The 111,578-nt window shown below is 69.6% G+C and carries 111 protein-coding genes and 3 tRNA genes (2 of these 114 only partly in view); 76 read left to right on the top strand and 38 right to left on the bottom strand.

Features of this window, described 5'->3' with window-relative positions:
- The 5 genes in view from ACIGJI_RS16315 to ACIGJI_RS16295 are tightly spaced (at most 2 nt apart) and all read left to right on the top strand, a layout consistent with a single transcriptional unit that may run on beyond the window.
- Window positions 1-867: the 3' portion of an aliphatic sulfonate ABC transporter substrate-binding protein gene (locus tag ACIGJI_RS16315; protein WP_268777366.1), read on the top strand. It extends 174 nt beyond the left edge of the window; only the last 867 of its 1,041 coding nucleotides appear in the window; its start codon lies beyond the left edge, outside the window; the stop codon is at window positions 865-867.
- Window positions 864-1,721, top strand: a complete 858-nt coding sequence (locus ACIGJI_RS16310) for an ABC transporter permease (RefSeq protein WP_363447323.1) — start codon at window positions 864-866, stop codon at window positions 1,719-1,721. Before ACIGJI_RS16315 ends, ACIGJI_RS16310 begins: the two co-directional genes overlap by 4 nt.
- A 2-nt stretch (window positions 1,722-1,723) precedes the next feature.
- Window positions 1,724-3,718 (top strand): acetate--CoA ligase, encoded by a 1,995-nt coding sequence (acs, locus tag ACIGJI_RS16305; protein WP_366244582.1) that lies wholly within the window; start codon window positions 1,724-1,726, stop codon window positions 3,716-3,718.
- Window positions 3,715-5,019 carry an O-acetylhomoserine aminocarboxypropyltransferase/cysteine synthase family protein gene (locus ACIGJI_RS16300; RefSeq protein ID WP_187661761.1) on the top strand — a complete coding sequence of 435 codons (1,305 nt, stop codon included), beginning with the start codon at window positions 3,715-3,717 and terminating at the stop codon, window positions 5,017-5,019. Before acs ends, ACIGJI_RS16300 begins: the two co-directional genes overlap by 4 nt.
- The gene (locus ACIGJI_RS16295; RefSeq protein ID WP_187661760.1) at window positions 5,016-5,588 is read left to right on the top strand and encodes a CoA-binding protein; all 573 of its coding nucleotides are present in this window, start codon (window positions 5,016-5,018) and stop codon (window positions 5,586-5,588) included. The genes ACIGJI_RS16300 and ACIGJI_RS16295 overlap by 4 nt, the downstream gene beginning before the upstream one ends.
- 25 nt (window positions 5,589-5,613) lie before the next feature.
- On the opposite strand, the gene ACIGJI_RS16290 is transcribed toward ACIGJI_RS16295, so the two are convergent.
- The 3 genes from ACIGJI_RS16290 to ACIGJI_RS16280 are packed head-to-tail and all read right to left on the bottom strand — an operon-like array spanning window position 5,614 to window position 7,252.
- Window positions 5,614-6,147 (bottom strand): hypothetical protein, encoded by a 534-nt coding sequence (locus tag ACIGJI_RS16290; protein WP_187661759.1) that lies wholly within the window; start codon window positions 6,145-6,147, stop codon window positions 5,614-5,616.
- Window positions 6,144-6,659 carry a signal peptidase I gene (locus tag ACIGJI_RS16285; RefSeq protein ID WP_187661758.1) on the bottom strand — a complete coding sequence of 172 codons (516 nt, stop codon included), beginning with the start codon at window positions 6,657-6,659 and terminating at the stop codon, window positions 6,144-6,146. The genes ACIGJI_RS16290 and ACIGJI_RS16285 overlap by 4 nt, the downstream gene beginning before the upstream one ends.
- A gap of 35 nt (window positions 6,660-6,694) precedes the next feature.
- Window positions 6,695-7,252 carry a hypothetical protein gene (locus ACIGJI_RS16280; RefSeq protein WP_315637578.1) on the bottom strand — a complete coding sequence of 186 codons (558 nt, stop codon included), beginning with the start codon at window positions 7,250-7,252 and terminating at the stop codon, window positions 6,695-6,697.
- Between the two features lie 126 nt (window positions 7,253-7,378).
- On the opposite strand from ACIGJI_RS16280, the gene coaE reads away from it, so the two are divergent.
- From coaE to ACIGJI_RS16265, 3 genes are all read left to right on the top strand, one after another.
- Window positions 7,379-7,978 carry a dephospho-CoA kinase gene (gene coaE, locus ACIGJI_RS16275; RefSeq protein WP_187661756.1) on the top strand — a complete coding sequence of 200 codons (600 nt, stop codon included), beginning with the start codon at window positions 7,379-7,381 and terminating at the stop codon, window positions 7,976-7,978.
- A gap of 71 nt (window positions 7,979-8,049) precedes the next feature.
- Window positions 8,050-10,122 carry an excinuclease ABC subunit UvrB gene (gene uvrB / locus ACIGJI_RS16270; RefSeq protein ID WP_336502216.1) on the top strand — a complete coding sequence of 691 codons (2,073 nt, stop codon included), beginning with the start codon at window positions 8,050-8,052 and terminating at the stop codon, window positions 10,120-10,122.
- Between the two features lie 11 nt (window positions 10,123-10,133).
- On the top strand, window positions 10,134-10,478 hold the full coding sequence (locus ACIGJI_RS16265) for a TfoX/Sxy family protein (RefSeq protein ID WP_187661754.1): 345 nt from the start codon (window positions 10,134-10,136) through the stop codon (window positions 10,476-10,478).
- 10 nt (window positions 10,479-10,488) lie between these two features.
- Here the strand turns inward: ACIGJI_RS16265 and ACIGJI_RS16260 are convergent, their stop codons facing one another.
- Window positions 10,489-10,731, bottom strand: a complete 243-nt coding sequence (locus tag ACIGJI_RS16260; RefSeq protein ID WP_187661753.1) for a hypothetical protein — start codon at window positions 10,729-10,731, stop codon at window positions 10,489-10,491.
- A 45-nt stretch (window positions 10,732-10,776) separates the two neighbouring features.
- On the opposite strand from ACIGJI_RS16260, the gene ACIGJI_RS16255 reads away from it, so the two are divergent.
- From ACIGJI_RS16255 to ACIGJI_RS16180, 16 genes are all read left to right on the top strand, one after another.
- Window positions 10,777-11,220, top strand: a complete 444-nt coding sequence (locus ACIGJI_RS16255) for a MarR family winged helix-turn-helix transcriptional regulator (protein WP_187661752.1) — start codon at window positions 10,777-10,779, stop codon at window positions 11,218-11,220.
- A 63-nt stretch (window positions 11,221-11,283) separates the two neighbouring features.
- Window positions 11,284-12,036 (top strand): DUF4129 domain-containing protein, encoded by a 753-nt coding sequence (locus ACIGJI_RS16250; RefSeq protein WP_363447316.1) that lies wholly within the window; start codon window positions 11,284-11,286, stop codon window positions 12,034-12,036.
- A complete protein-coding gene (locus tag ACIGJI_RS16245; RefSeq protein ID WP_363447314.1) occupies window positions 12,033-12,506 on the top strand; it encodes a hypothetical protein in 474 nt (157 codons plus the stop codon). Before ACIGJI_RS16250 ends, ACIGJI_RS16245 begins: the two co-directional genes overlap by 4 nt.
- A complete protein-coding gene (locus tag ACIGJI_RS16240; protein WP_363447312.1) occupies window positions 12,503-13,474 on the top strand; it encodes a MoxR family ATPase in 972 nt (323 codons plus the stop codon). Before ACIGJI_RS16245 ends, ACIGJI_RS16240 begins: the two co-directional genes overlap by 4 nt.
- Window positions 13,471-14,778 carry a DUF58 domain-containing protein gene (locus tag ACIGJI_RS16235; RefSeq protein WP_363447310.1) on the top strand — a complete coding sequence of 436 codons (1,308 nt, stop codon included), beginning with the start codon at window positions 13,471-13,473 and terminating at the stop codon, window positions 14,776-14,778. Before ACIGJI_RS16240 ends, ACIGJI_RS16235 begins: the two co-directional genes overlap by 4 nt.
- On the top strand, window positions 14,775-15,350 hold the full coding sequence (locus ACIGJI_RS16230; RefSeq protein WP_187661748.1) for a hypothetical protein: 576 nt from the start codon (window positions 14,775-14,777) through the stop codon (window positions 15,348-15,350). Before ACIGJI_RS16235 ends, ACIGJI_RS16230 begins: the two co-directional genes overlap by 4 nt.
- A 9-nt stretch (window positions 15,351-15,359) precedes the next feature.
- Window positions 15,360-18,248, top strand: a complete 2,889-nt coding sequence (gene uvrA / locus ACIGJI_RS16225) for an excinuclease ABC subunit UvrA (protein WP_187661747.1) — start codon at window positions 15,360-15,362, stop codon at window positions 18,246-18,248.
- On the top strand, window positions 18,248-20,152 hold the full coding sequence (uvrC, locus tag ACIGJI_RS16220) for an excinuclease ABC subunit UvrC (RefSeq protein WP_363447308.1): 1,905 nt from the start codon (window positions 18,248-18,250) through the stop codon (window positions 20,150-20,152). The genes uvrA and uvrC overlap by 1 nt, the downstream gene beginning before the upstream one ends.
- 35 nt (window positions 20,153-20,187) lie before the next feature.
- Complete coding sequence (gene rapZ / locus ACIGJI_RS16215) at window positions 20,188-21,060, top strand: RNase adapter RapZ (RefSeq protein WP_187661745.1); 873 nt, start codon at window positions 20,188-20,190, stop codon at window positions 21,058-21,060.
- Window positions 21,061-21,123: 63 nt separating this feature from the next.
- On the top strand, window positions 21,124-22,101 hold the full coding sequence (gene whiA, locus ACIGJI_RS16210) for a DNA-binding protein WhiA (RefSeq protein WP_187661744.1): 978 nt from the start codon (window positions 21,124-21,126) through the stop codon (window positions 22,099-22,101).
- Between the two features lie 155 nt (window positions 22,102-22,256).
- Window positions 22,257-22,883, top strand: a complete 627-nt coding sequence (locus ACIGJI_RS16205; RefSeq protein WP_025105027.1) for a superoxide dismutase — start codon at window positions 22,257-22,259, stop codon at window positions 22,881-22,883.
- 115 nt (window positions 22,884-22,998) lie between these two features.
- Window positions 22,999-24,009, top strand: coding sequence for a type I glyceraldehyde-3-phosphate dehydrogenase (gene gap, locus ACIGJI_RS16200; protein WP_025105026.1), 1,011 nt, complete (start codon window positions 22,999-23,001; stop codon window positions 24,007-24,009).
- A 10-nt stretch (window positions 24,010-24,019) separates the two neighbouring features.
- Window positions 24,020-25,234: a phosphoglycerate kinase gene (locus tag ACIGJI_RS16195; protein WP_292796407.1), complete on the top strand. Its 1,215-nt coding sequence runs from the start codon at window positions 24,020-24,022 to the stop codon at window positions 25,232-25,234.
- A complete protein-coding gene (tpiA, locus tag ACIGJI_RS16190; RefSeq protein ID WP_025105024.1) occupies window positions 25,225-26,016 on the top strand; it encodes a triose-phosphate isomerase in 792 nt (263 codons plus the stop codon). Before ACIGJI_RS16195 ends, tpiA begins: the two co-directional genes overlap by 10 nt.
- 80 nt (window positions 26,017-26,096) lie before the next feature.
- On the top strand, window positions 26,097-26,345 hold the full coding sequence (secG, locus tag ACIGJI_RS16185; RefSeq protein WP_025105023.1) for a preprotein translocase subunit SecG: 249 nt from the start codon (window positions 26,097-26,099) through the stop codon (window positions 26,343-26,345).
- A complete protein-coding gene (locus ACIGJI_RS16180) occupies window positions 26,345-26,698 on the top strand; it encodes an RNA polymerase-binding protein RbpA (protein WP_025105022.1) in 354 nt (117 codons plus the stop codon). The genes secG and ACIGJI_RS16180 overlap by 1 nt, the downstream gene beginning before the upstream one ends.
- Window positions 26,699-26,754: 56 nt before the next feature.
- Here ACIGJI_RS16180 and ACIGJI_RS16175 read toward each other — a convergent pair whose 3' ends face one another.
- The gene (locus tag ACIGJI_RS16175; RefSeq protein WP_363447307.1) at window positions 26,755-27,984 is read right to left on the bottom strand and encodes a hypothetical protein; all 1,230 of its coding nucleotides are present in this window, start codon (window positions 27,982-27,984) and stop codon (window positions 26,755-26,757) included.
- A gap of 71 nt (window positions 27,985-28,055) precedes the next feature.
- Window positions 28,056-28,129, bottom strand: a tRNA-Gly gene (locus ACIGJI_RS16170).
- Between the two features lie 94 nt (window positions 28,130-28,223).
- On the opposite strand from ACIGJI_RS16170, the gene ACIGJI_RS16165 reads away from it, so the two are divergent.
- The 11 genes from ACIGJI_RS16165 (at window position 28,224) to clpX (ending at window position 38,133) form a co-directional block, all read left to right on the top strand.
- A tRNA-Pro gene (locus tag ACIGJI_RS16165) sits at window positions 28,224-28,297 on the top strand.
- Window positions 28,298-28,357: 60 nt separating this feature from the next.
- Window positions 28,358-29,836, top strand: coding sequence for a trigger factor (gene tig / locus ACIGJI_RS16160; RefSeq protein ID WP_363447306.1), 1,479 nt, complete (start codon window positions 28,358-28,360; stop codon window positions 29,834-29,836).
- A 72-nt stretch (window positions 29,837-29,908) separates the two neighbouring features.
- Window positions 29,909-30,403: a tetratricopeptide repeat protein gene (locus tag ACIGJI_RS16155; RefSeq protein WP_187661739.1), complete on the top strand. Its 495-nt coding sequence runs from the start codon at window positions 29,909-29,911 to the stop codon at window positions 30,401-30,403.
- An 81-nt stretch (window positions 30,404-30,484) separates the two neighbouring features.
- Window positions 30,485-31,072 (top strand): ATP-dependent Clp protease proteolytic subunit, encoded by a 588-nt coding sequence (locus ACIGJI_RS16150; protein WP_025105018.1) that lies wholly within the window; start codon window positions 30,485-30,487, stop codon window positions 31,070-31,072.
- Window positions 31,073-31,089: 17 nt separating this feature from the next.
- Complete coding sequence (locus ACIGJI_RS16145; protein ID WP_025105017.1) at window positions 31,090-31,731, top strand: ATP-dependent Clp protease proteolytic subunit; 642 nt, start codon at window positions 31,090-31,092, stop codon at window positions 31,729-31,731.
- 153 nt (window positions 31,732-31,884) lie between these two features.
- Entirely contained in the window at window positions 31,885-32,820 is a 936-nt protein-coding gene (locus ACIGJI_RS16140; RefSeq protein WP_363447303.1) for a sugar-binding transcriptional regulator, read from the top strand.
- Window positions 32,817-33,818 carry a deoxyribose-phosphate aldolase gene (deoC, locus tag ACIGJI_RS16135; protein ID WP_025105015.1) on the top strand — a complete coding sequence of 334 codons (1,002 nt, stop codon included), beginning with the start codon at window positions 32,817-32,819 and terminating at the stop codon, window positions 33,816-33,818. Before ACIGJI_RS16140 ends, deoC begins: the two co-directional genes overlap by 4 nt.
- Before the next feature lie 10 nt (window positions 33,819-33,828).
- The gene (locus ACIGJI_RS16130; protein ID WP_363447301.1) at window positions 33,829-35,271 is read left to right on the top strand and encodes an aldehyde dehydrogenase family protein; all 1,443 of its coding nucleotides are present in this window, start codon (window positions 33,829-33,831) and stop codon (window positions 35,269-35,271) included.
- On the top strand, window positions 35,268-36,119 hold the full coding sequence (locus ACIGJI_RS16125) for an aldehyde dehydrogenase family protein (RefSeq protein ID WP_259954546.1): 852 nt from the start codon (window positions 35,268-35,270) through the stop codon (window positions 36,117-36,119). The genes ACIGJI_RS16130 and ACIGJI_RS16125 overlap by 4 nt, the downstream gene beginning before the upstream one ends.
- 103 nt (window positions 36,120-36,222) lie before the next feature.
- Window positions 36,223-36,747, top strand: a complete 525-nt coding sequence (locus ACIGJI_RS16120; protein ID WP_363447299.1) for a hypothetical protein — start codon at window positions 36,223-36,225, stop codon at window positions 36,745-36,747.
- A 117-nt stretch (window positions 36,748-36,864) separates the two neighbouring features.
- Window positions 36,865-38,133, top strand: coding sequence for an ATP-dependent Clp protease ATP-binding subunit ClpX (gene clpX, locus ACIGJI_RS16115; RefSeq protein ID WP_187661733.1), 1,269 nt, complete (start codon window positions 36,865-36,867; stop codon window positions 38,131-38,133).
- Between the two features lie 65 nt (window positions 38,134-38,198).
- On the opposite strand, the gene ACIGJI_RS16110 is transcribed toward clpX, so the two are convergent.
- From ACIGJI_RS16110 to ACIGJI_RS16100, 3 genes are read right to left on the bottom strand one after another with little or no spacing between them, the layout of a single operon-like run.
- Window positions 38,199-38,696, bottom strand: coding sequence for a GyrI-like domain-containing protein (locus tag ACIGJI_RS16110; protein ID WP_363447296.1), 498 nt, complete (start codon window positions 38,694-38,696; stop codon window positions 38,199-38,201).
- 19 nt (window positions 38,697-38,715) lie between these two features.
- The gene (locus ACIGJI_RS16105) at window positions 38,716-40,767 is read right to left on the bottom strand and encodes a M3 family metallopeptidase (protein ID WP_363447294.1); all 2,052 of its coding nucleotides are present in this window, start codon (window positions 40,765-40,767) and stop codon (window positions 38,716-38,718) included.
- Window positions 40,768-40,776: 9 nt separating this feature from the next.
- Window positions 40,777-41,709, bottom strand: coding sequence for a LysR family transcriptional regulator (locus tag ACIGJI_RS16100; RefSeq protein ID WP_363447292.1), 933 nt, complete (start codon window positions 41,707-41,709; stop codon window positions 40,777-40,779).
- An 81-nt stretch (window positions 41,710-41,790) separates the two neighbouring features.
- On the opposite strand from ACIGJI_RS16100, the gene tdh reads away from it, so the two are divergent.
- The 4 genes from tdh to ACIGJI_RS16080 are packed head-to-tail and all read left to right on the top strand — an operon-like array spanning window position 41,791 to window position 44,897.
- Entirely contained in the window at window positions 41,791-42,834 is a 1,044-nt protein-coding gene (gene tdh, locus ACIGJI_RS16095) for an L-threonine 3-dehydrogenase (protein WP_363447290.1), read from the top strand.
- Window positions 42,834-44,012, top strand: a complete 1,179-nt coding sequence (locus tag ACIGJI_RS16090) for a glycine C-acetyltransferase (protein ID WP_363447288.1) — start codon at window positions 42,834-42,836, stop codon at window positions 44,010-44,012. The genes tdh and ACIGJI_RS16090 overlap by 1 nt, the downstream gene beginning before the upstream one ends.
- A gap of 55 nt (window positions 44,013-44,067) precedes the next feature.
- Window positions 44,068-44,682 (top strand): transcriptional regulator, encoded by a 615-nt coding sequence (locus ACIGJI_RS16085; protein WP_187661728.1) that lies wholly within the window; start codon window positions 44,068-44,070, stop codon window positions 44,680-44,682.
- Window positions 44,679-44,897, top strand: coding sequence for a hypothetical protein (locus tag ACIGJI_RS16080; protein ID WP_363447286.1), 219 nt, complete (start codon window positions 44,679-44,681; stop codon window positions 44,895-44,897). Before ACIGJI_RS16085 ends, ACIGJI_RS16080 begins: the two co-directional genes overlap by 4 nt.
- An 85-nt stretch (window positions 44,898-44,982) precedes the next feature.
- Here the strand turns inward: ACIGJI_RS16080 and ACIGJI_RS16075 are convergent, their stop codons facing one another.
- Both ACIGJI_RS16075 and valS read right to left on the bottom strand, forming a co-directional pair.
- Entirely contained in the window at window positions 44,983-45,192 is a 210-nt protein-coding gene (locus ACIGJI_RS16075; protein WP_025105004.1) for a hypothetical protein, read from the bottom strand.
- Window positions 45,192-47,786: a valine--tRNA ligase gene (gene valS / locus ACIGJI_RS16070; protein WP_363447284.1), complete on the bottom strand. Its 2,595-nt coding sequence runs from the start codon at window positions 47,784-47,786 to the stop codon at window positions 45,192-45,194. Before valS ends, ACIGJI_RS16075 begins: the two co-directional genes overlap by 1 nt.
- A 157-nt stretch (window positions 47,787-47,943) precedes the next feature.
- On the opposite strand from valS, the gene ACIGJI_RS16065 reads away from it, so the two are divergent.
- Window positions 47,944-48,993, top strand: a complete 1,050-nt coding sequence (locus ACIGJI_RS16065) for a P1 family peptidase (RefSeq protein ID WP_366244592.1) — start codon at window positions 47,944-47,946, stop codon at window positions 48,991-48,993.
- Between the two features lie 96 nt (window positions 48,994-49,089).
- Here ACIGJI_RS16065 and ACIGJI_RS16060 read toward each other — a convergent pair whose 3' ends face one another.
- From ACIGJI_RS16060 to ACIGJI_RS16025, 8 genes are all read right to left on the bottom strand, one after another.
- Window positions 49,090-49,902 carry a serine hydrolase gene (locus tag ACIGJI_RS16060; RefSeq protein ID WP_363447280.1) on the bottom strand — a complete coding sequence of 271 codons (813 nt, stop codon included), beginning with the start codon at window positions 49,900-49,902 and terminating at the stop codon, window positions 49,090-49,092.
- Complete coding sequence (locus ACIGJI_RS16055; protein ID WP_363447278.1) at window positions 49,899-50,732, bottom strand: serine hydrolase; 834 nt, start codon at window positions 50,730-50,732, stop codon at window positions 49,899-49,901. The genes ACIGJI_RS16060 and ACIGJI_RS16055 overlap by 4 nt, the downstream gene beginning before the upstream one ends.
- Complete coding sequence (locus ACIGJI_RS16050; protein WP_363447276.1) at window positions 50,729-51,691, bottom strand: LD-carboxypeptidase; 963 nt, start codon at window positions 51,689-51,691, stop codon at window positions 50,729-50,731. The genes ACIGJI_RS16055 and ACIGJI_RS16050 overlap by 4 nt, the downstream gene beginning before the upstream one ends.
- Window positions 51,688-53,337 carry an ABC transporter ATP-binding protein gene (locus ACIGJI_RS16045; RefSeq protein WP_363447273.1) on the bottom strand — a complete coding sequence of 550 codons (1,650 nt, stop codon included), beginning with the start codon at window positions 53,335-53,337 and terminating at the stop codon, window positions 51,688-51,690. The genes ACIGJI_RS16050 and ACIGJI_RS16045 overlap by 4 nt, the downstream gene beginning before the upstream one ends.
- Before the next feature lies 1 nt (window position 53,338).
- The gene (locus ACIGJI_RS16040; RefSeq protein ID WP_082758500.1) at window positions 53,339-54,253 is read right to left on the bottom strand and encodes an ABC transporter permease; all 915 of its coding nucleotides are present in this window, start codon (window positions 54,251-54,253) and stop codon (window positions 53,339-53,341) included.
- Window positions 54,250-55,293: an ABC transporter permease gene (locus ACIGJI_RS16035; protein ID WP_363447270.1), complete on the bottom strand. Its 1,044-nt coding sequence runs from the start codon at window positions 55,291-55,293 to the stop codon at window positions 54,250-54,252. Before ACIGJI_RS16035 ends, ACIGJI_RS16040 begins: the two co-directional genes overlap by 4 nt.
- Window positions 55,294-55,365: 72 nt before the next feature.
- Window positions 55,366-57,171 carry an ABC transporter substrate-binding protein gene (locus tag ACIGJI_RS16030; protein WP_280564029.1) on the bottom strand — a complete coding sequence of 602 codons (1,806 nt, stop codon included), beginning with the start codon at window positions 57,169-57,171 and terminating at the stop codon, window positions 55,366-55,368.
- A 314-nt stretch (window positions 57,172-57,485) separates the two neighbouring features.
- A complete protein-coding gene (locus tag ACIGJI_RS16025; RefSeq protein WP_187661719.1) occupies window positions 57,486-58,634 on the bottom strand; it encodes a M20 family metallopeptidase in 1,149 nt (382 codons plus the stop codon).
- A gap of 93 nt (window positions 58,635-58,727) precedes the next feature.
- Between ACIGJI_RS16025 and ACIGJI_RS16020 the strand changes: the two genes are divergently transcribed.
- From ACIGJI_RS16020 to ACIGJI_RS15970, 11 genes are all read left to right on the top strand, one after another.
- Window positions 58,728-59,504 (top strand): hypothetical protein, encoded by a 777-nt coding sequence (locus ACIGJI_RS16020; protein WP_363447267.1) that lies wholly within the window; start codon window positions 58,728-58,730, stop codon window positions 59,502-59,504.
- A complete protein-coding gene (locus ACIGJI_RS16015; RefSeq protein ID WP_259954571.1) occupies window positions 59,501-60,190 on the top strand; it encodes a MurR/RpiR family transcriptional regulator in 690 nt (229 codons plus the stop codon). Before ACIGJI_RS16020 ends, ACIGJI_RS16015 begins: the two co-directional genes overlap by 4 nt.
- Window positions 60,187-61,335, top strand: a complete 1,149-nt coding sequence (gene menC, locus ACIGJI_RS16010; protein WP_363447265.1) for an o-succinylbenzoate synthase — start codon at window positions 60,187-60,189, stop codon at window positions 61,333-61,335. The genes ACIGJI_RS16015 and menC overlap by 4 nt, the downstream gene beginning before the upstream one ends.
- Window positions 61,336-61,366: 31 nt before the next feature.
- The gene (locus tag ACIGJI_RS16005) at window positions 61,367-62,254 is read left to right on the top strand and encodes an aminotransferase class IV (RefSeq protein WP_363447263.1); all 888 of its coding nucleotides are present in this window, start codon (window positions 61,367-61,369) and stop codon (window positions 62,252-62,254) included.
- Window positions 62,238-63,368 (top strand): dipeptidase, encoded by a 1,131-nt coding sequence (locus tag ACIGJI_RS16000; protein WP_363447260.1) that lies wholly within the window; start codon window positions 62,238-62,240, stop codon window positions 63,366-63,368. Before ACIGJI_RS16005 ends, ACIGJI_RS16000 begins: the two co-directional genes overlap by 17 nt.
- Complete coding sequence (locus ACIGJI_RS15995; RefSeq protein WP_366244597.1) at window positions 63,365-64,078, top strand: type 1 glutamine amidotransferase; 714 nt, start codon at window positions 63,365-63,367, stop codon at window positions 64,076-64,078. Before ACIGJI_RS16000 ends, ACIGJI_RS15995 begins: the two co-directional genes overlap by 4 nt.
- The gene (locus ACIGJI_RS15990; protein ID WP_363447256.1) at window positions 64,075-65,601 is read left to right on the top strand and encodes a serine hydrolase domain-containing protein; all 1,527 of its coding nucleotides are present in this window, start codon (window positions 64,075-64,077) and stop codon (window positions 65,599-65,601) included. The genes ACIGJI_RS15995 and ACIGJI_RS15990 overlap by 4 nt, the downstream gene beginning before the upstream one ends.
- Window positions 65,602-65,685: 84 nt before the next feature.
- Window positions 65,686-67,299: an ABC transporter substrate-binding protein gene (locus ACIGJI_RS15985; RefSeq protein ID WP_187661712.1), complete on the top strand. Its 1,614-nt coding sequence runs from the start codon at window positions 65,686-65,688 to the stop codon at window positions 67,297-67,299.
- Window positions 67,300-67,345: 46 nt separating this feature from the next.
- The gene (locus tag ACIGJI_RS15980; RefSeq protein WP_363447253.1) at window positions 67,346-68,290 is read left to right on the top strand and encodes an ABC transporter permease; all 945 of its coding nucleotides are present in this window, start codon (window positions 67,346-67,348) and stop codon (window positions 68,288-68,290) included.
- Window positions 68,287-69,099, top strand: a complete 813-nt coding sequence (locus tag ACIGJI_RS15975; protein ID WP_187661710.1) for an ABC transporter permease — start codon at window positions 68,287-68,289, stop codon at window positions 69,097-69,099. The genes ACIGJI_RS15980 and ACIGJI_RS15975 overlap by 4 nt, the downstream gene beginning before the upstream one ends.
- Window positions 69,096-70,604 carry an ABC transporter ATP-binding protein gene (locus tag ACIGJI_RS15970; RefSeq protein ID WP_259954583.1) on the top strand — a complete coding sequence of 503 codons (1,509 nt, stop codon included), beginning with the start codon at window positions 69,096-69,098 and terminating at the stop codon, window positions 70,602-70,604. The genes ACIGJI_RS15975 and ACIGJI_RS15970 overlap by 4 nt, the downstream gene beginning before the upstream one ends.
- On the opposite strand, the gene ACIGJI_RS15965 is transcribed toward ACIGJI_RS15970, so the two are convergent.
- Entirely contained in the window at window positions 70,594-71,169 is a 576-nt protein-coding gene (locus ACIGJI_RS15965) for a pentapeptide repeat-containing protein (RefSeq protein WP_363447249.1), read from the bottom strand. The genes ACIGJI_RS15970 and ACIGJI_RS15965 overlap by 11 nt on opposite strands.
- Before the next feature lie 465 nt (window positions 71,170-71,634).
- Here ACIGJI_RS15965 and ACIGJI_RS15960 point away from each other — a divergent pair, with 465 nt between their 5' ends.
- The 5 genes from ACIGJI_RS15960 (at window position 71,635) to ndk (ending at window position 78,440) form a co-directional block, all read left to right on the top strand.
- Entirely contained in the window at window positions 71,635-72,477 is an 843-nt protein-coding gene (locus tag ACIGJI_RS15960) for a DUF559 domain-containing protein (protein WP_363447246.1), read from the top strand.
- 312 nt (window positions 72,478-72,789) lie between these two features.
- Window positions 72,790-76,260: an isoleucine--tRNA ligase gene (ileS, locus tag ACIGJI_RS15955; protein ID WP_363447244.1), complete on the top strand. Its 3,471-nt coding sequence runs from the start codon at window positions 72,790-72,792 to the stop codon at window positions 76,258-76,260.
- Complete coding sequence (locus tag ACIGJI_RS15950; RefSeq protein ID WP_363447242.1) at window positions 76,257-77,609, top strand: folylpolyglutamate synthase/dihydrofolate synthase family protein; 1,353 nt, start codon at window positions 76,257-76,259, stop codon at window positions 77,607-77,609. Before ileS ends, ACIGJI_RS15950 begins: the two co-directional genes overlap by 4 nt.
- Entirely contained in the window at window positions 77,606-78,022 is a 417-nt protein-coding gene (locus ACIGJI_RS15945; RefSeq protein ID WP_232089036.1) for a DUF4233 domain-containing protein, read from the top strand. Before ACIGJI_RS15950 ends, ACIGJI_RS15945 begins: the two co-directional genes overlap by 4 nt.
- A gap of 1 nt (window position 78,023) precedes the next feature.
- Entirely contained in the window at window positions 78,024-78,440 is a 417-nt protein-coding gene (gene ndk / locus ACIGJI_RS15940; RefSeq protein ID WP_071329548.1) for a nucleoside-diphosphate kinase, read from the top strand.
- 67 nt (window positions 78,441-78,507) lie between these two features.
- On the opposite strand, the gene ACIGJI_RS15935 is transcribed toward ndk, so the two are convergent.
- A complete protein-coding gene (locus ACIGJI_RS15935) occupies window positions 78,508-79,119 on the bottom strand; it encodes a vitamin K epoxide reductase family protein (protein ID WP_363447239.1) in 612 nt (203 codons plus the stop codon).
- Window positions 79,120-79,400: 281 nt separating this feature from the next.
- On the opposite strand from ACIGJI_RS15935, the gene ACIGJI_RS15930 reads away from it, so the two are divergent.
- Window positions 79,401-81,968 carry an Rne/Rng family ribonuclease gene (locus ACIGJI_RS15930; protein ID WP_363447236.1) on the top strand — a complete coding sequence of 856 codons (2,568 nt, stop codon included), beginning with the start codon at window positions 79,401-79,403 and terminating at the stop codon, window positions 81,966-81,968.
- Here ACIGJI_RS15930 and ACIGJI_RS15925 read toward each other — a convergent pair.
- Window positions 81,930-82,199, bottom strand: coding sequence for a DUF4031 domain-containing protein (locus ACIGJI_RS15925; RefSeq protein WP_363447234.1), 270 nt, complete (start codon window positions 82,197-82,199; stop codon window positions 81,930-81,932). The genes ACIGJI_RS15930 and ACIGJI_RS15925 overlap by 39 nt on opposite strands.
- 213 nt (window positions 82,200-82,412) lie before the next feature.
- Between ACIGJI_RS15925 and rplU the strand changes: the two genes are divergently transcribed.
- The 11 genes from rplU (at window position 82,413) to ACIGJI_RS15870 (ending at window position 90,074) form a co-directional block, all read left to right on the top strand.
- On the top strand, window positions 82,413-82,721 hold the full coding sequence (gene rplU / locus ACIGJI_RS15920) for a 50S ribosomal protein L21 (RefSeq protein WP_187661701.1): 309 nt from the start codon (window positions 82,413-82,415) through the stop codon (window positions 82,719-82,721).
- 18 nt (window positions 82,722-82,739) lie between these two features.
- Window positions 82,740-82,997 carry a 50S ribosomal protein L27 gene (gene rpmA, locus ACIGJI_RS15915; RefSeq protein WP_025104972.1) on the top strand — a complete coding sequence of 86 codons (258 nt, stop codon included), beginning with the start codon at window positions 82,740-82,742 and terminating at the stop codon, window positions 82,995-82,997.
- A 99-nt stretch (window positions 82,998-83,096) separates the two neighbouring features.
- A complete protein-coding gene (obgE, locus tag ACIGJI_RS15910) occupies window positions 83,097-84,596 on the top strand; it encodes a GTPase ObgE (RefSeq protein WP_280565574.1) in 1,500 nt (499 codons plus the stop codon).
- On the top strand, window positions 84,593-85,378 hold the full coding sequence (gene proB / locus ACIGJI_RS15905; RefSeq protein ID WP_187661699.1) for a glutamate 5-kinase: 786 nt from the start codon (window positions 84,593-84,595) through the stop codon (window positions 85,376-85,378). The genes obgE and proB overlap by 4 nt, the downstream gene beginning before the upstream one ends.
- 9 nt (window positions 85,379-85,387) lie before the next feature.
- The gene (locus ACIGJI_RS15900) at window positions 85,388-86,641 is read left to right on the top strand and encodes a glutamate-5-semialdehyde dehydrogenase (RefSeq protein ID WP_363447231.1); all 1,254 of its coding nucleotides are present in this window, start codon (window positions 85,388-85,390) and stop codon (window positions 86,639-86,641) included.
- 67 nt (window positions 86,642-86,708) lie between these two features.
- Window positions 86,709-86,930, top strand: a complete 222-nt coding sequence (locus ACIGJI_RS15895; RefSeq protein ID WP_187661697.1) for a hypothetical protein — start codon at window positions 86,709-86,711, stop codon at window positions 86,928-86,930.
- 6 nt (window positions 86,931-86,936) lie between these two features.
- Window positions 86,937-87,539 (top strand): nicotinate-nucleotide adenylyltransferase, encoded by a 603-nt coding sequence (gene nadD / locus ACIGJI_RS15890; protein WP_082749995.1) that lies wholly within the window; start codon window positions 86,937-86,939, stop codon window positions 87,537-87,539.
- Complete coding sequence (locus ACIGJI_RS15885; protein WP_363447229.1) at window positions 87,536-88,609, top strand: hypothetical protein; 1,074 nt, start codon at window positions 87,536-87,538, stop codon at window positions 88,607-88,609. Before nadD ends, ACIGJI_RS15885 begins: the two co-directional genes overlap by 4 nt.
- Entirely contained in the window at window positions 88,609-88,989 is a 381-nt protein-coding gene (rsfS, locus tag ACIGJI_RS15880) for a ribosome silencing factor (RefSeq protein WP_187661695.1), read from the top strand. Before ACIGJI_RS15885 ends, rsfS begins: the two co-directional genes overlap by 1 nt.
- Window position 88,990: 1 nt before the next feature.
- Window positions 88,991-89,680 (top strand): SDR family oxidoreductase, encoded by a 690-nt coding sequence (locus tag ACIGJI_RS15875; RefSeq protein ID WP_280565565.1) that lies wholly within the window; start codon window positions 88,991-88,993, stop codon window positions 89,678-89,680.
- 136 nt (window positions 89,681-89,816) lie between these two features.
- Entirely contained in the window at window positions 89,817-90,074 is a 258-nt protein-coding gene (locus ACIGJI_RS15870; RefSeq protein ID WP_231919629.1) for a hypothetical protein, read from the top strand.
- A gap of 57 nt (window positions 90,075-90,131) precedes the next feature.
- Here ACIGJI_RS15870 and ACIGJI_RS15865 read toward each other — a convergent pair whose 3' ends face one another.
- Window positions 90,132-90,311: a hypothetical protein gene (locus tag ACIGJI_RS15865; RefSeq protein WP_187661693.1), complete on the bottom strand. Its 180-nt coding sequence runs from the start codon at window positions 90,309-90,311 to the stop codon at window positions 90,132-90,134.
- A gap of 99 nt (window positions 90,312-90,410) precedes the next feature.
- On the bottom strand, window positions 90,411-91,616 hold the full coding sequence (locus ACIGJI_RS15860) for a DUF3500 domain-containing protein (protein WP_363447225.1): 1,206 nt from the start codon (window positions 91,614-91,616) through the stop codon (window positions 90,411-90,413).
- A gap of 172 nt (window positions 91,617-91,788) precedes the next feature.
- Between ACIGJI_RS15860 and ACIGJI_RS15855 the strand changes: the two genes are divergently transcribed.
- The gene (locus tag ACIGJI_RS15855) at window positions 91,789-92,211 is read left to right on the top strand and encodes a hypothetical protein (RefSeq protein WP_315637628.1); all 423 of its coding nucleotides are present in this window, start codon (window positions 91,789-91,791) and stop codon (window positions 92,209-92,211) included.
- 85 nt (window positions 92,212-92,296) lie between these two features.
- Here the strand turns inward: ACIGJI_RS15855 and ACIGJI_RS15850 are convergent, their stop codons facing one another.
- Both ACIGJI_RS15850 and ACIGJI_RS15845 read right to left on the bottom strand, forming a co-directional pair.
- A complete protein-coding gene (locus ACIGJI_RS15850; RefSeq protein ID WP_363447223.1) occupies window positions 92,297-93,433 on the bottom strand; it encodes a hypothetical protein in 1,137 nt (378 codons plus the stop codon).
- Window positions 93,434-93,557: 124 nt separating this feature from the next.
- Window positions 93,558-95,612 (bottom strand): acyltransferase family protein, encoded by a 2,055-nt coding sequence (locus ACIGJI_RS15845; protein ID WP_363447221.1) that lies wholly within the window; start codon window positions 95,610-95,612, stop codon window positions 93,558-93,560.
- A gap of 454 nt (window positions 95,613-96,066) precedes the next feature.
- Between ACIGJI_RS15845 and ACIGJI_RS15840 the strand changes: the two genes are divergently transcribed.
- Window positions 96,067-97,314, top strand: coding sequence for a hypothetical protein (locus ACIGJI_RS15840; RefSeq protein WP_363447219.1), 1,248 nt, complete (start codon window positions 96,067-96,069; stop codon window positions 97,312-97,314).
- Window positions 97,315-97,384: 70 nt separating this feature from the next.
- On the opposite strand, the gene ACIGJI_RS15835 is transcribed toward ACIGJI_RS15840, so the two are convergent.
- From ACIGJI_RS15835 to ACIGJI_RS15815, 5 genes are all read right to left on the bottom strand, one after another.
- On the bottom strand, window positions 97,385-98,518 hold the full coding sequence (locus ACIGJI_RS15835) for a DUF262 domain-containing protein (protein ID WP_363447217.1): 1,134 nt from the start codon (window positions 98,516-98,518) through the stop codon (window positions 97,385-97,387).
- Window positions 98,515-99,231 carry a hypothetical protein gene (locus ACIGJI_RS15830; protein ID WP_366244604.1) on the bottom strand — a complete coding sequence of 239 codons (717 nt, stop codon included), beginning with the start codon at window positions 99,229-99,231 and terminating at the stop codon, window positions 98,515-98,517. Before ACIGJI_RS15830 ends, ACIGJI_RS15835 begins: the two co-directional genes overlap by 4 nt.
- A 451-nt stretch (window positions 99,232-99,682) precedes the next feature.
- Window positions 99,683-100,867 (bottom strand): hypothetical protein, encoded by a 1,185-nt coding sequence (locus tag ACIGJI_RS15825; RefSeq protein WP_363447654.1) that lies wholly within the window; start codon window positions 100,865-100,867, stop codon window positions 99,683-99,685.
- Window positions 100,864-101,643: a bifunctional DNA primase/polymerase gene (locus ACIGJI_RS15820; RefSeq protein WP_363447652.1), complete on the bottom strand. Its 780-nt coding sequence runs from the start codon at window positions 101,641-101,643 to the stop codon at window positions 100,864-100,866. The genes ACIGJI_RS15825 and ACIGJI_RS15820 overlap by 4 nt, the downstream gene beginning before the upstream one ends.
- Complete coding sequence (locus tag ACIGJI_RS15815; protein ID WP_363447649.1) at window positions 101,640-101,972, bottom strand: hypothetical protein; 333 nt, start codon at window positions 101,970-101,972, stop codon at window positions 101,640-101,642. Before ACIGJI_RS15815 ends, ACIGJI_RS15820 begins: the two co-directional genes overlap by 4 nt.
- Before the next feature lie 444 nt (window positions 101,973-102,416).
- Between ACIGJI_RS15815 and ACIGJI_RS15810 the strand changes: the two genes are divergently transcribed.
- On the top strand, window positions 102,417-102,680 hold the full coding sequence (locus tag ACIGJI_RS15810; protein ID WP_363447647.1) for a hypothetical protein: 264 nt from the start codon (window positions 102,417-102,419) through the stop codon (window positions 102,678-102,680).
- Between the two features lie 68 nt (window positions 102,681-102,748).
- On the opposite strand, the gene ACIGJI_RS15805 is transcribed toward ACIGJI_RS15810, so the two are convergent.
- From ACIGJI_RS15805 to ACIGJI_RS15785, 5 genes are all read right to left on the bottom strand, one after another.
- Window positions 102,749-103,321: a hypothetical protein gene (locus ACIGJI_RS15805; protein WP_363447645.1), complete on the bottom strand. Its 573-nt coding sequence runs from the start codon at window positions 103,319-103,321 to the stop codon at window positions 102,749-102,751.
- A gap of 54 nt (window positions 103,322-103,375) precedes the next feature.
- Window positions 103,376-103,618, bottom strand: a complete 243-nt coding sequence (locus ACIGJI_RS15800; RefSeq protein WP_363447643.1) for an excisionase family DNA-binding protein — start codon at window positions 103,616-103,618, stop codon at window positions 103,376-103,378.
- 577 nt (window positions 103,619-104,195) lie between these two features.
- Window positions 104,196-104,498, bottom strand: coding sequence for a hypothetical protein (locus tag ACIGJI_RS15795; protein WP_363447641.1), 303 nt, complete (start codon window positions 104,496-104,498; stop codon window positions 104,196-104,198).
- The gene (locus ACIGJI_RS15790; RefSeq protein WP_366244607.1) at window positions 104,495-105,724 is read right to left on the bottom strand and encodes a tyrosine-type recombinase/integrase; all 1,230 of its coding nucleotides are present in this window, start codon (window positions 105,722-105,724) and stop codon (window positions 104,495-104,497) included. Before ACIGJI_RS15790 ends, ACIGJI_RS15795 begins: the two co-directional genes overlap by 4 nt.
- A 114-nt stretch (window positions 105,725-105,838) precedes the next feature.
- Window positions 105,839-105,914: transfer RNA gene (locus ACIGJI_RS15785), tRNA-Ala, on the bottom strand.
- A gap of 135 nt (window positions 105,915-106,049) precedes the next feature.
- On the opposite strand from ACIGJI_RS15785, the gene ACIGJI_RS15780 reads away from it, so the two are divergent.
- From ACIGJI_RS15780 to ACIGJI_RS15760, 5 genes are read left to right on the top strand one after another with little or no spacing between them, the layout of a single operon-like run.
- On the top strand, window positions 106,050-107,117 hold the full coding sequence (locus ACIGJI_RS15780) for an NAD(P)/FAD-dependent oxidoreductase (RefSeq protein ID WP_363447637.1): 1,068 nt from the start codon (window positions 106,050-106,052) through the stop codon (window positions 107,115-107,117).
- A 42-nt stretch (window positions 107,118-107,159) separates the two neighbouring features.
- Window positions 107,160-107,951, top strand: coding sequence for a hypothetical protein (locus ACIGJI_RS15775; protein WP_259955062.1), 792 nt, complete (start codon window positions 107,160-107,162; stop codon window positions 107,949-107,951).
- Complete coding sequence (locus tag ACIGJI_RS15770; RefSeq protein WP_363447635.1) at window positions 107,948-108,475, top strand: DUF3592 domain-containing protein; 528 nt, start codon at window positions 107,948-107,950, stop codon at window positions 108,473-108,475. Before ACIGJI_RS15775 ends, ACIGJI_RS15770 begins: the two co-directional genes overlap by 4 nt.
- Before the next feature lie 28 nt (window positions 108,476-108,503).
- The gene (locus ACIGJI_RS15765) at window positions 108,504-109,160 is read left to right on the top strand and encodes an SDR family oxidoreductase (RefSeq protein WP_187661685.1); all 657 of its coding nucleotides are present in this window, start codon (window positions 108,504-108,506) and stop codon (window positions 109,158-109,160) included.
- Window positions 109,161-109,165: 5 nt separating this feature from the next.
- Window positions 109,166-110,389: a glycoside hydrolase family 3 N-terminal domain-containing protein gene (locus ACIGJI_RS15760; protein WP_363447633.1), complete on the top strand. Its 1,224-nt coding sequence runs from the start codon at window positions 109,166-109,168 to the stop codon at window positions 110,387-110,389.
- Between the two features lie 3 nt (window positions 110,390-110,392).
- On the opposite strand, the gene ACIGJI_RS15755 is transcribed toward ACIGJI_RS15760, so the two are convergent.
- Window positions 110,393-111,256, bottom strand: coding sequence for a 3-methyladenine DNA glycosylase (locus ACIGJI_RS15755; RefSeq protein ID WP_259955058.1), 864 nt, complete (start codon window positions 111,254-111,256; stop codon window positions 110,393-110,395).
- 1 nt (window position 111,257) lies between these two features.
- Window positions 111,258-111,578, bottom strand: the final stretch of a protein-coding gene (locus tag ACIGJI_RS15750; RefSeq protein ID WP_187661683.1) for an App1 family protein. It continues 705 nt past the right edge of the window; only the last 321 of its 1,026 coding nucleotides appear in the window; its start codon lies beyond the right edge, outside the window; the stop codon is at window positions 111,258-111,260.

The raw sequence follows: 111,578 nt of genomic DNA, 5'->3' as shown, positions 1-111,578 counted from the left end.
CCGCTCAGCCTCGTGATCCGCGACCAGGGCATCCTCGAGGACATCCTCGGCGACGACGTGACCGTCGAATGGGTGCAGTCCGCCGGGTCCAACAAGGCCAACGAGCTGCTGCGTTCCGGCTCGGTCGACGTGGGTTCGACGGCGGGCTCGGCCGCGCTGCTCGCTCGCGCCAACGGTTCCCCCATCCAGGTCATCGACATCTACTCCCAGCCCGAGTGGTCGGCCATCGTCGTCGGTCCCGACAGCGACATCACGTCGGTGGAGGACCTCAAGGGCGCGTCCGTCGCGGCCACCAAGGGCACCGACCCGTACTTCTTCCTCCTGCAGGCGCTGGAGGAGGGCGGGCTGTCGCTCGCGGACGTCGAGGTGCAGAACCTCCAGCACGCGGACGGGCGGGCCGCGCTCGACGGCGGGTCCGTCGACGCGTGGGCGGGTCTCGACCCCATCATGGCCGCTGCGGAGCAGGAGTCGGGCGACAAGCTCATCTACCGCAACGTCGACTTCAACACCTACGGTTTCCTCAACGCGACCGAGGACTTCATCGACAACCACCCGGATCTCGCACAGGCCGTCGTCGACGCCTACGAGGAGGCGCGCGTCTGGGCGCTCGAGCACCCGGAGGAGACGGCCGCCCTGCTCGCCGACGTCGCGGGCATCGACCTCGAGGTCGCGACAACGGTGATCCAGGAGCGGTCGAACCTCGACGTGAGCGGCGTCCCCGGTGACGACCAGCTCGCCGTTCTCGAGAAGATCGCGCCGGTGCTCGTCGAGTCCGGCGATGTGCAGGGCGGTCAGGCATCGGTCGACAAGGCGCTCTCCAGCATCATCAACGACACCTTCGCGACGAAGGCGGGCGCAAGCGAGTGACCGGTTTCGAGGAGCGGGTGGTCGTCCCGGCGGAATCGCGGGACGCGCTCGAGTTCGCGAAGGGTGCTCCCCGCGGGAGGCCCGGGGGAGCACGGCGTGGCCTGCCGCCTGTCGTGCGGATCCTCGGGGGCTTCCTGCTCCCCGCCGTGATCCTCATCGCCTGGCAGGTGGTCACGACGGCCGGGCTCATCGAGCCGTACCGACTCCCGACGCCCGGATCGGTCTTCCAGGCCGGAGTGGAACTCGCCGAGACCGGACAGCTCTGGACCCACATCGCCATCTCCGTCCAGCGGGTGCTGCTCGGATTCGCGATCGGCTCGGTCATCGGGCTCGCCGCGGCCGGCATCGTCGGACTCTCGCGGTGGGGTGACGTTCTGCTCAGTCCCACCCTCGCCGCCGTTCGCGCCGTCCCGTCGCTCGCCTGGGTGCCGCTGCTGATCCTGTGGATGCAGATCGGCGAGGAGTCCAAGGTGACCCTCATCGCGATCGGCGCGTTCTTCCCGGTCTACACGACGGTCGCCTCGGCACTGCGTCACGTGGACCCGCAGCTCGTCGAGGCGGGACGCTCGTTCAGCCTGCACGGCTGGTCGCTGTTCCGCACGGTCCAGCTCCCGGCCGTCGTGCCCTCCGTCGTCGCGGGGCTGCGTCTCGCGCTCGCGCAGGCATGGCTGTTCCTCGTGGCCGCCGAGCTCATCGCTTCGTCCATGGGGCTCGGGTTCCTGTTGACGGACTCGCAGAGCACCGGGCGTGTCGACCGTATCCTGCTCTCCATCGTGCTGCTGGCGCTGCTCGGCACGATCACCAACGGCGTGCTCGCACTGCTGGAGAAGTACCTGTTGCGGCGATGGACGTGACGATGACCGAGGCTCGGCTGCTGGAGGAACGGGTCTATCCTCCGTCGCCCGCGTTCCCCGATGCCAACGTGACCGCAGAAGCCTATGCTCGCGCGGCCGCTGATCCTGTGGCCTTCTGGGAAGATGCGGCCCGCCGGCTGGACTGGGTCGAGCCGTGGGGCCGCGTGCACGAGTGGGAACCGCCGGTCGACGGTGCGGTCCCCGCGGCGCGATGGTTCCTCGGCGGGCAGCTGAACGTCGCGGTGAACTGCGTCGACCGGCACGTGGACGCCGGACGCGGAGACAAGGTCGCCCTCCACTTCGAGGGGGAGCCGGGCGACCGGATCTCGGTGACCTACGCCGACCTGCAGCGTCGTGTGGCCCAGGCGGCGCACGCGCTCGAAGACCTCGGCATCCGACCGGGCGATCGCGTCGTGATCTACCTCCCCGTGCTCGTGGAGACCGTCGTCATCACGCTCGCGTGCGCGCGGATCGGAGCCGTCCACTCGCTCGTCTTCGGAGGGTTCTCCGCGGAGGCCGTGCGGTTCCGGCTCGAGGACACCGGGGCGAAGCTGCTCGTGACCAGCGACGGCCAGTTCCGGCGGGGGACGGCGACCGAGGTCAAGTCCGCCGCCGATGCCGCCGCTGCGGGACTGCCGGACCTCGAACACGTCCTCGTGCTCCGTCGTACCGGACAGGCCGTCCCGTGGACCGACGGTCGGGACGTGTGGTGGCACGACGTCGTCGACACAGCACCCACCGCGCATCAGGCTGAGGCTTTCGACGCCGAGCACCCGCTGTTCATCATCTACACCTCCGGCACGACAGGGAAGCCGAAGGGGCTTGTGCACACCTCCGGCGGCTACCTGACGCACGCGAGTTGGGCGCACTGGGCGCACTTCGACGCCAAACCGGATGACGTTCACTGGTGCACGGCCGACCTCGCCTGGGTCACCGCGCACACGTACGAGATCTACGGACCGCTGTCGAACGGGCTCACCCAGGTCATCTACGAGGGCACGCCGGACACTCCGCGTCGCGAGCGGCACCTGGAGATCATCGAGCGCTACGGCGTGACGGTCTACTACACGGCGCCGACGCTCATCCGGACGTTCATGACCTGGTTCGGCGACGAACTGCCGGGCGGACACGACCTGTCGAGCTTGCGGCTGCTCGGCACAGTGGGCGAGGCGATCAACCCGGAGGCCTGGGTGTGGTTCCGCCGGAACTTCGGGCGGAATGAGCTCCCCGTCATCGACACATGGTGGCAGTCGGAGACCGGTGCCGCGATGATCGCCCCCTTGCCCGGCATCACGCCCCTGAAGCCCGGCTCCGCGTCGGTCCCGCTTCCGGGCATCGACGTCGCCGTGGTCGACGAGAACGGTGACGAGGTGGCGCCGGGCCGATCCGGGACCCTGGTCGTCCGGCGCCCGTGGCCGGGGATGGCGCGGACCGTCTGGGGAAACCCGGAGCGCTACCGCGACGCGTACTGGTCCGCGTACGCCGGAGTAGGGGCGCACGGCGGCTACTACGTTGCGGGAGACGGAGCGACCCGCGACGCCGATGGCTTCATCTGGATCCTGGGGCGGCTCGACGACGTCGTGAACGTCTCCGGTCATCGCCTCTCGACGATCGAGATCGAGTCGGCGCTCGTGGCGCACGAGACGGTCGGCGAAGCCGGGTCCGCCGGTGTGGCGGACCCGGTCACCGGGCAGGCGGTCGTGGCGTTCGTCACCCCGTCCGGCCGGGCGGAGATCGACGCGCACGCGCTGCGCGCTGAGGTCGCCCGCTCGATCGGTCCGGTCGCGAAGCCGAAGCACGTCGTCGTCGTGCCCGATCTGCCCAAGACGCGCTCGGGGAAGATCATGCGCCGCCTCCTCGCGCAGCTCTGGGACGCGGAACAGGATCGGCGGGCGGGACGGACCCCGCAGGCGCTCGGCGACACGACGTCACTGCAGAACCCCTGGGCCGTCGACGACATCGCCGGCGCTCTCGCCGCAGAATCGAGGACATCATGACCGACGACCATCGCTTCGGGTTCCGCACCCGCGCCCTTCACGCCGGGGGCACCCCGGACGCCGCCACCGGGGCGAGGGCGGTGCCGATCTATCAGACGACGTCGTTCGTCTTCGACGATGCGGCCGACGCCGGAAACCTCTTCGCGCTGCAGAAGTACGGCAACATCTACTCGCGTATCGGCAACCCCACGGTCGCCGCCCTGGAGGAGCGCCTGGCTTCGCTGGAGGGCGGAATCGGTGCGGTCGCGACCGCCTCCGGCATGAGCGCGGAGTTCATCACGTTCGCCGCCCTCGTGGGCGCGGGCGATCACGTCGTCGCCGCCGCGCAGCTTTACGGGGGCACGGTCACGCAGCTCGACGTGACACTGCGTCGCTTCGGCGTGGAGACGACCTTCGTCCGCTCCTCCGACCCGGCGGACTTCGCCGCGGCCGTCCGTCCCGAGACCAAGGTCGTCTACGTCGAGATGATCGGAAACCCCTCGGGCGAGATCGCCGACATCGAGGGTCTCGCCGCTGTCGCCCACGAGGCAGGCGTGCCGCTCGTCGTGGACGCCACCCTGGCCACCCCGTACCTCGCGCGTCCGCTGGAGCACGGGGCGGACATCGTCATCCACTCGGTCACGAAGTTCCTCGGCGGTCACGGGACGACCCTCGGCGGAGTGGTCATCGAGAAGGGCACCTTCGACTGGGGCAACGGCAAGTTCCCCCAGATGACCGAACCGGTGGCCTCCTACGGCGGCATCTCCTGGTGGGGCAACTTCGGGGAGTACGGGTTCCTCACCAAGCTGCGCTCCGAGCAGCTGCGCGACATCGGCCCGGCGCTGAGCCCGCAGTCGGCGTTCACGCTCCTGCAGGGCGTGGAGACGCTGCCCCAGCGCATCGACGCTCACCTCGCCAACGCCCGGGTCGTCGCCGAGTGGCTGGCGGCAGACCCCCGCGTGTCCTACGTCACCTGGGCAGGGCTCGAAGGCCATCCGCATCATGAGCGTGCCGCCCGGTACCTGCCGCTGGGACCGGGATCCGTGTTCGCGTTCGGGGTCGCTGCCGAGGACGGCCGCGCTGCGGGGGAGGCGTTCATCGAGAACCTGCAGCTCGCGTCCCATCTCGCCAACATCGGCGATGCCCGCACCCTGGTCATCCACCCGGCCTCCACGACGCATCGCCAGCTCACCGAGGAACAGCTCGTCGCCGCCGGCGTGCGCCCCGACCTGATCCGCATCTCCGTCGGCCTGGAGGACGCGGAGGACATCATCTGGGACCTCGATCAGGCCCTCACCCTCGCGACGGGAGCCCACCGATGAGCACGACCTCCGCCGGCGACGCCTGCACCCTTCCTGCGACCACGGACGCGGCCAGCTGCGCGCTTCCCGTCACCGTCGAACCGGGCCGCACGTGGACCGGACCCTCGCAGCCGCAGCGGTTCGGGCTGCTGCGCCGGGCACGATCCATCGCGATCGTCGGTGCCTCCGGGAATCCGTCACGGGCCTCGTACTTCGTGGCGACCTACCTGCTGTCCAGCACGGACTACGACGTCTATCTCGTGAACCCGAGGGAGACCGAGATCCTCGGCCAGCCGGTCTACCCGTCGTTGAGCGCCCTGCCCGTGCGGCCTGACATCGTGGACGTGTTCCGTCGTCACGACGACCTCCCGGGGGTCGCGCAGGAGGCCATCGACAGCGGGGCGAAGACCCTGTGGCTCCAGCTCGGCTCCTGGAACGAGGAGGCCGCTGCGCTCGCCGAGGCGGCCGGCCTCTCGGTCGTCATGGACCGCTGCATCAAGATCGAGCACGCCCGCTTCCACGGCGGACTGCACCTCGCCGGCTTCGACACCGGCGTGATCAGCTCCCGACGGCAGCTGCTCGCGCGCTGAGGGAGCTGCGCCCCGCCCAGGAGGCTCAGGTGCAGATCGTGTCCGCCGTGGTGCGGTGCAGCGTCACGGGAACCTGAAGGTCGGTGAGGTGCCAGTCGAGGCTGCGTCCGGTGAGCCGGGGCAACGAGGAGCACGTCCACGCGGGGTCCGGCGTGACGTGACTGCCCGGGAGCACCCCCGCAGCGTTCCACGAGGTCCACGTCCGGGGAAGGCCCGTCGCCTTCTTCAGATCCACGTCGACGTCGACGTGGTGCGACCCGCCCGGGGCGTTCGTGCTGATGTAGAAGTGGCCGGAGGTGTCGCTGATCTCCTCGTAGCGGATCGCCGTGATCGCGCAGGTGGTGGGGGCGGCCGTGGGGCTGCTGTACGCCTTGCACGTGTTCCCCGTGAACGGGGACAACCAGGCGGATGCCGCCGTCACCGTTCCCTTGACGACCGCGCGGTCCGTCCACGCCGCGCTGGTGGTGGGAACGCTCGCCTGTGCGAGCGACACGAAGACGACCACCACCGCGAAGGCGAAGCCGGCCAGCGGGACCACCAGTCGTCGCGCCGGGGTCACGTCGTCAGGGGCTTCCGCGCCGGGTGCTCCACGGGGCTCATCATGCTGAGACCGAGCAGCCCCAGGAGCCCGAGGAGCAACGGGAGGGCGACAGCGGGCGTCGTCATCCGCATGATCGCGGTTCCCCACCCGGGAAGCTGCACCGCCGGCTTCCACACGTCGCCGCTCACCGGATAGTCGAGAGCGTCGGAGAACTCGTTGGCGTCGCCCTTCATGGTGATGGTGCGCGCGCCATCGGCGGCTTCGATGGCGGTGATGCGATGGGTGACCAGGGAGTCGGTCAGCGCGCTCGGCAGGCTGACGACGTCACCCACCTCCAGAGAGTCGGCGGGGACCTTCGTGGCGATGAGGAGATCGCCCGTCATGATCTCGGGCTCCATCGAGCCCGAGATCACGACGAGCGGCTGGAGGACTCCGATGGCCGTGGCGCCCCAGACGACGCCGCAGCCCACCCCCATGACGGCCAGCGTCCAGAGAACGGGCAGGGCGAGCCGGCGGAGGAGCTGCACCACGATTCGTCCTTCGTCTCGGCTGCGGCGGTGGGTGGTCAGTTGGTCGCGGTCGCGGAGACCGTGACGAGGATCGTGCCGGTCTTGCCCTGGTTGCTGGTCGCCCAGTCCGCCGGAGTGGTGACGACGAGCTCGAACTCATCGGCGGCGGTGGACCCCGAGGAGGTCAGCGACGCCGCGAGTCCGGTGATCGTGGCGGTCGGCTTGACCGTGAAGTCGGTCGCCGTGGTGCCGGGGGCGTACTCGACGGTGGAGGTGAGCGCGGCGTTGACGGAACTGACGTTCTTCACCCAGAGCTTGATGGTGCGGGTCTCGCCGGGAAGCAGGTTCGCCAGCTTCTCGGCGGGGACGACGAGCTCGATGCTGTTCTTGGCCGCCGACTCCTTCCAGGTGGTTCCGTCGACGGAACCCTGGAGGTTGAAGGTGGCTCCCGCGGCGGGGGCGCTGAAGAAGGTGTTGTCCGTCCACGCGGCGCTGGTGAGCGCCGCGCCGATGCCGCCGGTCGCGAGCACGGCCAGCGCGAACGCCATGATCGGGCGTCGCCGGGAGCGTCGCTCGGTGCGGTCAGGGCGTGTGGAGGCATCCGTGTTCGTCATGGTTTCGACGTTACGCAGCACACCTCAGGGGACTGTCAAGTCTTCCTCAAGAGGGGCCGAAGCTTTCCCGATTGTTCCGTTTCCGCGTCGTGCGGCCCCGGGCCCGGAGCGTGGCAGGATGGTCGGATGCCGCTCATCGCTCTCACCGGAGGCATCGCGTCGGGGAAGTCCACCATCGCGAACCGGCTCACCGAGCTCGGCGCGGTCGTCGTCGACGCGGATCAGATCGTGCGCGAGGTCCAAGCTCCGGGATCCGAGGTGCTCCGCACGATCGCGCGGACGTTCGGAGACACCGTCATCGCCGAGGACGGATCCCTCGACCGGGCTGCCCTCGGGTCGACCGTGTTCGCCGACCCGGACCGGCTCGCTCAGTTGAACGCCATCGTGCACCCTGCGGTGCGGGCAGAGTCCCAGCGCCGTTTCGACGCGGCGTTCGCCGCCGACCCGGAGGCTGTCGTCGTGTACGACGTTCCGCTCCTGGTGGAGGCTCGTGTCGATGACCCCTGGGATGAGATCGTCGTCGCGCATGCGCCGGAGGACGTCCGTCTCGAGAGGCTCGTCGGCCTGCGCGGAATGACTCCCGAGGCCGCGCGCGACCGGATCGCCGCCCAGGTCTCCGACGAACGGCGGCTCGCGATCGCCGACGTCGTGATCGACACCTCGGGGTCGATCGAGCACACCCTGGTTCAGACGGACGCGCTCTGGGACCGGCTCCGCGCGCGCTGAAGGACAGCCGCCCACCGGAGGCTTCCGACCCCGCCGGCCCCGATGTCGGAGGGGCGGCATACGCTTGATGTATGCAGCCCACCCGCAGTGTCCGCCCTTTCGAGGTCATCAGCGAGTACACCCCTGCCGGTGACCAGCCGCAGGCGATCGCCGATCTGGCTTCCCGCATCAACGCGGGCGAGACCGACATCGTGCTGCTCGGCGCCACCGGAACAGGCAAGTCCGCGACCACGGCCTGGCTCGTCGAGCAGGTGCAGCGCCCCACTCTCGTGCTGGCGCACAACAAGACCCTCGCCGCTCAGCTCGCCAACGAGTTCCGTGAGCTCATGCCGAACAACGCCGTCGAGTACTTCGTCTCGTACTACGACTACTACCAGCCCGAGGCCTATGTCCCGCAGACGGACACCTTCATCGAGAAGGACTCCTCGATCAACGCGGAGGTCGAGCGCCTTCGCCACTCGACGACGAACTCCCTGCTGAGCCGCCGCGATGTGGTCGTGGTGTCGACCGTGTCCTGCATCTACGGCCTGGGCGCGCCGGAGGAGTATCTGCGCGCCATGGTCGCGCTCCAGGTGGGGGAGCGGTACGACCGCGACGCCCTGATCCGTCAGTTCATCGCGATGCAGTACAACCGCAACGACGTCGACTTCTCGCGCGGCAACTTCCGGGTCCGCGGCGACACCATCGAGATCATCCCGGTGTACGAGGAGCACGCCATCCGCATCGAGCTCTTCGGCGACGAGATCGAGGCGCTGTACTCGTTGCATCCGCTGACGGGCGAGGTCATCGAGAAGCTCGACGCCGTGCCGATCTTCCCCGCCTCGCACTATGTCGCGGGCACCGACGTCATCCAGCGCTCGATCGGCACGATCGAGCACGAGCTGGAGGAGCGGCTCAAGGAGTTCGAGCGGCAGGGCAAGCTCCTCGAGGCGCAGCGCCTCCGGATGCGGACGACGTTCGACCTCGAGATGCTGCAGCAGCTCGGCTTCTGCTCCGGTATCGAGAACTACTCGCGCCACATGGACGGGCGCATGCCGGGGGAGCCGCCGCACACGCTCCTGGACTTCTTCCCCGACGACTTCCTGCTCGTCATCGACGAGTCGCACGTGACGGTGCCGCAGATCGGTGCCATGTACGAGGGTGACGCCTCCCGCAAGCGCACGCTCGTCGACCACGGCTTCCGCCTGCCGAGCGCGATGGACAACCGCCCGCTGCGCTGGGACGAGTTCAAGAACCGCGTGGGGCAGACCGTCTACCTGTCGGCGACCCCGGGCAAGTACGAGATGGGCATCGCCGACGGTGTGGTGGAGCAGATCATCCGCCCGACGGGACTGGTCGACCCGGAGATCATCGTCAAGCCGTCGAAGGGACAGATCGACGATCTGCTCGAGGAGATCAGGCTTCGCGTGGAGCGGGACGAGCGCGTCCTCGTCACGACCCTCACGAAGAAGATGGCCGAGGAGTTGACCGACTTCCTCGGGGAACACGGCGTGCGGGTGCGCTACCTGCATTCCGACGTCGACACCCTGCGCCGCGTCGAACTGCTCAGCGAGCTGCGCGCCGGTGTGTACGACGTCCTGGTGGGCATCAACCTGCTGCGAGAGGGACTCGACCTCCCGGAGGTGTCGCTCGTCGCGATCCTCGACGCCGACAAGGAAGGGTTCCTCCGCTCCGGGACGTCACTCATCCAGACCATCGGCCGGGCAGCGCGTAACGTCTCGGGCGAAGTGCACATGTATGCGGACAACATGACCGACTCCATGGCCAAAGCCATCGAGGAGACCGACCGTCGGCGCGAGAAGCAGATCGCGTACAACAAGGAGCACGGGATCGATCCGCAGCCGCTGCGCAAGCGCATCGCCGACATCACCGAGGTGCTGGCGCGCGAGGGGCAGGACACGGCGGAGCTGATGTCCGGGCGAGGCCGTGCGTCGGGCAAGGGCAAGTCGCCCACGCCGAACCTGCGGCGCACCGGCATCGCTGCCGAGGGAGCGCAGCAGCTCGAAGCCACGATCCAGGACCTCACCGATCAGATGCTCGCCGCTGCCGCGGAGCTGAAGTTCGAGCTCGCCGGGCGCCTGCGTGACGAGGTGCAGGATATGAAGAAGGAGCTCCGCTCGATGGAGCGGGCCGGGCACGCGTAGACGGAGACCAGATGGACGCGGCAGGAGAGGAACTCGCGGACCGAGTCCGGGCGCTGCTCGGCGCTGACCCCTCGATCGAGGAGAGGCGGATGTTCGGAACCAGGGCATTCCTCGACGAGGGCCGCATCCTCGTCGGAGCACGGAAGGACGGCACGCTCCTCGTCCGCGTGGATGAGGAGAACGGGGCCGTCGCCGTGACCCAGCCGGGAGCTTCTCGGGCCGTGATGGGGTCGCGCACCATGGGGTCGGGCTGGATCGACGTCGCCGCGTCCGCGATCACCGATGATGCGGCGCTGATGATGTGGATCGACATGGCCCGAGAGTCAGTGGGGGCCGCCACCGCGGACGGCGACTGACCCGAGCGGTTTACGGGCAGTGCACCAGGGTCTTCGGCCCGGAGCGGTCGATCTCGTGCTCCGTCATCGGTGCTCCGCAGAGCGGGCAGGCGCGTTCGGCGCGTTCCGCGGCGCTCGGCGGCGGCGTCTTCTCGTAGGGCCCGACGGAGGCCGGGCCCGCAAGACGCACGAGGTTGGTATTCACCCAGGCATAGAGGCCCCCCGCTTCGCGGATGCGGGTGCGAAGAGGGGGCCGGCTGGAGTCGCGTGACATGTTGATTAGTGTACTAATGATTCGTGCAGATGTATAGTCGGGATCGTGACCGACACCGATGATCTGCTCCGCCTCGAGAACCAGCTCTGCTTCGCCGTGGTCACGGCGGCGCGGAACGTGGTGGCGATCTACCGGCCGATCCTCGAGCCGCTCGGGCTGACCCATCCGCAGTACCTGGTGATGCTCGCCCTCTGGGAGCGGGCTCCGCGAACCCTCAACGACCTCGCCGCCGACCTCGCGCTGGAGCCCGCGACGGCGTCGCCCCTCGTCAAGCGGCTCGAAGCCGACGGCCTGGTGGCCCGCCAGCGCAGCAGCGAGGACGAACGCCGACTCGAGATCACGCTCACGGATGCCGGTGCCGCCCTGCGTGCCAGGGCGGTGGACGTGCCGCGGCAGGTGATGGCCGCCGTGGGGATGGACATCGACGAGGTGGCAGCACTGCGGGACGGACTGGGCGCCTTCGCGGGGCCCCGCCCCGCCCACCCCTGACCGTTCCGCGGCATCCCGATATGAAGCGCTGGTGCTCGCCTGCGCACCCCTAGGGTGGGAGGCATGTCGCGCCCCGAGCCTCCGGTCCCCGCGCCGGAGCGTGTGCGTCGACCGGGGCCGCCGATGCTCCTCGGCCTCGCCGCCGCCGCCGGACTGTTCGGTCTCCTCATGTTCGCCGCGGCCGTGCAGGGCACCCCGCAGTTCGCGTCGACGGAGGCCGAGAGCACATCGCCGCCCCAGGAGAACGTCGTGCTCCCCGCCCCGACGGCGACGGAGACACCGCTGCCTCCGGAATCATGGGGGGATCCGGTTCTCGCGCAGGTGCTCGGCATGGTCTTCGGTCTCGTGCTGGGGCTGGCCGTCCTCGCGCTCGTCGTCGTGGTCGTTCGCCAGCTCATCCGATTCCTCGTGCGGCTGTGGCGGGACCGTCCGCTCGCACGCCGCGATGCCGCGGCTGCCGGGCCGGGTGCCAGCCCCACGTCGCCGGATATCCTCCCTGACGAGGTGACCATCCGCCGCGGGGTCTCCGATGCGCTTCGCACGGTCAGCGAACGACCAGTACCCGGTGACGCGATCGTCGCGGCGTGGATCGGCTTGGAGGAATCCGCCGCCGACGCCGGTCAGGGGCGCGCTCCGACGGAGACGCCGGCAGAATTCACCGCCCGGGTGATCGGCGGGCGCCACGGCATCGCCGCGGACCTCGCGGTCCTGCAACGCCTCTATGAGCGGGTGCGCTTCGGCGGGCTGATCGCAGACGAAGGCGACCGGCTGAGCGCCGCCGACGCGCTTCGCGGCATCAAGGCGGGGTGGCGATGAGAGGGAGGATCGTCCTGGCTCTCCTCAGCGCCCTCATCGCCGCTGGTCTTCTCGTCGTGATGCTCACCTTCGGAGTGCCCGCCCCCTTCGCCGTCGCATGGACCCTCATCCTGCTCGCGATCGTCGCGGCCACCCGCCAGGCCTTCGTCGACGAGGTGGTCGTGTGGCCGCCGGAGGCGCCCCGAGTGGAGGGCCGTGGCTCGGACGTGTCGCGGTTGGCGTGGGCGATCAACACCCGCACCGGCGTCGCGGGCCATGTCGTCGTCCGACGCGTGCAGGGCGTGGTCCGTCGGCGCCTCGCGCATCTCGACCTCGACCTCGATGACCCTCAGGACCACCCGCGTATCGACGCGGTGCTGGGAGACGGTGTCCGCGCCTCCCTGCATGCGCGAGAAGTGCAACGCGTGGACATCGAGCGCGTCCTCGACGCCCTCGACCGCATCCCCATCGACACGGAGGAGACAACATGACCACCGACGAAACCACGCAGATCGCCGATGTCGGACGCCGCGTGCTCGCGGGCGTCAAGACGGCCGTCGTCGGGATGGACGAGCCCCTGACGATCGCGCTGGCCGCGATCCTGGCGGGCGGCCACGTGCTCTTCGAGGACGTTCCCGGCCTCGGCAAGACGCTCGCCGCGCGCAGCCTCGCGGGTGCGCTCGGGCTGGACTTCCGTCGGCTGCAGTGCACACCCGACATGTTGCCGGGCGATGTCACCGGTTCCTACGTCTACGCGCCTTCCACCGGGGACTTCGCCTTCCGCCCCGGTCCGATCTTCACGGGACTGCTGCTTGCGGACGAGATCAACCGGACGACGCCGAAGACACAGTCGGCGATGCTCGAGGCGATGGCCGAGCACCAGGTGACGGTGGAGGGCAACAGGTTTCCGCTCCCGCGTCCGTTCCACGTGATCGCCACATCGAACCCGATCGAGTACGAGGGGACGTACGCGTTGCCGGAGGCGCAGCTCGATCGCTTCATGGTGCGGCTCGCGGTGGGGTACCCGCAGCCGGAGGAGGAAGCGCGGATCATCCTCGACCGTGTGGAGCGGCAGAGCCCGGATGTCGAGGTCGAGCCCGTGGTGGACGCCGACGGCCTGCGGCGGATCCAAGCAGCGGTCGAGGGCATCCACGTCGACCGCGATGTCGTGCGATACGGTGTCGAGCTCACGCGGGCGACACGCGAGGCGGCGACGGTGGCCGTCGGCGCCTCCCCGCGTGGTTCGCAGGCGCTCGTCCTCCTCGGACGCGCGCTCGCCGCGCTGGACGGGCGGGCATATGTACGGCCGGACGACCTCAAGCGCGTCGCGGTGCCGGTCCTCGCGCATCGATTGACCCTGACGCCGCAGGCCTGGGCACAGGGAGTGGACCCGCGGACGGTCGTCGACGCGGCCCTGGCGCGGACGGCCGTGCCTCCGACCGTCGCGGCGGCCCCGTGACGGACGAGGCGGCGGTGCAGACGGCGACCGCGGTCGCCTGGCGGCGGACGCCGGTCATCGCTCTCGGCATCGGCGGCGCGGCGATCATCGCCGCGGTGGGGCTCGCCTTCTCCCGTCCGGATATCGTCGCCATCGGCCTGCCGCTGGCGCTGGCCGCCGCGTGGGCGCTCCTCCGCCGCCCGAGCCCCGGAGAAGCGAGAATCGCTCTGCGCGCGCACGCCGTCGGCAGCGTCGATCGCCCGGAAGTGCAGACCGCCGCGGATGTGGTGCTGGCGGCGGATGCGGTGCAGATCGCCGTGGATCAGGACGGGCGGCGAACCGGTCTCGTGGATGTCCGACCGGGAACGGCCTGTCTCACGGCGCGCGGCGTGCTGCAGCATTCGGGTCCGAGTGAGCCGCTCGCCGTGACCCTGCGGGGGTCGAGTCTCGACGGCGCGTGGGTCTCCGATATCGTCCCTCGGACGGCGCTCGCCTGGAACGCGCCGCCGCGCGCGGTGCGGATCGGCAGCCTCCCGGTGGCGCCGCGGCTCACCGGACTGCACGGGTCGCATCCGGGTTCCCGCCCGGGGCAGGGTGGCGACTTCCGGGATATCCAGCCCTTCGTCCCCGGAGACGAGCTCCGTCGGGTCGACTGGCGCGCGACCGCCCGCGCCGCACGTCGACCAGGAGATCTCCTGGTGCGGAGGGACGACGCGCTGAGCGACTCGTCGGTCGTGCTCGCGATCGACACCGCCGAAGATCTCGGCGCCGCCGTGGCCGCGTGGGGGAGCGGCGATCCCGATCGCTCCGGAGTGACCTCACTCGATCTCGCGCGGGAAACGGCCCTCGCCATCGCCACCGCGGCGATCGGCGTGGGCGACCGCGTGGCCTATCACGCGCTCTCTCCGGACGGCCTCTCGCTGCCCTCCGGCGGTGGCGCCCGGCACCTCGCCCGTGTGCGCCGCGCGATCGCCGCGACCGGCATCGGCACCGATCCGTCCTATCGGCGGTCCCCGGCCGTGCCGCCAGGGTCGATCGTCTTCGTGCTCTCGACGTTCGTCGACGGGGTGGCGGCACGGATGGCGACCAGCTGGCGCGCCGCCGGCCACGCCGTCATCGCCGTCGATGTGCTTCCGACTCCCGAGGAGAGCCGCCTCAGTCGCGAGCAGCGGATCGCCCTGCGCACTCTGCTCGCCGAGCGCACCGACGTCCTGGCCGAGCTGAGACATGCCGGCATCGAGGTGGTGCCGTGGTCCGGTGGTGTCGATGCCGCGATGCGCCGTGCCGCCCGCCGTCTTGCGCGTCGCGGGACGGGGCGCCGATGACTCGCGCCGTCCGCTCTTTCCGCGCCGGTGTCGCGGTCCCGGGGGCCGTCCTCCGGCTGGCAGTGGTCGCCCTGGCCGCCGGGGGAGCACTGCTCCTGATCCCCTTCCCGCTGTGGCAGGGCATCGCGGTGCTCGCCGCTGCCGTCGCCGTCGCGATCCCCCGCAGTCTCGCCGCCTGGGTGGCGCTGGCCTGCCTCCCGTTCGGCGTGATCCTCTCGGAACCGGATCCCTCCCGGACCGCGCTGGCTCTGCTGTTCGTGCACGCCCTGCATGTCTGCGCGTCGCTGAGCCTCGTGGTGCCGCTCTCCTCGCGCGTGGCCCTGTCCGTCCTGCTTCCGAGTGCCGGCCGCTTCCTCGCCGTTCAGCTGATCGCGCAGCCGCTGGCGTTCGGCGTCTGGCTGCTCGCCGAGCGGCCGGACACCCCCGAGGTCGTGATCCTGGCTCCGTTCGCCGCGGCGGCGCTGCTCGGCGGGATCCTGGTCGCCCTCCGTGCGGCGAGACGGGCGGGCGCGGCGGCGTCCGCACCAGGCGCGTACGGCGTTCTCGGAGCCGATGTCCGTGGCCCCTCGTAGACTTGTTCGGTGCCCATCGTCCCCGTTGCTTCCCCAGGAAAACTCAGTGTCCGCGGCGCCCGCGTACACAATCTCAAGAACGTCGACATCGACATCCCCCGCGACTCTCTGGTGGTCTTCACCGGCCTCTCCGGATCGGGGAAGTCCAGCCTCGCCTTCGACACGATCTTCGCCGAGGGGCAGCGTCGGTACGTCGAGTCGCTGAGCGCCTACGCGCGACAGTTCCTCGGCCAGGTCGACCGGCCGGACGTCGATTTCATCGAGGGGCTGAGCCCGGCGGTGTCGATCGATCAGAAGTCGACGAACCGCAACCCTCGGTCGACGGTCGGCACGATCACCGAGATCTACGACTACATGCGTCTGCTCTGGGCGCGCATCGGCGTTCCGCACTGTCCGGTGTGCGGGGAGAAGATCCAGCGTCAGACCGTCCAGCAGATCGCCGACCAGCTCATGGAGCTGCCGGAGCGCACCCGCTACCAGGTCGTCGCGCCGATCGTCTCGCAGAAGAAGGGCGAGTTCGTCGACCTCTTCCGTGAACTGGGAGCGAAGGGCTACTCCCGCGCCATCGTCGACGGCGAGCTCATCCAGCTGGCCGAGCCGCCGACGCTCAAGAAGAGCTACAAGCACGACATCGCCGTGGTCGTCGACCGCCTCGTCGCCTCGCCGGACATCCTCGGACGCGTGACCGACTCGGTGGAGACCGCTCTCGGACTCGCCGGTGGTGTGGTGCAGATCAACTACGTCGACGGCGAGGGCGACGACGCCTGGCAGACCTTCTCGGAGAAGCTCGCGTGCCCCAACGGCCACGCGCTCACCCTCACCGAGATCGAGCCGCGCACGTTCTCCTTCAACGCGCCGTTCGGCGCCTGCCCCGCCTGCTCGGGCCTCGGCACCCGCATGTCCGTCGACGTGGACCTGATGCTCGGCGACGAAGACCTCTCGATCCGCGAGGGCGTCATCATCCCCTGGACCACACAGGGCAAGGGCCTCTTCCAGTACTACGAGCGGCTGCTCGAAGGGCTCTCCCGCGACCTCGACTTCTCCCTCGACACCCCGTGGCGCGACCTGCACTCCGACGTCAAGGAAGCCGTGCTGCGCGGAGAGAACTACAAGGTCACCGTCAAGTGGAAGAACCGCTACGGCCGTGAGATGCGCTATGCCTCCGGCTTCGAGGGCGTGGTGCCGTACATCGAGCGGCAGTACCTGCAGGCCGAGTCCGACACGCAGCGCAGCCGGTGGGGCGAGTACCTCCGCGAGGTCCCGTGCCCCGTGTGCAACGGCGACCGGCTGAAGCCCGAGGTGCTGGCCGTGCAGGTGCACGGTCACTCCATCGCCGAGGTCTCGCACCTCAGTCTCGCCGACGCCCGGGCGTTCATGGAGAAGCTGCAGCTCACCGAGCGCGAGGCCAAGATCGCCGCCCAGGTGCTCCGTGAGATCCGCCTGCGTCTCGACTTCCTCCTCCAGGTGGGGCTGTCGTACCTCAACCTGAGCCGCTCCGCAGGCTCCCTGTCGGGTGGTGAGGCGCAGCGCATCCGGCTCGCGACGCAGATCGGCTCCGGCCTGACCGGGGTGCTCTACGTGCTGGACGAGCCCTCCATCGGCCTTCATCAGCGCGACAACCGTCGACTCATCGAGACACTGCTCACTCTGCGCGACCTGGGGAACACCCTGATCGTCGTCGAGCACGACGAGGAGACGATCGAGGCGGCGGACTGGGTGGTCGACATCGGTCCGGGCGCCGGCGTGAACGGCGGCGCCGTGGTCCACTCCGGGCCCTACTCCGCGCTGCTCGCCGACACCGACTCCATGACCGGCGACTACCTCTCCGGCCGTCGGGAGATCCCGATGCCGGCGAAGCGCCGGAAGATCGACAAGAAGCGCATGCTGAGCGTCGTGGGCGCGCGCGCCAACAACCTCCGCAACGTCACGGCCGACTTCCCGCTCGGCGTGCTCACGGCGGTCACGGGCGTCAGCGGATCCGGGAAGTCGTCCCTCGTGAACGACATCCTGTACCAGGTGCTCGCCTCGCGACTCAACGGGGCGCGGACGGTGCCGGGCAAGCACACGCGCGTGACCGGGCTCGACAACCTCGACAAGGTCGTGCACGTCGACCAGGCGCCGATCGGCCGCACCCCGCGATCTAACCCGGCGACCTACACCGGCGTCTTCGATCGCATCCGCACGCTCTTCAGCGAGACGCCCGAGGCGAAGGTCCGCGGCTACCAGCCCGGGCGCTTCAGCTTCAACGTCAAGGGCGGACGCTGTGAGGCCTGCTCCGGTGACGGCACGATCAAGATCGAGATGAACTTCCTCCCGGACGTGTACGTGGACTGCGAGGTGTGTCACGGCAAGAGGTACAACCGCGACACCCTTGCTGTGCACTACAAGGGCAAGAACATCGCCGAGGTGCTGGAGATGCCGATCGAGGAGGCGGCCGAGTTCTTCGAGCCGATCCAGGCCATCCACCGCTACATGAAGACCCTGGTCGATGTGGGGCTGGGATATGTCCGCCTCGGGCAGTCGGCGACCACGCTCTCCGGCGGTGAGGCGCAGCGCGTGAAGCTCGCGACCGAGCTCCAGCGCCGCAGCAACGGTCGGAGCATCTACGTGCTCGACGAGCCGACGACGGGTCTGCACTTCGAAGACGTGCGCAAGCTCCTCGAGGTGCTTAACGGTCTGGTCGACAAGGGCAACACGGTCATCGTGATCGAGCACAACCTCGACGTGATCAAGTCGGCCGACTGGGTGATCGACCTCGGTCCCGAGGGCGGCTCCGGCGGCGGCACGATCCTCGCCACCGGCACGCCGGAGCAGATCGCGCGGGTCGAGGAGAGCCACACCGGCCAGTTCCTTGCCGAGATCCTGGGTGAGGGGCGCTCTGCGCGGAAGGCCAGCTGATGGCCGACGTCCTGCCGTACAAACCCCGGGCCGGCGAGATACCGACCGACCCCGGGGTGTACCGGTTCCGTGACGCCAACGGCCGCGTGCTGTACGTCGGCAAGGCGAAGAACCTCCGTCAGCGGCTGTCGAACTACTTCGCTCCGCTGCGGACGCTGCACGAGCGCACGCGCCGGATGGTGACGACGGCGGCGTCGGTGGAGTGGACGGTCGTGCCCACGGACGTCGACTCGCTGCAGCTCGAGTACATGTGGATCAAGGAGTTCGATCCGCCGTTCAACGTCAAGTACCGGGACGACAAGTCGTACCCGTTCATGGCCGTGACGCTGGGGGACGAGGCGCCGCGCGTGCTCGTGACCCGGAACAGGAAGATCCCCGGCGCCCGCTACTTCGGACCGTACCCGAAGGTCTGGGCGGTGCACGAGACCATCGACCTGATGATCAAGGCGTTCCCGATCCGCACGTGCAGCGACGCGAGCTACAAGCGGGCGATGCAGACGGGACGCCCGTGCTTCCCGGGGCAGATCGGCAAGTGCGGCGGGCCGTGTTCGATGACGGTGTCGATCGAGGAGCACCGGGCCATGGTCGACGACTTCGTCGCCTTCATGGCGGGTGGCGACGAGCGGTTCACCCGGGAACTCACCCAGCGCATGCTCGCCGCGTCGGCCGCCATGGACTACGAGGCGGCGGCGAAGTACCGCGACAAGCTCTCGGCGATCGAGGCCGTGCTCGGCAAGAGCGCTCTCGTGCTGCCCGCGGACGAGGACGCGGACCTGTTCGGTATCGCCGAGGACGAACTCGCGGCCGCCGTGCAGCATTTCGTCATCCGCGGAGGTCGTGTCCGCGGCGTGCGTGCTCTGACGATCGAGAAGGAGATCGACATCACGGGCGGAGAGCTCGTGGAGCAGGTTCTCCAGCAGGCGTACGGGGAAGCTCAGGACGTGCCGCGTCGCATCCTGGTGCCCGTGCTCCCCGACGATGCGTCCGAGCTCGAGGTGTGGCTGCGGGAACGCCGAGGCCGGAAGGTCGAGATCGCGGTGGCGCATCGTGGTCAGCGTGCTGATCTCATGCGCACGGCCACGCTGAACGCCCAGCAGGCGCTGATCCGGCACAAGACCCGGCGTACCAGCGACTACGTCGCCCGTACCCAGGCGCTCACCGATCTGCAGGAGGCGCTGGGTATGGAGGAGGCGCCGCTCCGGATCGAGTGCTTCGACATCTCGCACCTCGGCGGCACGAATGTCGTGGCGTCCATGGTCGTGTTCGAAGATGGTCTTCCGCGGAAGGACCAGTACCGCACCTTCAACATCGCGGAGACGACCGACGACACCGACTCCATGTACCAGGTGCTGCGTCGTCGGCTCGCCTACCTCGACCGCCCGGAGGAGCAGGAGACCGTCGATCCCACCACCGACGAGGTGGTCGCGGAAGACGTCGGCGAGGCGGGGGTGCGCCGCAAGCCTCGCTTCGCCTATCCGCCGCAGCTGCTGCTCGTGGACGGCGGGCAGCCCCAGGTCGAGGCCGCCGCTCGGGCCCTCCGCGACGCCGGGCACACCGAGATCGCCGTGTGCGGCATCGCCAAGCGCCTGGAGGAGATCTGGCTCCCCGGCGACGACTTCCCCGTCATCCTTCCGCGGACCAGCGAATCGCTCTACCTGCTTCAGCGGCTTCGTGACGAGGCCCACCGCTTCGCCATCGTCCATCAGCGGAAGAAGCGCAAGAAAGACATCACGACGGTGCTCGCCGAGGTCCCCGGTCTCGGGGCCTCACGGATCAAGGTCCTCCTCAAGCACTTCGGCTCGGTCACCGCGCTGCGCGCCGCCGAACCCCACCAGATCCAGGAGGTCCAGGGGATCGGCCCGGTGCTGGCTCAGAACATCCATACGCACCTGTCCACTCGCTAGGCTGGGAGGCCGAGGGGGAGAAGGAGCAGTGAGTGATGTCTGACGGGGAGAAGGGCGAGTTCCTCATCGTCACCGGGATGTCCGGCGCCGGTCGCACCACGGTCGCGAACGCGCTGGAGGACCTCGGCTGGTACGTCGTGGACAACCTGCCGCCGCAGATCCTCCGACCGCTGCTCGACCTCACCGGCATGGGCGGCGATTCGCTGCCGAAGGTCGCCGCGGTCGTCGATGTCCGCGGTCGCAACCTCTTCGACGACTTCCCCGGCGTGGCGCGAGTGCTGCGCACCCGTGGATCGATCCGCGTGCTCTTCCTCGACGCCTCCGACGACGTGCTCGTCCGACGCTTCGAGGCGGTGCGTCGTCCGCACCCCCTGCAGGGCGACGGGACGCTTCTCGACGGCATCCGCATCGAGCGCACCCGGCTGGCGCCGATCCGCGAGGCGGCAGACCTCGTGATCGACACGACGGCGTTGAACATCCACCAGCTGGCGACGAAGGTGTCCGACATCTTCTCGGAGGAGGGCGAGGCCCGGCACCGCGTCACGCTTCTCAGCTTCGGTTTCAAATACGGGCTTCCCACCGATGTGGACGTCGTGGCGGACATGCGCTTCCTGCCGAATCCGTACTGGAATGAAGACCTGCGCGGCCTCACCGGACAGGATGAGACGGTGCGGGAGTACGTGCTCTCCCGCGACGGCGCGGAGGAGTTCCTCGACGCCTACGCGAAGGCTCTCGTGCCGGTCCTCGAGGGGTATCAGCGCGAGAACAAGAGCCACTCCACGATCGCCATCGGGTGCACGGGCGGCAAGCACCGTTCGGTCGCCATGTCCGAGGAGCTCGCCCGCCGACTTGCGGGAATCCCGGGCGTCGCGGTCAACGTCCGCCACCGTGACCTCGGCAGGGAATAGGCCCCCGACCGAGTAAGCTGGAGGTTTGCGTCGCGACCCGGCGCGTGAACGTGAAGGAGTCTCGTGGCACTAACCACCGACGTCAAGGCTGAGCTCGTCAGCATCCGCAATGCACCCCCCACGGTGCGCGTCGCTGAGGTGACGGCCATCCTCCGGTTCGCCGGTGGCCTGCACTCCATCGCCGGCCGGGTGGCGGTGGAGGCGGAGGTGGATGCCGAGACCCTCGCCCGTCGTGTGGCCCGAGACCTCGCCGAGATCTACGGCGTCCGTCCGGAGATCGCCCAGGTGCAGTCGAGCACCGCCAACGACGGCGCCCGGTGGGCCGTCCGCGTCATCGCACAGGGGGAGACGCTGGCCCGCCAGACGGGGCTTCTCGACCAGCGACGCCGCCCGGTCCGCGGGCTCCCGAACCGCCTCACCACGGGTTCCCGCGCCGAGGTCGCCGGACTCTGGCGCGGTGCCTTCCTCGCCGCCGGCTCGCTCAGCGAGCCGGGCCGCTCCGCCATGCTCGAGGTCGCCTGCCCGTCGTCCGAGGCGGCCATGGCACTCGTGGGCGCGGCTCACCGCCTCGGTGTCGCCGCGAAGGCGCGTGAGGTCCGCGGGCTTCCTCGCGTCGTCGTGCGCGAGGGGGAGGCCATCCGCACCATCCTCAGCGAGATGGGTGCCCAGCGCACCGCTCTCGCGTGGGAGGAGCTGCGGCAGCGCCGTGAGGTGCGCGCCGGTGTGAACCGTCTCGTCAACTTCGATGACGCGAACCTCCGCCGTTCCGCGCAGGCCGCCGTGGCGGCATGCGCTCGGGTCGAGCGCGCCCTCGAGATCCTGGCGGATGAGGTGCCCGATCACCTCCGCGTGGCCGGCGAGCTCCGCCTCGCGCACCGCGACGCCAGCCTCGACGAGCTCGGCCACCACGCCGACCCTCCGCTCACGAAGGACGCCGTGGCCGGCCGCATCCGCCGCCTGCTGGCGATGGCCGACAAGCGCGCGCAGCAGGAGGGCATCCCGGGGACCGAGGCCGCCGTCCCCGCGGGCCTCGACGTCTGACCGGTCGACGCGCACACGCGTGTCAACCCCCGGAAGGATCCGGACACCCGGTGCGTTGTCGTCAGTAGGATGAAAGTCGTCCGCTCTCCGTCGCACATCGGCGACGCGGAGCATCGGCAAGCGCCGCGGCGCGGCGCGGATTGGATGAATGCGATATGGCAACCTACACGCTCCCCGACCTTCCCTACGACTTCGCCGCTCTCGAGCCGCACATCAGCGGCAAGATCATGGAGCTGCATCACGACAAGCACCACGCGACCTACGTCGCGGGCGCCAACACGGCCCTGGAGCAGCTCGCCGAGGCCCGTGAGAGCGGCAACCTCGCGAACGTGAACAAGCTCGAGAAGGACCTCGCCTTCAACCTCGGCGGGCACGTCAACCACTCGATCTTCTGGACCAACCTCTCGCCGAACGGCGGCGGCCAGCCCGAGGGCGAGCTCAAGGCCGCCATCGACGAGTACTTCGGCTCCTTCGAGAAGTTCCAGGCGCACTTCACCGCCGCCGCCACCGGCATCCAGGGTTCCGGCTGGGCAGTGCTGAGCTGGGACTCGATCGGCTCGCGCCTGATCATCCAGCAGCTGTTCGACCAGCAGTCGAACACCGCGCAGGGCACCATCCCGCTGTTCCAGCTGGACATGTGGGAGCACGCCTTCTACCTCGACTACCTCAACGTGAAGGCCGACTACGTCAAGGCCGCGTGGAACATCGCCAACTGGGAGAACGTCGCCCAGCGCCTCGAGGTCGCCCGTCAGCAGACGAACGGCCTGCTGGTACTGTCGTAATCGGGTCGCGTCCCGGCGGGCCCACGGCTCGTCGGGGCGCCATCTCAGCCAAAAAACCCGCGCATGGCGCACGCTCGACGGCGGCGCTCGGCGCATGAGAAACAGGGAGACCTGAGTGTCTGTCAAGATCGGTATCAACGGCTTCGGCCGCATCGGACGCAACTACTTCCGCGCAGCTCTCGCGCAGGGAGCAGACCTTGAGATCGTCGCGGTCAACGACCTCACCGACAACAAGACCCTGGCGCACCTGCTGAAGTACGACTCGGTCAGCGGCGTCCTCGACGCCGAGATCACGTACGACGACGACAGCATCACCGTCGACGGCAAGGAGATCAAGGCTTTCGCAGAGCGCGACCCCGCCAACCTCCCGTGGGGCGAGCTGGGCGTGGACATCGTCATCGAGTCGACCGGCTTCTTCACCAACGCCGACGCCGCGCGCAAGCACATCGACGCCGGTGCGAAGAAGGTCCTCATCTCGGCTCCGGCCACCGGTGACGACCGCACCATCGTCATGGGCGTGAACGAGGAGACGTACAACCCGGAGACGGACCACATCATCTCCAACGCCTCCTGCACCACGAACTGCCTCGCGCCGCTGGCCAAGGTGTTCAACGACGCCTTCGGCATCGACCGCGGCTTCATGATGACGGCGCACGCGTACACCGCGGACCAGAACCTGCAGGACGGCCCGCACAAGGACCTCCGTCGTGCCCGCGCCGCCGCGATCAACATCACGCCGGCCTCGACGGGGGCTGCGAAGGCCATCGGCCTCGTGCTGCCCGAGCTGAACGGCAAGCTCAGCGGCTCGTCCTACCGCGTGCCGGTTCCCACGGGCTCGATCGTCGACCTGACGCTCATCACGGACCGCGAGAACCTGACGGTGGACGAGGTCAACGAGGCCTACAAGAAGGCTGCGGCCGAGGGTCGTCTGGCCGGGTACCTGCAGTACAACGAGGACCCGATCGTGTCGAGCGACATCGTGCACAACCCGCACTCGTCGATCTTCGACTCCACGCTCACCAACGTCAGCGGCAACCTGATCAAGGTGTCGAGCTGGTACGACAACGAGTGGGGCTACTCCAACCGTCTCGTCGACCTGACCGAGTACGTCGCCGAGCGCATCTGAGCTCCGACACATGACTCTGCGCACCCTGGACTCACTGGGTTCGCTCGAGGGCAAGCGCGTCATCGTCCGTTGTGATCTGAACGTCCCCCTTCGGGACGGGATCATCACGGACGATGGCCGTGTCCGCGCCTCGCTGCCGACCCTGAAGACCCTCATCGACGCGGGCGCCCGCGTCGTCGTCTGCTCGCACCTGGGACGCCCCGACGGCGCACCCGATCCGCAGTTCAGCCTGGAGCCGGTCGCGCAGCGACTGTCCGAGCTGCTCGGCGCACCGGTCGCCTTCGCGGGCGACACGGTCGGCGAAGCCGCGAAGGACGCTGTGGCGTCCCTCGAGAACGGCCAGGTCGTCGTGATCGAGAACCTCCGGTTCAACCCGGGGGAGACCTCGAAGGACGAGGCAGAGCGTGGTGCCTTCGCGGCCCAGCTCGCGGAGCTGGGCGACGTGCTCGTGTCCGACGGCTTCGGAGTCGTGCACCGCAAGCAGGCGAGCGTCTACGACCTCGCGAAGCTGCTGCCCTCGGCGGCCGGCCTCCTGATCGCGACCGAGCTCGACGTGCTCGACCGCTTGACGGAGAATCCGGAGCGGCCGTACGCGGTGGTGCTCGGCGGGTCCAAGGTGAGCGACAAGCTCGGAGTCATCTCGCACCTGCTCCCGCGGGTCGACCGCATCCTGGTCGGCGGCGGCATGCTCTTCACCTTCCTGAAGGCGCAGGGGCATGCCGTCGCGTCGAGCCTCCTCGAGGAGGACCAGCTCGAGACCGTGCGCGGATACATCGCCGAGGCGGCCGAGCGCGGCGTGGAGCTCGTGCTCCCCACCGACGTGGTCGTCGCCGCGTCCTTCGGTGCGGACGCGGACCACGAGGTCGCCGCCGCGGACGCGATCGAGGAGACGGCGTTCGGTTCGTCGGGCATCGGCCTCGACATCGGGCCGGACACCGCGGCGCGCTTCGCCGAGGTCATCCGCGGATCGAAGACCGTGTTCTGGAACGGCCCGATGGGCGTGTTCGAGTTCCCGGCCTTCGCCGCAGGGACGAAGGCGGTCGCGCAGGCGCTGACCGAGGTCGACGGCCTCAGCGTGGTCGGTGGCGGCGACTCCGCCGCAGCCGTCCGTCAGCTCGGATTCACCGACGACCAGTTCGGGCACATCTCGACCGGCGGCGGCGCGAGCCTCGAATTCCTCGAGGGCAAGAAACTACCTGGGCTGGAGGTCCTCGGATGGGCGTGAGCTCCCGTACCCCGCTGATCGCGGGCAACTGGAAGATGAACCTGGATCACCTGCAGGCGGTGGCGTTCGTGCAGAAGCTGCACTGGACGCTGAAGGACGCCAAGCACGAGGACGGATCCGTGGAGGTGGCGGTCTTCCCGCCCTTCACCGACATCCGCAGCGTGCAGACGCTGATCGACGCGGACAAGATCCCGTTCGCGTTCGGTGCGCAGGACGTCTCGGCGCACGACTCCGGGGCGTACACCGGCGAGATCTCCGGCGCGTTCCTGGCGAAGCTCGACGCGAAGTACGTCATCATCGGGCACTCCGAGCGTCGCGAGTACCACGCCGAGTCCGACGAGATCGTGGCCGGCAAGGTGAAGGCTGCTCTCAAGCACGGCCTCTCCCCGGTGATCTGCGTCGGTGAGACGGCGGAGGACCTGGAGAAGTTCGGCGCCAGCGCGGTTCCGGCCGGACAGCTCGAGGCCGCGCTGCAGGGCGTCTCGCCCTCGGCCGACATCGTCGTCGCGTATGAGCCGGTCTGGGCCATCGGGTCGGGTCAGGCGGCCACGCCGCAGCAGGCGCAGGACGTGTGCGCGGCACTCCGCGGCGTGATCGCGAAGGTCCTCGGCGACGAGGCGGCTGCGCGCACCCGCATCCTGTACGGCGGCTCCGTCAAGGCGGCGAACATCGCCAGCTTCATGCGCGAGCCCGACGTGGACGGCGCTCTGGTCGGCGGCGCGAGCCTCGTCGTCGACGAGTTCGCGGCGATCATCCGTTTCGAGAAGCACGTCGGCGTGTGAGTGCGGCGGGGCTCCGGCCCCGCTGCACCGTATACTTGACCGTTACGGGGGCGCTCCGGCCCCAGCGAAAGGCTCTTTCCGTGGCAATTCTCGAGTTCGTCCTGCAAGTCGTGCTGGGCATCACCAGCGTCCTGCTGACTCTCCTCATCCTCTTGCACAAGGGTCGCGGTGGCGGCCTGTCCGACATGTTCGGCGGCGGCATGACCACTGCGGTCGGCTCCTCCGGTCTCGCGGAGCGGAACCTGAACCGCTTCACCGTCGTCCTGGCGCTCACGTGGTTCATCGCCATCGTGGCGCTCGGCCTCATCACGAAGTTCGAGGTGATCTGATGGCTACCGGTGGAAACGCGATCCGCGGTACCCGTGTCGGTTCCGGTCCCATGGGGGAGCAGGACCACGGCTATCACGCCGACCGCATCGCGGTGTCGTACTGGGACGGCCTCGGCAACGAGACGGTGCGCTACTTCGCCGCCGGCCTCCCCGAGGAGGAGATCCCAGAGATCATCGACCACCCGCAGTCGGGTCTCCCGGCCGGGCGCGACAAGGAGAACCCTCCCGCCGTCGCGAAGGCCGAGCCGTACAAGACGCACCTCGCTTACGTGAAGGAGCGCCGGACGGACGAAGAGGCCGTCCAGCTCCTGGAGGACGCCCTCACTCAGCTGCGCGAGCGTCGGGGTCAGTGACCGCCGACTGAGCGAGAGGAGAAGCCGCCGTGATGATCACGGCGGCTTCTTCCGTCTCAGCGGCAGCCGGCCGCGGCGTCGATGTAGTTCTGCGGGGGATACCCGTAGGCCCATACGCCGTTGGCGTCGTCCGTGAAGCCCATGCTGATGGCCCAGGCCGTCGCCCACTTCTCGATGCTGTCCTGCGTGGACGAGTCGTACATGTCCTGACACTTCACGCTGATCGCATGACCCACCTCGTGGGCGACGAGTGCCCTGCTGCGCTCTGCGGGCCACTGCTCCGCGACCGAGTTCGACAGCTCGATGACCGCGCGTCCCGGCTCGTCCCACCACCAGGTGGTGTAGCCGCCCATGCTGCCGTTGTACCCGGCGCCGTTGACGACGGGTGCCCAGTCGAACTCCAACAGGACGCCGGGCGCGAGCGAGCGGGCGAAGGCCTCGATCTCGAGCCGGGCGTTCCGCAGTGGGCCCGCCTTCTCCGCGAGCTCCGCGTCCTCGGCCGCGACGACATCGGTGGCCGCCTTCTGCAGGGCGACGTAGGCGGCCGCAGCCGCGTCGTCGACCTCAGTGACGGCGAGAGCATCCGCGGCGGCTCCGCGCAGAGCGATCACGGCGGCGTTGCGGGTCGACGGATGCGCGCTCTCGAAGGCGCCGGCGGCCTCGGCCGCGGTGGTGAGCACGGCCACGCCGTTCGTCCGGACCGCGTCCACGCTCGCGGCGGCGGACGTGGAGGCGCTGTCCATCGACTCGGCGACGTCGCGCAGGGTGCTCTGGTCCTCGGCGAGACGGCTCGTCGCGGCGAAGAGGTCCCAGAACCAGCCGGGTTTCGTCTCGTCGGCCGGGAGCCGCGTCGCGAGGACGTCCTCGGCCTCGCCGCCCGTGGTCTCGCCCTCCGCCACGGCGGAGTCCAGGGCCGCCCAGAGGTCCTCGGGAACGGCGAGGGCGGGCGCGCCGGTGTCGATGATGACATGCCCGGCGTCCGTCGCCGCGATCAGATCGGCGGTCCGCTGTCGGAGTTCCGTCTGCTGGGCGGTCACCGATCGGGTGGCGTCCTCGACCCCGCTGGCGGCCTCGTCGTATCCCTGGTTCGCCACGAGCTGCGTGATGCCGAGACCGGTCAACACCACGACCGTGCCGATGGCGCCGGCGAGGATGCCCTTCAGCCTTCGCCGGTCGCGCGGCGGCCGGGGGACGCCGGACGCGGAGGAGAGGACGGGCGGGAGACGATGCCCACCCGGAGCCAGCCCCGTGGCGGTCGCGGCAACCGACGGCGGAGGGGCGGTCACGAGGCGCTCATCTCGGCAGGCCTTCCGGTCGGGAGCTGATCCTGTCAGCGTATTCGACCGAGGTGACGACGTGGAGGGGGTGACGGGAATCGAACCCGCGCAATCAGTTTGGAAGACTGAGACTCTACCATTGAGCTACACCCCCGGAACCGGAGTCCGGACTCCATCGATCATAGCGGACGGTCGGGCGTGCTCCTGTCCGTTAGACTCGATGGGGCTGAATCTGCGTGCGGATTCCCCGGGGCGTAGCTCAGCTTGGTAGAGCGCCCGCTTTGGGAGCGGGAGGTCGCAGGTTCAACTCCTGTCGCCCCGACTCGACCCCACGACCTTCCAGCCGCGTTCTGCGCGGAAACCACAAGGAGAACACACCAGCATGGCGAACAGCACCGTCGAGAAGCTGACCCCGACCCGGGTCAAGCTCACCATCACGGTCACCCCGGACGACCTCAAGCCGAGCATCGCGCACGCCTACGAGCACATCGCGCAGGACGTCCAGATCCCCGGCTTCCGCAAGGGCAAGGTGCCGGCTCCGATCATCGACCAGCGCATCGGCCGCGGCGCCGTCATCGAGCACGCCGTCAACGAGGGCCTGGACAAGTTCTTCCGCGAGGCGACCGCCGAGCACAAGCTCCGCATCGTCGGTCGTCCGTCGGCCGAGATCACGCAGTGGCCCAACGAGAAGGACTTCTCGGGCGACCTGCTCGTCGACGTCGAGGTCGACGTGCGCCCGGAGATCGAGCTCCCCGACTACGCGGGCATCACCCTCGAGGTCGACGCCGTGGAGGCCGACGAGGCCGCCCTCGACGCCGAGCTGGAGAACATGCGCGCCCGCTTCGGCACGCTCATCCCCGTCGACCGCCCCGCAGCCAAGGGCGACTTCGTCGAGCTGGACCTCGTCGCGACGATCGACGGCAGCGAGATCGACCGCGCCGAGGGCGTCTCCTACGAGATCGGCTCCGGCGAGCTCCTCGAGGGCATCGACGACGCGATCGAGTCGCTCACCGCCGGTGAGGACACCACCTTCCGCTCCGCCCTCGTCGGTGGCGACCACGCCGGCAAGGAGGCGGAGGTCTCCGTCACCGTCAAGGCCGTCAAGGAGCGTGAGCTTCCCGAGGCCGACGACGAGTTCGCGCAGATCGCGAGCGAGTTCGACACCATCGCGGAGCTGCGCGACAGCCTGCGCGAGCGCGTCGAGCAGCAGGGCGTCTTCACGCAGGGCTCCGCCGCCCGCGACAAGCTCGTCGAGACGCTGCTCGCGCAGATCGAGATCCCGGTCCCGCCGCAGCTCATCGAGGACGAGGTGCACAACCACCTCGAGGGCGAGGGTCGTCTCGAGGACGACGTGCACCGCGCCGAGGTGACCGAGGCCAGCGAGAAGCAGTTCCGCACGCAGGTGCTGCTCGACACGATCGCCGAGCAGGCCGACGTGCAGGTCTCGCAGGAGGAGCTCTCGCAGTACCTCATCCAGTCCGCCGCGCAGTACGGCATGGCGCCGCAGGAGTTCGTCGAGGCGCTGCAGTCCTCGAACCAGCTCCCGGCCCTGGTCGGCGAGGTCGCCCGTAACAAGGCACTCGCGATCGCACTGGGCAAGGTCAAGGTCGTGGACACCAACGGCAAGGCCGTCGACCTCTCCGACTTCGTCGTGACCGACGACGAGGCCGAGGCCGAGGGCGAGAAGGCCGCCGAGGCTGAGGAGAAGCCCGCCGCGAAGAAGAAGGCTCCGGCCAAGAAGGCGGCCGCCAAGAAGGACGCCGACGCGGACGAGAAGCCCGCCGCGGCGAAGAAGCCCGCCGCCAAGAAGCCGGCTGCGAAGAAGGCTCCGGCCAAGAAGGATGCCGACACCGCCGAGTGATCGGCACGGTCGAGTGAAGAGGGCGGGTGCTGCGGCATCCGCCCTCTTTCTCATCGAGGGAAGGACGACAGGATGACGAGCTGGGACGACCGCATCGATCAGGTGTGGGCGGACGCTTCGGGAGAAGAGGTCGGCGACGAGACGATCGCGCGCATCGACGCCCTCGCCGCGGAACGGGGTGCGGACGACGCCCGGGCCGAGTTCGAGCGCGCCGGTGCCCGCGATTCCGCCGGACGCCCGGCGGAGGCCGTGGAGCTCTACCGTCGCGCCCTGGCGCTCGGCCTCGATGAGGAGCATCGCCCGCAGTGCGTGATCCAGCTCGCGAGCTCGCTGCGTAACCTCGGCGACTACGACGAGGCGCTGCGCGTCATCCGCGCCGAGGAGGAGATCGCGGCGGACGGACCGTATCGCGACGCGGTCGCGGTGGTGCACGCCCTCATCCTCGCCAGTGCCGGCCGACCCGCGCAGGGCCTGTCGGTGGCCATCCTCGCGCTCGTCCCGCACCTGCCGCGCTACCACCGATCCATGACGGCGTATGCCCAGGAGATCGCCGGCAGCGACACCTGATATGCCGACGGCGAACACGACCTAGGGGCTGTGCGCGCGCCGGTAGATTCGAATCACTGAAACACGGAAGCAGGAGCTGACATGGCTGAACCCCTCGTCGCGACAAGCGTCTTCGACAGGTTGCTGAAGGACCGCATCATCTGGCTCGGCTCGGAGGTGCGAGACGACAACGCCAACGAGATCTGCGCGAAGATCCTCCTTCTCGCCGCCGAAGACTCCGAGAAGGACATCTACCTCTACATCAACTCGCCCGGCGGCTCGATCACCGCGGGCATGGCGATCTACGACACGATGCAGTTCGTGCCGAACGACATCGTCACGGTCGGCATCGGCATGGCCGCGTCCATGGGCCAGCTGCTGCTGACGAGCGGCACCAAGGGCAAGCGCTACATCACGCCGAACGCCCGCGTGCTGCTGCACCAGCCGCACGGCGGCTTCGGCGGCACCGCGAGCGACATCCAGACCCAGGCGCAGCTCATCCTGTCGATGAAGAAGCGCCTCGCCGAGATCACCGCGTCGCAGACCGGCAAGCCCGTCGAGCAGATCAACGCCGACGGCGACCGCGACCGCTGGTTCACGGCGGAGGAGGCCCTCGAGTACGGCTTCGTCGACCACATCCGCGAGCACGCCAGCGACGTCACCGGCGGCGGCGGCACGGGCGTCGAGTAAGGATTCGAGAGGACACCATGTACACACCCACGTTCCAGTCCGCCGGAAACCTGCCCTCCAGCCGTTATGTGCTGCCGCAGTTCGAAGAGCGCACCGCCTACGGCTTCAAGCGCCAGGACCCGTACAACAAGCTGTTCGAGGACCGCGTGATCTTCCTCGGCGTGCAGGTCGACGACGCGTCGGCCGACGATGTCATGGCGCAGCTCCTCGTCCTGGAGAGCCAGGACTCCGAGCGCGACATCACCATGTACATCAACTCGCCCGGTGGCTCCTTCACCGCGATGACGGCGATCTACGACACGATGCAGTACGTCGCGCCGCAGATCCAGACCGTCGTGCTCGGCCAGGCGGCCTCGGCCGCCTCCGTGCTGCTCGCGGCGGGTGCCCCCGGCAAGCGTCTCGCGCTGCCGAACGCCCGCGTGCTGATGCACCAGCCGGCGATGGGAGAGGCCGGGCACGGTCAGGCCTCGGACATCGAGATCCAGGCGGCGGAGATCCTCCGCATGCGCACCTGGCTGGAGGAGACCATGGCCCGTCACACCGGCAAGCCGGTCGAGCAGGTCAACCGCGACATCGATCGCGACAAGATCCTCTCGGCCAACGAGGCACTGGAGTACGGCATCGTCGACCAGGTGCTCACCTCGCGCAAGCGCGCGTAGTCCGCACCGGCAGAAGAGGACGCCCGTCGAGCGACGGGCGTCCTCTTCGCGTCTCCGGCGGATGCGCGCGGGAGGATGGCGCAGATGCGCATATGAGCAGATGGATGCGCGAACGCTGAATCCGGCCTACCCTGGAGGAGGAAGGAGGACACCGTGGAAGAAGATCTGCTCATGGTCCGGGTCGCCGAGCTGTACTACGACGAGGACAAGACGCAGGACGAGATCGGTGGTCTCCTGAAGATCTCCCGGTGGAAGGTCGGGCGCCTCCTCACGCAGGCGCGGCAGCGCGGCATCGTCCGCATCGAGATCGTCCACCCGCGCGCCCGTCGGCTCGGCCTCGAGCGCGAGCTCGTGGAGCGCTTCGGCCTCACCGATGCCGTGGTCGTCCCCTCACCCGAAGGCGACGAGGGCACTCTGGAGCGCGTCGCTCAGGCGGCCGCCGACTTCCTGACCGCCCTCCGCCCTGTTCCGCGCACCCTCGGGGTGAGCTGGGGCAAGACGCTCCGCGCCGTGGCCGAGGCCCTTCCCGACGGCTGGGCGAACGGTGTCACCGTCGTGCAGCTCAACGGCGGCGTCAGCCTCAACCGGCGCTCGGGCGGGGCCGCGGGACTCGCAGTGACCATCGCCCAGCGCGCCTCCGGCCAGGTCTCCCTGCTGCCGAGCCCCGCGATCCTGGAGCACGTCGAGACGAAGCAGGCGATCGAAGGGGACCGCACCGTCGCGGCCGTGCTGGAGGAGGCCGCGGACGCCCAGGCGTTCCTGTTCACCGCCGGCCCCTGCGATGCGACCTCCGCCCACGTCGAGAACGGCTATCTCACCGCCGAGGATGTGGAGGAGCTCGCGCGCCGCGGCGCCGTCGGCGACGTCCTCGGGCGCTACGTCGACGCCGAGGGCCACATCGTCGACCCGCAGCTGGACGCCCGTACGGTCGGCGTCTCGCTCGACCGCCTGCGCGGCGCCGCGCGGGCCATCTTCGTGACGGCGGGCCCCGCCAAGCACGACATCGCGCGCACGGTCGTGACCAGCGGCCTGTGCGGGGTCCTGGTGACCGATGAGACCACAGCACGAGCATTGTTGGAGGAACAGTGACGACGACAGAACTCAGCCGCAGGACGGCGGTGGACGTCCTCGGCGGTGAGCCGGACGACGCGACCCTCCGTCGCTTCCTGCACGGCCTCCCCGGCGTGGACGCCGTCGGGCTGGAGCAGCGCGCTGCCGGCCTCGGCACCCGCTCCATCAAGACGACGTCGAAGGCGTGGGCGCTGGACACGATCATCAAGCTGATCGACCTGACCACCCTGGAGGGCGCGGACACCCCCGGCAAGGTACGGTCCCTCGTCGCCAAGGCGAAGAACCCCGACGCCGCCGACCCCTCGACGCCCCGCGTCGCCGCGGTCTGCGTCTACGGTGACATGGTCGCCGGCGCGGTCGAGGCCCTCGGCAGCCTGCACGGCGACCCCGACGACGGCCTCATCTCGGTCGCCGCCGTGGCCACCGCCTTCCCGAGCGGCCGGTCCTCCCTCGCGATCAAGCTCGCCGACACCGCGGAGGCGGTCGCGGCCGGTGCGGACGAGATCGACATGGTCATCGACCGGGGTGCGTTCCTGTCCGGCCGCTACGGGCTGGTGTTCGACCAGATCGCCCAGGTCAAGGAGGCGTGCCGCCGCGAGGACGGCTCGTACGCCTCGCTCAAGGTGATCCTCGAGACCGGCGAGCTGAACACGTACGACAACATCAAGCGCGCCTCCTGGCTCGGCATCCTCGCCGGCGGTGACTTCATCAAGACCTCGACGGGCAAGGTGCAGCCGGCGGCGACGCTGCCGACCACGCTGCTGATGCTGGAGACGGTGCGCGACTGGTACCGCGGGACGGGGGAGCGCATCGGCGTGAAGCCCGCCGGCGGCATCCGCTCGTCCAAGGACGCGGTCAAGTACCTGGTGACCGTCGCCGAGACCGTGGGGGAGGAGTGGCTCCAGCCGCACCTGTTCCGCTTCGGCGCCTCGAGCCTGCTCAACGACGTGCTCCTGCAGCGCCAGAAGCTCACCACCGGCCACTACTCCGGCCCCGACTACGTCACGATCGACTAGGACACCCGACATGTCATTCCTGGAATACGCTCCGGCTCCGGAGTCCACGGCGGTGCTGAACCTCAAGGACAGCTACGGGCTGTTCATCGACGGCGAGTTCGTCGACGGCTCCGGCACCCCCTTCCGCACCATCTCCCCGGCGACGGAGAAGGAGATCGCCGAGATCGCCTCCGCCGACGACGCGGACATCGACCGCGCCGTCGCCGCGGCCCGTCGCGCCTACGACAAGGTCTGGTCGCGGATGAGCGGCCGCGACAGGGGCAAGTACCTGTTCCGCATCGCCCGCCTCGTGCAGGAGCGTGCCCGTGAGCTGGCCGTCGCCGAGAGCCTCGACAACGGCAAGCCCATCAAGGAGAGCCGCGACGTGGACGTGCCGCTCGTGGCGTCCTGGTTCTTCTACTACGCGGGGTGGGCCGACAAGCTCGACTACGCCGGTCTCGGCGCGAACCCGCGCGCCCTGGGCGTCGCCGGGCAGGTCATCCCGTGGAACTTCCCGCTGCTGATGCTCGCGTGGAAGCTGGCGCCCGCGCTGGCGGCCGGGAACACGGTCGTGCTCAAGCCGGCCGAGACCACGCCGCTGACGGCACTGATCTTCGCCGAGATCCTGCAGCAGGCCGATCTCCCCGCCGGTGTCGTGAACATCGTCACGGGGGCCGGGTCGACCGGGGCCGCCCTGGTCCGTCACCCGGACGTCGACAAGGTCGCGTTCACCGGCTCGACGGGTGTCGGTCGCGACATCGCCCGGGCTGTCGCGGGGACGAACAAGAAGCTGACGCTGGAGCTGGGCGGCAAGGCCGCGAACATCGTGTTCGACGACGCGCCAATCGATCAGGCTGTCGAGGGCATCGTCAACGGCATCTTCTTCAACCAGGGCCACGTGTGCTGCGCCGGGAGCCGTCTGCTCGTGCAGGAGTCGATCCACGACGAGGTCGTCGACCGGCTGAAGAACCGGCTGTCGACGCTGCGTCTCGGTGACCCGCTCGACAAGAACACGGACATCGGCGCGATCAACTCCGCGGCGCAGCTCGCCCGCATCCGCGAGCTGAGCGACATCGGCGAGGCCGAGGGCGCGGAGCGCTGGACCGCCGACTGCGCGATCCCGGAGCAGGGCTTCTGGTTCGCCCCGACGATCTTCACCGGGGTCGAGGCCTCGCACCGTATCGCCCGCGACGAGGTCTTCGGCCCGGTGCTGTCGGTCCTCACCTTCCGGACGCCCGCCGAGGCGATCGCGAAGGCCAACAACACGCCGTACGGCCTCTCGGCGGGCATCTGGTCGGACAAGGGCTCGCGCATCCTCGCAGTCGCGGATCGGCTGCGTGCGGGCGTCGTGTGGGCCAACACGTTCAACCGTTTCGACCCGTCGAGCCCGTTCGGCGGCTACAAGGAGTCCGGATTCGGCCGCGAGGGCGGTCGCCAGGGGCTCACCGCCTACCTCAAGGGAGCCGCAGCATGAGCAAGCGACTGACCGTTCCGAAGACCTACAAGCTCGCCATCGGCGGGGCCTTCCCCCGCAGCGAGTCCGGACGCACGTACGAGGTCGTCTCCCGCAAGGGCGCCTTCCTCGCCAACGCCGCCAAGGCCTCCCGCAAGGACGCCCGTGATGCGGTCGTCGCCGCGCGCGCCGCCGTCAAGGGCTGGTCGGGGGCGACGGCCTACAACCGCGGCCAGGTGCTCTACCGCGTCGCCGAGGTGCTCGAGGGACGTCGCGCACAATTCGTCGACGAGATCGTGGCGCAGGAGGGCATCTCGTCCTCGGCGGCCACGGCGCAGGTCGACGAGGCGATCGATCTCTGGGTCTGGTACGCCGGGTGGTGCGACAAGTACGCCCAGGTGGCGGGCAACGCGAACCCCGTCTCCGGTCCGTACTTCAACATCTCGGTGCCAGAGCCCACCGGTGTGGTCGCGATCGTGGCGCCGCAGGACTCGGCGCTGCTCGGCCTGGTCTCTGTCGTCGCCCCGGCCCTTGTCGCCGGGAACACCGTCGTCGTGGTCGCGAGCGAGCAGTACCCGCTCTCCGCGATCAGTCTCGCCGAGGTGCTCGCGACCAGCGACGTCCCCGGCGGCGTGGTGAACGTGCTCACCGGTTCGCCGGCCGAGATCGCCCCCTGGCTCGCCTCGCACCAGGATGTGAACGCCCTCGACCTCGCCGGCGCCGGTGCGCTGGAGTGGGTCGACATGCAGATCGCCGCAGCGGACACGCTGAAGCGCGTGCTCGCCCCCGGCGACGTGGTCGCGTCGCCGGAGCGGATCGCCGCCTTCACCGAGGTCAAGACGGTCTGGCACACGAAGAGCATGGTCTGACGACACGTCAGGATGGCTGAGGGCCCTGTCGCGTACCGCGCGGCGGGGCCCTCGTCGTTCGAGCAGCGTGCGCGTGACGCCGGTGCTGTGGTTTCATGGCGGCATGATGGCGACCTCCGGCGTCCGCGCCCGCCCCGGGCGAGTGACGCTCGTGCTGGCGGCGATCCTGCTTCTCGACGGCTGCGCAGCGGCGCCGGCCGACGTCACCGCCGGAGAGCCGACGCCGACCGTGACCCCGACCGTCGCCTGCGCGCAGGTGGACGGCGCCGAGCTTCCGCCGGAGTGTGCGCCGTACGACCCGAAACACGCGATGGAACAGAACGACCGGCATCGTGAGCGGATGGAGACGTCGGCCGAGGCGCGGGCGGCCGCCGAGCAGCCGGTGGCGGACCTCCGCGTGCGTCTCGAAGCACTGCGCACGGAGAGCACGATCTCTGTGACCTCCGTCGAGGACGCCTTGCGCGAGGTCGGCCTCGTCCATCACGTCGCCCGAGGAGATGCGCGCGCGGTGGCGTTCGGTGCCGACGGTCCCGAGGGCGGCTGCGTCTTCGGGGAGGTGCGTCCGGACGAGGTGCGGATCGATGTCGGGGGATACATCGTGGACGGCGGCTGCCTCCCCGCGGAATGACGGCGGAGACACCGTCATCCGCCGGACCCGCCGAACGACTCGTCGCCAATGCGGCCCGGTGTCGTATGCAGCGGTTAGGCTCGAAGAACGATCCTGATCCCCCCGAGGAGGACGCGCATGGCCCGCATCGGTGAAAGCGCTGACCTGTTCAAGTGCTCGTTCTGCGGAAAGAGCCAGAAGCAGGTGCAGCAGCTCATCGCCGGACCCGGCGTGTACATCTGCGACGAGTGCGTCGAGCTCTGCAACGAGATCATCGAAGAGCGCATGGCGGAGTCGTCCGCTGAGGGCGTGGCCGAGTTCGAGCTTCCGAAGCCTCGCGAGATCTTCACGTTCCTCGAGGAGTACGTCGTCGGACAGGAGCCCGCGAAGCGCGCGCTGTCCGTCGCCGTCTACAACCACTACAAGCGCGTCCGCGCCCACGGCACGCTGCAGCCGGCCGAGCAGAAGGCCGAAGAGATCGAGATCGCGAAGAGCAACATCCTGCTCATCGGCCCGACGGGCTGCGGTAAGACCTATCTGGCGCAGACGCTCGCCAAGCGCCTCAACGTGCCGTTCGCCGTCGCCGACGCGACCGCGCTGACGGAGGCCGGCTACGTCGGCGAAGACGTCGAGAACATCCTCCTCAAGCTCATCCAGGCCGCGGACTATGACGTGAAGCGCGCCGAGCAGGGCATCATCTACATCGACGAGGTCGACAAGATCGCCCGCAAGGCCGAGAACCCGTCGATCACCCGCGATGTGTCGGGCGAGGGTGTGCAGCAGGCCCTGCTGAAGATCATCGAGGGCACGGTCGCCTCGGTGCCGCCGCAGGGCGGTCGCAAGCACCCGCACCAGGAGTTCCTGCAGATCGACACCTCGAACGTGCTCTTCATCGTGGCCGGTGCCTTCGCCGGGCTGGAGGACATCGTCTCGGCGCGCGTGGGCAAGCACGGCGTCGGCTTCGGCGCTCCGCTGCACGACAAGGGCAAGGACCTCGACCTTTTCAGCGAGGTGCTCCCGGAAGACCTCCACAAGTTCGGGCTCATCCCGGAGTTCATCGGTCGCCTGCCTGTCGTCACCAACGTGTCGCCGCTCGACCAGGCCGCGCTCATCGACATCCTCACGGGGCCGCGCAACGCGCTCGTGAAGCAGTATCAGCGCATGTTCGAGCTCGACGGCGTCCAGCTGGAGTTCGAGGAGGACGCGCTGCGGTCGATTGCGGATCTGGCGGTCGAGCGCAAGACGGGTGCCCGTGGTCTCCGTGCCATCCTGGAGGACGTGCTCGGTCCGGTCATGTTCGAGATCCCGTCTGCGGAGGACGTCGCTAAGGTGATCATCACCCGTGCCGCCGTCGACGAGGGGGCCCCGCCCACCATCGTGATGGAGCGCAAGCGCAAGAGCGCCTGAGCGCCGGGCGCCGGCGGGTCAGACACCCCCCGCGGACGCGGTGAGCAGATCGCAGGCGTGCCTGCTCACGCCACCGGCATGAGCAGGTCTGTGCGGAGCTCGTCCGGATCGATGCCGGGGTCCGAGACGTACGCCTCGATCCAGAGGCCGCGTGGGTGCAGCCCGGCCTCCGCCGCGCGTGCGACCAGCCCGGCCCATCCGGCGCCGAGACCGTCGTAGGAGCCGAAGACGGTGGTCGCGACGGCCTGCCCGGTCGGCAGGGCCGACGCCACGATGGCGGTTCCGTCGCCGGTGGCGATCGGGTCGGACGGTGCGGCCTGCACCGGGAAGCCGAGCTCCAGATCGAACACGCCCATCGGATCGCCGTGATAGATCGCGAGCGCCGGTCCGGTGGGGATCAGCCTTCCGGCGGCGAAGGCCGCGGCGATCGCCCCGTAGCCGGTGTCGAAAGCGTCACGGAGGTCGGCGAGGCGGATACCCTTGTGCTGGATGACGGCGAGGGGAACGGCGTCCAGCTCCAGGCTGTCCGCCGGGCCGAAGGGAGCGTCGGGGAATGCGTCCATGCGCTCAGGGTCTCACGACTCAGGAATCCAGTCCACGGCGTTTCAGGAGCGGCTCGATGTCGGCGTCCCGCCCGCGGAAGTCGCGGTAGGCGGCCAGCGGGTCCTTCGAGCCGCCGACCCCGAGCAGCCGGTCGCGGAAACGGTCCCCATTGGCCCTGGTGAGCCCGCCGTTCTCTCGGAACCACTCGACGGTGTCGGCGTCGAGCACCTCGCTCCAGATGTACGAGTAATACCCCGCGCTGTAACCGCCGGAGAAGACGTGCGCGAAGTACGTGGAGGAATACCGGGTCGGCACGGCGGGGTCATCCAGCCCGATGTCGGCCAGCGCTGCGGCCTCGAACGCGGCGACATCCTCCACCGTGTCCTCGGTGGAGAGCCGGTGCCACGCCTGATCCAGCCACGCTGCGGCGAGGTACTCGCTGGTCGCGTGCCCTTGATCGAACGTCGCAGTCGCCCGCAGCCGCTGCACGATGGCGGGATCCAGCGGCTCGCCGGTCTCGTGGTGCCGGGCATAGTGGTCCAGGACCTCCGGCCAGAGGATCCACATCTCGTTCACCTGACTGGGGAACTCGACGAAGTCGCGGAACACGTTGGTCCCGGCGAAGTGCGGGTAGGTGACCGTGGCGAACAGGCCGTGCAGGGCGTGCCCGAACTCGTGGAACAGCGTCGTCACCTCGTCGAGCGTCAGCAGCGTGGGCTCGCGGTCCCCGGGCTGCGGGACGTTGAGGTTGTTCACCACGACCGGGGCGCTGCCGCGCAGCCGGGACTGGCTGACGATCGCGTTCATCCATGCCCCGCCGCGCTTGGAGTCGCGGGTGTAGAGATCGAGCACGTAGAGGCCCAGGGGAGAGTCGTCGGCGTTGCGCACCTCGAACACGCGGGCCTGCGGGTGATAGGCCGCGAGGTCCTGCCGCTCGTGGAACGTCACCCCGTACAGGCGGGTCGCCGCGAAGAACACGCCGTCCTGCAGCACCCGCTCCGCCTCGAACCAGGGGCGCAGGGCGGCGGTGTCGATGTCGTAGCGGGCAGTGCGCACGCGCTCGGTGTAGAACGCCCAGTCGTGGGCCTCCACGGGGAAGGGCTCCGGCTCGGTCTCGTCGACGATCGCCTGGAGCGCGTCCCGTTCGGCGCGGGCGTTCCGGGCGGACGGCGCAGCCAGCCGGCGCAGCATCCGCTCGACGGCCTCGGGGGAGCCCGCCGTCTCGTCGGCGGTGATGTACGCGGCATGCGACGGATATCCGAGGAGGCGCGCGCGCTCGGCGCGGAGGCGCACGATCTCGCGCAGCACCGGGCGGTTGTCGTTGCCGTTGTCGCGCGAGCCCCGCGCGCGCGACGCCGCCATGATCCGGCGACGGGATTCCCGCACCGCGAGCCGGGCGAGGGCCGGATGGCCGGTGAACAGCGGCAGGGTGAGGAGGTAGCGGCCGTCGAGCCCTCGGTCGGCCGCGGCGCGCGCCGCGGACGAGAGCTCGCCCGCACTCAGGCCCTCCAGCTCGGCGGCGGAGTCGAAGACCACGGCGAGGTCGTTCGTTTCGCTCAGCAGGTTCCGCTCGAACGTGTTCGTGAGCACGGACAGCTTCTGGTTCAGACCCGTGAGCTGCGCCTTCGCGTCGTCGTCGAGCCCGGCGCCGGCATGCGTCATCTCGCGGTGGTAGCGCTCCACGAGATACCGCTGCTCGGAATCGAGGCCGAGCGCCTCACGCTGGTCGTACACGTGGGCCACGCGGGCGTAGAGCGCCGCATCCAGCGTGATCGCGTCCTCATGGGCGGCCATGAGCGGAGCGAGCTCTTCATCGATCGCCTGGATCTCCGGCGTGGCGTCGGCGGAGCTCACGGTGTAGAAGGCGTGCGCCACCCGGTCGAGGAGCTCGCCCGACCGCTCCAGCGCCTCGAGCGTGTTCTCGAACGTCGGCATCGACCGCACGCGGGTGATGTTCGCGACCTCCGCGAGCTGCTCCGCGAAACCGGCTCGGAAGGCGGGGAGATAGTGCTCCGGGCGGATGGCCTGATAGTCCGGGAGCCCGAAGGGAAGGGTCGACGGCTGCAGCAGCGGATTCGTGGCGTCGCTCATCCTCCGAGCCTAGCCACCGCCATCCCCGGAACGTTCCGTGCTCAGACGGGTCATCACCTCTCGCAGGGCGTCGACGACGACACGGACCGAGCGGCGGCGCAGGTTCTCCGGGCGCGCGAGGACGTCGATCATGCGGTGCGTGCTCACGCCGCGCAGGGGGATGCGTACAATGTCGCGATCGTCGACGCTGCGCGAGGTGAACCGGGGGAGCATTCCCAGGACGCCGCCGGCCGCGACAACCGCCGACACCGCGCCGTAGTCGTTGATGCGGTGGCGGACCTCGACCGGGCGGCGGGCGACGGCGGCGACGGCACGGAGCACGTCGTCGGGGGAGTACCCCACGCGGCTCGTCACCCAGTGCTCGTCGGCGACCTCGTCCGGCGAGAGGGTGCGGCGACCGGCGAGAGGATGTGCGGCGGCGACCGCGACGTCCAGGGGCTCGCGGACGAGACCCACGGCGCGGACGCCCTCGGTCGGCCACGGTGCGGAGTGCTCCATCCGATGGGCGAGGACGAGGTCGTACCGCGCGGTGAGCCCGGGGAACTCGCTCTGCGCGACATCCTCGTCCGTGAGACGCACGGTCGGGGCGTGCTCCTTCCCTGACAGCTCCCGCACGAGCGGGCCGAAGAGCGCCTGACCGACGCTGTGGAAGCCGCTGACGCTCACCTCTCCCGTCGCGGCGCCCTCGAAGTCGTCCAGTGCGTGCCGCGCTGCGGCCATGGCATCGATGGCCTCGGCGCCGGCCGCCGCGAGGACCTCGCCGGCAGAGGTCAGCACGAGCGTGCGGCCCTGGCGACGGGTGAGCGGGGCGGGGAAGGAGCGCTGCAGCGCGGCGAGCTGCTGGGAGACGGCGGACGGGGTGACCCGGAGCGTATCGGCGACAGCCGTCACGCTGCCCAAGGCTCCGAGTTCGCGGAGGATCTGGAGCTGATGGAGCTCCACGTCGATAGTTTAGACCTGGCTATAGAGACGTTGCAGAAGGTGCCGATTGTTCTACAGCGACGTATGCGATGAGATCGGAGCATGAAGGCTCTGTTCAAGGAGGAACCCGGCGCCGGCCTCGCGCTCGTGGAGCGACCCGATCCCACCGCCGGCCCCGGCGAGGTCGTCATCCGCGTCCTCCGCACCGGCATCTGCGGGACCGATCTGCACATCCGGCGATGGGACGACTGGGCGGCCTCCGCGATCTCCGCGCCCCTCATCCCGGGACATGAGTTCTACGGCGAGGTCGTCGAGGTCGGATCGCTCGTCCATGACATCGCCGTCGGCGACCGGGTCTCCGGCGAAGGACACATCGTCTGCGGCACCTGCCGGAACTGTCGTGCCGGACGGCGGCAGATATGCATCCGCACCATCGGGCTCGGTCTGCAACGCGACGGTGCCTTCGCCGAGTACCTCTCGCTGCCGGCGACCAACGTGTGGGTCCACCACGCCGAGGTCGCTCCGGAGCTCGGCGCGATCTTCGACCCGCTCGGCAACGCCGTGCACACCGCCCTCCGCTTCCCTCTGGTCGGCGAGGACGTCCTCGTCACCGGCTGCGGCCCGATCGGCCTGATGGCGATCGCCGTCGCCCGGCATGCCGGTGCCCGCTTCATCGTGGGGACCGACGTGAGCGGCCCGCGCCTGGAGATGGCGCGAGGGATGGGAGCAGACGACGTCGTCGACGTCTCCCGCCAGGAGATCCGCGACGCGCAGCGTGCGCTCGGCATGCGCGAGGGGTTCGACATCGGCTTCGAGATGAGCGGCGCGGCATCGGCGCTCCCGGCGATGATCGACAACATGAACCACGGCGGACGGATCGCCATGCTTGGGCTGCCGTCGACGGGGTTCGACATCGATTGGGGCAAGCTCGTCACGCATATGCTCACCATCACCGGCATCTATGGTCGCGAGATGTTCGAGACCTGGAACGCCATGGGGGCGATGCTGCAGACGAGTGCGACACTGCGGGCGGCCATCGGTCGCGTGATCGCCGAGGTCGTGCCGGCGCGCGACTGGGAGCGCGGATTCGCGGCGGCGGAGTCCGCCGGCACGGGCAAGATCATCCTCGACTGGACGGAACTGTGATGTACGCGACCTTCAAGGACCATGTGGCGCGGGAGCTGGCGGGGATCGAGGAGGCCGGGCTCACCAAGCATGAGCGCGGCATCCGCGGTCCGCAGCGGGCGGAGATCACGGCCGACGGCGCCGAGGTGCTCAACTTCTGCGCGAACAACTACCTCGGGCTCGCCGACGACCCCCGCATCCTCGCTGCGGCCCGGACGGCCCTGGACGAGTGGGGGTACGGGCTCGCGAGCGTGCGCTTCATCTGTGGCACGCAGGAGCAGCACCTCGAACTCGAGCGTCGGCTGGCGGACTTCCTCGGCACCGACGACGCGATCCTCTACTCGTCCTGCTTCGACGCCAACGGCGGTGTCTTCGAGACGCTGTTCTCCGCGGAGGACGCGATCATCTCGGACGAGTTGAACCACGCGTCCATCATCGACGGCATCCGCCTCTCGAAGGCGCGCCGACTCCGGTACCGCAACCGCGACATGGCGGATCTGGAGGAGCAGTTGCGGGCGGCCGCCGATGCCCGGTTCCGCGTGATCGTGACCGACGGCGTCTTCTCGATGGACGGCTACATCGCCCCGCTCGCTGAGATCTGCGACCTCGCCGAGCGGTACGACGCCCTCGTCTTCGTGGACGACTCGCACGCGGTCGGCTTCGTCGGGGAGAACGGGCGGGGGACGCCGGAGCTGTGCGGCGTCGCAGATCGTGTCGACATCTACACCGGCACCTTCGGCAAGGCGTTGGGCGGCGCCTCCGGGGGGTACGTCGCCTCCCACGCGGAGATCGTCGCGCTGCTGCGTCAGCGTTCCCGTCCGTACCTGTTCTCGAACACCCTCGCTCCGGCCATCGTGGCCGGTACCCTGACCGCACTCGACCTCGTCGAGGGATCGGCGGACCTGCGGGCGCGGCTGCGGGACAACGCAGCCCTGTTCCGCACCCGGATGGCGGAGGAAGGCTTCGATCTGCTTCCCGGAGAGCACCCGATCGTGCCGGTCATGTTCGGTGATGCCGCGCTCACAGCCCGGATCGCCGCGGCGATGCAGGACCAGGGCGTCTACGTGACGGCGTTCAGCTTCCCGGTGGTGCCGCGGGGGAAGGCGCGCATCCGGGTGCAGCTCTCCGCCGCGCACTCCGCCGAGCAGGTCGAGCGCTGTGTGACGGCCTTCGTCGCGGCGCGGGGTGCGGTGAGCTGACCGCGTTGCAAAGAAAAGCTTGCAAAGAGTTGTTTGCAAGCGTAGCTTTGCATGCATGACGAACGAGACGCAGGTACGGACGCTGGATGCGGGAGCGCTCAAGGCGCTGGCGCATCCGCTGCGGGTCAAGATCTTCGATCTGCTCGCCTCTCGTGGTCCTCAGACGGCCAGCTCTCTCGCGGCCCTCGTCGGGGAGACCTCGGGATCCACCAGCTACCACCTCCGCGCGCTCGCCGCCCACGATCTCATCCGCGAAGTGGAAGGTCGTGGCACGGCGCGGGAGCGGTGGTGGGAGCGCCCGAAGGGCCGCATCGACGTGCCGGGACCGGACGAGCAGATGTCGCCGGCCAACCGTGCCGCGGCCCAGATCGTGACATCGGAGTTCTTCCGGCTCCGGCACGAGACGCTGATGCAGTACCTCAACCGCTCGGATGCCGACATCCCCGAGGGGTGGCGTGACGTGGGTCTGACCATCACCACGCACCTCGACATGACCGCGGAGCAGGCGATGTCGCTGCGGGCGGAACTGGAGGCCGTCGTGGAGAAGGCGATCGCGCAGTACCGCGGTCAGGAGGGCCCGGACGTGCGCCGTGTCTCCCTCCGTGCCGAGATCTTCGACCTCCCCACGCCTGGAGGCGCCGCCACGGCCGAGACGACGGACGCATCATGACCGCCGCCACCCTGCACCTCGTCAGTCCCACGCGGACGGAGCGCGGCCTGCTGCACCTCGCCGACCGGGTCACCGCCATGATCGAGCACCGGATCGAACGTCGTGCACAGCGGCGGACCCTCGCCCTCGACCTCCTCCGCGAACAGCAGGCCCGCCGGCATGACCCGCACGCCGTCGACCATCTCCTCGCGCAGCTCGGAGCCCCGCGCCGCTGACGCCGAGACCCCGGATACGCGTCGAGACCCCCTCCTATCCGCGTGGGGAGGAGGGGGTCTCGACGATGAAGCGGGGTCTCGGCGATCAGAAGGGGCGGGCGATGACCTCGCCGGAGGGGGTCTGGAGGACCTCCCAGCCGGCGTCGAGCTCCGCGATCGCGCGGCCCTCGAGCCAGGTGAGGGTCCAGTGGCCGGTGAGGCCCTGGGACTCGACCTCGGCGATCGCGGGGCGCAACGCCTCGGGGACGGACGCGGGGGGCTGCGCCCCCGTGGCCCAGCGCGTGCCGAGCTGCATCAGGAAGCCTCGACCGGGGCGAGCTCGATCGCGGTGACCGCGAACTCCTCCGCCTCGGAGATCTCGAGCTCGGCGATGCGGCCGACAGCGCGGAGGTCGTCCGCCGCGGCGCGCAAGGCCTCGACCTTCGCGGCGGGTGCGGCGATGGCGGCACGGGAGACCGGGGTCTTCTGCGACGCCTTCGCCTCGGTCTTCGCGCGCCGGATGCCGATGAGCGCCTCGCTGGCGGCGGCCAGCACGGCCGGGTCGCCCTCGATGCCGAGCTTCTCGGGCCACGCTGCGGTGTGCACGGAGCCCTCCTCGAACCACGACCAGGCCTCCTCCGTGGCGAAGGAGAGCACCGGTGCGAGCAGGCGGAGCAGCGTGGACAGCGCCAGACGCAGCGCGAGGGCGGCCGAGGCCTGGCCCACGTCGTTCTGGTTGTAGGCGCGCTCCTTCACGAGCTCCAGGTAGTCGTCGCAGAACGTCCAGAAGAACGCCTCGGTCAGCTCCAGCGCCCTGGCCGCGTCGTACCGGTCGAAGGCCGCAGTCGCCTCGGCCACCACGCCATCAAGCGCCGTGAGCATCGAGGCGTCGAGCGCGTGCGTCACCTGAGCGCCCTCGGGCACCGGGAACGACAGCACGAACTTGGCGGCGTTGAGCACCTTGATCGCCAGACGCCGACCGATCTTCACCTGGGTCGGGTTCTGCGGGTCGAAGGCCGCGTCCATGCCGAGGCGGCTGGAAGCCGCCCAGTACCGCACCGCGTCCGAGCCGTGGGCGTCGAGCACGTCAGCAGGGGTGACCACGTTGCCCTTCGACTTCGACATCTTCTTGCGGTCGGGGTCGACGATGAAGCCGGAGATGGCGGCGTTCTTCCATGGGGCACGGCCGTCTTCGAGCGTGGAGCGCAGCATGGTCGAGAAGAGCCAGGTGCGGATGATGTCCTGTCCCTGCGGGCGCAAGTCGAACGGCGCGGTGAGCTGCCACAGCTCCTCGTCGCGCTGCCAGCCGCCCGCGAGCTGCGGGGTCAGGGAGGATGTCGCCCAGGTGTCGAGGATGTCAGCCTCGGCGTCGAACCCGCCCGGCACGCCGCGCTGGGCCTCGGTGTAGCCCGCGGGGACGTCCGTGGTCGGGTCGATGGGCAGCGCGGCCGCGTCCGGGGTGAGCACGCGGTCGTAGTCGCGCTCGCCGTTCTCGTCCAGCGCGTACCAGAGCGGGATCGGCACGCCGAAGAAGCGCTGCCGGGACACGAGCCAGTCGCCGGTGAGACCGCCGACCCAGTTCTCGTAGCGGACCCGCATGAAGTCGGGGTGCCACGCCAGCTCGGTGCCGTGCGCGAGGAGCTGCTCGCGCAGCTCGCCGTCGCGGGCGCCGTTGCGGATGTACCACTGCCGGGTCGAGACGATCTCGAGCGGGCGGTCGCCCTTCTCGAAGAACTTCACGGCGTGCTGGAAGGACTTGCCGACGGCGGTCATGTCGCCGGTCTCCTGCAGCTTCTCGACGATCGCCTTGCGGGCGCTGAAGACGGTCTTGCCGGCCACGTTCTCCGCGTACCAGGCGCGGGCGTCGGCGTCGGCCACGATCGACGGGGCCTCGGGGAGGAAGCGGCCGTCGAGACCGATCGTCGTCATGTTCGGCAGGGACTCGCCGGCAGTGGTGCGCAGCTCGCGCCACCAGATGATGTCGGTCACGTCGCCGAAGGTGCAGACCATGGCGGCGCCGGTGCCCTTGTCGGGCTGGGCGAGGTGGTGGCCGTGGATCTCGATCTCGGCGCCGAAGTAGGGCGTACGGACCTTCGTGCCGATGAGGTGCTTGTGCGGTCCCTCGGGGTGGGTCACGATCGCGATGCACGCGGGGAGGAGCTCCGGGCGCGTGGTGTCGATCGCGATGGAACCGGAACCGTCCGCGAAGGGGAACTCGATCGTGTGGTACGCCGCCTGCTGGTCGCGGTCCTCGAGTTCGGCCTGCGCGATCGCGGAGCGGAAGTCGATGTCCCACAGCGTCGGTGCCAGGGCTTGATACGCCTCGCCGCGCTCGATGTTGCGGAGGAAGGCGAGCTGGCTCTGCCGGATCGTGTCGTCGGAGATGGTGCGGTAGGTCTGCGTCCAGTCCACGCTCAGCCCGAGCTGACGGAACAGCGCCTCGAACTGCTTCTCGTCCTCGATCGTGAGGCGCTCGCACAGCTCGATGAAGTTGCGACGGCTGATCGGCTGCTGGTCGGCGGCGCGGCTCGACTTGTTGTCGCCGCCCTCGAACGGCGGGGTGAAGTCGGCGTCGTAGGGGAGCGACGGGTCGCAGCGCACACCGTAGTAGTTCTGCACACGGCGCTCGGTGGGCAGGCCGTTGTCGTCCCAGCCCATCGGGTAGAACACGGTCTTGCCGCGCATGCGCTCGTACCGCGCCTTGACGTCGGTGTGCGTGTAGGAGAACACGTGACCGATGTGGAGGCTGCCGGAGGCGGTGGGCGGCGGGGTGTCGATCGAGTAGACGCCCTCACGGCCGAGCTCGGCGGCGCGCAGACGGTCGAACAGGTACGTACCCTGCTCCGCCCAGGCGGCGTCCCACTTCGCTTCGAGACCTTCGAGTGCGGGCTTGTCGGGAATGGCGGACATGGAGGTCTCCTCGAGCGATGTATGCGGCACTGTGTGAGCGTGCCTGAGTGTGGGTGGTGCCGCCCAGTCTACCGAGCGCACGGGACGGGCGCTCGACCCGGGGGAGCGTCCGGCGCGGCACTGCGGCCGGCCCCTCCGACGCTGGGAGGATCGGAGCATGACACCGCCGTCGTCCTCGTCCTCCCGTCCCCGTCTCGCCGACCTCGGGGTCCCGTCCGGCGCCTTCGCGCGCGGCCCGGCGAACGCCATCACCGATGTCCCCGGCGTGCGGGTGGGGCACGCCGCGCTGCATGGCGACGGTCTGCACACGGGAGTGACGGCCATCGTCCCCGATGCCCTCACCGCCGAGCGCCGCAGCCTTCCCGCGAACCTCTCGGTCGGCAACGGCTACGGCAAGCTCGTGGGTGCCACGCAGCTCCGCGAGCTCGGGGCTCTGGAGACGCCGATCCTGCTGACCTCGACGCTGTCCGTGTTCCGTGTCGCGGATGCGCTGCTCGGGCATCTGCTGGCGACGCCGGCGCACGCACGGACGACCACCCTGAACCCGGTGGTGGGCGAGACGAACGACGGGTTCCTCTCCGACATCCGCCAGCGCGCCGTGGGCGAGGAGCAGGTGACGGCGGCACTGGCCGCGGCGGCAGCGGGTCCGGTCGCGGAGGGGTGCGTCGGTGCCGGTGCCGGAACCGTCGCCCTCGGGTACAAGGGCGGCATCGGCACGGCGTCCCGTCTGGTCGATGTCGCGGGGAGCGCGTCCACGGTCGGGGCTCTCGTGCAGACGAATTTCAGCGGCACGTTGCGGATCGCGGGGGTGCCGCTGCCCGCGGAGGAGCTGCTCGCCGAGGAGCCGGCACAGCCCGTCGGCAACTCGTGCATGATCGTCGTCGCGACGGATGCGCCCGTCGACGGCCGTCAGCTCGGCCGGGTGGCCCACCGCGCCGTGTTCGCGATGCGGGGCGTGGGCGCCGACTACATACAGGGCAGCGGCGACTACGCGATCGCCTTTTCCGTGCACGACCCGGCGTCGGGCGGTCCTGCGGCGGATGACGACCTCTCGCCGCTCTTCGCCGCGACGATGGACGCTGTCGAGGAGGCGCTGATCAACTCGGTGCTCGCCGCGGAGACCACCGTGGGCCCCGAGGGGCGGACGGCGCACGCGGTGCCGATCGACCGGGTGCGGGAGCGTCTGGCTCGTGCCGGAGCCATCTGACCCGCGTTCACAACTCAGGAGAAACCGGGTCGGCGGCGCCGCGGGAGCGGCGCGTCGTACCGACCGACACCGGATGTCCTGAGTTGTGAACCGAGGTCAGTCGGCGAGCGCGGCCTGGATGCCCTCGCCGATGCGACGCATCGCGGCCAGCACCGGACCGCGTCCGTCGGCTCCTCTGTCCCAGTTGGCCAGCACGGCGTAGGCGATCCGGCGGGTGGGGGACATCGCGATCCCGGTGTCGGCGCGGACGCGGGAGATCGTGCCGGTCTTGTTCAGCACCCAGACGCCGCGGTCGAAGCCCCAGTGCGCGAGCGGGTCGAGGTCGAACGCCGAGGCGACCATCGACAGGTCCATGCCCGCGCCCAGCCAGCGGCGCAGCGTGTCGGCCGAGGCGGGGGAGAGGTCGGTGCCGTCGGCGAGCCGCGACATGAAGCGCACGAGTTCCGCGGCGTTCGCGTGCGACAGCGTGCGGGGTGCGCCGGGCGGGATCGGCCACCGCACGATGTCGTCGAGGGCGGAGGCGGTGTAGCCGAGCGCGCGGGTGTGGTCCTGCACGGTCGGGATGCCGATGACGCGACCCAGCGTGTTGGTCGCGGCGTTGTCGCTCACCGCTCCGATGAGAGCGGCCACGTCGTACAGCGACAGCTCGGATGCCTGGAGCAGGTACCAGAGACCGGAGTCCTCGATGGCCTCGACCGGCCGCCGGGTGACCCGGTCCTCGAGGGTGCGCGTGCCCGCGTCGACCTCGGTGAGGAGCCGGTGCAGGAGGAAGATCTTGCCCACGCTCGCGGTGTCCTGCACCGTCTCCGGGTCATGGCGCAGCAGCACCTCGCCCGAGTCGATGTCCTGGACGAGCACCGACCACACGGTGCCGTTCTCGTCGGGGAGCTCCACGTCGATAGCGCTCATGCGTCCTCCTCGTCCCGTGCACGCCCGGTCACGTGCGCACGGATGAGCTCGCCGACGGCGCGCATGCCGTCGAGCACGGGCGCCCGGAGGTCGGCCGCGGAGTCCTTCCAGTTCGCCGCCACCGCATACGCGACGGCGGCCTCCGGGCCCCGCAGCAGCCCGACGTCCACGCGGGCGAAGCCCACGCTGCCGGTCTTGTGGCGCAGGATCATCCCCTGATACTCGGCTTCGACGTGGGCGAGCGGATCGAGGAGGAAGGCATCGGCGGTCATCGACGTGTCGGTGTCGGAGGCGAGCCAGTCCAGCACCCGGGCGCTCACGCCAGGCGAGAACGCCTCGCCGGCGCCGAGACGGCGCATCACGTCGGACAGCTCGGCCGCGGTGCCGAACGACGGCGTCCAGGGCAGGTCGGGGGTGCGCTCGTTGCGGATGTAATCGTGCAGCGCGGTGTCGCGGTACCCGAGGGCCGGGGCGACGGCCCGCACCTCCTCCAGGCCGCAGAGATGGATCAGCGCGTTCGTGGCGAGGTTGTCGCTCACCGCACCGACGAGGAGCGCCGCGTCGTGCACCGTGATGCGCTGATCGTGCATGCGGTACAGCAGTCCGGAGTCCTCGACGCGGTGCTCGTCCGGGATCTCGATCCGGTCGTCCGCGGCGAGCGTGCCCGCCTCCAGCCGGCGCGCGACCTCGAGGAGCAGGAAGATCTTGCCGATGCTCGCGGTCTCGCACTGCCTGTGCGGCTCGTGCTCGGCCAGGGTCTCCCCGCCGCCGGCGTCGACGAGCCGGATCGACCAGGTGACACGGGGGTCGAGCGGCGGAAGAGCGATCATGGCCGTCCCACCGTGAGGCGGGGCTCGTCGCCGGTCGCGTCCAGCACCCCGTGGACACCGAGCGGGATGGTGAGGGCGTGCGGGTCGTGGCCGAAGCCCTGCTCCCACAGCACGGGGACGCCGGCGTCCTGGAACTCGTCCCGCATGAGCGCGTGGACCAGGTCGAGGTCGCCGCACTCATGCCAGGAGCCGAGCACGATGCCCGTCGCCTGCGCCAGACGGCCTGCCCGACGCAGCTGCGTCACGAAGCCGTCGAGGCGGTACGGCTCCTCGGTGATGTCCTCCAGGAAAAGGATGCCGGGGGCGGGGACGTCCGCCTCCGGGGCGCCGAGTCCGGCGGCGAGCAGACTGAGGTTGCCGCCCGTGAAGCGTCCCTCGGCGCGACCCGGCGTCATGATCTCGGTCTTCGGGCCGATGAGCTCCCGCCCCCGCCAGGGTTCGAAGAGCCAGCGCTGCACGTCGTCGCGCACCTGCTCCGAGTCGCGGAAGACGTTGTTGCCCGCCATCGGGCAGAAGAGCGTCGCGACGTCGAGATGCGCGCGCCACGTCTCGTGCAGGGCGGTCACATCGGACGAGCCCGTGAGGAGCTTCGGTCGTCCGTCCTTGCGCAGCGCGCCTCGGCGCATGTCGGCCCAGTCGATGCCGTCGAGGAGGCGCAGGGCCCCGTAGCCGCCTCGGGCCGTGACGACGGCGTCCACCTCGGGATCGAGCCAGGCGTCGACGAGGTCGGCGCGGCGGAGCTCGTCCGGCCCCGCAAGGTACGACGCGCGCGGGTGCGGCGTGAGGACATGCTCTCCCACCCGGACCTTCAGGCCCCAGGACTCGTAGTAGCCGACGGCGCGCTGGGTGTTCTCCTCGTTACCGGGACCGGAGGGCGAGACGATCGCCACGGTGTCGCCGGGCTGCAGGGGCGCTGTGTCGAGATAGGGCGACACCGCCGCCTCCGTCGTGACGCTCATGCCGTCTTCTCCTCGATGCGCGGCGCCGCGGACAGCAGGTGCCTGGTGTACTCGTGCTGCGGGTTCAGCAGCACCTCTTCGGTGGGGCCGTGCTCGACGATCTGCCCGTGGTACATCACCGCGACGGTGTGGGCGATGTTCCAGGCGAGACCGAGGTCGTGCGTGATGACGAGGGCGGAGAGCCCGAGGCGGCGGCGCAGCTCCAGCAGGAGTCCGAGGATCTCCCCGCGCACGGACGCGTCGAGCGAGGCGACGGGCTCGTCCGCGATGAGCATCTGCGGCTGCACGGCGAGGGCCCCCGCGATGACGACGCGCTGCCTCTGCCCGCCGCTGAGCTCCTGCGGGATGGCGCCGAAGTAGCGCTCCGGCGGGGTGAGTTCCGCGTCGGCGAGGCTCTGCGCCACGCGTTCGCGCTCGTCGCCGGGGAAGCGCTGCACACGCAGCCCCTCGGCGACGGACTCGTACACGCTGTGCTTCGGGTTCAGCGCGGCCCACGGGTCCTGCAGCACGAGCTGCACCTGCGAGCGGAATCGCGCGAGGTCGCGTCCTTTCGACGGAAGGGGTGCGCCGTCGAAGCGGATCTGCGACCCCGGGTCGGCAGGCTGCAAGCCCATCAGCGCGCGGGCGAGGGTCGACTTGCCCGAGCCGGACTGGCCGACGAGCGCCACGATCTCGCCTTTGCGCACGGAGAGGTCGACATCGCGGACCGCGTGCACCGGGCGTCCGCCAGAGCGGTAGGTGACGTTGACGCCGCGCGCCTCGAGCAGCACCTCGTCGCCGTGCGTGATCTCCGGCACCTCGTCCGCGCCACGACCGTGCCGGGTCACCGGGGCCATCCGCGAGGCCGGGTCGCCGATCGTGGGGAAGGCGTCGGCGAGCTGACGCGTGTACGCCTCCTGCGGGGTGGTGCAGACGGCGTAGCTCTCGCCGACCTCTACCAGCTCCCCGTCGCGCATGATGGCGATCCGGTCGCACGCCGTGGCGAGCACCGACAGGTCGTGGCTGATCATGAGCATCGAGATGCCGCGCTCGGCCACGAGCCGGGAGATCATGTCGAGGATCTGCTTCTGCACGATCACGTCGAGCGCGGTGGTCGGCTCGTCCGCGATGATGACCTCGGGATCGCAGGCGAGGGCCATAGCGATCATCACGCGCTGCTTCTGGCCGCCGGAGAGCTCATGCGGGTACGACTCGCTCTTCTGCTGCGGCAGGTCGACGATGTCGAGCAGTTCGCGCACGCGTTCTCTGCGTGCCTTCTCGCCCTTCCAACGCTCCGAGGCGTGCAGCTCGAGCGCCTCCAGGAGCTGCCAGCCGACGGTGCGCACCGGGTTGAGCGAGTGCATCGCGCCCTGGAACACGATGGACGTCTGCGCCCAGCGCACGGCGCGCAGCTGCCCGAAGGACAACGAGGCGACATCCTCGTCGCCCAGCAGCACACGGCCGCTGAGACGTGCGTTGCGCGGCAGGAGCCGGAGCACGCTCATGGCGAGCGTGGACTTGCCGGAGCCTGACTCGCCGGCGATGCCGAGGGTCTGCCCTGCCGGGAGGGTGAGCGAGACGTTGCGCACGGCCGCCACCTCGTCCCGACCGGACCGCCCGGAGGTGCGGTACGTGATGGAGACGTCGTCGAAGATCAGGTCGGGCATCTCAGCGGCTCCTCAGCGTCGGGTTGGTGATGTTCTCGACGGCACGGCCCATCAGGGTGAACGACAGCACGACGAGGACGATGGCGATGCCGGGCACGAGCACGTACCACCAGTAGCCGCTGGTCGCCGCGGAGACGTCCATCGCGTTCTTCAGGATCGAGCCCCAGGACTGCAGCGTGGTGTCGCCGAGGCCGAGGAACGCCAGGGTGGATTCGGAGATGATCGCCGAGCCGACCGTGAGCGTCGTGTTGGCGAGCACGAGCGGCAGCACCCCGGGGAGGAGGTGCTTCATGATGATGTGCCAGTGCCCGGCGCCGAGGGCCCGCGAGCGTTCGATGTAGTCGCGCGACTCCACGGAGAGGGTCTGCGCGCGGACGACGCGGGCGGTACCGGCCCACGAGGTCAGGCCGATCGCGATGATGATGGTCCAGACGCCGCGGCTCAGCACCGACGACAGCACGATCGCGAGGATCAGCGACGGCAGCACGAGGAAGAAGTCGATGATGCGCATCATCAGCCCGCCGAAGAAGCCGGTGAAGTGGCCCGCCGAGAGGCCGACGAGAGTGCCGATGATCATCGACATCGCCGTGGCGGCGAGGCCGACGAGCAGGGACACCCTGGCGCCCCACACCATGCGGACCCAGATCTCGCGACCCTGATGATCGGTGCCGAGGGGATGCTCCCAGGACGGCGGGGCGAAGCGCTGCACGTCGACGAGTTTCGTGACGTCGAGCATGCTGGCGGGGGCGATCACGGGGGCGAAGATCGCGATGAGCGCGACGATCACGAGGAAGACGAGGCCCACCATGCCCGCCCGGTGCTGGGCGAACTGCCGGCAGAAGTCGACGAACGCGGTGCCGCGGCGGTGCCACGCCAGAGCACGGGGGGAACGGATGGTCGGGGATGCCGTGGTCATGCGCGCCTCACCCTCGGGTCGAGCTGACGATAGATGAGGTCCGCGATGAGGTTCATCGCGATGATGATCGTGGAGAACACCACGAAGGTGCCCTGCAGGAGCGGGAGGTCGGGTCCGGAGATGGCCTCGAAGGTCAGCTTCCCGAGCCCGGGCCAGGAGAACACCGTCTCCACCGTGACCGCCCCGGCGATGAGGCCGCCGATGTGCATGAAGACGAGCGTCACGGTCGGCAGCAGGGCGTTGGGGACGGCGTGCCGACGCCGGACGAGGTCTTCCCTGAGGCCCTTGGCCCGCGCGGTCGTGAGGTAGTCGGCGCCCATCTCCTCGAGGAGCGAGCTGCGCATCACCATCAGGTACTGCGCGTAGACGACCGCGACCATCGTGATGACCGGGAGCACCATGTGCGAGATCACGTCCAGGACCGCGCCGACCGGATCGGTGGGCGGGTTGGGGGAGACCATGCCTCCGGTCGGGAACCAGTGCAGCGTGCCGCCGAAGATCATCAGGAGCAGCAGCGCCAGCCAGAAGGTCGGTACCGACCAGAACACGAGCGAGGTGCCGGAGACGATGCGGTCGAAGGTGGAGCCGTGCTTCCAGGCCGCCTTCTGCCCGAGCCAGAGACCGAGCGCGATCGCGATGATCGCCGCCGTGCCGGTGAGGAGGATCGTGTTCCAGAAGTACTGGCCGATGAGCTCGGACACGGAGGTGCGGTAGACGTAGCTCGTGCCGAAGTTCAGGGTGAACACGTTGCCGAGGTAGTCGACGAACTGCTGCCACAGGGGCTTGTTCAGGCCGAGCTGCTCGCGTAGCTGGCCGGCCTGCTCGGCGCTCATGCCGCGCTCACGGGCGATCGAGGCGACCGGATCGCCCGGCAGGATCTTGAAGGCGAAGAATCCGAGGAGGATCACCATCGCCAGGCTGATGGCCGCGCCGCCGAGCTTGACCAGGAAGTAGCGGAGGGCGCCGACGCCCTTCGGCTGCTCCTCGGCCGCGGCGCTCGTCGCGATGGCGGAGGTGGACGGGGGAACCGCGTTGGACATGGGGGTCTCCTTACAGCGGACCGGAAGACGCCGCGGGGGCGGAAGCCCGCCACCCGCGGCGTCTCGCCGGACTCATTCGACGTCGGCGATGTTGCGGCGACGGATCAGGAAGAAGATGAGTCCTCCGATCAGGACCACCCCCACCACGACGCCTCCGATGATGAGTCCGGTGTTCGTGCCGGTGCCGCCGGCGGTCGCCCCCTCGACGGGCTCGACGGTCAGGTAGCCCCAGTAGCCGGCCTGGTTGGCGATGATGCCGCCGTCCTTCGGCTGCAGGGTGAAGCCTGTGAAGCGGTCGGAGCGGTAGGCCTCCAGCGAGTTGGCGTACCAGGTCGCGACCTGCGCGGTGTCGGTGTAGTTCAGCGCGAGCATGTCGTGCACGATCTCCTGGCGCTTCTCCGGGTCGATCTCGGACCGCTGCGCGGCGTACATCTCGTCGAACTCCGGGTTGCAGTACCCGTCCTGCGTGGTGCCGCCGGTGCCGTCGGTCGCGGTCGGCAGGTTCATGCAGGTGTTGATGCCCAGCTGGTAGTCGGGGTCGGGATTGACCGACCAGCCGCTGAAGTACAGGTCGTAGTCGCCGGACGTGGCCTTCGCGCTGATCGTGTCGGAGTCGGTGGACTCGACCGTGATCTCGATCCCGATGTCCTTCATCCACGGGACGAAGAAGTCGGAGATGGACTGCTCGTTGGCATCGTCCGCATCCGTCAGCAGGCGCAGGCTCAGGCGCTGACCGTCCTTCTCGCGGATGCCGTCCGCGCCGGGAACCCAGCCGGCCTCGTCGAGCTTCGCCTGTGCGGCCTCGGGGTCGAAGCCGACGATCACGTCGTCGTCGTCGGAGAGGTGCCACTTCGGGAAGGACGCCGGGATGAAGCTCGTGGCGAGCGTGCCCTCGCCGTCCAGCACCTTGTCGAGCAGGGTGGCCGTGTCGGTGCCGAGGCGGATGGCCTGGCGGACCTCGAGCTCCTTCAGCGCGGCGTTGCCGGTGCCGTAGGGCACGTTGTCGCGCGTCTGCTGACCGACGTTGATGCTGATCGAGTGGTAGCGGCGGCCCTCGCCGGAGTGTGTGGTGACGCCGTCGACGCCGTCGAGCGCCGAGAACTGCGTCGGGGTGAGGCCGGTGACGAGGTCGACGTCGCCCGCCTTGAGCGCCTGCACCTGGGCGTCGGAGTTCGTGTAGTACACGTACTGGATCGCGTCGATCTTGGGGGCGCCGCGCCAGAAGTTCTCATTCGCCTTCAGCACGATGGACTGGTTGGCCGAGTAGCTGTCGAGGACGAACGGACCGGAGCCGACGACGTCGGCGTCGTTGGTGAAGGTGGTGGGGTCGTCGACCGCCTCCCAGATGTGCTTCGGGACGATCGGGATCTCCGAGCCGGGGTTCGGGGCCTGCGGCGTCTTCAGGGTGATCACGACGGTCTTGTCGTCGGGGGTCTCGACGGTGTCGAAGTTCGAGACGAGGTTGCCGTTGGCGGTGCCGAGGGCGGGGACCGTCATCATCTGGTCGTACGTGTACTTCACATCGGCGGAGGTGATGGGCTCACCGTCCGACCAGACGAGGTCGTCCTGGAGGGTGAAGGTCCACGTCTGGCCGCCGTCCGTCGCCTCCCAGGAGTCCGCGAGGCCCTTCGTGGGGGAGCCGTCCTCGGCGTCGTTCTGCACGAGCGACTCGTAGACGTACCGGATGATGTTCGTCGGCGTCAGATAGATCGAGATGAACGGGTTGAACGTGTCCACGAATCCGGAGGTGGCGATCCGGAGCGTCGTCTCGGACGCCGGGGACTCGGTGGCCGCGCTGACGGACTGCGCCTGGGCGGCACCGACCGGAGCGGCGATGAGGAGCGCGGAGGCGATCGCGGCGGCGGTCAGACTTCGCACGGTTCTGGAGCGGGGGGCAAGACGCATGGAAGGTCCCTTCGGGCGCCGCCCGGATCCACAGTGAAGCCGGGTCGGTGCTGACCATGCAAGCGGAAGACGGCCGCGCGGTCAAGACATTCGATGCGTATCGCGGAAGAAAAGTGCCGACACCCGGAAAGATCGCCGGCCGTCGAGGGGGTGTAACACGGCGGAAACACGCGGATGCCAGGATGCGCCGGGAGAGATCGCCGAGGCGGACGGTAGTCACACGTCCCAGACATCCGGAACGTATCCCGGGTCGGTTCCGCTCGGGCGCGGGAACCGGAATCGTATCGTCACTCCGTCGGGATGGTGAGCACGGCGCGCAGGAGCGCGATGCGTTCGTGCAGGGAGGAACGCAGGAAGTGCTCGTCCACCGCGTGCGCGCCGCCACCCCGCGGGCCGAAGCCGTCGACCGTCGGGAGCCCGCGGCCGCCGAGGAGGTTGGTGTCGCCCGCGCCGGCCGCGGGGCGGCCGTCGACGTGCTGGCCGAGCGCGGCCCCTTCCTCGGCGATCCGCGCGAGGAAGGTGGCGTCCGCCGCGGAGGCACGCCAGGCGGGTCGGGCGCTGAGCACGGCGACCTCGACGTGGGCGCCAGGGCGCACGGGGGTCAGACCGCGGAGAGCGGCGAGGACGCGCTCCTCGGAGTCCGGGTCGAGGAAGCGGAGTCCTATCTCGGCCGCGGCCTGCGCCGGCACCACGTTGGTGCGCGCCCCGCCGTCGATGACCCCGACGTTGCAGAGCACCGGGCTCGGCAGATCCGGGTCGGCGACGATCGCGCGGACCCGCAGGAGCTGGTCGACGAGTTCGTCGATCGCCGAGACGCCGTGCTCCGGGTCGAGCGCGGCGTGGGCCGCACGTCCGGTGACGGCGATGCGCACCCGGGCACTGCCGCGGCGGCCGACCTTGAGGGCGCCGTCGGGATGCGGGGACTCGAACCCGATGGCGCAGGCCGCACCTCGAGCCCGCTCCGCGAGCAGGGGGCCCGAGACCGGCGAGCCGATCTCCTCGTCCGCGACCAGCACGATCCGCACCGCGCGCCGCTGTGCGAGCGGCAGGGGCTGCAGGCGGCGCAGCGTCTCCAGCATCACGACGATGCCGGCTTTCATGTCGTAGGAGCCGGGGCCGCGCACGACATCGCCCTCCTCGCTCCATGGCAGGTCGTCCGCCAGCGTGCCGACCGGCCACACGGTGTCGGTGTGGCCGATGAGGAGCACCGGGTCTCCGGTGCCGGGGACGTCGATGACGAGGTCTGTCCCGAGCTCGTGCGGGACCCGCTGGACGGTGCCGCCGACGCCGGCGAACCACGCGGACAGCAGGTCGGCGATACGGCCGCTCGCCTCGACGTCGCGGCTCGGCGTCTCGAGCAGCACGAGTTCGCGCACGAGTGCGATGATGTCGTCGGAAGGATGGTCCGCGTCGCGCACTGCCGAAGGAGTCGTCACGGTTACGAACCGTATCTTGCCCCTTGATCACCCCGCAACCCGCCGATAGCATCGCTCAGAGCAGCAGGACTTCTCGATCTTAGGAAACGTATCGTGCCTCTTTCTTCGGCGGCCGCCGGTGTCGCCCACGGCTGCCGCGAACTCACCCAGTACGCCGAGTTCCGTGAGGCCGCCGCGCTGTACGCCCGCGTCTTCGCCTACACGGAGAACGAGTACGCGCTCAACGCCAACCTGCTCACCGCCCTCGCCCGCAACGGTGGTTCCGCGGTCGGCGCCTTCGCCGACGACGGAACGCTGATCGGATTCGCCTACGGCTTCGCCGGCTGCGACACCGCCGGTGCGTCGTTCCACTATTCGCAGGCGGCGGCCGTCGACGCCGCGCACCAGGGGCGGGGCGTCGGCCAGGCACTCAAGTTCGCGCAGCGCGCGGTGGCTCTGCGCTGGGGGCAGCGGACGATGCGGTGGACGTTCGATCCGCTGCTCTCGCGTAACGCCCATTTCAACCTGAGCTCGCTCGGCGCCGTCGGCATCGCGTACGAACGGGACTACTACGCCCGTCCCGACACCGACCGCCTGGTGGTCTCCTGGGATCTGGACGCCGCCGATCACCCGACCCGCCGCACCCTCCCGGTCCCGCCTGAGCTCGGGCCGGACGACCGGGGGCGAGCCGTGGCGGCGGACGGCGGCACCTGGATCGCGATCCCGACCCGCCCCGGCGAGCTCGACGCCGAGGATCGTGCGGTGCTGCGGCGGGATCTGGAGCGGACGATGACTGCGGCGTTCCGCCGCGGGGACGTCCTCGTCGGGGCCGTGCGCCTCGACGACGACACGGCGGTCTACCGCGCGACACCCGGGGAGGGCACGGCATGAACGACCACGACCACGACCAGGAGGATCGCGACCTCGTCTCTCCGCGGGACCGCTACGGCGAGCGCATCCGTACCAACCTCTCCGCCGAGAGCATCCAGGCGCGGATCATCGAGACCGAGCAGCGCACGCTCGCCCAGACCTTCGAGGAGCTCAGCCGATCGGCCCAGGTCCCGCAGGCCGCCGCGCTGCTGCTCGGTGCCCGACGACGGTATGTGGCAGGCGAGGGCAAGGCGGCGGCGTACGCGCAACTGCTCAATGCGGATCTCTCGGCGACGCTGTCGAACGTGTTCCTCGTCGACGGGCACGCGCTGCAGCCGCTCACCGTGCTCACGGACGTGCGGGCCAGCGACGTGCTCATCGCGTTCTCCCTGCGGCGCTACCGCGAGGAGACCGTGCGGCTCGGGCGGCTCTTCCATGAAGCCGGGGGTCAGCTCGTCGTCATCACGGACAGTGAGGACGCCCCGCTCGCATCGATCGCGACCTCGCTCATCCGGGTGCGCACCGGATCCGCCTCGTATGCCGACTCCCCGACCCCGGTCGCGGCGGTGTGCCACCTGCTCAGTGCGCTCACCACGGCGAGCGCGAAGGGCGCGCGGAGGCGGCTGGCCGAACGGGACCGGCTGGTGGCACGGCTGGGTCTCTACGGCCCCGAGACGCCGCGCCCCCGCACCGAGGAGGACGCGTGAGGGTCGTCCGCGTCCGGCTGTTCGCCCTTCGACAGCCGCTGCGTCACAGCTTCGAGACGAGTTCGCACCGCAAGTCCGGCATCGAGCACGTGCTCGTCGAGGTCACCGATGCCGACGGGCAGACCGGCTGGGGGGAGATCGCGTCGCCGAGCGATCCGTTCTACGGCGCGGAGACCACGGTCACCGCGTGGGAGATCGCCACGCGCTACCTCGTGCCCGCGCTGCTCCGTGCGGACGGGGACGAGCCGGCGGCTCTGGAGGCGTCGTGGGCACGCGTCCGCGGGCATGAGTTCGCGAAGGCCGGGTTCTCCGGAGCGGTGTGGGACCTGTCCTCCCGGATGCGCGGAATCGCGCTCGCCGCGGCCCTGGGCGGGACGCGCGACGAGGTCGTCGCCGGGGTGTCGTTGGGCATCGAGCCGTCGATCGACGAGCTGCTCGCCCAGGTCGAGCTGCAGCGCGCGGCCGGCTACCCGCGCGTCAAGCTCAAGATCGCTCCGGGGTGGGATGTGGAACCCGTGCGCGCGGTGCGCGGTGCCTTCCCCGACCTCGACCTCCACGTGGATGCGAACGGCGCCTACGCGGATGACGACCGGGCGGCCGAGGTGTTCAGGCGCCTGGACCGTGAGGCGCTCACCATGATCGAGCAGCCCTTCGCGCCGCGGGATCTCGTGGCCCACGCCGATCTGCAGGCGCGGCTCGACACGGACGTGTGCCTGGATGAGTCGGTCGTCGACCTCGGCGACCTGCGGACCATGATCCGGCTGGGTGCAGGGCGGGTCCTCAACATCAAGGTGTCGCGGATGGGCGGGCTGACCGTCGCCCGCGCCGCGCACGACATGGCACGCGATGCGGGCATCCCGGTGTGGTGCGGGGGAATGCACGAGTTCGGCGTCGGGCGGGCCGCGAACGTCGCGCTGTCCTCGCTTCCGGGCTTCCTGCTCCCGTCGGACGTGTCGGGTTCGGACAAGTACTACGAGTCCGACATCATCACCCCTCCGGTGACGGCCGTCGCGGGCCGGGTCACGGTCCCCACCGGACCGGGGATCGGACACGAGGTGCTCGCCGAGCGCATCGCCCGTGACGCGTCCCGGGTCTTCGACTCCTCCGCGGCCGAGGCCCCCGAGGCCGTCCTGACCGCGGGCTGACCGGCCCCCGAACCTGCGAGAGCGGAATCCCATGCGTGCACTGCTGCTGTACCGGCTCGATCTCGCCGACGAGGGCGCGGAGGGCGGGATCCACCCGGTCGACCCGCGGGAGCCGATCATCCGGGCGACCGACCTCGGTGTGACCCGCGGCGACGGCGTGTTCGAGACCGCTGTCGTGCGTCAGGCCAGGCCGCAGGCCCTGGAAGCGCACCTCGCACGACTGGAGCGTTCGGCGCAGCTCCTGGGGCTGCCCGTGCCACGCCGCGAGCGGTGGGCACGGGCGGTGCGCCACGCAGCCGTCGAGGTGTCCCGTCCCGGAGTGCTCCGCGAGGGGGAGATCGCCTCGATCAAGTTCGCGATGACCCGCGGGGACGAGATCGACCCGGCCGGGCCGACGGGGTGGGTGCTGGGCTTCGCGGGCGAGGACCCGGAGGCCGTCCGCGCGCGGGGCGTCTCCGCGGTGGTCCTCGACCGCGGATATAGGCACGACGTCATGGCGACGGCGCCCTGGCTGCTGCAGGGGGCGAAATCCCTCGCGTACGCGGTGAACCAGGCGGCCCTGCGGGAGGCGCGGAGCCGGGGCGCGGACGATGTCATCTTCGTCAGCGCCGACGGTTTCGTGCTCGAAGGGCCGCGGTCGACGCTGATCGCGCTGCTCGACGGGACGCTGGTCACGCCACCGCCCGAGCACGGGGTGCTCCCCGGGACGACCCAGGCCGACGTCTTCGTAGGACTCGCCGACATGCCCTCCCGCATCGGTCCGCTGGTGCGGGACGATCTGGAGCGGGCGGAGACGCTGTGGCTCTGCTCCAGCACGCGCGGCGCCGTGCCCGTGCGGGAGCTGGACGGCGTCGCGCGCCGCGTGGACCCCGCTCTCACCGCGCGGATGAACGCGGTGCTGGATGGACGAGAGGACTGAGATGGTCGACGAGGACCTGCCGATCGATCGGGTGATCGACGGCCACAACGATCTCGCCTGGGCGAGCAGGACGCTGCTCGGCTACCGGGTCGCGGAGCTCGCCGGGTCGGTGGCGGCCACGCAGACCGACCTGCCGCGACTGACCGCGGGCGGGGTCGCCGGCCAGTTCTGGTCGGTCTGGGTCGATCCCGTGCTGGAGGGGGCGGAGCAGGTCGTGGCCACGCTCGAGCAGATCGACTTCGTGCACCGGCTCGTCGACGCACACCCGCAGCGCTTCGCGATCGCTCGGACGGCGGCCGACGTGCGTGCGGCGATGGCCGAGGGGCGGATCGCCTCGCTCATCGGCATCGAGGGCGGCGACCAGCTCGGCGGATCGCTGGCCGTGCTGCGGCAGTTCGCGCGTCTCGGCGCTCGGTATCTCACCCTCACCTGGTCGCGGACGATCGCCTGGGCGGACTCCGCGACCGACGAGGCGCGCCACGGCGGTCTGACGGACTTCGGACGCGAGGTGGTGCGCGAGATGAACCGCATCGGTGTGCTCGTCGACCTCTCGCACGTCGCTCCGACGACGATGCGGCACGCGCTCGAGGTCACGACGCGCCCGGTGATGGTCAGCCACTCCGGCGCCTTCGCCCTGTGCGACCACCCCCGCAACGTGCCGGACGACGTGCTCGCCGCGGTCGGCGGGCAGGGCGGCGTCGTGATGGTGCCGTTCGTGCCCACGTTCGTCTCGCAGGCCCGCCGCGACTGGTGGGAGGCCGGGGGAGAGGGAGAGGCCCCGCGCGTCGGTGTCGCCGACGTCGCCGATCACCTCGATCATGTGCGGCGCGTGGCGGGCGCGCATGCGGTCGGGATCGGTGCCGACTTCGACGGCTCCGATGCGATGCCGGACGGTCTCGGCGACGTCTCGGGGTATCCGGCCCTGTTCGCCGAGCTGCGGCGTCGCGGCTGGTCGGAGGACGACCTCCGGGCGGCGGCCCACGAGAACGTCCTCCGCGTGCTGGAGGCCTCCGACCCCGACCACGAGGCCTTCCTCGCGGGCAGCGCAGGAGAGCCCGCCGCGGCCGCACTCGCGCCGGCGGTCGACACGACGATGCGGGAGGGGGCGCTGTGACCCCGCGCGTCCTCGTGATCGTGAACTCCGCGAGCTCCGGCCCGCGTCGCCTCGGCACCTGGCTGCGGGAGAAGGCGATCGACATCGACGAGATCGTGGGAGCCGAGCAGCCGCTGCCCACCTCCCTGGACGGCTACGCAGGACTCGTGATGCTGGGCGGCGGGTTCATGCCGGACGACGATGACCGTGCACCGTGGCTCGCGGCAGAGCGGGCGCTCGCCGCGGAGGCCATCGCCCGCGACCTCCCCACGCTCGGCATCTGTCTGGGAGGTCAGCTGCTCGCCCACGTGGCCGGCGGCGAGGTCGCCGAGAAGACCGGACCGATCGAGCGCGGCGCGACCCCCATCCGTCCGACCGCGGCCGGACGCACGGACGCCGTGTTCGCGGCGCTGGGTGACGAGGCTCCGATGATCGAGAACCATCAGGACATGATCACGCGGCTGCCACCCGCGGCGGTGCTGCTGGCGTCGAGCGCGGCCGTCGAGAACCAGGCCTTCCGTCTAGGAGCGCGGGTGCGCGGCGTGCAGTTCCACCCCGAGGCCTCCGCCGCCGACCTCGCGCGGTGGGACGACGCGGCGCTGCGGGGAGAGGGACGCTCGCTTCCTGCCCTCATCGCCGCCGCCGAGCGCGTGCACGACCACAACACCGCGGCCAGCCGCGCGCTCATCGAGGCCTTCGCCGACGAGGTGCGCGCCGAGGTCCCGGCGTGACGTCTGCGGATGCGGGTCTCCTCGTCACGACGGAGACCGCCGCGGAAGCTCTCCAGTACGGCCTCGACGAGCGCGCACGTCGTGCCGCCCCGGCCGCCATCGCCGCGGTGGCCGAACGGGAGCGCGTCCGCGCAGTGCTCACCCACGGCCATCCCCGCGCCGATGAGGCCCCGACGACGCGGGACACCGTCTTCCGCATCGCGTCGATGTCCAAGAGCTTCCTCGCCGCCACCGTGCTCTCGTTGCGCGACCGCGGTCTGCTCGACCTCCACGCGCCGATCCGCACCTACCTGCCCGATGTCCGACTGCGGCACCGCGGTGCCGCAGTCGAGGTCACGGGCGACCTGCTGCTCTCCAACCGCTCGGGTCTAGGGGAGGACAACGCCTGGGTGGATCGGCACCTCGGCGCCTCCCGGGCCGAGATCGCCGCCCTGTTCGCGGGCGGGGTGCCTCTCGCAGCCGTGCCGGGAACCGTCTACCAGTACTCCAACCTCGGACAGTCGCTGCTCGGCCGCGTCGTGGAAGCGGTGACCGGGCGGACGGTGGAGGACGTGATCCGGGAGACCCTGCTCGAGCCCCTCGGGCTGCGCCGGACGGCACACGTGTCGGACGGCTTCGCGCCGGAGACGCTGGCCGGCGGGTTCCGGACGTTCGACGACGGCACCACGTTCCGCCCCGAGCCGTTCGTGGGGTCGGGCGCGCTCGGCTGCATCGGCAGCATGTTCAGCACAGTCGACGACATCGCGAGATGGATGTGGTTCCTCGGCTCGGCCTTCACCGACGACCCGCTGGCGCCCGACGTGCTGGCTCCGGCGTCGCGACGGGAGCTGCAGCAGGCCCGCACCCCGATCCCGGTGCCGTCGGCGATGTTCGACGGGCGCGACCTTGCGGGGGCCGGCTACGGCTACGGCCTCTTCGTCGAGGACGACCGGCGGTTCGGGCGGATCGTGCAGCACTCCGGCGGTCTTCCCGGATTCTCGGCGCACATGCGCTGGCACGCGGCCAGCGGCATCGGCGTCGTCGCCTTCGGGAACTCCGACGAGTTCGGCGCCCGGCGGATCGCAGGCGCCGCGCTCCAGCAGCTGCTCGAACGGACGGACGCCCCCTCCGCCGTCCTGCACCCGTGGGCGGAGACGGTCGCCGCCGCGCAGGCTCTCGACGTCGCGATCCGCTCGGGAGGGCCCGCCGCCACGTACCCGTTCCTCGCCGACCATGTGCTCGACGACATCCCGGCCGACGTCCGCGATGCCCGGCTGGCGGCACAGGTTCAGGAGATCGGCGGATTCCGCGCGGAGCAGGACCCGTTCCCCGATCGCGTGGTGGCCGCGGCGACGGAGGCCGAGCTGCGCTGGCGGATCGCGGGGAACCGCGGCGACCTCCTCGTCGACGTGCGGCTGGTCGGGCTGCCGGAGCCTCGCGTGCAGGGGCTCAGCGCGGCGGTCGTCGCGCCAGGGCAGACACGGGTCGAGGGGGAGCGAGCCGGAGCGACCGAGCGGCACCTGGTCGTCCTGCCGTCGCTCTGATACCGCGACCTGCACAGATCGACCGGGTCCAAAAAACCGCCCTAGGATGGAGGCATCCCGACCCGTCCGTTCTGAGGAATCCTCATGCCCGCCACCCCTGTGCGTCGCCTCCTTCCCCTCGCCGCGCTCGCCGCCGCCACCGCCCTGGTGCTGACCGCGTGCGCCGGCCCGTCCACGGAGAGCGACGGCGGTGAGCTCGTCTGGTCGATCGAGGGCGCGAACCTGTCCGCGGGGCACATGGACCCGCAGGTGAGCCAGCTCGACGTCTCCGGCATGGTGCAGCGCGCGGTGCTCGACTCCCTGGTGTTCCAGGAGGACGACGGCACGTTCAGCCCGTGGCTCGCGACGAGCTGGGACGTCTCGCCGGACAGCACGGAGTACACCTTCACGCTGCGCGACGACGTGACCTTCACGGACGGCGAGCCGTTCGATGCGGAGGCCGTCAAGGCGAACTTCGACCGGATCGTCGACCCGGAGACGGCGTCGGCGCAGGCATCGAGCATGCTCGGTGCAGACTTCTACGCCGGCACCGAGGTCGTCGACGACCACACGGTGAAGGTCTCGTTCACGCAGCCGTATGCGCCGTTCCTCCAGGCGGCCAGCACCCCGCAGCTCGGCTTCTACTCGCCGGCCGTGCTCGCCGAGTCGGCCGATAAGCTCAAGGCGGGCGGCCCCGACGTCACGGTCGGCACCGGGCCGTTCGTGCTCACCGAGTACACCGCCGACCAGGAGATCGTCTACACGCGCAACGATGACTACGCCTGGGGCCCGCACGAGGCGAAGGCGCCGGCGTTCGAGACGCTGCGCGTGCAGATCCAGCCGGAGGCGTCGGTGCGTACCGGAGTGATCGAGAGCGGCGAAGCCGACCTCGCCAGCAACATCCCGCCGAACCAGGTCGCCGGTCTCGACGACGCCGGCGTCACGGTCGACTCGGTGGAGTACCCGGGACTGCCCTACTCGCTCTACCTGAACGAGAAGTACGGCGTCTTCGCCGACGAGAAGGTGCGGCAGGCGTTCGCCCGCGGCATCGACGTCGACGCGGCGGTCGAGGAGATCTACTTCGGGCAGTTCCCGCGGGCGTGGAGCGTCCTCGGCAGCACGACCCCGGGCTACGACGCGTCGCTGGAGGACTCCTGGCCGTTCGATCAGGACGCCGCGAACGCCCTGCTTGACGAGGCCGGCTGGACGGAGCGCGACGCGGACGGCATCCGCATGAAGGACGGCGAGCGCCTGTCCGTGCGGTGGATCGCCTGGACCCCGGTCCCGGATGACCGCGCGGCGCTGGCCAACGCGATCCAGTCGGACCTCAAGGCCATCGGCTTCGAGGTGGAGCGCGAGGAGCTGGAGCCCGGCGCCTACAACGCCCAGTACGAGCCGAAGACGTTCGACCTCACCGACTGGGGCTTCTCCGGCGTGGACGCCGACTTCCTCCGTGCGCACCTGCACACCGACGGCTTCCAGAACGCCTCGCAGGTGAGCGATCCGGAGATCGACGCGCTCCTGGAAGAGGCCGTCGCGTCGAGTGATCAGGACGCCCGCAACGAGCTCTACACGCAGCTGCAGCAGTGGAACGCGGAGTACACGGCCATCGTCCCGCTCTACAGCCCCTCGGCGATCACGGCGGTCGGCGAGCGCGTGCAGGGTCTGGACTACGACCTCTACGGGCGGCCGCTCTTCTACGATGTGAGCCTCGGCTGACATCCGGCGGCCGTCGTTTCGAGGGAGCGGGCGGAGTGATCGAACCGTGAATGCGGTGCTCGGCCGCGCCCTCGGGCTCGTGGCCTCGGTGGTCATCGTGCTGTGGGGGGCCGCGACCGTCGCATTCCTGGCCTTCCGGGTGATCCCCGGCGACCCGGTCTCGGTGATGCTGGGCCCGCAGGCGCAGGTGAGTGAGGCCGTCAAGGACGGCATCCGCGCCGACCTCGGCCTCGACCGTCCGCCGTTGGAGCAGTATGTCGGCTTCATCGGGCAGCTCGCCCGCGGCGACCTCGGCGAGTCGTACCAGCTGCGGCTTCCGGTGTCGGAGGTCATCGGACGGCAGCTCGGGGCGACCGTGCAGCTGTCCGCCCTCGCCCTGGTGATCGCCGTCGTGCTCGCTCTCGCGGTCGCCCTCTTCGTGCGGGGTCGTGTCGGGCGCACCATCGCCGCCGGCGTCGAGCTCGTGGTGCTCTCCTCGCCGGTGTTCTGGATCGGGCTGCTGCTGCTCAGCGTCTTCGCGTTCGGACTGGGGTGGTTCCCCGTCTCGGGCACCCGCAACCCGGCGACCATCGTGCTGCCGGCGATCACGCTCGCCCTCCCGGTGGCGGCGCTGCTGAGCCAGGTGCTGCGCGACGGGTTGATGCAGGCGGAGCGGATGCCGTTCGCGGAGACGGTCCGCGCGCGTGGCGCGGGGCCGACTTGGTTCACGCTGCGGCACGGGGTGCGGCACGGCGCCGCGTCGGCGGTCACCCTCGCGGCCTATCTCACCGGCTCGGTGCTCGGCGGCGCGGTTCTCGTCGAGACCGTGTTCGCCCGCCCCGGCCTGGGGCGGGTGACCCTCGCCGCCATCAACGACCGGGATCTCCCGGTCCTCACCGGCATCATCCTGCTGAGCGCTCTCGTCTTCGTCGTCATCAACGTGGTGGTGGAGCTCGTGCACCCGCTGATCGACCCGCGCGTCGCCGCGCCCCGGTCCGGAGGTGCCGTATGAGTCGGGGCCAGCGGCTCCTGCTCGGGTCCGCCGCAGCCGTGCTGGCCGTGATCGCCGTCGCCGCCCTGTGGCCGGGACTGCTCGCCACGCACGATCCGTTGCAGACCGAGGTGCGGGCCGCGCTCCTGCCGCCGAGTGCCGAGCATCTCTTCGGTACCGACCAGAGCGGCCGTGACGTGTACTCCCGCGTAGTGTTCGGCGCGGGGCGCTCGGTCGGGATCGGGTTGCTCGCCACCGCGATCGCCCTCGCCGCCGGCCTGCTCGTGGGGGCGCTCGCCGGCATGTCTCCGCGCGGTGTCGACGTCACGCTCATGCGCATCAACGACGTCCTCATGGCGTTCCCCGAGTTCCTGGTGGCGCTCGTCGTGGTGGCCGTGCTGGGACCGGGGCCGGTGAACATCGCGATCGCGGTGACCCTGGCGGCCGCGCCCGTGTACGTGCGGCTCGCCCGCGTGCAGACCAGGACGCTGCGCGTGGCCGAGCACGTCGAGGCCGCTCGCATCCTGGGCGTGCCGCCGCTGCGGGCGTTCCGACGCCACGTCGTGCCCGGAGTGCTGGGATCGCTGAGCGTGCTGGCGACCATCGGCATCGGATCGAGCATCCTCGCCGCCGCCGGACTGAGCTTCCTGGGTCTCGGGCCGTCCGAGCCGACCCCGGAGTGGGGCCTCATGCTCGCCGGCGGTCGCAATGTGCTCGGACAGGCGTGGTGGGTGTCGGTCTTCCCCGGTCTCGCGATCACACTGACGGTGGTGTGTGCGACCGTGATCGGACGGATCCTCCGGGCTCGGGCGGACGGGAGGGACGCATGAGTGCGGCGCTGGAGGTCGAGGAGCTGCGGATCGCCTTCGCGGGGACTCCCGTCGTGGAGGGCGTGTCGTTCGCTGTGGAGGCCGGCGAGTGCGTCGCGATCGTGGGGGAGTCGGGGGCCGGGAAGTCGCTCTCGGCTCGCGCTCTGCTCGGCCTCACTCCGCCGGCAGCCGATGTCGCCGTCGACCGACTCCGCATCGACGGGGTGGATGCCGCCGCCCTGACCGAGCGCGGCTGGCGGCGGATACGAGGGACCGGGATCGGCCTCGTCTCCCAGGACGCGCTGGTGTCGCTGGACCCGCTGCGGCGGATCGCGGACGAGATCGCGGAGCCGCTGCGGCTGCACCGCCTCGCGCGCGGCCGGGCGGTCGTCGCCGCGCGCGTCCGGGACCTCCTCGCGCGGGTCTGGATGCCCGACCCCGACCGCCGTGCACGGCAGCGTCCGCAGGAGCTCTCCGGAGGGTTGCGGCAGCGCGCACTCATCGCCTCGGCGCTGGCCGGGAACCCCGCCGTGCTCGTCGCGGATGAGCCCACCACGGCCCTGGATGCGACGGTGCAGGCCCGCATCCTCGTGCTCCTGCGGGAGATCGTCGACGACGGCACCGCCGTGGTCTTCATCAGTCACGATTTCGCCGCCGTGCGGCGGGTGGCGGACCGGGTGCTCGTGATGAAGGACGGCCGGATCGTGGAATCCGGGCCGGTCACGGAGGTGCTCGCTGCCCCGCAGCACCCCTACACGCAGCAGCTCATCGCGGCGACGATGCACGAGCCGCGGGAGGAGCGCACGGCGTCCCCTGGGGTCATGCTCGTCGCGGAGGGAGTGTCCAAGGCGTTCGGCGGGGTGCCGGCCGTCGTCGGCGCGTCGTTCACGGTGCCCACCGGCCGCACGCTGGGCATCGTCGGCGAGTCCGGGTCGGGCAAGACGACCCTCGCACGGATGATGGTGGGCGTCGAGACGCCGACCTCCGGAGAGCTGCGCTGGGCCGGGGCGCCGCGGGTGCAGCTCGTGCATCAGAACCCGCTCGGGGCGTTCGACCCGCGGTGGACGGTCGGGCGGTCGCTGGAGGAGGCGCTGGAGGCGGGAGGCGTGCCGCGCGGCGCGCGTCGATCACGGGTGCGTGCGCTGCTCGCCGAGGTCGGGCTCGAGGAGAGTCTGGCGGGACGACGACCGGCGGCGCTGTCGGGCGGGCAGCGGCAGCGGGCGGCTCTGGCCCGAGCGCTGGCCGCCGACCCGGACGTGCTGGTGCTGGACGAGCCCGTCTCCGCCCTCGACCCGTCGGTGCGGGAGCGGGTGCTCCGGCTCCTCGCACGGGTGCAGGAGGAACGGCGGCTGACGATGGTCTTCGTCTCGCACGACCTCGATGTCGTCGGCGCGGTCGCGGACGACGTCCTGGTCATGCAGGACGGCCGGATCGTGGAGCAGGGGCGCACGGCTGAGGTGTTCGCCGCCCCGCAGCATCCGTTCACCAAGGAGCTGCTCGCCGCGAGCGGCCCCGTCAGTCCGTGACGACGATCCCGAGTCCCGCTGCCATCACCGGCGCGAGCTGCTGCACCTGCAGGGACGAGAGGGTCGCGCCGCGGAGGCTCTGGACGTCGAGGTAGGAGAGCGCATCGAGGCCGCGGAGATCGAGGTCTTTCGCGCGCAGGCCCCGGGGGTCGACCTCGTCGCTGCGCGTGGCCTGGAACCGGACGCGCGTGAGTTCCGACTGCGGGATGTCGATCGTGCGGACGGCGCATCCCACGACATCGACGTCCTCGGCGCGGGCGGCACCCAGGTTGAGATAGTCGATGCGCACGTCCCGCAGTTCGAGCTCCGCCACGCGGGCGTCGCTGAGATCGAGGGTCCCGATGCGGCCGCCCGTGATCCGGAGCCGACGGATGCTCGCGTTCCGCATCCGGAGCGACGCGATACGCGGGTCGGGGAGGTCGACGTCGAGGAGCGTCGCCCCGGTGAGGTCGACGCTGTCGGCGTCCGCCTGCACCGCGCACTGCTCGAGCGTGGCGTAGGAGAGATCGACGGTGCCGGTCAGCTCGAGCGCGGCGGCGAGGAGATCGGCGCGGCGGGCGGCCACGCGCGGCTCTAGCACCGGTGGCAGGTCGGGCGCGGACACTCGGGATGCACTCGGGGACTTCGGCATACTCCGAGGCTATGTCCTCCCTCCGACACCCCCGCTCCTGCTCCGTGCTCCCGCTCCGGTGCGAGGTCGCAGATCCTCGCTGCCTCGCACTCTCCCTCGCAGCCCCTGCGACGGGAGTCCCGATCTGCGACCTCACCCCGGCCTTGCCTCGCCCCTGCCTCGGCTCCGGGGCTCTGGGACTCGCCCTGTAGGAGCTCGCTGATCTGCGCTGTGTCGCAGGTTCTCCGCGGGAACGTCCGACATGGGCGCGAATCTGCGACGTCGGACGGGGCCGGGGAGGAGAGGGACTCGGGCTGCACAGGAGGGGGAGTGGGGGAGTTGTGCACAGGGCATGGGAGGAGCTGGCCGAGACAGGGAACGAGGGAGGGGGTGGGGAGCAGCATCGAGAGCATGGATGGGATGAGGCGGGCACGGCTGCTGCAGGCGATGCGCGAGGTCGACGGAGTCGCGAGGGTCGAGCGGCTCCGGGATCGCGGGGTCAGCCGGTACGACCTCGAGACGGCGGTGGCGGAGCGGATCATCCACCGGGTGCGGGTCGGGTGGGTGGCGCTGCCCGATGCGGATCCGCTTCGGGTGACCGCGGCGCAGCACGGTGTTCTGATGACGTGCGTGACGCAGGCGCGGCGCCTCGGGATCTGGGTGCACGACGAGAGACCGCGCCTTCACCTGGCCGCCAGCCCGGGCAGCAGGGGCGGGAAGCCACCGGAGGCGCGCGTGCACTGGGCTCGGCCCCTGGTCCCACGACATCCTGATGCCCTGGAGGACCCGATCGAGAACGTGCTGAGCCTGGTGTCCACGTGCGAGCCGTACGAACAGGCGCTCGCGACCTGGGAGTCGGTATTGAACAAGGGACTCGTCGATCGAGAGGGGCTGCTCCGCCTCCGCTGGGGACCGCGCGGGCGGCGGCTCCTGGCCGAGGCGTTGCCGTTCGCGGATGCGGGACTCGAGACCTACCTGCGCGTGCGACTGCGCTGGCTCCGTCTGCCGCTGCGCTTCCAGACGTGGATCGCCGGGCATCGGGTGGACGCCCTGATCGGGGAGCGGCTCGTGCTGCAGATCGACGGTGGCACCCATGTCGGAGCCCAGCGCGACCAGGACAACGCTCACGATGCGGAGCTGAAGCTGCGCGGCTTCCACGTCATCCGTCTCGGCTATCACCAGGTGATGGACGAGTGGCCCGCGGTGCAGGACCTCATCATGCGCGCCGTCGCCCAGGGACTGCATCGTGCCCGCACGGCGTGATGTCGCAGATTCCGCCCCTGGTCGCAGGGCTGGCTCCGGTCCCTGCGACGTCGAAGAGAATCCGCGTGGGGAGGAGCACGCGTACAATGGGCACACGAGCATCGATCCGGCCATCACCGGGGAGCTCTCGGAAGAACGGTCCGGCGACGGACTCAGTAGAACCGAGCGGGGCAGGCCCGTCACAGCCGCAGTGAGAGTGGTCCGTGGGTCTCTGAGCTTGTCGAGGGGACGCAGGGGCACGCGAGGTGGTACCGCGGTCCGCGAGGATCGTCCTCGCAGCAGCATCCGCCACGACGACCACTGCGAGAGACCATGACCTACCCGCGCTCCTCCTTCGGCCCCGCTGCCGACCCTTCGACCAGCTCAGGTACCCAGGGGTCTGTGGCGCCGAGCCCCCGCTTCCCGCAGATCGAGGAGGAGGTGCTCGACTTCTGGAAGACCGACGACACCTTCCGCGCCTCCATCGAGCAGCGCGAGGGTGCCCCCGAGTGGGTGTTCTACGACGGCCCTCCCTTCGCGAACGGCCTGCCGCACTACGGCCACCTGCTCACGGGCTACGCGAAAGACGTGTTCCCGCGCTTCCAGACGATGATCGGGCACAAGGTCGACCGCGTCTTCGGGTGGGACACCCACGGGCTCCCGGCCGAGCTCGAGGCGATGAAGCAGCTCGGGATCACGGAGAAGAGCGAGATCGAGGAGATGGGGATTGACGTCTTCAACGAGAAGGCACGCTCCTCGGTCCTGAAGTACACGCGGGAGTGGGAGGACTACGTCACCCGCCAGGCCCGGTGGGTGGACTTCGAGCGCGGCTACAAGACGCTCGACCTCGGCTACATGGAGAGCGTGCTGTGGGCCTTCAAGACCCTGTACGACAAGGGACTCGCCTACGAGGGCTACCGGGTCCTTCCGTACTGCTGGCGCGATGAGACGCCGCTGTCCGCCCACGAGCTGCGCATGGACGACGACGTCTACCAGATGCGACAGGACCCGTCGGTCACGGTCACCTTCCCGCTCACCGGCGCGAAGGCCGAGGCGCTGGGCCTCACCGGCGTGCGCGCCCTCGCCTGGACGACGACCCCGTGGACCCTGCCGACCAACCTCGCGCTCGCCGTGGGCCCGGACATCGAGTACGTGGTGCTGCCCGCCGGTCCCGCCGGCGCCTCCGACGTGCACCAGGGCCGCGCCGCTCCCTCGGCCGACCAGCTCGCCGTCGAGGCCTCCGCGCACCGCTACCTGCTCGCGAAGGACCTTCTCGGCGGCTATGCCAAGGATCTCGGCTACGAGAGCCCGGAGGACGCGTTCGCCGCGGTCGACGCCACGTTGCGCGGTGCGGAGCTGGCGGACATCACCTACGACCGCCTGTTCGACTACTACGCGGACGAGGAGACCTACGGCACCGGGAACGCGTGGCGCATCCTCGTCGACGACTACGTCACCACGACCGACGGCACCGGCATCGTCCACCAGGCACCCGCCTATGGTGAGGACGACCAGCGCGTCGCCGGAGCGGCCGGCATCCCGACGATCCTGTCCCTCGACGACGGCGGCCGCTTCCTCCCGAACGTCACCGATGTCGCTGGCGAGCTGTGGATGGACGCGAACACGCCGCTCGTGCGCATCATCCGCGACAACGGCCGCCTGGTCCGGCTGCAGAGCTACGAGCACTCCTACCCGCACTGCTGGCGCTGCCGGAACCCCCTGATCTACAAGGCGGTGTCGAGCTGGTTCATCCGGGTCACCGACATCAAGGACGACCTCCTCGCGAACAACGAGCAGATCACCTGGGTGCCGGAGAACGTGAAGGAGGGGCAGTTCGGCAAGTGGCTCGAGGGCGCCCGCGACTGGTCGATCAGCCGCAACCGGTACTGGGGCTCGCCCATCCCGATCTGGAAGAGCGATGATCCGGAGTACCCGCGCGTCGACGCCTACGGCTCGCTGGAGGAGCTGGAGCGCGACTTCGGCACGCTGCCCCGCAACCCCGAGGGCGAGGTGGACCTGCACCGCCCGTACATCGACGACCTGACGAGGCCGAACCCCGACGACCCCACGGGCAAGAGCACGATGCGGCGCATCGGCGACGTCTTCGACGTGTGGTTCGACTCCGGATCGATGCCGTACGCCCAGGTGCACTATCCGTTCGAGAACCAGGAGTGGTTCGACTCGCACTCGCCGGCGGACTTCATCGTCGAGTACATCGGTCAGACCCGCGGCTGGTTCTACGTCATGCACGTGCTCTCGACGGCGCTGTTCAACCGCCCGGCGTTCACGGGCGTCAGCTGCCACGGCATCGTGCTCGGCAGCGACGGCTACAAGATGTCGAAGTCGCTGCGGAACTACCCGGATGTGTCCGAGGTGCTGGACCGCGACGGGTCCGACGCCATGCGCTGGTTCCTCATGTCCAGCGCGGTGCTCCGCGGCGGCAATCTCATCGTCACCGAGGAGGGCATCCGTTCCGGAGTGCGGGAGTTCCTGCTGCCGCTGTGGAACTCGTGGTACTTCTTCGCGACGTACGCGAATGCTTCGACAGGCTCAGCACCCCAGGGAGGAGCAGGCTCAGCACCCCAGGGAGGAGCAGGCTCGGCAACCCAGGGAGGCGGGTACGAGGCGTCGTGGCGCACCGACTCGACCGACGTCCTCGACCGGTACATCCTCGCGCGACTGGGCGATCTCGTCCGCGAGGTCCGCGCCGACCTGGAGGGTCTGGACTCGACCACCGCGTCCGCGCGACTCCGGGACTTCGCCGAGGTGCTGACGAACTGGTACATCCGTCGTTCGCGCGACCGGTTCTGGGTAGGTGTGACGGACGACCCGAAGAGCCGCGAGGCCTTCGACACGCTCTACACCGTGCTGGAGACGCTGTGCCGCGTGGCCGCGCCGCTCGTCCCGCTCATCAGCGAGCGCGTGTGGCAGGGCCTCACCGGCGGGCGCAGCGTGCATCTGCAGGACTGGCCGGATCCGGAGCAGTTCCCGGCGGCCGACGAGATCCGCGACGCCATGGATGCCGTCCGTGAGCTGTCGAGCGTCGGCAACGCGCTGCGCAAGAAGGAGAAGCTGCGCGTGCGCCTGCCGCTCGCACGGCTCACGGTGGTCTCTCCGCTCGCGGCCGACCTCGGCCAGTTCGAGGACATCCTCCGCGAGGAGCTCAACGTCAAGACCGTCGAGCTCGTCCCGCTGACCGACGAGGCGGCAGGGGAGTACGGCATCAGCCACCGGCTGAGCGTGAACGCCCGCGCGGCGGGTCCGCGCCTCGGCAAGGACGTGCAGAAGGCCATCCAGGCCGCGCGCTCGGGTGACTGGTCCGAGACCGACGGCGTCGTCACCGCCGGCGGCATCGCGCTGGAGCCCGCGGAGTACGATCTCGTGCTGGAGACCACGGGTCGCCCCGAGGGGGAGGCCCTGGCCATCGTCCCGTCCGGCGGGTTCGTCCTGCTCGACACCGACACGACGCCGGAGCTGGAGGCCGAGGGCATCGCCCGCGACGCCATCCGCGTCGTGCAGGAGGCGCGCAAGAACGCGGGCCTCGACGTCAGCGACCGGATCGTGCTGGCGCTCAACGCCGCCCCCGCGGAGGCGGCGGCGCTGGAGACCCACGCCGACCTCATCGCCGCCGAGACGCTCGCCGTGGCCTTCGCCGTGCAGCCGACCGATGACCTCGACCGGCTCGTCGACGAGGTCACGAGCCCCGGAGACGGCGTGCATCGGAGCGGGGCGAAGGCCCTCGGGGCCGGGAAGGCACCGCTCCTCGTCACGATCGACACGAACCTGGAGAAGGTGGGCGCATGAGTGCGAGAGACCGGGCCGACGCCGTCTATGAGACGCTGCTGAGCCGTGCCGGGGAACGCTGGGTGCAGCCGCGCAAGGAGCGCACGGCCCGCATCCTCGAGTACCTCGACGACCCACAGCGCACCTACCGCGTCATCCACATCACCGGCACCAACGGCAAGACGTCGACCGCACGCATGATCGAGAGCCTGCTGCGTGCCCATGACCTGCGCACCGGGCTGTTCACGAGTCCGCACCTGGAGCGCTTCACCGAGCGCATCATGATCGACGGTGAGCCGATCGCCGACGAGGCCGTGGCCGACGCCTGGGACGAGATCGAGCCGTTCGTGGCGATCGTCGACGCCGAGCTCGAGGCGGCGGGGGAGGCCCCGCTGACGTTCTTCGAGCTGCTCACGGTCCTCGCCTTCGTCGCCGTCGCCGATGCCCCCGTCGACGTGCTCGTGCTCGAGGTCGGCATGGGAGGGGAGTGGGACTCCACGAACACCGCGGACGGTGACGTGGCGGTGTTCGCTCCGATCGACATCGACCACGCGGACCGCCTGGGAAGCACCATCGCGGAGATCGCCCAGGTCAAGGCCGGCATCATCAAGGAAGGCGCTGCCGTCGTCTCCGCACAGCAGCCCGCTGAAGCCGCCGAGGTCCTGCGTCGCGTGGCCGCGGAGCGTCATGCCACCATCGCCTTCGAGGGCGAGGACTTCGGGCTCTCCGAGCAGAAGCTCGCCGTCGGCGGTCAGCTCCTCACCATCCGCGGCCTCGCCGGGCAGTACGAGGAGGAGTACCTGCCGCTCTACGGCGCGCACCAGGGTCACAATGCGGCCCTCGCCGTCGCCGCCGTCGAGTCGCTGATCGGCGGGGCCGGGCAGGCCATCGCGGGCGGAGTGATCTCGGACGGCCTGCAGGGCAGCACGTCTCCCGGCCGTCTGCAGCTCCTCGGCATCGCCCCCACCGTCATCGTCGACGCCGCGCACAACCCGCACGGCGCCGCGGCCCTCGCCCAGGCGCTGGACGACAGCTTCGACTTCGACGAGTGGGGTCTCGTGCTCGGGGTCCTCGCGGACAAGGACGCGGCGGGCATCGTCGCGCGTCTCGCGCCCGCCGCCGCGCACGTGTTCGCGACCGCGCCGGAGTCCGACCGCGCCAGCGACGCCGACCTCATCGCCGACCTCGTCGAACAGGCCGGACGGCGCGCCACCGTGCACCCGTCGCTCGCGGATGCCGCGGACGCGGCGCGGGAGTGGGCGGCCTCGTCGGATCGTCGGGCCGTGGTCATCGCCGGCTCCGTCGTGCTCGCGGGCGAGGCGATCGCGCTCTCCGAGGAGGAGGACTGGAAGTCGGGGTGGCGCGCGTGAGTGCCTCCGCCGCACCGCGTCGACCGCGCGCGCCGCGCACCCTCGTGCAGAAGCTCGCTCCGGTGGTGCTCGGCTTCGAGGCGATCGTCGTCTTCCTCGTCGGGCTCACCATCTTCGGCTTGAAGGCTCTTCCGGCGGGCATCGAGCAGTGGTGGGGGATCGTGGGCGGTGCCGTCGTCGCGGTGGCCTGCGTCGTCATCGCCGGCATGATCACGAAGCCGTGGGCGATCGCCGCCGGCTGGATCGTGCAGATCGTCGTGGCCCTCTCGGCCATCGCGGTCCCCGCCGTGCTCCTCGTCGTCCTGATTTTCGGCGGCATGTGGGCGTATGCGACCATCATGGGGGCCCGCCTGGACGCACGACGCCCGAGCGGGGCTCCGACCGCGCAGAACGCAGACACAGAGAGTGAATGACATGGCCACCGAAGAAACCCTCGTCCTCGTCAAGCCGGACGGTGTCGCCCGCGGCCTCACCGGCACGATCCTCGCCCGCATCGAGGCGAAGGGCTACGCGCTCGTCGACATCCGCCTCGTCGAGCCCGACCGCGACCTCCTCGCCGCTCACTATGCGGAGCACGAGGGCAAGCCGTTCTACGAGCCCCTTCTCGAGTTCATGATGTCCGGTCCCTCCGTGGCGATCCGCCTCGCGGGCAACCGTGTCATCGAAGGGTTCCGCTCCCTCGCCGGCACGACCGACCCCACGACCGCCGCCCCCGGCACCATCCGCGGCGACTTCGGTCGCGACTGGGGCCTCAAGGTGCAGCAGAACCTCGTGCACGGCTCGGACAGCCCCGAGTCGGCGGCCCGAGAGCTGGGCATCTGGTTCGACTGACCCCATCTTCACGACGAAGCCCGTCCGCCGGAATGGCGGACGGGCTTCGTCGTTCGAGGAGAGGCGCTCAGAAGAGGATCTTCGCCATCTCGCCGAGGAAGTCGAGGCCCTGCAGCTGCGCCAGGAAGATGATCAGCGCGTACGCGATCACGGTCGCCAGCGGCACCCACGGCATGAGCTTGTCCGCCGTGGCGCGGACCTTCGCGTTGCCCGTGAAGGTGCCGTTGCGGGCGAGGTGGACCATGGTCGCGAAGAAGGTGGGGATCGTCACCGCCCAGGTCACCATGCACCAGGGGCACAGCACGAAGAGGTCGTAGAGGCTCTGGGCGATCAGCCAGCACACGAGGCCGAACGCGAAGGTGATGCCCGCCCCGAACGCCGCCCAGAACCACCGGGGGAATCGCGCCCCGGCGAGGATCGCGACGCCGACGACGAGCGGCGCCATCCAGCCGGTGAGGCCGATGATCGGGTTCGGGAATCCGAACACCGATCCCTGCCACGACTGCAGGTTGGTGCTGCACTGGATGAAGGGACTGAGATCGCAGCCGAGCGCTTCCTTCGGGTGCTCCAGCAGTGCGAACTTCTCCACGGTGAGCTGGAAGGCGGCGTACCAGCCGATGACGCTCGCGATGATCAACCACACGGCATAGACGACGGGGCGGGTGCGCTGCTCGCTCATGCTCAGGATTATCCCAGCGACGGCTATGGAAAGGGCGAGAACCGCCCGGAGAAAACGGTCGGGGACCGAGAGATGCCGCGATCGGACCGATGTGGTGCGATAATGACCTGTGATGCGATGAACGGCGTTGCCGCGACACGCGTCGAGCAGACTTCGGGGCCCATGCCCCACGCGACCAGAGCCATGAGCCGGTCGCAGACCGATTGAGTTCGCAGCACCCGCGGGTGCCGCATGAGATTTCACGGGACACGCAGTGGACCGTGCCAGGGAGCACGCCAGAGATGGCCGATGAGAACAATGACAACAACGCCCCCGCCCTCGACGCCCCGGCTAACGCCGCGGAGCCGCTGACGGCGCCCACCGCTCTCGCCGCGGAGGAGTCGGAGGACACCTCGCGGGATCAGGAGGACGCGGACGACGCGGCGGAGGAGGCCGCGGCGGACGACCGCGCTGCCGAGAACGCGGCGGCCGATGACGCCGCTGCGGCGGCGGACGATGCGGCTGCGGCCGCTGTCGAGGACGCCGCTGCCGCAGACGAGGCCGCCGCAGACGCGATCGACGCGGCGGCTCAGGTCGAGGAGGCCCCTGCGGAGCAGGGACCCGTTGAGCCGGCCCCTGCCGAGGAGGCTGCCGCGGAGGAGGCTCCCGCCGAGGAAACTCCCGCGGACGAAGGCCCCGCGGACGTGGCTTCCGCTGAGGCGGCGCCTGCGGACAAGACCCCCGCCGAGCCCGAGAAGCCCGCGGCCGTCACCGCCGTGTCGCTCGGTCTGCTGCCCGAGGTGTTCGTGTCGCAGGTGTCGACGCAGCTGCACTTCTACGCGCCGGAGGTCGTTCCGCTGCCCGCGCGCCCCGGTCGTGACGACCGTGCGCCGGAGCGCGACCAGGACGAGCCCGGTGCCGGTCGCCGCGGTCGTCGCCGCCGCGGCGGATCCGAGGGCGACGAGCAGCGGGAAGAGCCGCGGCAGCGTCAGCGGGTCGTCGAGTACATCACCGAGCCGAAGGCCATCAAGGGCTCGACGCGCCTCGAGGCCAAGAAGCAGCGCCGTCGTGACGGACGTGACGCCGGCCGTCGTCGTCCGGTCGTGACCGAGGCCGAGTTCCTCGCGCGCCGCGAGTCCGTCGACCGCAAGATGGTCGTGCGCTCCAAGAACGGCCGCACGCAGATCGGTGTGCTGGAGGACGGCGTGCTCGTGGAGCACTACGTCGCCCGCAACCAGGACGCCTCGCTGATCGGCAACGTCTACCTCGGTCGCGTGCAGAACGTGCTTCCCAGCATGGAGGCCGCGTTCGTCGACATCGGCCGCGGCCGGAACGCCGTGCTCTACTCGGGCGAGGTGGACTGGGACGGCGTCGAGACCGGCAACCAGCCCCGCCGCATCGAGCTCGCTCTGAAGCCGGGCGATCGCGTGCTCGTCCAGGTCACGAAGGACCCGGTGGGTCACAAGGGTGCCCGCCTCACGAGCCAGATCTCGCTGCCCGGCCGCTACCTGGTGTACGTGCCCGGCGGTTCCATGAACGGCATCAGCCGCAAGCTGCCCGACAACGAGCGCGCCCGCCTCAAGCGCATCCTCAAGGAGGTGCTGCCCGAGTCGTCCGGCGTGATCGTGCGAACGGCCGCGGAGGGGGCGACCGAGGATCAGCTGACCCGCGACGTGCAGCGCCTCACCTCCCAGTGGGAGCACATCCAGAAGCAGGTCGAGAGCCAGCAGGCTCCGGCGCTCCTGCACGCCGAGCCCGATCTGCTCGTGAAGATCGTCCGTGACGTCTTCAACGAGGACTTCACGAAGATGCTCATCCAGGGCGAGGAGTCGCAGCGCACCATCCGGGCGTACCTGGAGAGCGTCGCCCCCGACCTGCTCGAGCGTGTCGAGGCGTACGAGGACGACGTCGATCCGTTCGACGCGTTCCGCATCACGGAGCAGATCGAGAAGGCACTGGACCGCAAGGTCTGGCTGCCCTCCGGCGGTTCGCTCGTGATCGACCGCACCGAGGCCATGACGGTCGTCGACGTCAACACCGGCAAGTTCGTCGGCTCCGGCGGCAACCTCGAGGAGACGGTCACGAAGAACAACCTCGAGGCCGCCGAGGAGATCGTCCGCCAGCTGCGTCTGCGCGACATCGGCGGCATCATCGTGGTCGACTTCATCGACATGGTGCTGGAGTCCAACCGCGACCTCGTGCTGCGCCGACTCATCGAGTGCCTGAGCCGCGACCGCACGAAGCACCAGGTGGCCGAGGTCACCTCGCTCGGTCTCGTGCAGATGACACGCAAGAAGCTCGGTCTCGGGCTGCTGGAGACCTTCAGTGAGGCGTGCGAGGTGTGTGCCGGTCGCGGCGTGATCGTGCACCACGACCCGGTCGTGAAGCACCGTGCGAACGGCAGCAACAACGGCAACAACGGCGGTAACGGCAACGGCGGACGCCGTCAGCGCGGGAACGGCGGCAACAACAACGGCAACGGCGGTGGCAACAACACCTCCGCACCTGCCGCGCCGCCGGTGACCCACAGCATCACCGAGGGGGCGAAGTCAGCCCTCGCGCAGATCGCCGCCTCCACGATCGTGCCGTCCGGCGAACCGGCCGCCGAGGCACCGGCGGCCGAGTCCGCGCCCGTCCCCGCCTCCGAGCGCCCGAAGAAGGCCCGGAAGAAGCGCGGTGACCGGAAGGGGCCGAAGACGCCCACCGAGGAGCTGCTCGACTCGGTGCTGGATGCGCTTCCGGAGCCCAAGGCGCCCGGCCAGGGTCGTGGACGGCGCCGGGTCACCACCGCCGCCCTCTCCGGCACGCCGGTGTCGGTGAACTCGGAGGCGTCAGCGCCGCCGGTCGCGTCCGCGGACCCGGAGGCCTGAGGAGATCAGGCGCCGGACCAGCTCCTTGCCGGGGACGTGCTGCGCACCACCGGCGATGAGCCGGGGGACGGCGTCCTCGGGGACGTCGTAGTGGTCGAGGTCGAAGGCCCGGGCGGGGATCCCGTGTGCGCGCGCGAAGGCGTGCAGCTCGTCGAGGTTGTCGTCGCTGACCAGGTGCGCCCACAGGCGTCCATGGGCGGGCCAGCGGGGGTCGTCGACGAGTACGGTCACTCCGTCAGCCTACGACCGGCCCCGTCACCCGGCTCACTTTGCGAGGTCAGCCGGCATCCGGTAAAGTAGTCCCTTGGTGCGCATGCCGCGTCGTCCTCGACGGCCGAAGCGGAGAGTCTTGCATTCGCGCCCGTCGTACCAGCGACGCATGCAAGCAACAGTCTTCCCGTGAGATTCTCGGAGCCGCGTGCTCCCCAACGAAACAGGTATGAAGTGGTTTACGCAGTAGTGCGCGCCGGTGGCCGGCAGGAGAAGGTCGAGGTCGGCACCATCGTTCAGCTCGACCGTGTTCAGGCTGCCCAGGGCGACGAGATCCAGCTGCCCGCCGTGCTGCTCGTCGATGGCTCCACGGTGACCACCGACGCCGACGCGCTGGCGAAGGTCACCGTCACGGCTGAGGTCGTCGGCAACCTCCGCGGCCCGAAGATCGTCATCCAGAAGTACAAGAACAAGACCGGCTACAAGAAGCGTCAGGGCCACCGCCAGGAGCTCACGCGCGTCAAGATCACCGGCATCAAGTAAGACCGAGGAGACCAGGACATGGCACACAAAAAGGGCGCAAGCTCCACCCGTAACGGTCGTGACTCCAACGCACAGCGCCTCGGCGTGAAGCGCTTCGGCGGTCAGCAGGTCCTCGCCGGCGAGATCATCGTCCGCCAGCGCGGCACGCACTTCCACCCCGGCGCCAACGTCGGCCGTGGGGGCGACGACACGCTGTTCGCTCTGGCCGCCGGTGCGGTCGAGTTCGGCGCGAAGGGCGGCCGCAAGGTCGTCAACATCGTCGCCGCTGCTGAGTGATCACAGCACCACGCTAAACATCCGGTTCGGGGCGGGCTTCGGCTCGCCCCGTCCGCGTATCTGCCGTCAGGCACCCCGAGCACACCGAAGGACTCGCACATGGTCACGTTCGTCGACACCGTCACACTGCACCTGCGTGCAGGCAAGGGCGGCAACGGCTGCGTCTCGGTGCACCGCGAGAAGTTCAAGCCCCTCGGTGGCCCCGACGGCGGCAACGGCGGCGACGGCGGCGACATCGTGCTCGTCGCCGACACGCAGACCGGCACGCTGCTGTCGTACCACCACTCGCCGCACCGGTCCTCTGGCAACGGCGGACCGGGCATGGGGGACCACCGCTCCGGTTTCGACGGCGAGACACTGGAGCTGCCCGTCCCGGTCGGCACCGTGGTCAAGAGCCCGAGCGGCGACGTCCTGATCGACATGATCGAGCCCGGTGAGCGCTTCGTCGTGGCGGCGGGCGGCCAGGGCGGCCTGGGCAATGCGGCCCTGGCGACTCCGAAGCGCAAGGCTCCCGGCTTCGCCCTGCTCGGCACCCCCGGCTTCGAGGGCGATGTCGTCCTCGAGCTCAAGACGGTCGCGGACGTGGCGCTCGTCGGCTACCCGTCCGCCGGGAAGTCGAGCCTCATCGGCGCGATCTCGGCCGCGCGGCCGAAGATCGCCGACTACCCGTTCACGACGCTGCACCCGAACCTCGGCGTCGTCCAGGTGGAGGACTTCCGCTACACCGTCGCCGACGTGCCGGGCCTCATCGAGGGCGCGAGCGAGGGCCGCGGCCTCGGACTCGAGTTCCTGCGGCACGTGGAGCGCTGCTCCGCGCTGCTGCACGTGCTCGACTGCGCGACGCTGGAGCCGAACCGTGACCCGATCTCCGACCTCGAGGTCATCCTCGCCGAACTCGCCGCGTACGAGGTGCCGGAGGGGCAGACGCCCCTGCTGGAGCGCCCGCAGTTCGTGGCGCTGAACAAGGTCGACGTGCCGGAGGCCCGTGACCTGGCCGATCTCGTGCGTCCTGATCTGGAGGCCCGCGGATTCCGGGTCTTCGAGATCTCCACGGTCTCGCACGAGGGGCTGCGCCCGCTCACCCTCGCCCTCGGCGAGCTCGTCGAGAAGCACCGCAAGGAGACCGCGGTCGAGGCCCCGCGCGAGCGCGTCGTCATCCGCCCGAAGGGCTCCGTGAAGCCGTTCACGATCCGCGTCGAGGGCGGCACGTACGGCAACGTCTACCGCATCCTCGGTGAGAAGCCGGTGCGCTGGGTGCAGCAGACCGACTTCCAGAACGAGGAGGCCGTGGGCTACCTCGCCGACCGTCTGGAGAAGCTGGGCGTCGAGGACGAGCTCTTCCGCCTCGGCGCCGTCCAGGGTTCGACCGTCGTCATCGGCGAGGGCGACAGCATCGTCTTCGACTGGGAGCCCACGATGAGCTCCGCCGCCGAGCTCATGTCGGCGCCCCGCGGCACCGACCCGCGTCTGGCTCCGAACGCCCGCCGGACCACGTCCGAGCGTCGCGAGAAGTACTACGAGCGCATGGACGCCAAGGCGCAGGCGCGCGCGGAGTTGGAGGCGGAGCGCCTCGCCACGTACCGCGAGGACGAGGCGTGACCGCACGCACGCGCGCCGATCTCGCGACGGCGACGCGGATCGTCGTGAAGGTGGGCTCATCGTCCATCAGCGGCGAGTCGTCCTGGCGCATCCCGGTGATCGTCGAGGCGCTGGCGGCGGCGCACGCCCGCGGGGCCGAGGTCGTGCTCGTGTCGTCGGGAGCGATCGCCTCCGGCATCCCGTTCCTCCGTCTGGATGCGCGGCCCACCGATCTCGCCACGCAGCAGGCCGCGGCCGCGGTCGGCCAGAACATCCTCGTCTACCGGTACCAGGAGGCTCTGCGCCCCTTCGACATCGTCGCCGGCCAGGTGCTGCTCACGACCGGAGACCTCGAGAACCCGACGTCGCGCTCGAACGCGCGGCGGGCCATGGAGCGCCTCCTGGGGCTGCGCACGCTGCCGATCGTGAACGAGAACGACACGGTCGCGACACAGGAGATCCGCTTCGGCGACAACGACCGGCTCGGCGCCCTCGTGGCCCAGCTCATCGAGGCGGACGCCCTCGTCCTGCTCAGCGACATCGAGTCCCTCTACACGCGGCCTCCGAGCGATCCCGGCGCCGAACCCATCGACGTCGTCGCCCCCGATGCGGACCTCTCCGGGCTGGAGTTCGGTGCGACCGTGGTCAACAGCGTCGGCACCGGGGGAGCGGCCACGAAGGTCTCCGCTGCCCGACTCGCGGCGGCCTCGGGCATCGGGGTCCTGGTCACCAGCGCCGACCTCGTGGCGCAGGCCCTTGCAGGCGCCGACATCGGGACCTGGTTCGAGCCCGCCACCTCCTAGACTGGGCGGATGACCGACCTCACCCCTCAGATGCGCCTGGAGCGGGCCAAGGAGGCCTCGCGGACGACCGCCGCCCTCACGAGCGACGACAAGGCACGGGCGCTCGACGCCATCGCCGTCGCCCTCGAGGAGAACGCTGCCCGCATCATCGAGGCCAATCAGCGTGACGTCGCGCGCGGTCGGGACGACGGCATCGGCGAGTCGCTCATCGACCGCCTCCGCCTCGACGAGAAGCGGATCTCCGCCCTCGCCGCGGCCGTCCGCGACGTGGCGGCCCTGCCCGATCCGGTGGGTCGCGTGGTCGGCGGACACCGCATGCCGAACGGCGTGGCTCTGGAGCAGGTGCGCGTCCCCTTCGGGGTGGTCGGGGCGATCTACGAGGCGCGTCCCAACGTCACGGTCGACATCGCCGCCCTCGCGCTGCGTTCGGGGAATGCGGTCGTCCTGCGGGGAGGCAGCGCGGCGCTCCATTCCAACACCGTGCTCGTCGACGTCATGCGTTCCGCCCTCGGCGACGCCGGGGTGACGCCCGAGGCGATCCAGACCGTGGACGACTTCGGGCGCGACGGGGCGAAGGCGCTCATGCACGGCCGCGGCTTCATCGACGTGCTCGTCCCGCGCGGCAGCGCCGGGCTCATCGAGACGGTGGTGACCGAGTCGACCGTGCCCGTCATCGAGACGGGCGCCGGGAACGTGCACATCCTGCTCGACGAGAGCGCCCCCGACGACTGGGCCTGCGACATCGTCGTGAACGCCAAGGTGCAGCGCCCCAGCGTGTGCAATGCGGTCGAGACGATTCTCGTCCACCGGCAGGCGGCGCCGCGCCTGATCCCGCTCGTCGCGAGCGCCCTCATGAGCGAGGGGGTGGCGATCCACGGCGACGACGTGGTCGCCGGGCTCGTGGCGAACATCATCCCGGCCACGGAGGAGGACTGGGCGACGGAGTACCTGAGCCTGGACGTCGCGATGAAGGTCGTCGACAGCCTCGACGACGCGCTCGACCACATCCGTCGCTACAGCACGGGGCACACGGAATCCATCGTCACCACCGATTCCCGCAGCGCGGAGCGGTTCCTGGCCGAGGTGGATTCGGCGGTGGTGATGGCGAACGCGTCCACTCGGTTCACCGACGGGGCCGAGTTCGGCTTCGGTGCCGAGGTCGGGATCTCGACGCAGAAGCTGCACACGCGCGGTCCGATGGGGCTCTCCGAGCTGACCAGTACGAAGTGGCTCGCGCGTGGGGCGGGTCAGACGCGCGGCTGAGGGCTAGACTGGGGGACGCTGTATCCCTACAGGACCCCCGAGACAGCACGCCACGAACGGAGTCAGGATGAACCTCGTCGCACAGATCGCGATGGCCGCCGCAGAGACCGAGCACCACGGCAACGTGGCTCTCGAGACCCTGATCTTCGGAGTCATCGCCGCGATCGTGTTCGCCGCTCTCGGCTTCGTGACGCTGTCGTACAAGAACGTCGCGAACCGCCACTCCGCCAAGGCAGAAGCCTGGGCGGCGAAGCACGGCAAGGACCACGAGGCGGGACACGGCCACTAGGCCCTCATGAGCACCGCGACCACGCGCGCACCGCGCATCGGCGTGATGGGCGGAACCTTCGATCCGATCCACCACGGCCACCTGGTCGCCGCCAGCGAGGTCGCGCACTCGTTCGATCTCGACGAGGTGGTGTTCGTCCCGACGGGTCGTCCGTGGCAGAAGGCCGACGTCACGCCCAGCGAGCACCGCTATCTGATGACCGTGATCGCGACGGCGTCCAATCCGCAGTTCACGGTGAGTCGGGTGGACATCGACCGCGCGGGACCGACGTACACGATCGACACCCTCCGCGACCTCAAGGAGCAGCGGCCGGACGCCGAGCTGTTCTTCATCAGCGGCGCGGACGCCGTGGCGCAAATTCTCAGTTGGAGAGACCATGATGAACTGTGGGAGCTGGCCCACTTCGTCGCGGTCTCCCGCCCAGGACACGTTCTGAGCATCGACGGCCTCCCGAGCGACGACGTCAGCCAGCTCGAGGTGCCGGCGCTGTCGATCTCGTCGACGGACTGTCGTGACCGCGTCCGTGACGATCAACCGGTCTGGTACCTCGTCCCCGACGGGGTCGTCCAGTACATCGCGAAGCATCATCTGTATCGGAGCAAGGCATGAGCACATCGGATCAGCGAGGTCCGCTGACGCGGAAGCAGCTGCGGGAGATCCGGTTGACGGGATCCACCCCGATCATCAGCGAGGAGCAGGCGAGCGCCGCCGCGGCGGAGGCCGCGACGCCCGCACCGCCGCTGCCTCGTGCCGCCGAGCCCGTCGTCCTTCCCTCGGCGCCTGTCGCTGACACGTCCGTCGATCCTGACGCCGCGCCGCTGACGCGGCGTCAGGCACGCGAGCAGGAGAAGATCAAGACCGCCGCGGTCCCGGCCGTCGGCGCGGAGGCGGACGACACGACCGATGAGGCTGTGCTGGCACAGCCCGATGGGTCCGACGACGACGTCGTCGACGACGAGGTCGCTGCGGAGCCCGTCCGCGCGGCCGACGTCGCCGACACGGTCGGAGACGTGCCGCTCGTCGAAGAGCCCGTCGAGGCGCCGGAGTCCGAGCCCGAGGACATCTCCGCCGTGCTCGGCGTCTCCGAGCAGGACGGCCCCGGTGGCGAGGACCTCCTCGACGAGGACGCCGACGGCGATCTCGACGAGCGCGACGTCGACGAGGCTGAGCGCCCGACCGTGAGCCCGACGTTCGGGCAGGGCGTGCTGCAGGAGGAGACTCCTGCCGAGCCGGCGCCTTTCCGCCCCTCCTTCGATGAGCTGCTCACGTCGAACGACTCCGGCGGCACCCAGCACTCGGCGCCCAATGCGCTGATCTTCACGCCGTCTCCCGGCGAGGGCTCCCTCTCCGGGCCGGTCGCCTCCACCGGAGAGATCCTCGTCACGGGGTCGTACGAGCTGCCGAAGGGCCTCGGCTCGCAGGGCCACGCCCACGGCACCACGGACGGCAAGGAGGTCGACGCGGTGCTCATCGACGGTGAGCTCCCTCCGGCGTCCTCGCCCACCCCCATCGCCGCGAGCTCCGCGGTCAGCACCATCAAGCCCGCCGGCGAGGTGATCCGTCCGCCGGCCCCTGAGAAGGGCAACCGGCTCATGCTGATCGCCGCCATCGTCGCGGGCGCCCTCGCGCTGGGCCTGGGCACTGCCCTGGTCATCGCCTTCACAGGAAACGTCTTCTGATGCAATCACCCGAAACCGCCGAAGAGATGCTGCGCATCGCCGCCGAAGCCGCCGTGGCCAAGGGCGGTGAGGACCTCGTCGCGCTGAACGTCTCCGAGCCGCTGCCGCTCGTGGACATCTTCCTGCTCGTGACCGGTAACAGCGAGCGGAACGTCGCCGCCATCGCCGATGAGATCGAGGACCGTCTCGTCGAGTCCGGACACAAGCGCGTGCGCCGGGAGGGGCGCGCCGAGGCGCGGTGGGTGCTGCTGGACTTCGGCGACCTCATCGTCCACGTCTTCCACCAGGAGGAACGGGTCTACTACGGCCTGGAGCGCCTGTGGAAGGACTGCCCGGTGATCCCCCTCGAGGTCGCCGAGACCCCGGCCGACAACCGCTGACATGGCCACGCACCTGCTGACCGGTGCGGGCTCCGGCATCGGTGCCGTCCTCGCGCGGCGACTCGTGGAGCGCGGCGACGACGTCGTGGTGCTCGCGCGCGATGCGGGACGGGCCAGGCAGATCGCCGACGAGCTCCCCGGGGTCTCGACGCTGGTCGGTGACCTCGCGCAGCCCGGACGCCTCTCGTGGGCCCTGTCGAAGCAGAGCCTGCCCGATCGCATCGATTCCCTGGTGCACGCGGCAGGGGTCGTGGACCTCGGATCGGTGGGGGACCTCACCCCGGCGCTCTGGGAACAGCAGCTCGCGGTCAACCTCGTCGCCCCGGCGGAGCTCACCCGGCTCCTGCTCCCCGTCCTGCGCGTCTCGCGCGGGCACGTCGTGTTCGTGAACTCCGGAGCCGGGCTGCGGGCGAGCCCGGGGTGGTCGGCCTATGCGGCCTCGAAGCACGGTCTGCGGGCCCTCGCGGATGCGCTTCGGCAGGAGGAGGCCGAGCACGGCGTCCGCGTGACCTCGGTCTATCCGGGACGCACCGCGACGCCGATGCAGGAGCGCGTGCACCGGCAGGAAGGGCAGGAGTACGACGCCGCGCGGTTCATCACGCCGGACGCGGTGGCGACGACGATCCTCGCCGCTCTCGATCTCCCGCGGGATGCGCACCTCACGGATCTCACGGTGCGGCCTCAGGGCTGAACGCCGATCTGACCATTCTCCTGCACCTCATCACGAGGGTGTCAAGGCCCTTCCCTTCCCCGGCGGGGTATCGGAGGCTCCTCATCAGAGAGTCCTGGAGGGCCGACTGATGTCAGAAGTTCCTGATCCCCGTTTCGTGCTTCACCGCATCACGCCGTCGGAGTGGGTGATCAACGACCTGCGCTATCCCCAGAACGATCCGCGCCATGTCGTCGCCTGCGTGTACGAGCTCGCGGACACCGAGGTCGAGGTGACGTGGCTGCGTGATCTTCCGCTCGCCATCCGGTATGGCACCGCGTTCGAGGTACTGGAGGAGGTCGAGCGCATGCAGGGCGCGAGCCGAGCCACGCGCCCCATCGCGATCCCGTCTCGCCCGCCGCTGCTGGCCACCTGAACCCGCACGAGAAAGGGCACCCCTCCGCGAGGAGGGGTGCCCTTTCTCGCGTCCCGGTCAGTCGTCGTCGCCGATGACAGCGGCGCGGTCGGCCTCTGCGCTGTCGATCTGGGCGTCGTCCGCATCCTCGTCGAGCACCTCTTCGCCGTCGACTTCACGCGTGGGGAGCTCTTCGGCGTCCCCATCCCCGTCCGCGATCGGCGGGAGGGGCGGGATCGGGGGAGTCGTGTTGGACATGTCGTCTCCTTTCGTCGGATGCCCTCTGTCTACGCGTGTACGCGATGGTGGAGGAGGCCGTTGACGGGTGGCGGCTTGGACGGGTACGGGCGTCGGGCGTCAGGATGCGGGGGGAGTGCTCCCGCCCCCGGGACCACCGCTCATCCCGGCAGAGGCTTGCTGGGTGACACTGTTGGCATAGTCGTTCGTCGGATCGCGGTAGATGGTGTGCACATGTCCCCAGCCCGATGTCGTCACACCGTCGACGTCGGCGCCGGCCGAGCCCTGCTGTGCCTGGAAGGCGATGTAGACGTTCGGCCCGGAGATGGAGAAGTCGATGCCGTTCCCGGAGGTCATGTCGTACACCGTCGCCCCGGACCAGGCGATGACGGTGTCGTCCAGGGTCTTGTCGATCTCCGCCAGCGCCGCGGCGGTGGTCTCCTCGTCGCTCATCCCGGCCCAGTTGGCGATGAGCTGGAGAAGGAGATCCCGCTGCTCGTCGGAGAGGTCGCCCCCCGACAGCCCGGCTCCGGTGGCGAAGTCGCAGGTGTCGCCCGGTGCGCACATGCTCACATCGCCGGAGGTCAATGTAGCCTGCTGGTCGGCGGTGAGGCTGTCGAAGAACGCGAACGCGTCCGTGTAGATCCCCTCGAACGGCTGCACCTCCTCGCCGTCCTCGTCGGTGTAGACAGCGGGTTGGACGCCGAGGTGCGTGGGAGCGAAGGTGATCGCGTCGGCGTCGCCGTCCAACGTGGCGTTGATGCCGAGGTGGTGTCCGCCGAACTGCACCTCGAAGGCGCTGTCGGTCGCCGTGGGATCACCGAAGATGGCGACGTAGTACTGGCCGAGGGAATCCTCGGTACTGCTGCTGTTCTCGGCGAGGTACTCGTCGCCGCCCATGATCCCGGTGACGGTCGCGTAGGCCTCGTCGCTGAGGAGAGACTCCATCACGGCGAGGGCAGCGGTCCGCTGCTCCTCCGTCAGGTCGGCGAGGTTCAGACCCGCTCTCTGCACGAAGGTCACCGGGAAGTTCGACCACGACGTCGTCTTCGTCTCGTCGTCGAAGTCGTACGACACGGCCTTCTTCTGCTCGTCGCTCAGCGTGGCGAGGAAGGCCGCAGCGGCGGCGGACGTGTCGGCGATCGTCTCCGCGGTCGACCCGGCGTCCGTCGACGCCGCCGTCGAGGTCGCGGCGGAGGATGACGCGGAGATCGTCGGTTCGGCGGTCGTGGCTGCCGCGCAGCCGCTCAAGACGAGGCCGCCCGCGAGGACGAGGCCGGAGAGCCAGGCGAGGCGTTTCGTGACGGGAGAGGGAGTCGTGTTCATGCCCTCCACGCTAGGAAGGTGATCGATGGAGTTTCTTTGCGCCGTCGATGCGCATCCTATGAGGTGCGGGCATACCGTGTTTTTTCGGATGACCAGGACTTCATCCGCGCGGAGGGGGCGCATACATCGACCGACCGATTCGCGACCAGAGCGCCGGTGACAGCGTGGAGGTATGAGCACGAAGAGACCAATCGTCCTGGGAGTCTCCATCGCCGCCGGCCTGGCGATCATCGGAGGACTGGGCGCCGCCGGTTACTACCTGTTCAACCAGCCGACCGACTACCGCATCACGTACGAGCTCCACGGTCTGAGTGGCGACGAGACGATCCGCTACCAGGACACGGCCTTCGCCGAGGGCTTCGTGTTCGGGACCAAGGAGACGGAGGAGACGGTCGTCGATGCCCGCGCCGGCGACATGACCATCGAGGCCATCGTCACCGAGGGGGAGGAGGCGGCTGTCGTCATCGAGAACCCCGGAGCCACCGTGACGTGCGCGATCGTGCAGGACGCGGGTGACGCGAACCTCGAGGTCCTTCGCACGGACGAGGAGATCGCGACGGCGGGCTCCGTCACCTGCCGCGCCGTCCTCGACTGAGTCTGTCGGCCCGCATCGCCTCAGGCATTCGCGCGACAACAGGCGTCCCCTCCCAGGGGGGCCTGTTGTCGCGCGATGTCATGAGCTAAGGGAGGTAGCGGTCCACGATCGCGCGGAGCTCTGCGTCGTCGGGCGCAGTGGTCACCCCGGTCACGCGCTGCAGCGTCGCGAAAGGAGTCGACGCCGAACCGGTGGGAGCGGGCTCGATCTGCGTCTTCCAATCCGGGGCGATTCGGTCGAGAAGCAGTCCGAGCTGGGCACCGGTGAAATACGAGTAGTCGCGTTCCAGGACGATCTGCTGCTCGGGATCGGAGATCAGATCTTCGAGGCCATCGGTGAAGGTCCGCTGCACCGGGGTGAGTCCTCGCGCCCTGTCGAAGGCCCGCTCGACGTAGGTGGCGGTCCCCTCGATCGCCTCCAGGTCGATCTCCGCCTTCAGGGTCGGCCACGTCGTGTAGCGCGCCATCCGAACGGTGGCGAGGTCGGACGCGAGGACGGCCAGGGCCTGCGGGTCCGTCTCCGTCTCCACCCGGTCGACGATCCGCGCCTCGACACGCAGCAGCTCGTACTGCGCCTCGGTGTGCGGGTAGTCGGGGATGAGCCCACCGGCTCCCCATGGCCAGGCGCCGGGAGCCTCCGGGTCGAGCCCCTGCTTCGTGACGTGGAAGTTCTCGTGCAGGGAGAAGCGCTGGAAGCCCTGAGAGGTCGTCGTCTCGGTGTCGAGCATCGCCTGGTTGTACTTGAACGCGAGGACGTCCCGGTCGCTCACATCGATGACAGCGAAGTTCGACGGGGCATACAGCAGCCATTCCCCGACGGCGAACGTCCGGCTGATGCGGACGTCATCGAGGTGGGAGGCCCCGGGGACGTCGATCTTCGCCATGCCCGACGTGTCCGTGACGCCGCTCATGTTGACGAGGATCGCGTGCGACCAGAAGGAGCTCTTCTCCCCGTCCGTGCGCAGCAGCACCAGCGGCTGGTCCTCGTACCGGTACGCATCCGTCCAGATCTCCGCAGCGTGTGTCGCCGTGATGTCGTATTGCTCCGACAGCTGCGTGAGCATCTCCTTGTCGGTGGCATCAAGGCTTTCCCAGTTCGATGGCGCCGGGGCGAGCAGGCGCCATGCGATCACCCCGCCGATACCGAGAGCGATGACGGCGAGGATGCTGAGGATCACGGTGACGGCGCGGCGACCGCGAGACCGGGTGACGGAAGCGTGCATGTGTAACACGCTACGTCGGAGGCTGTGTCGTTTTCATATGCTCCTGCGCAGGCGAGCGCGCCACGTCAGGCCAGACATGCTGCAACCGCCTGATGCGCAGTGAGTGCCTGAACCCGCGAGGCTGTCACCTCGTGATCGCGTCCCGCAGTGCCGCCCTCAGCTGTGGCGCCAAGGTGTCGGTGAACGTGGTGGTCAAGTGGTCTTGATCGCGGTAGGCGTTGGCCCCGCCGATCACGGGGAGGCACTCGCTCGACGAGCAGAACACCGGGGTGAAGTCCAGCAGTGTGACCCCCGGGAAGTCCTCGCCGGCAGCCCTGATCGGGTCCGCCGCGGCGAGGGCATCGTCGCGCGATGCGGAGCAGACCTCCGGGCTTCGCGCCTGCAGGCACTTGTTCGGGTCCGTCTCCCAGGCCGGGTTGTCCACCAGGGCGATCACCCGTGTGCCCTCGGAGATGACACGCGACCAGGCCGCCCGGTATCCGGAGGCGGCGGCGTGCAGGGTGGACTCGTGTCCCGCCTGCGCGAAGGGGGTCGCGGCCAGGGCCGTCGTGAAGACGACGTCGAAGTCGCCGCCTTCCAGTGCGGCCGTGACCTCGTCCCGCCACTCCGAGCAGGCTGCTCCGAATGCGCCGCCCGTCGCCAGTGGGGTCGTGTTCCACGGGCACGCCCCCTTGACGTACGTCGTCAGCGACCAGCCTTCCATCTCCGCCATCGCCCTGAGGGTGCTCACGTATTGGAAAGCGTGGCTGTCTCCGACGAGCGCGATCGACGGGGCGTCCGTCGTCCGTGATCCGAAACGGCAGGCCACGGCACGAGAATCGTTCAGTTGGACGAAGCACTTCTGCTCGGTGGGGCGATCCGCGCCGGCGAATCCGGGGGTCGGGATGATGGACGCGCTCCGGCTGTCCGCGCAGCTGGTGTCGAGCACCGCCTGGGCTCCGAAACACGCAGGGGGGTGTGCGCGGACAGCCGCGAGAGCAGTCGCGTCGCGTTCGTAGGTCGGAGCATTCACCGCCCACGCGGCTCCCGCGCCGGCGCCGACCACCGTCATCCCCGCGAGAGCGAGGGCGAGCACGACCCGCGGGCGCCTGAGCGCGGGCGCGCGCCAGGTTCGGGCAGGATCCTCGATGAATCGTTTCGTCAGCCAGGCCACGACGAAGGAGAGCGCGAGGAGGGCCAGGCGGTGAGCGAGGGAGAGGCCCCAGAAGGGCACGGAAGGAGCGATCACGATGAGCGGCCAATGCCAGAGGTAGAGGCTGAAAGAGATGTCCCCGGTGAATCGCAGGGGGCGGATGGCCAGCAGCCGTGCGGGGAGCCACCAGCGTCCAGCGTTCGTCGCCGCGATCACGGCCGTTGCGCCGATCGTCGGCACAGCGGCCGCGTATCCGGGGAACGCGGTCTGCCCGTCGAAGAAGGAGATGCTGAACAGGATGGCGACCAGCCCGGCCCCTCCGAGCAGAGCGCTCGTGAGGGAGCGCCGCGCGCGCAGCGCGGGGAGCAGGGAGAGCAGGGCGCCGATCCCGAACTCCCACAGTCGGACGGGCGTCATGAAGTAGGCGGGCGCGGGATACGCTGCGGTCAGCGCCACGCAGGAGATGAACGAGGCTGTCGACAGGACTCCGACGACGACAGCGATGACCTTTCGGCGATCGCCGTGGCAGCGCTTCACCGCAAGCCATCCGGTGAGGACGAGGAGTACAGGCCAGAGGACGTAGAACTGCTCCTCCAGGGACAGGGACCAGTAGTGCTGAACGGTCGTCGGCTCTCCCGTCTGGCCGAGATAGTCCGTGGCCGCGCTCGCCAGGTACCAGTTCTGGACGGAGAAGGCCGATGCGACGATCTGGCGGAGCTCCTCCGGGAGAGCGGAGATCGGAGTCAACTGGCGGAGGGCGACGACCGTCACGCAGAACAGAAGGACGAGCAGGGACGCGGGAAGGAGGCGTCGGGCCCGACGGGCCCAGAATCGACCGATGTGCACCGTCCCCGTCGACGTGAGCTCGCGAACCAGATGCCCCGTGATGAGGAAGCCGGAGATGACGAAGAAGACATCCACTCCGACATACCCGCCGCTGAAGCGCGCAGGCCAGAAGTGGTAGAGGACGACGGCGAGAACCGCGAGAGCCCGAAGCCCCTGGATATGCGGGAGATGTCCCTGAGGAGGGGCGGGTCGAGTGCTCATGTGTAACACGCTACAAACGAGAGCGTGTCGTTTTCGTATGCTCCCGGGCAGGCGATCGCGCGAGATCAGGCCGGAGGTGGCGCAACTGCCTGATGCGGCGCGAGGGCCTGACCTCGCGGGATGTCACGGGCTCCAGACACACGAAAACCCCCGGCGAACCGAGGGTTTTTCGTGGACCTGAGGGGACTCGAACCCCTGACCCCCTGCACGTTGTGTGCCCGTGGCTGATTGCTTGAAATCTCGGGGCAAAGCGCCCTCTGACCGGGCATTAGCCTAGAGCATATTTGGCCGCAGTTGTCCGGTGGTCACCGCACCGGAGTGTCTGTGAGTGCCGCTATTACGTGTTGGAGTGCCCCGGCGGTGCCGGCAGGCTGAGGCGCGGAACAGGATGACCGAACCATCGGACGCGGCGGCCGTTGAACTGAAAGGAATCTCTGCGCGGTAGCGTTGCACGATGATCACGCGCTTCTTTCTGCGTTGCCCTGGGTGCTCAGAGCCTTTCGCCGCTCGGGTCGGTGTCGAGCCGACAACGGGGACGCGTTTCTACTTGCCTTGCCCGAGCTGCGCGCTCCCGATTAGTGCGGAGATGTCTGGCCAGGAGTTGGAGAGCTTTAAGGTCGATTTCGAGTGCGAGGTGGTCGATCAGAGCGAAGTCGGTTCAGAAGCGTCGATCGTGACAGTGAACCCCTTCGTGCCCTCTCGATACGACGCGGTTTCGCTTGGACCGTCCGGTGGGTCTCCCACGATGACGCTCACTGGCCTGCTGGGGTTCAAGCGCTTCATGGAGTTCGAAGATGATCGAGGCAGAGCAATCGCAGTGACGGAGCAAGTGTGGCCCTCGGTACGCATGGTGTTCCAATACTTCTTGCACGAGAACTGGCCCATGTTTGAGAGGACGGCGAAGGAGAAGCTGCAGCTCGACAAGGTGGGTAGCACGTTCCACGAGCGCACGTCGGTGGCCTACCAAAGCCTCATGTTCGTTACGATCACGGTGCTTGGCCAAAACGGCGATCGCGGTGCTCGGATCGTCGAGCTGTACGGCAAGAAGCACTCCGCAGTGCTTTCGGATCGCCACTACATGGAGGTGGTGCGTTCTCGCGGCGCTGCGGCAAAGCAGCTGGAAAGAGATCTGTTCACGGCGATCAGCGCCTTCATTCACCGCCGAGAAGCGTGGGAGATGGGAGCATTGAGCCGATACGTGCCCGACACGTCGAGGTCAGAGCTTGAGCAGCTTGTCCTCTACAGGGATGAGTTTTCGATCGTCCGTGACCTGTACCAGCAGGGGTTCGAGCTGGCCTGCAAGTGCCTATGGCCGCTGGTGGCTGCGCAGAACGCGCTTGAGCGCAGTGGCGCCGACGATTTTGGCACCGAGCATCCCTCGATCGTTCCCCCGAAGCAACGCGTGCAGAGCCTTGCCCAGTTCGACAAGCTTCCGAATGCCTACAAGGTTGCCTACGCAGCTCAGGTGCCTGGCTGGGACTCACTGAGCACACTCCTGAATAATCGCCGACGCAACACGATCGGCCATGCAACGGCACACCACGAACTCCGCACGGGTCGCGTTGTTAGTGACCAGGATCCCGGCGGTATCTCCTATCTCGACTTCTTGGCCGAAACGCTGGGAGTATTCGAAGCAATGACCTCGCTTACGCAGGTCTTACGAGCTGCACGAGTGGCCAGCTCTCCCGATTTTGGAATCTAGCGGAGAAGAAACTATCGGCTTGCTCGCGCTGGGCATCTTCGCTTACACCACTCGCTGAAAAGCCTGAGCCCTAGGTGGCGGGGCTGGCGTCGTCGTCGTCTTCGTCCTGGTCGTCAGGGCCGAGCCCTGCTACAAATTCTTCCACCACGTCAGCCGGAGGGACGTATGGCAGATCGAACAAGTAACTTTCGAGTGCGGTGTCGCGCGTCCTTCGACTGCCGAGATCGCTTGATGCGCGCACGCCTCTCGCGTAACCACGAGCTTGCAGAAGCTGTTCATCTGGCGCGACATCTGAGAGGTACGCGCTGACCGAGTCCGAGAACACCTGCAGTCGGCTCGCTAATGTATCGCGTGTCTCGCGATCAAATGGCATGTCGCCTTCGTGCTTGGCCAGAACGAGGAAAAGGGTGTAAAAGTCTGTTTTGCCCTTCCACCGTGACTTCGTTGGCCAGGTGAGAATTTGTGCGAGTTCGCCGAGTACCGTTGCGAAGTCGTGCTCGATCCGCGATCGGTCGGGGAATTCCACTTCAAAGGTCTTATAGAACTTGTCTAGTGTCGTCTTCTTGTTTTGCAACCCGTAGAGTCGGGCAGCAGAGATTTCGCTGATGAACTCGACGTCCAACATGCGGCGGATGTCGTTGACTGTGAAGACTCCCGAGGTGACCCAGAATTCGTTCTGGCTAATCGCCTTCATCGATGAGATGAACTCGCCCCAGTAGGTCGCGTGGCGCAACTCCTGAGCGTTGAGCACGACGTTGTTTCGATTGAGTCGACCAAAGATTTCGCGTATCTCTGGCTCGGACAGGGCAGGTAGCTCTCGAATGACGAACTTGTACTCGAAGATCGTCTGCTTCTGCTCGGGGGTCAAGTCCTCGAACGTGGAGCCAGAGAGCGTGCCGGAATCCTCGCCGAGCGGAAATCCATCTGACAGGAACTCTAGGCAAGCCCGGATCCGCTGCTGCCCGTCGACGACGACGTGCTTTTCGTCTCCACTTGCGTCCACGGTCGTCTGGAGGTACAGCTCTGGGATTGGGTAACCCTTGAGAATCGTGTCGATCAAGGCAGCTTTTTGCTTCTCACCCCATACGGGGTTGCGCTGGAATGGCGGCTGAAGGATAAGTTCGTCACCCTTGAATCGCTTCCAGAACCAGGACACGGTGTGCATCGTCGCTGATAGGAACCGCTGGTTGGTCGTGGCGGTCATTCTTGTGCCTCATCCTTTTCGTCGGTTGCCACCATAGGGGTACCTGCGGGTGGTTCTAGTTGGAGCTCTGCCTTCAGCGACTCTACGTTTCGACGATGGTACTCACGCAAGGATTCGAAATCTCGATAGATTCGGGCCTTGACGTCCCGATCGAGAGTTGGTGCGCGCAGCGATGCGCGCCCGAGCGCCGACTGCCAGGTCGCCCCAAAGGGCAGGTACGGCAAGAGCCTATCTGTAGCAATGGTGCCGTCGAAAACGAGGCTGCGACGATGCCAGCCGAGCAGGTCCGCTTCATCGGGGCGACCTTTTAGCGCGTCCAGCGGGCCGAGCGCTCGCAGCCAGCGCCAGGCCTCGTCGAAGTGTCGGGCCGATACAACTGCCACGTCAACGTCCGATTCGTCGTGGAACGGCCGAAACCTCTTGTCGTCCTTCGGCGAGAGACTTACACCCACCGCCGTGCTGCCGACGATCACGATGCACAGCGGGTCGACTTCGAGTTCTGCGCCGAGATCTGATCGCCACGCTGCATACTGTTCCCGATCCTCGAAGATCGCGGGAACGCGGTCGAGTATGTGGATGCTCGTGAACGCTGCAGAGTCCAGGCCGCGGACCGCAGCGGAAACTGCCTTCTGCGCATCCGTCATCCCCACTCGACCAGTATGCATGGCGCTGTCCATCAGCTCCACCAAGGCGCGCCCCGCGCTGGTCTGCATCTGATGGAGTGCTGTAGCCGCACCTCAGCGATCGGGATAGGTGACTGAGGAAACTTTAGTCAACCCGGATATTTGAGCCTCTTCTCGTAAGAATGTGGACTGGGGCGGGGTGTCCTGGGGGCGCTCCCAGAAAAAACGGATCGACGCGCGTGACGGTACGCGCCACACGCGCCACACCGCCACACTTACGACCTTTTATGCTTCTGAACAGGGCTTTTCTTGATTCGCGCAGCCGCCACACGCCCGCCACACGACCGCCACAGTACCCGCCACACGACGATGCGCCTCGCAGCATCGGTCTATCAGACTCGACGCTGCGAGGCGCACTGTCGCTTTGGGGTGCGGAGCACTATGCTCACTCATCTGCGGCATGATCTACCGTTAGTAGATATACCACCCCCCTGACCCCCCTACTAGGCCCTCGTGGTAAACATGACCGTAGCACGCTTTCTCACCATGGTGCAAACTTCCCCGCATGCAGCAGCTCGGTCAGGTGATCCCCCTGCGCCCTGGACAGCTTCCGGCGCGCTTCGTAGAACGGGATGCCCTGCGCCTGCATCTCGCTCAGCCGCTCCCGCATTCGCTGTTCCACGCGCTGCGATCGCAGCTGCTGGCCGTCGTCGGGTTCGGCCAGCGCCTCGGCCACCGTATCGAGCGTGTCGAGTGAGTGAGCGAGCACAGCGCCCCCCAGGTGCCAGTCCTCGGCCGTCAGGTGGGACCGGCCGGCCATGTTCGCCAGCGCTATGGCGATGATCGCCCGGTTTAGCAGCACGCGGCTGTTGATCGGCTCGCGCTCCCCTCGGTGCGCGGCGCGGGTGTCCGCTTCGTGTGCCGCGTCCATTTCGGGCAGAGCGTCCACGTATCGCACGCCGTCCCACTGCGAGAGGGGCACAAACACGGGCGGCTGCTCGGCGCTCGGACGCGGGGCGTCGGCTGCATCGGGATCTTCTGCCACCAGCCACACGAACCGGGCTGACAGCCCGCCGGCCACAGCCCCGTCGCCCAGCAGCGGCCCAGCCCGTCGAGGCTGCACGCCGAGAGTGAGTACTGCCCTGTAGCTGCCGGCCGGGATGGTCACGCCGTCGCCCTTCGCGTTCTGCCCGCCGATGGTTTCCCCGGATGTCACAGACTTGATCGTTTCGAGCATGGTCGATCCTGTGCGGTCACCCTGCTGTGCGAGTTGGCCCACCTCATCCCAGTGCAGCCACACCGCGTGATCCAGGCGGGCGTATGTCAGCTGAGGATCTTCGCCCTTCTCCGTGTGAACTTTCCCGAGCATGGTCGCGATCGCTTCACCGCTGCGCGCGTGCGCGGTCTCGGGCACTTCCTCCCCTTCGAACATCACGGCGCAGGCTGCGCCACGGATAGCTGTGGACTTGCCCGCGCCAGAGCGCCCCACCAGGGCCAGCGCGAGATTCAGCGGGGTGCCCTCAGGGTGCAGCGCAGAGCGATAGCGCACCGGGTACGGGATCGTGAGCAGGGATCGGCTGATAGCGGCAGCCAGCAGCGCCCACGGCGAGGCAATGCGTCGCCTCGCTTCGTAGCGCAGCGCAATCAGCTCGGGCCGTTCGCTCATCCACACCGCTCCCGGATCGGGCAGCGGCTCGACCGCCGCAGGAACTACCGGAACCGTCACGCCGCGCCGCCTATCGTGCGGCGTGCGCTTGCGATTGTGCGCATCGCTTCAGTCTCCGTCAGGCCCGCGGCGACGGCTGCCCCTTCCAGCAGATCGAATGTCAGCGTGCCGTGTCCGTCCCGGATCGCCTGACAGGCTGCCCAGAACAGCCGCCCGTTTCGCGTGCCCTCGGGGGCGTCCTGCACGAATCCCGCCAGATACGCCGCACGCGCGCTCAGCCGGCTGGCGTGCTGCGTCGAGCTTGCCGGCGTCGAGCGAGGCGCGCGGCGAGGCTCAGCCGGCCGCAGCAGCTCGCGCAGGGCGGCGGGCAGGGGTGCCGGGGGTGCATCCTCCCACTGGTAGGGCTGTCCGGTGTCGGGGTGCAGGCTCGGGGGCATGACGAGGTAGCCGGTTTCGGTCTTGACGTCGATGCCAGCCGGCAGCCGGGTTGAGGTCAGCGGCCCGCCCGGATTGAGGAAGTACAGGTGACGGCCGCCGGTACCTCGGCCGGAATGCACGGTCAGGGTGCGCGGTAGCAGCCCGCCTGCGGCGTCCGCAAGCTGTGCGAGGCTGCCGCCGTTCTGAGGGTCGATATCGAGCACCAGGAGCGAGCGAGGCACGCGTGCGCCGATGTTGCGGCGCGCCCCGGCGGGCCACCACGCCGCGATCTGTTGCGGGTCGGTGGTGGCATCCTTCACGCCGTGCGCGGTCATCGGGATCTTGCCGCGCAGCGGGATCACCGGCCAGCCGGCCGCTGCCAGGCGCAGCGCGTCGTCACGTGTGGGCAGGGCAGTCACGAGAGAACCCCTCCGCGCGCGGCTTCGAGCTTCACCAGGTAGTCGATGCCTCGGCCGCGATCGCGCCGGGACATGCGCAGGGGCACCAGGGCGCGGGCGTCGACCTGATCGAACGCGACTCCGACGCGGCGCGAGTTTCGACCAGCGCGAATGTCAGCGCGGATCTCGGGTGTCACCGCGTAGTAGACGGCCTGCACCAGCTTGGCGGCGAGGGGTGCCGTTTCGGGCAGCTCGGGCGGTAGGTCGCAGTCTGCGCGCCGCTGAACGTACCAGCGTGTGGTGGCTGTGGGGGCGCTGGCGCTTCCGGCGCGGGGGCTGTAGGTAGGCATGAGTTTGGTTCCGTTTCGAGTCACACAGACCGGCGCAGTCGCGGGGTGCGGGGGTGCCTATGGGTGTGAGCAGGGCGCTCTGAGGCGCGAGCCGGCGCTATGCGTCGGTCTAGTGCCGGAAATGGCCGGCAGTCCTGTGCCGCAGAGTGCGGCGGGATCGGCTCGCGCTTACACCAGGCCGGCTGGCGCTGGGGCGCGAGGCGCGCGAGGCAACCGCCAGACAGGGGCAACTCGCAGGGCAGCTGTCGCTGCGCGGGCGTGCGCCTCTCGCAGCGCGAGCGGGACGGCAGCCGAGATCATGGCGCGCAGCTCTGCGCAGGCGCGGTCGCGTGCCGCGATGAGCGCAGCTCTGCGCTCTCGTAGCGGAATCGGGCGGGCGGGCGCACCGGCGCGCCGTGCGAGGGCACGGACGGCGGCACGGCGCGGGTGATAGTCCGGGAGCTGGTGAGCGAGCCATTCAAGGCTCTCACCGCGCGCCGGGATGCCGCGCGCGATCGCTTCCGCGTCGGCGTCCATCGCGCGGCGCGCACGGTCGCGCAGCGCTCGACGGTTCAGCTCTCCGAGATCGTCGGGGTGAGCATCGTCTGCCAGTGCCCATGCGAGGAAGTCGGGATCACGCGGCGCAGGGTGGGCGGCGGCTTCGGCCGGCGGGGTGGCGCGTCGTGCATTGCGGGAACTGGGGATCACCGTCGCGCCGGCCTTTCGTGAGCAGTGGGGGATTGTTTCGAGTGCTGGGGGCACGCCGGCGCGATGGTGTCGGCATGCCCCCTGTGCGGTCAGGCTCGCTGTGCGGCGGTCTCGAGTGCCGCCTGCACGGCTGCCTGCCGCATGGGCGTCGCGGTTGTCTGCGAGTGCAGCAGATCGGCCGTGTGGCGGCACGCGGGGCACATGCGCGGGCCGCGATCGCTGACGCTCGCGGTTCCGCCGGCGAAATCAGGCGTGTAGTACGGCCGGATATCTTTGTTGATCTCGTGGCAGATCGGGCAAGTGTGCTTCTCGGCGATCGTCTTTGCCCGATCCGCCGCGAGCTTCGCGTTCCACACGACTGTGCTGGCGGCGCTCAGGCGCGCCAGGTGCTCGGCACGGGCCAGTAGCTCGGGCAGGCGGTCGGTATAGACGCGCTGCCGATCCTCGGGAGTGACGATGATCGCGCCGTCGAAATCAGGATTCTGGCGGCGGCGGCGCTCGGCAGCCAGCTCGCGTGAAGCGCGTTCCATGAATGCGGCCGTGTCGGGCGTGGCGGCTGCGTACAGCTCGGCCAGCTCGGCCGGCACGGTAAGCGCGGCGGGCGTGGGCGTGGTCGCGGTGGATGCGGGCGTGGACTTCTTGGGGCGGGTGAATCGAGACATTGTCAGTGGTTCTTTCTTTCGGTGCGGTTGTCGGGGCGGTCGGGAGTTTGCGGATCAGTCGCGCGCAGCAGTGGTCGGCTGCCGGGTATTCGCCGCCACGTACTCATCGAGCGCGGGGCGCGGGATGCGCACGTGCTTGCCGAGCTTGACGACCTGCACGCGGCGGTCGGAGACCAGTCGGCGGGCGAATCGCTCGGACGTGTTGATGTATGTGGCGGCTTCGGCCACGGTCAGCAGCTCGGGCCATGTCTCGGGGGCAGGGGCGGGTGCGGGGGTGGTGATCGTGCTGGCGGTCATGGTGGTATTCCTTCCATCGGGGCGTCTTGTCTGTCCCTCTCCGGTATGGGGCGGGTTGTTGCGGTCAATGTTGCGTGGGAGATCGCTGGGCCAGCAATTCCCCACACGCGGCATTGCGCGACGTTTCGCTAGGTAAATTGACCCGAAAAACATGCGCCCACGTGGTCGTCAGCGGGCAGGGAGCGCGTCGCTGCGAGCTGCAGAGCCGGGGGCGTCCAGCTGTGCTCGGGGCGGGCATCCCCGTGGCCGAGATCTCACCGGGGCGCAGCGAGCTGCCCGGCAGCATCCATCTGCTGCGCCGCGCCGAGCTGGCCGGCAGCGACCGGGCCGGCGCCGAGCTGCAGAGCCGGCGTCGAGGTGCAGGGCCGGCGTCGAGCTGCAGCGGCGGCAGCATCCAGCTGATGCGCGGGCCGAGCTGGCGGGCCTCGGCCGTCACTTCGCTGCACTGGCAGGCGTTGCCCCCTGCGGCGGATGACATGTCTAGGACATGTCAGGGCGTCCCGACGTCGCCGAGAGTGGACGGCGCGCACAAAAAAGCCCCACGCACGAGATTGTGCGGGGGGCTTTTCGAGGTGGGCTAAGGCGTCGGGTCGCTGGCGATGCGCCGCAGCTGTGCGGCAGCAGCGTCGAGCAGGGCCGCGAGCCGGTCGGGTGACGCTGCTTCGGCGATCTCGGCGTGGTCAGAAGTGTGCAGCGTCCACTCGTCGGGATCCAGTGCCGTCGACCGTCGGTGCACCGTCATTCCTCCGGGTAGCGCGATGCTTGCGCTTTCGTGCAGCCACTCATCGGGCATGGCGTCGTCGCCGCCGTGCGTCCAGGTGTTTCCCTCGCACCAGTGCACCGGGCAGGCGAATCGAGCCGTCACGTCGGGCGCGATCATCGAGCGCCCTCCCCAAGCGTCGCGAGTGCTTCGCGCGTGTCCGGTGCGAGTGTGCGCCGTTTGGCGTAGTGCTGTTCCGTGACGCGTGAGCGAGAGTGCCCTAGGGTGAGCGCTGCCGCGTCCAGCCCGCCGCTCTCGTGGTCTGCGATCGTTGTTGCCACGGTCTTGCGGAACACGTGCGGCACCAGCTCCGATGACAAGCCTGCCCATTCGCGCACGGCGCGCAGCTGGCGGTGCACGGAGTGCGAGCCTGTGGGCAGGCCGCTGCTGGTGTGGAACAGGTAGTCGGTCCCGTGGAGGTTCGCCGCCAGGGCGAGGCGTTCCAACGTCGGCACTGCCCACTCGGGGACGATAATCGAGCGCATGCCGGCCTCGGTCTTTGTCGCAGGCTGCCAATGCTTGCGCTGGCCGTGCCCCTCGATGAGCGTCCCGGCGATGGTGACGACCGTGCGAGCGTGCGCGAAATCGACGTCCTGCACACGCAGCCCGAGCGCTTCACCGATCCGCGCCGAGGTCGCCAGCATCACGTCGGTTACGTCGAGGAGCAGTCGGGACGGCTGCGGGCCGTACCGGTCGGGGCGGTCGCGCCACGCGTCTACGGTGCGCCGGAACTGCCCGAGCTGTATCGGCTCCAACGTCACGATCTCTTTCGTCGTGCGGGGGTGCACACGGATGCTGTCAGCCATGTCGAATGTGAAAAGGTCACGGCGTTTGCCGAGCTTGACTACCTTTCGCAGCGCAACGAGGGCGTTGCGCGCCTGGGCGGCGCGATGAGCATGCCACTGCTGGTAGGCAGCGTCTAGCAGGCTCGGTTTCACCGCTCCGATCGGCACCGCGCCGAGCGACGGGACGATGACGCGACGGATCAGTCGAGCCTGCTCATGCAGATAAGCGGGCCGCGCTTCCGCAAATGCCGCTTCCTCTGCGATGAGCGCTTCGCACAGCGCTTCGAACGTGCTCGCCAGGGTGAGCACGCCGGGAATGCTAGCAGGGGCGACTGTCACGCGATCGGGGTCTATCCACGTGCCAGTCACGTGGGCTGCCCGCTCGGTGGCGAGCCATGCCTGGGCTTCCGCGTCGCTGTCGAACCGGCGCGGGGCGCGGATGGTGCGCCCTTCCATTCGGTAGAACGCTTCGAACTTGCCCGACTCGCGCCGACGTATGGTGCCCCACGCGGCGGGGCGCTTGCGTTTCGGGTGCGCGGAACGGGGTTGCGATGTAGCCATCTCGGGTATCCCTCTCGGAATCTCCGGGAGACTCACGAGTGTCCGTGAGTGCCGCCCGGATGCCACGGAGAGGTCTAAACTCTTCCCCGAAATCACCCGTGACCGGGCGTATTTTGGTGGACCTGGGGGGACTCGAACCCCCGACCCCCTGCATGCCATGCAGGTGCGCTACCAGCTGCGCCACAGGCCCAGACGCTGCTCCGGAGTGCTCCGGGCAACGTGAAAACACTACTACACGAATCCGCATCCGCACCAATCGGCGCGGGCCGCCCGGGCGCGTCGGGACACGCGGAACATCCGGCGGTGCAACGGCGTTCGTTCCATCGTGAGCATCCTCGACAGCCTCGTGATCGGCGCCGGCCAGGCCGGGCTGTCCGCGTCCTTCCATCTGCGTCGCCGCGGGATCGAGCACGTCGTGCTGGATGCCGATGCTCGGGCCGGGGGAGCCTGGCAGCACCGGTGGGACGCCCTCACGATGCGCGATGTGCACGGGGTCGCCGAGCTCCCGGGAGACACCGCGCCGCCGCGGGACGAGCGCCGGGCGAACATCGCGGTGCCGGAGTACTTCGCCGGCTACGAGAAGGCCCATGATCTGCCGGTGCTGCGGCCGGTGCACGTCCGTCGAGTCCGGGATGACGACGGGGTCCTCGTCGTGGAGGCCGACGAGGGGGAGTGGCGCACCCGCACCCTCGTCAACGCGACCGGGACCTGGACGCAACCCTTCGTCCCTCACTACCCGGGGATGGAGACGTTCCTCGGGGAGCAGTTCCACACCGTGGACTACCCGGGGCCGGAGCACTTCCGGGGCAAGCGGGTCCTGGTCGTCGGCGGCGGTGCGTCCGCGGTGCAGTTCCTCGGCGCCCTCGCCCCCCTCACGGAGACGTTGTGGGTCACCCGTCGCCCTCCCGTCTGGCGCGACGACGACTTCACGCCGGAGGCCGGCGCTGCTGCCGTCGCGCTCGTCGAGAGGCGTGTGGCGGCCGGCCTGCCCCCGGAGAGCGTGGTCAGTGTGACGGGTCTCATGCTGCGCCCCCAGGAACGGGAGGCGGAGCGTCTCGGAGCGTATGCCGACCGTCGCCCGCTCTTCCAGCGCATCGAGCCCGACGGCGTGCGGTGGGCCGACGGATCGTTCGAACGCGTGGACGTGATCCTGTGGGCGACGGGGTTCCGACCCGCGATCGGTCACCTCGCCCCGCTCCACCTGCGCAGTGCCGCCGGCGGGATCCAGCTCGACCGCGGGGGTCGAGGCACGACGGCGGTGGCGGATCCCCGGGTGCAGCTCGTCGGCTACGGTCCCTCCGCGAGCACCATCGGCGCGAACCGGGCGGGGCGAGCCGCTGCGGCCGGCGTCGTCCGCGCCCTCGAGGGAGTGGGGACCCCGGTCTCGTCCTGACCGGTTCGTGGAGGGGCGCCTCCTATGGATACGCTGGGAGGCATGCTGCGCATCGTCCTGACCGTCGTCTGGCTGCTGCTGTCCGCGTGGCTCGTGGTGTGGGTGGGTGAAGGCCTGTTCGGGGTGAACCAGCGCGAGTCGATCCTCCCCTTCGCGGGTGAGGACGGCCTGGGCGGACCGATCGTGATCGGCGTCGCCTGGGGCCTGCTGCTCACCTTCGGCGGGTCGATGTCGGGTCTGGCGCGGCGCAAGAAGGTCCGCGGGCCGGTGCAGATCGGCGTCGGCACCATCGTCGAGATGTCCCGCACTGGGGTGACCGTGAACGATGTGCCTCAGTACGACCTCTTCATCCGGGTCAGCCCGAGCGTCGGCGATGACTTCATCGGACAGCTGCGCATGCTGCTCGATGCCGGTGACGTCGGAGCGCTGCAGGTCGGACAGCCCGTCCCGGTCCGCTACAGCCTCGAGGACCCCGACACGGTCGAGCTCGCCGACCTCAGCGACCCGACCGTCCGTGAGGCGATGCTGCAGTGGCGCATCGACCGCGGCCTCATCGACCCGTCCCAGGTCCGCGCGCGCACGACGGGAACCCAGGTTCCCGCCTCCGTCGTCGAGGTCCGTCCGACCGGGCGGCGTCGCGAGGGGCAGAGCGAGCTCGCGCTGAAGGTGCTGGTGGCTCCGGAGGGCGCGGAGCCATGGGAGGCTGACACCACCGTGTTCGTCTACCCGCAGGCCGTCTCGCGGCTGCAGGTGGGGGCTCCCGTCTGGGCGTTCTACCGCCGGGAGGATCCGCACACGGTCGCCGTCACCATCGAGAAGGAGGCGGCACGATGAACCCCCTGGACACGCTGATGTGGCTGGTGAACTTCCCGGCCGCGCACGGCTATGCGATGGTCTTCATCGCGGCGTTCTCGATCCTCGGGCTGTTCGCGATCTCCGCGCGGGGAACGACGCGCGGCGGGTCCCTGCGCGCCGTCCGCGAACGCGAGGGGCTGCTCCCCGCGGAGAGCCGATCCCGCGGGAACGTCGGCGGCACCGTGGTCCGCGTGGTCTTCCGCGCACTGGCCTTCGTGATGCTCGGCTCTCTCATCGTCGGGATCCTGAGTCTGACCGGTGTCCCGGTGACCCGCGCATACATCTTCGAGAACGGCCGCCCGACGACGGGAACCGTCGACGGGGACTGGGTGACGTTCACGGCGGCGGACGGCACCGAGTACACCCTGGAGAGCGATTTCTTCACTCCTGCCGTGTACCCCGATCGCGACGCGTGGATCCCGACCGGCGCGCCTGTCGTCGTGCGGTATCTGCCGTCGCATCCGCAGGCTTTCGTCATCGACAGCTCGCAGACGCCGGGCTGACGTCCGCGGGGGCGCGTAGGGTGAAGACATGTCGCGCATCCTCGTCTTCGGCGGCCACGGCCGCATCGCTCTGCTGCTCGCCCCGCTCCTCGTCGCCCGAGGACATGAGGTCACGGGCGTGATCCGGAATCCCGATCATGTGTCCGAGGTGGAAGACGGGGGCGCCATCGCGCTCGTCGCCGACATCGAGACCATGGACGTCGACGCCCTCGCCGAGATCATCCGCGGGCACGACGCCGTGGTGTGGTCCGCGGGCGCCGGCGGCGGCAGCCCCGAGCGCACCTACGCGGTCGACCGGGACGCGGCGGTGCGGACGATGGACGCGGCGGAGCGCGCCGGCGTGCGGCGGTACGTCATGGTGTCGTGGATCGGCTCCACGGCCGACCACGGCGTCCCGGAGGACGACTCCTTCTTCCCGTACGCGGACGCGAAGTGGGCTGCCGACGAGCACCTCCGCGCCTCGGGCCTCGACGGGACGATCCTCGGCCCCGGCGCGCTGACCTTCGACGACCCGACCGGGCGGATCCGCATCGACCCCGAGGGGCGCGGCGAGGTCTCCCGTGCCGACGTCGCGGCTGTCATCGTCGCGGCCCTGGAGGACCCCGGAACGATCGGGCGCACGATCCGCTTCGGCAACGGCGACGAGGAGACCTCGGTACCGATCGTCGAGGCGCTCGCGCGCTGAGAGCGATGAACCCGGCTCGTTCGTTCGGGCGCCGCATGCGGCGGGGCCTCGGTGCCGCGACGGCCCTGACCGCGCTGATCACCGCCGTGGGCGCCGGGGCCGCCGCCTCGTCGTCGGCGGCAGCGTCCAGCCCGCCGGCAGACGTGGTGACCGTGCAGGCGGCCGACGGCGACGGCCTGCGGGATCATGCCGCCGCCCTCGTCGCGGAGATGAGCACCGCGGAGCAGGCCTCGTCCATCGTGATGGGTCACATCGGCGGGAGCGACCCCGCGGCGCTTCGCGCCTACATGCAGTCGGGGCTCGGCGGCTTCATCCTCATGGGTGGCAACATCCCGGAGTCCGAGTCGGAACTCCGCGCGCTGACGGCAGCGCTGACGATCGATCCCGCTCTGCCCCCGCTGATCGCGGTGGACCAGGAAGGGGGCATCGTCTCGCGGCTGCCCTGGGACACCTACTCGGCGTCGCCGACTCTGAAGAGTCGCCCGGTCGCCGAGACCGCGGCGGCCTTCGCAGCCCGTGGCGCGCTCGTGGCTCGGGCGGGGATCACGGTCGACTTCGGCACGGTGGCCGACGTCCCCGCCGACCCCGGCTCCTTCATCTTCGGGCGGGCTCTCGGCACCGATCCGCAGAGTGCCGCCGACCGCACCGCCGCCGCGACGAAGGGGCAGGAGCATGTCGTGGCTTCGACGCTCAAGCACTTCCCCGGGCACGGGGCGGCGCCGGGCGACTCGCATCACGCGATCCCGAGCACGGGGATGACGAAGGCCGCGTGGCGAGAAGCGGACGGGCTCCCGTTCGCCGCCGGCATCGAAGCCGGTGCTTCGTTGCTGATGTACGGCCATCTCGCCTACACGGCAGTGGACGCGCGGCCGGCCTCGCTGTCCGCCGAGTGGCATCGCATCGCTCGGGACGAGCTCGGCTTCGACGGGGTGTCCGTCACGGATGACCTCGGCATGCTGCTCTCCTCCGGGGACTCGGCGTATGCCGATCCGGTCGCGAACGGCGTCGCGGCGGTGGCGGCCGGCAATGATCTGGTGCTGATGATCGCGGGCTCCGATGCCCGGACGGCGGGAGAGATGGCTGCGGGAATCGCCGCGGCGGTCGATGCCGGCACTCTGCCCGCCGATCGCCTCGCGGATGCTGCGACGCGCGTGCTCGCGTTGCGCCTGCAGCTTTCCGATACGACGTCGTCGTGGAGTGTCTGCGGCGACTGCGCCCCTGCGGGTTGACCCTCAGGCCGCGGCGCGACCCTCGGGTGCGAGCCAGGCGGCGAGGAGGGAAGAGCGGAGAGCGGCACCGCGTTCCGCGAAGCCGCGCTGGCGTCGGACGTACTCCGCCTTGCCCTCCGGGGTCTCGATGCGTACCGGTTCGACGTCCCAGGCCGAGAGATCGTAGGGGGCCGCCTGCATGTCGAGCAGCCGGATGTCGCGCGCGAGCTCGAACGTGTCCAGCAGCAGTTCGCCGGGAATCAGCGGCCCGAGCTTCATCGCCCACTTGTACAGATCCATGCCGGCGTGCAAGCAGCCGGGCTGCTCGAACAGGGGCTGGTCGTCTCTCGTCAACGCCGTGCGGTTGCGGGGCGCCGCATCCGGGGTGAAGAACCGGAAGGCGTCGAAATGCGTGCAGCGGAGGTCGTGCGCCTCGACCACCGCATCCGTGCCCGCCTGACCGAGCCGAAGGGGTACGGCATGCCGATGCTCCGCGGCGTTGTAGACCATCGCCCACTCGTGCAGCCCGAAGCAGCCGAACTGCCCGGGACGGGAGCCGGTGCGGCGCAGCATGAGGGCCACCAGTCGAGCGAGCTCGGGCTTCTCGGCCGCGAAGCGCTCCGCATCGGGCACGACGCCGTCGGGTGTGTTCCCGGGGACGTACCAGCGCCACGCCGCCCGTTCGGACGCATCCTGCAGCTCCACGCCCGCTCCGGGGTGCCAGCGGCGGAGCTGCGCGGGCTTGTAGCCGTAGTAGGTGAAGAGGAAGTCCCACACGGGGTGCTTCTCGCCGCGCGCGACGCGCTCCCGGTGCGCCGCCGTCAGCGCGTCGGCCCGTTGCCGATGCGCGTCCTCCCGCCGCAGCCAGTCATCACGCGTGAGGATCATGTCACTGCAGGATGCCGGCGTCGCCGAGCTGGTCGCGAAGGCCCGCGCCGTCCTCTGCGCTCACCCACGGCGCCTCGTCCGCATCATGGGACTCCATCTCGGCACGACCGCCGGCGAGCACCGCCTCCGCGGGCAGCAGTCGACGGATCGCGACACCCGCGACGGAATCCGGGTGCTCCTCCTGGAACTGCGTGTAGATGGCCTCGTCATGCTGGCCGTCGTCGCCGATGAGCAGCCACTTCACGTCGGGGAACTCGGTGGCCAGTCGGCGCAGGTTGGTGAGCTTGTGCTCGCGCCCGCTCCGGAACCAGCGATCGTGCGT

It is taken from the genome of Microbacterium sp. NPDC064978 (genome assembly GCF_044543605.1).
GTDB lineage: Bacteria > Actinomycetota > Actinomycetes > Actinomycetales > Microbacteriaceae > Microbacterium > Microbacterium meiriae.
The sequence above is the reverse complement of the archived record's forward strand: the minus strand, read 5'-3'. Positions and strand labels throughout refer to the sequence as shown.

What these genes read in the sequence shown, in the direction of transcription:
- acs (WP_366244582.1), top strand. Translation starts at nt 1,724, where the DNA reads ATGACCGAGGCTCGGCTGCTGGAGGAACGGGTCTATCCTCCGTCGCCC.
- ACIGJI_RS16300 (WP_187661761.1), top strand. Translation starts at nt 3,715, where the DNA reads ATGACCGACGACCATCGCTTCGGGTTCCGCACCCGCGCCCTTCACGCC.
- ACIGJI_RS16295 (WP_187661760.1), top strand. Translation starts at nt 5,016, where the DNA reads ATGAGCACGACCTCCGCCGGCGACGCCTGCACCCTTCCTGCGACCACG.
- ACIGJI_RS16280 (WP_315637578.1), bottom strand. Translation starts at nt 7,252, where the DNA reads ATGACGAACACGGATGCCTCCACACGCCCTGACCGCACCGAGCGACGC.
- coaE (WP_187661756.1), top strand. Translation starts at nt 7,379, where the DNA reads ATGCCGCTCATCGCTCTCACCGGAGGCATCGCGTCGGGGAAGTCCACC.
- uvrB (WP_336502216.1), top strand. Translation starts at nt 8,050, where the DNA reads ATGCAGCCCACCCGCAGTGTCCGCCCTTTCGAGGTCATCAGCGAGTAC.
- ACIGJI_RS16265 (WP_187661754.1), top strand. Translation starts at nt 10,134, where the DNA reads ATGGACGCGGCAGGAGAGGAACTCGCGGACCGAGTCCGGGCGCTGCTC.
- ACIGJI_RS16260 (WP_187661753.1), bottom strand. Translation starts at nt 10,731, where the DNA reads ATGTCACGCGACTCCAGCCGGCCCCCTCTTCGCACCCGCATCCGCGAA.
- ACIGJI_RS16250 (WP_363447316.1), top strand. Translation starts at nt 11,284, where the DNA reads ATGTCGCGCCCCGAGCCTCCGGTCCCCGCGCCGGAGCGTGTGCGTCGA.
- ACIGJI_RS16245 (WP_363447314.1), top strand. Translation starts at nt 12,033, where the DNA reads ATGAGAGGGAGGATCGTCCTGGCTCTCCTCAGCGCCCTCATCGCCGCT.
- ACIGJI_RS16240 (WP_363447312.1), top strand. Translation starts at nt 12,503, where the DNA reads ATGACCACCGACGAAACCACGCAGATCGCCGATGTCGGACGCCGCGTG.
- ACIGJI_RS16230 (WP_187661748.1), top strand. Translation starts at nt 14,775, where the DNA reads ATGACTCGCGCCGTCCGCTCTTTCCGCGCCGGTGTCGCGGTCCCGGGG.
- uvrC (WP_363447308.1), top strand. Translation starts at nt 18,248, where the DNA reads ATGGCCGACGTCCTGCCGTACAAACCCCGGGCCGGCGAGATACCGACC.
- rapZ (WP_187661745.1), top strand. Translation starts at nt 20,188, where the DNA reads ATGTCTGACGGGGAGAAGGGCGAGTTCCTCATCGTCACCGGGATGTCC.
- ACIGJI_RS16205 (WP_025105027.1), top strand. Translation starts at nt 22,257, where the DNA reads ATGGCAACCTACACGCTCCCCGACCTTCCCTACGACTTCGCCGCTCTC.
- ACIGJI_RS16195 (WP_292796407.1), top strand. Translation starts at nt 24,020, where the DNA reads ATGACTCTGCGCACCCTGGACTCACTGGGTTCGCTCGAGGGCAAGCGC.
- tpiA (WP_025105024.1), top strand. Translation starts at nt 25,225, where the DNA reads ATGGGCGTGAGCTCCCGTACCCCGCTGATCGCGGGCAACTGGAAGATG.
- ACIGJI_RS16180 (WP_025105022.1), top strand. Translation starts at nt 26,345, where the DNA reads ATGGCTACCGGTGGAAACGCGATCCGCGGTACCCGTGTCGGTTCCGGT.
- tig (WP_363447306.1), top strand. Translation starts at nt 28,358, where the DNA reads ATGGCGAACAGCACCGTCGAGAAGCTGACCCCGACCCGGGTCAAGCTC.
- ACIGJI_RS16155 (WP_187661739.1), top strand. Translation starts at nt 29,909, where the DNA reads ATGACGAGCTGGGACGACCGCATCGATCAGGTGTGGGCGGACGCTTCG.
- ACIGJI_RS16150 (WP_025105018.1), top strand. Translation starts at nt 30,485, where the DNA reads ATGGCTGAACCCCTCGTCGCGACAAGCGTCTTCGACAGGTTGCTGAAG.
- ACIGJI_RS16145 (WP_025105017.1), top strand. Translation starts at nt 31,090, where the DNA reads ATGTACACACCCACGTTCCAGTCCGCCGGAAACCTGCCCTCCAGCCGT.
- ACIGJI_RS16130 (WP_363447301.1), top strand. Translation starts at nt 33,829, where the DNA reads ATGTCATTCCTGGAATACGCTCCGGCTCCGGAGTCCACGGCGGTGCTG.
- ACIGJI_RS16125 (WP_259954546.1), top strand. Translation starts at nt 35,268, where the DNA reads ATGAGCAAGCGACTGACCGTTCCGAAGACCTACAAGCTCGCCATCGGC.
- ACIGJI_RS16120 (WP_363447299.1), top strand. Translation starts at nt 36,223, where the DNA reads ATGATGGCGACCTCCGGCGTCCGCGCCCGCCCCGGGCGAGTGACGCTC.
- clpX (WP_187661733.1), top strand. Translation starts at nt 36,865, where the DNA reads ATGGCCCGCATCGGTGAAAGCGCTGACCTGTTCAAGTGCTCGTTCTGC.
- ACIGJI_RS16110 (WP_363447296.1), bottom strand. Translation starts at nt 38,696, where the DNA reads ATGGACGCATTCCCCGACGCTCCCTTCGGCCCGGCGGACAGCCTGGAG.
- ACIGJI_RS16105 (WP_363447294.1), bottom strand. Translation starts at nt 40,767, where the DNA reads ATGAGCGACGCCACGAATCCGCTGCTGCAGCCGTCGACCCTTCCCTTC.
- tdh (WP_363447290.1), top strand. Translation starts at nt 41,791, where the DNA reads ATGAAGGCTCTGTTCAAGGAGGAACCCGGCGCCGGCCTCGCGCTCGTG.
- ACIGJI_RS16090 (WP_363447288.1), top strand. Translation starts at nt 42,834, where the DNA reads ATGTACGCGACCTTCAAGGACCATGTGGCGCGGGAGCTGGCGGGGATC.
- ACIGJI_RS16085 (WP_187661728.1), top strand. Translation starts at nt 44,068, where the DNA reads ATGACGAACGAGACGCAGGTACGGACGCTGGATGCGGGAGCGCTCAAG.
- ACIGJI_RS16080 (WP_363447286.1), top strand. Translation starts at nt 44,679, where the DNA reads ATGACCGCCGCCACCCTGCACCTCGTCAGTCCCACGCGGACGGAGCGC.
- ACIGJI_RS16075 (WP_025105004.1), bottom strand. Translation starts at nt 45,192, where the DNA reads ATGCAGCTCGGCACGCGCTGGGCCACGGGGGCGCAGCCCCCCGCGTCC.
- valS (WP_363447284.1), bottom strand. Translation starts at nt 47,786, where the DNA reads ATGTCCGCCATTCCCGACAAGCCCGCACTCGAAGGTCTCGAAGCGAAG.
- ACIGJI_RS16065 (WP_366244592.1), top strand. Translation starts at nt 47,944, where the DNA reads ATGACACCGCCGTCGTCCTCGTCCTCCCGTCCCCGTCTCGCCGACCTC.
- ACIGJI_RS16060 (WP_363447280.1), bottom strand. Translation starts at nt 49,902, where the DNA reads ATGAGCGCTATCGACGTGGAGCTCCCCGACGAGAACGGCACCGTGTGG.
- ACIGJI_RS16055 (WP_363447278.1), bottom strand. Translation starts at nt 50,732, where the DNA reads ATGATCGCTCTTCCGCCGCTCGACCCCCGTGTCACCTGGTCGATCCGG.
- ACIGJI_RS16050 (WP_363447276.1), bottom strand. Translation starts at nt 51,691, where the DNA reads ATGAGCGTCACGACGGAGGCGGCGGTGTCGCCCTATCTCGACACAGCG.
- ACIGJI_RS16045 (WP_363447273.1), bottom strand. Translation starts at nt 53,337, where the DNA reads ATGCCCGACCTGATCTTCGACGACGTCTCCATCACGTACCGCACCTCC.
- ACIGJI_RS16040 (WP_082758500.1), bottom strand. Translation starts at nt 54,253, where the DNA reads ATGACCACGGCATCCCCGACCATCCGTTCCCCCCGTGCTCTGGCGTGG.
- ACIGJI_RS16035 (WP_363447270.1), bottom strand. Translation starts at nt 55,293, where the DNA reads ATGTCCAACGCGGTTCCCCCGTCCACCTCCGCCATCGCGACGAGCGCC.
- ACIGJI_RS16015 (WP_259954571.1), top strand. Translation starts at nt 59,501, where the DNA reads ATGAACGACCACGACCACGACCAGGAGGATCGCGACCTCGTCTCTCCG.
- ACIGJI_RS16005 (WP_363447263.1), top strand. Translation starts at nt 61,367, where the DNA reads ATGCGTGCACTGCTGCTGTACCGGCTCGATCTCGCCGACGAGGGCGCG.
- ACIGJI_RS16000 (WP_363447260.1), top strand. Translation starts at nt 62,238, where the DNA reads ATGGACGAGAGGACTGAGATGGTCGACGAGGACCTGCCGATCGATCGG.
- ACIGJI_RS15985 (WP_187661712.1), top strand. Translation starts at nt 65,686, where the DNA reads ATGCCCGCCACCCCTGTGCGTCGCCTCCTTCCCCTCGCCGCGCTCGCC.
- ACIGJI_RS15975 (WP_187661710.1), top strand. Translation starts at nt 68,287, where the DNA reads ATGAGTCGGGGCCAGCGGCTCCTGCTCGGGTCCGCCGCAGCCGTGCTG.
- ACIGJI_RS15970 (WP_259954583.1), top strand. Translation starts at nt 69,096, where the DNA reads ATGAGTGCGGCGCTGGAGGTCGAGGAGCTGCGGATCGCCTTCGCGGGG.
- ACIGJI_RS15960 (WP_363447246.1), top strand. Translation starts at nt 71,635, where the DNA reads ATGAGGCGGGCACGGCTGCTGCAGGCGATGCGCGAGGTCGACGGAGTC.
- ileS (WP_363447244.1), top strand. Translation starts at nt 72,790, where the DNA reads ATGACCTACCCGCGCTCCTCCTTCGGCCCCGCTGCCGACCCTTCGACC.
- ACIGJI_RS15950 (WP_363447242.1), top strand. Translation starts at nt 76,257, where the DNA reads ATGAGTGCGAGAGACCGGGCCGACGCCGTCTATGAGACGCTGCTGAGC.
- ndk (WP_071329548.1), top strand. Translation starts at nt 78,024, where the DNA reads ATGGCCACCGAAGAAACCCTCGTCCTCGTCAAGCCGGACGGTGTCGCC.
- ACIGJI_RS15935 (WP_363447239.1), bottom strand. Translation starts at nt 79,119, where the DNA reads ATGAGCGAGCAGCGCACCCGCCCCGTCGTCTATGCCGTGTGGTTGATC.
- ACIGJI_RS15930 (WP_363447236.1), top strand. Translation starts at nt 79,401, where the DNA reads ATGGCCGATGAGAACAATGACAACAACGCCCCCGCCCTCGACGCCCCG.
- rpmA (WP_025104972.1), top strand. Translation starts at nt 82,740, where the DNA reads ATGGCACACAAAAAGGGCGCAAGCTCCACCCGTAACGGTCGTGACTCC.
- obgE (WP_280565574.1), top strand. Translation starts at nt 83,097, where the DNA reads ATGGTCACGTTCGTCGACACCGTCACACTGCACCTGCGTGCAGGCAAG.
- ACIGJI_RS15900 (WP_363447231.1), top strand. Translation starts at nt 85,388, where the DNA reads ATGACCGACCTCACCCCTCAGATGCGCCTGGAGCGGGCCAAGGAGGCC.
- ACIGJI_RS15895 (WP_187661697.1), top strand. Translation starts at nt 86,709, where the DNA reads ATGAACCTCGTCGCACAGATCGCGATGGCCGCCGCAGAGACCGAGCAC.
- nadD (WP_082749995.1), top strand. Translation starts at nt 86,937, where the DNA reads ATGAGCACCGCGACCACGCGCGCACCGCGCATCGGCGTGATGGGCGGA.
- ACIGJI_RS15885 (WP_363447229.1), top strand. Translation starts at nt 87,536, where the DNA reads ATGAGCACATCGGATCAGCGAGGTCCGCTGACGCGGAAGCAGCTGCGG.
- rsfS (WP_187661695.1), top strand. Translation starts at nt 88,609, where the DNA reads ATGCAATCACCCGAAACCGCCGAAGAGATGCTGCGCATCGCCGCCGAA.
- ACIGJI_RS15875 (WP_280565565.1), top strand. Translation starts at nt 88,991, where the DNA reads ATGGCCACGCACCTGCTGACCGGTGCGGGCTCCGGCATCGGTGCCGTC.
- ACIGJI_RS15865 (WP_187661693.1), bottom strand. Translation starts at nt 90,311, where the DNA reads ATGTCCAACACGACTCCCCCGATCCCGCCCCTCCCGCCGATCGCGGAC.
- ACIGJI_RS15860 (WP_363447225.1), bottom strand. Translation starts at nt 91,616, where the DNA reads ATGAACACGACTCCCTCTCCCGTCACGAAACGCCTCGCCTGGCTCTCC.
- ACIGJI_RS15855 (WP_315637628.1), top strand. Translation starts at nt 91,789, where the DNA reads ATGAGCACGAAGAGACCAATCGTCCTGGGAGTCTCCATCGCCGCCGGC.
- ACIGJI_RS15850 (WP_363447223.1), bottom strand. Translation starts at nt 93,433, where the DNA reads ATGCACGCTTCCGTCACCCGGTCTCGCGGTCGCCGCGCCGTCACCGTG.
- ACIGJI_RS15845 (WP_363447221.1), bottom strand. Translation starts at nt 95,612, where the DNA reads ATGAGCACTCGACCCGCCCCTCCTCAGGGACATCTCCCGCATATCCAG.
- ACIGJI_RS15840 (WP_363447219.1), top strand. Translation starts at nt 96,067, where the DNA reads ATGATCACGCGCTTCTTTCTGCGTTGCCCTGGGTGCTCAGAGCCTTTC.
- ACIGJI_RS15835 (WP_363447217.1), bottom strand. Translation starts at nt 98,518, where the DNA reads ATGACCGCCACGACCAACCAGCGGTTCCTATCAGCGACGATGCACACC.
- ACIGJI_RS15830 (WP_366244604.1), bottom strand. Translation starts at nt 99,231, where the DNA reads ATGCAGACCAGCGCGGGGCGCGCCTTGGTGGAGCTGATGGACAGCGCC.
- ACIGJI_RS15815 (WP_363447649.1), bottom strand. Translation starts at nt 101,972, where the DNA reads ATGCCTACCTACAGCCCCCGCGCCGGAAGCGCCAGCGCCCCCACAGCC.
- ACIGJI_RS15805 (WP_363447645.1), bottom strand. Translation starts at nt 103,321, where the DNA reads ATGTCTCGATTCACCCGCCCCAAGAAGTCCACGCCCGCATCCACCGCG.
- ACIGJI_RS15800 (WP_363447643.1), bottom strand. Translation starts at nt 103,618, where the DNA reads ATGACCGCCAGCACGATCACCACCCCCGCACCCGCCCCTGCCCCCGAG.
- ACIGJI_RS15795 (WP_363447641.1), bottom strand. Translation starts at nt 104,498, where the DNA reads ATGATCGCGCCCGACGTGACGGCTCGATTCGCCTGCCCGGTGCACTGG.
- ACIGJI_RS15790 (WP_366244607.1), bottom strand. Translation starts at nt 105,724, where the DNA reads ATGGCTACATCGCAACCCCGTTCCGCGCACCCGAAACGCAAGCGCCCC.
- ACIGJI_RS15775 (WP_259955062.1), top strand. Translation starts at nt 107,160, where the DNA reads ATGCTGCGCATCGTCCTGACCGTCGTCTGGCTGCTGCTGTCCGCGTGG.
- ACIGJI_RS15770 (WP_363447635.1), top strand. Translation starts at nt 107,948, where the DNA reads ATGAACCCCCTGGACACGCTGATGTGGCTGGTGAACTTCCCGGCCGCG.
- ACIGJI_RS15765 (WP_187661685.1), top strand. Translation starts at nt 108,504, where the DNA reads ATGTCGCGCATCCTCGTCTTCGGCGGCCACGGCCGCATCGCTCTGCTG.
- ACIGJI_RS15760 (WP_363447633.1), top strand. Translation starts at nt 109,166, where the DNA reads ATGAACCCGGCTCGTTCGTTCGGGCGCCGCATGCGGCGGGGCCTCGGT.
- ACIGJI_RS15755 (WP_259955058.1), bottom strand. Translation starts at nt 111,256, where the DNA reads ATGATCCTCACGCGTGATGACTGGCTGCGGCGGGAGGACGCGCATCGG.